Source organism: Marinobacter sp. VGCF2001 (assembly GCF_049943275.1).
GTDB lineage: Bacteria > Pseudomonadota > Gammaproteobacteria > Pseudomonadales > Oleiphilaceae > Marinobacter.
In genome coordinates, this window is record NZ_JBNFVX010000003.1 from 1 (window position 1) to 112,822 (window position 112,822).

Consider the following 112,822-nt stretch of genomic DNA (forward strand, 5'->3'; position numbering starts at 1 on the left):
TCCTGCCAGTACTCATTACGGCGCGGGCGTGTACATCTGAGTGGAGTACTCGCCTTGGACAGGCTTGTTGAGGGTGACCTCTTCCTTGACGTAATCGACGAAGGATTGGGCATAGTCCAGGAAGGTATCCGTGGCACGGCCATCCTCGCTGACGGTTCCGAAGGTGAGGTACCCGTCACGGCCAGCCGCGGTGAAGCTGTTGGTGACGACGTTCAGGGTTTCGGCGTCGGTCAGAGCGCGCCAGGTGGTTTCACCCCGGGGGCGAACTTCGATGTCGTAGAGGCGTTCGCCAGCAGGCCTGGCCATGTCGACGGTCCAGCGCAGACCGGCCGCATAAGGATAGGCACCCGTGGAACCGCCTTCAACATGGGCATAGTCTACGGCTTCGTTCAGCACCTGTCTGATTTCCTCACCAGTCATGGTCAGATCGGTGAGTGTATTGGCAAACGGCAGCAGGTTGTAGGCATCACCAATGGTGATATCGCCGGCCAGAATGTCAGTGCGAACGCCGCCGGCGTTCTGGATCGACACATCCGCATTCTTGCTCTGGAACAGGAAGGCCTGAGCCACCAGGTTCGGAATATCACCACCCCGGTTCGGATCTTCATTGGCGCAGGTGTCATCACCGTAAGCAATGCCGGGGATACGCGCCAGGCACAGGTCTTCGGATGCGGTACCGATCACCTGATTGCGGAAGCTGTCCAGCTGGTTGGTGTACGTGGCCAGGGTTTGAGCGCCGGTCGGGTCGTCTGCCACGATGCTGAGCTGAGGGTCCTTCTCGATGGCTGCCTGAATGGCTGCCAGTTCCTCGCCTTCCGGTTGGTAGCCATCCTCGGTACCGTCATCACGAATGATGGGGGTACCCAGCAGCAGGTGCGGGGTGCCGGAGCAGGATGAAACCGTGCCATTTTCGTCCCAGGTCACGCTCAGTTCACCCAACACACGTGAGTACTGCCAGGCCTGGGCCACGCACACTTTGTCACCGTCGGCATTGGTCACTTCGGTGGGGTAGGGGCCGGAGGCACTCAGGCCGTAGGCGTCAAAGTCACCCAGCAGGGTGTGGGAATCTCCGCCGATAATGACATCCACTCCGGACAGGCGCTCGGCCAGTGCCAGATCGTTGGCATACTGGTAGTGGGTCAGCAGGATGATCTTGTCGATACCCTGGTCGGTCAGTTCATCGATCATGGCCTGCGCCGTTTCGGCTTCGTCCAGAAACTCAGTGCTTGCCAGCGGGCTGGAGCTGTTGCGGGTTTTGTTGGCGATGTCGATACCGACGATGGCAACTTGCTGGCCATCAACGTTCTTGATGGTGTACGGCTGGATGTAATCATCCTGCGCCACCGGTGCCAGTGGGGTGCCGATGGCGGGTTTTACGTTGGCGGCCAGAACCGGCGTGTTACAGCTGCCCGCTGCCAGATAGTCGAGGAACTTGACCAGCCCTTCGTCACCGCGATCAAACTCGTGATTGCCCAGGGCAAAGGCATCAAAACACACCAGGTTCATCAGCTCGGCATCGGCCTCACCCTCGAAGGAGGTGAAGTACAGGGTGCCGGTCATGGCATCACCGGCATGGAGCTTCAGCACGTTATCCAGTTCGGCGGCTCGTTCGTTGATCTTGGCAATCACCCGGGGGAAGCCGCCAGCGCTGAATTCGGTTTCTTCACCGGCAACGTCCAGCGATTGTGAGCCCGCCTCAAGGTGGGAGTGGTGGTCGTTGATATGCAAAATGTTAACGGTAAGGCGCTCGGTTTCCGGTGCGGGCGCGTCGTCGTTATCACTGTTACAGCCGGTCAGGGCAATCAGCGGGATTGCCAGCCAGAGTCCATGTCGAATCATTGCTCTATCTCCGTTGTGGGGTTTAGCGGCCGGTCAGCACGCGAATCAGGGTGATCAGGTCGTGATGGCTAATGCGCCCATCACCGTCAATGTCGTAAGCCGGAGCGGTGGCTTTGCCGAACAGCATGGCCAGTACCAGGCGGGACAGGTCCCGGCCGTTAACGCGGCCATCACCGTTAAGATCGGCGCGGTCTGCCGGGGTTCTGGTATCGAGATTCAGGGCAACGATCACCGGGTCATGGTCAGAGGCCCGGTAAGCGTCCGGTGCGTAGAAGCTGGCCTGTTGCTCCGGGGTCTTGAACTCGGTGTTGTAGTCCAGGGCTCGGGGCTCATCGGCATTGATCGGCCAGACGGTGGTATCGGCAATTTTGCCGGCCAGGGCGGTATTGGCCAGAGCGTGGTCCAGGTAGCCGGCCTGGCCATAGAACACGTAGGAATACGCCTGCTCGCCAACGTGGGCCGCCAGCAGATCGGTATAGCCGGCATTGGCCAGGGCACGAATGGGGTCTTCTTTCGCGTAGGCGTTGAGGTCGCCGATGATTAACACATCCGGTTCGCCGGTTCCGGTGGCATCGTCTGCCAGCCAGGATGCCAGCGCCTGGGCGGCCTGGGTCCGTACTGGATTCCAGCAGCCCTGACCATCGTTCTGGTCGGCGTTGCTGCCCTCGGCGCTGCCGCAGCCTTTGGATTTGAAGTGGTTGACGGCAATGGTGACGCCATCGTCGGAATCCTTCAGGCGGAAGGTCTGGGCCAGGGGCTGACGGTTCAGGTCATCAAATGGGACTGCACTCAGGGTGGCAGCATTACCAGCGGTCTCGACACGGTCGGCGCGGTAGAGTAGACCAACGGCAATGTCATCATTACCCAGTTGTGCCAGGCCGGGATCGACCCACTGCCATTGGGAACCCAGGCCCCGGGCCAGTTCGGCAATGGCGCTGTTCTGGCCGTAGCCGTCATTCTCGATTTCCATCAGGCCGATGATGTCGGCATCAAGGGCGACCAGAGCACTGACCAGCTTGCCGGTCTGGCGGGCCAGTTCTTCCGGGTTGTCTGCCCCCCGCGCGGTTGGGAATCCGCCGCCCATGCCGTCACCGTTGAAGAAGTTCAGCACGTTGAACGAGGCAACCACCAGGTTGCCGCGATCTTCAAGCCCGGGCTCGGTTGTGCGGGCATTGGCCTGGCTGAAGGATGGGCTGGCGGTAGGCTGCAGGCGCCATTCCGAGAAACGGTAGTCGAGAATGCCGGCAAGATCCTGAACGGTGTCGCCAGCGCGCACGGTCTGACTGGCACTCAGTTGCGGTGCCGGGTAGGACACGATGGCCGGGTTCTGGCGGTTACTGGCGTCGTCCAGAATGATTCGGTCCAGCGTATTGAGTTCAGCTACCAGTGCAGCATCCGCTCCGGGCTCAGCGACACTGGTGGGGATAAAGTGGCGACCGCTGCCCAGGGTCAGGCTGCCGTAACGGCCCAGATCGTAGTTGTCGTTCACCACAAGAGGCGTGCTGAATTTCACCCGCATGGATTCAAAGGCTTCCGGAGCAGTGGCATCGGCCCAGGGCAGGGAAATCTGCGCCGCCGGTGGAAGCTCCGCGGTGCCACAGTTTTCGGTACCGCTCAGGTTGGTCAATTCGGTCAGGCCATTGTATTCGATGACTTCACCGGCAAGCCGCAGGCGCTGGCCGGGCTCGGCGTTCAGAGTTGGCGCATAGACAAACAGGCCTTCGGAGGTGGCAGGGTTGTCGTCGCGGTCTGAGGCTTCTTCCTCCACAAACACGCCGCCAAGGCCATCGTCAGTGTTGAAGGCGGCTGTAACCACGGCTTCGATCACAACGTGCTGGCCGGTAACCGGGCTGATGTCACTTTCGCCCTGAATGTCTGAGATGCGAGTGGCGGGAGCGCCACAGGTCAGGTCCGGCGCGGTCGGTGGCTGGTCCGCGTTATCGTCATCATTGCCAGCGGTGCCCAGATCGTCGAAGCTATTCTGGGGAAAGCCGTCAAAGACCGTGGCCGGGTCGTAGTCGTCGTAGGCATCGGTGTCGGCCAGGGTGCCTGCACGGCGGCGCAGGGTGCGATCCTGCGTGCGGATATCCCCGGAGCCCCAGTAGCTACCGGGGTCTGTGCCGACCTGGCCGATACTGTCGGCAACCGTGCCGCCATTCAGGAGCAGGACAGCGTCGTCACCGTTGAACAGGCCGGCACCGGTAGTCTGATCCGCTACAGCGAGAATTGCTGGATCCGCAGCGCTGTGGGCGAAGACGAAGTTATTGCCGGCGGCAACCGAACCTTCCAGGTTGAAGGTTTGCCCGGGTGTGGCGCTGCCGTTGAAGAAAATCTGCAGCTCCCAGGAGGCAAGATCCACAGGGGCGTCGCCGGTATTGAGAAGTTCAATGGCTTTGTTGTTGCTGGAGCCTTCGACATATTCGCTGATCACCAGCGATGCCTGTGTTGTCGATGCCAGAAGGCCGCCGATGGCGGCTGCCAGCAGCGTTGGTTTCATCGTCATGGTACGGTCCTTGTTACGGTTATGTTGTGTGTTTTGACACCACAATCTGACCGTGTTGTGTGACGATGCCATGAGAGTTTTGTGAAGGATGCTTTGCCGGTTTGTGTCAATGTGGGCAAAGCACCTGAGCAGTTTGGCATTCCGGTGCGTATACAGGGGATGTGTCGACAGGAGGGCCGATGATGCGTTGGATAGTCTTGAAGTGTGTGAGTGTGCTTTTACTCTTGGGGTTGACGGTGCCTGCGGTTGCTCAGGATTGCCCGGCTTTTCTGGACCATGAGCAGCGCAAGCTGCACTCCCGGGATTCGGTGAACCTCTGCGAGGTGGCTGCCGGCAAACCGATGCTGGTGGTGAACACGGCCAGCCGTTGTGGTTATACCGGTCAGTTTGAAGGCCTGGAGGCCCTGCACCAGCAGTACAAAGACCGGGGGCTTGCGGTGGTTGGTTTTGCCAGCGATGATTTTCGTCAGGAAGCCGACAGCGAGGAAGAGGCGGCCAAGGTCTGTTTCGTTAACTTTGGTGTGACGTTCACCATGATTGCGCCGACTGCAGTGACGGGAGATCAGGCCAACCCGGTGTTTCAGGAGCTCAACCGCCAGAGCCGGCAGCCGGGCTGGAACTTCACCAAGTATGTGGTGGATCGGAATGGTAAGGTAGTGGCCCGGTTTCCGAGCCAGGTTCGGCCGGATGATCCTAGCCTGATTGAGTCGGTGGAATCGGTGCTGTAACGAGGAGATAAGGATGACCAGGCCGTCAGGCTACTACGAGAGCAACACCACCCTTGCCCAGTATCTGGAGTTCCACTTCGGCGAAAGCTGGCACGGTGAAGCCAATTTCCCGAAAGAACTGGCCGATGCGGCGCTTGAGGCGCTGGACGGCCGCGCTACTTGCCGGGCGCTGGATATCGGCTGCGCAGTAGGGCGTACCTCGCTTGAGCTGGCCCGCCAGTTCGATCATGTCGATGGGGTCGATTATTCCGAAACCTTTATCGGCAAGTGCCGTGAGGTGGTGCGGGAGGGAGTTGCCCGCTACGCCCGGCCGGAAGAGGGGGAGCTGGTCAGCTATCAGGAGCGATCACTGGCGGCCCTGGGGCTGACCCAGGCTGCCCGCCGCGTGGCTTTCCATCAGGGCGATGCCTGCAACCTTGGTGCCGATTACCGGGACTACGATCTGGTGCTGGCCGGCAACCTGATTGATCGTCTCTACAAGCCATCCCTGTTTCTGGAGCACATCCATGAGCGCATCAATGCTCTGGGGCTACTGGTGATCGCCTCACCCTATACCTGGCTGGAAGAGTACACACCTAGGCAGGACTGGCTGGGTGGTTTCCTGAAAGATGGCGAGCCATTTACCACCCTGGATGGTCTCCAGGCGGTTTTGTCCCCGCGTTTCCGGTTGCTGGCCGAGCCCCGAAGCCTGCCCTTTGTGATCCGGGAGACCCGCAACAAATTCCAGCACAGTTTTTCGGAACTCACGATCTGGGAGAAATTACCGGAATAACCTGCTTTGTCACACAACCGTCACGTAATCCGGTTAGTGTGAAGACTCATCAGGACGACATGCATTGTGTTGATGCATCGTGTGATTGCTTATGCCGGGGCTTGCCCCGGCTTTTTTATGGAACCCGGTGTTCGCCGCCTCCCTCCCTTCTCAACGCCCTTTCACGCCGCCGCGCGGTTTCGCTGCGCTCCGATATGGTTTGCTGAACAAACTGAATGTGCTCCCCGGCGATGGCCCTGGCGTCTTCCTCCCGACCTTCAATAATGGCGTTATACAGTTTCTGGTGCTGGTCCATCAGGCCCTGGCGGGTCTGAACCTCGCGGGAATACATGCCGCCGATGTTGGTGACAATGTTGTTCTTGAGCATGCTGAACAGGTTGCGCATGGTGTGCAGCAGCACCACGTTGTGGCTGGCTTCAGCAATGGCCATATGGAAGCGGGCATCGGCGGCGCCTTCTTCTTCCAGATTGTGGGCAGTGGAATTCTGGTAGCAGGCGTGGAGTTCTTCCCAGGCTTTGCCCAGTCGGGCCAGGTCCACTTCTGTGGCGCGCAGGGCGGCATAGTAGGCACAGTCGCCCTCCAGCGTGCGACGGAACTCCAGCAAATCCCGGTGCGCTTCCGGGTGCTTTTCCAGCAGCGGAATGAGTGGGTCGCTGAAACTGGTTCCCAGATTCTCCGCCACGTAATTGCCGCCACCCTGACGGCTTTTCAGCAGGCCTTTGGCCGCCAGGCGCTGCACGGCTTCTCTGAGTGACGGGCGGGATACGCCGAATTGCTCCGCCAGCACCCGTTCCGGCGGCAGGCGCTGCCCCGGTTCCAGGGTTCCTTCCAGAATCATGGTCTCCAGCTGCTCGACAATGGTGTCGGCCAGCCGTCTGGGAGCAATCTGATTGATGGGCATGATGTCTCACTTGTGTGTCTAAAAATTGGTCATACCAATAAATCTTACCTGCGTCTACGCTTGTTTTTACAACAAAACTTCAAAGCAATACGACTAATGTATGAGTGGGCGGTTTTGACACCACAAAGCCTGCTCAAATAACGTACTCGGCACAGGTTTGTAAATTGGTAATACCAATTGATCAAAAGTATCAACTAACAAGAAAACGCTGGAGAACATCATGTCATCCGGATTACTCGCCCTGTTGGCATTTGCCCCCATCCTGCTGGCCGGGGTTCTGTTACTTGGATTGCGCTGGCCCGCCCGCAACGCGATGCCCGTTGTTTTCCTGGCTACGGCCGTCCTCGGCTATACAGCCTGGGATATGACCTTCAACCGGATTGTCGCCTCTACCCTGCAAGGGCTTGTGATCACCATCGGCGTGTTGTGGATTATTTTCGGCGCCATCCTGCTGCTGAACACCCTGAAGCACTCCGGTGCTATTGCTACCATCCGTTCAGGTTTCACTAATATCACGCCAGACCGCCGCATTCAGGCCATCATTATCGTCTGGTTGTTTGGCAGCTTTATCGAAGGGGCCTCAGGGTTTGGTACGCCGGCAGCTATTGTGGCGCCGTTGCTGGTAGCTGTCGGCTTTCCGGCCATGGCTGCGGTTATGCTGGGCATGATGGTGCAGAGCACGCCGGTCTCGTTTGGCGCGGTGGGTACGCCTATCATTGTGGGGGTTACAACCGGCCTTGACCAGGCCACCATTTCCGGCCAGTTGTTGGCCAATGGCTCTGATTGGGACGCCTACCTGCAGCTGATCACTTCTGAAGTGGTCGTGACCCACGGTGTTGTGGGCGTGTTCATGCCCGTGTTGATGGCCGTTATGATGACTCGCTTCTTCGGTCGCAACAAAAGCTGGATGGAAGGTTTGGAAGTGTTGCCGTTTGCCCTGTTTGCCGGCGTCGCCTTCGTGGTGCCCTACGTTATCACCGGTATGCTGCTGGGGCCGGAGTTCCCGTCGTTGCTGGGCGGCCTGATCGGCCTGGCGATTGTCACGTTTGCGGCCAGGAAAGGCTTTCTGATTCCGAAGAAAACCTGGGACTTTGCCGGGCGTGAAGACTGGCCGGCCGAGTGGGTTGGCAAGCTGGAAATGAAACTGGAAGACATCGCCGCCCACCCCATGAGTGGCTTTCGTGCCTGGTTACCGTATGTTCTGATGGGTGCGATTCTGGTGATCAGCCGCACCGTGGAGCCGGTGAAAGACTTCTTCGTCAGCATTGGCGTATCCTTCTCGAACATTCTGGGTGAGGCCGGTGTCAGCGCCGGTGTGCAGCCACTGTATCTGCCTGGCGGCATTCTGGTGATGGTGGTGATAGCCACCTTCTTCATCCACCGAATGAGCACCCGGGCCATGGGTGAAGCCCTGAAAGAGTCGGGCGGGGTGTTGCTCAGCGCGGGTTTTGTACTGCTGTTCACCATTCCGATGGTGCGGATCATGATCAACTCCGGCGTCAACCTGGCCGACCTGCCAAGCATGCCGCTGGCCATGGCCACCTGGGTGGCGGATTCTGTGGGCGGCATCTATCCCTTCCTGGCGCCTATGGTCGGTGCGTTGGGTGCTTTCCTTGCCGGCTCCAATACCGTATCGAACATGATGTTCAGCCAGTTCCAGTTTGGTGTTGCCCAGGGCCTCGGGTTGTCTACGGCACTGATGGTGGCGGTGCAGGCTGTTGGTGCGGCTGCCGGCAACATGATTGCTATTCACAACGTTGTTGCGGCCTCTGCCACAGTGGGCTTGCTGGGCCGTGAAGGGCAGACGCTTCGGAAAACCATTCGCCCGACCATCTACTATCTTGTAATGACCGGTGTGGTTGCCTTGGTGGCAGCCTATGCTTTGGGCGTTACCGACCCTTTGATGAACTGATCTGAAACAACGGGCAGGGCTGCCACGCAGCCTGAAGAACCCGGAGGCAATAACTGATGACTGAGCTGTTCTACGACGCCGCCCCCAATGCCACCCGCGTGGCTCCTGAGCGACCCGCGCCACGAACGTATCCGGCCAAGCCGGCCGAGGTCACGCTGTTCGGCACCTGCGTGGTGGACCTTTTCTTTCCCGAGGCCGGCCTGGATGCCATCCGCCTGCTGGAACGGGAAGGCATTCGGGTGCACTTTCCGCAGGAGCAATCCTGCTGCGGCCAGCCGGCCTGGACTTCCGGCTACGTGAATGAGGCCCGGGAGGTGGCGCGGGCACAGCTCAACCTGCTCGACAACGGCTTGCCGGTGGTAGTCCCCTCGGGCTCCTGTGCCGGCATGTTCCGGCAGCACTACCGGGAAGTGTTTGCGGAAGAGCCGGATACCCTCAAGCGTGTGGATGACCTGGCCGAGCGTACCTTCGAGCTGACCGAGTTTCTGCTGCACGTATGCAAGGTAGACTGGCAGGATCTCGGTCAGCCCACGCAGATTGCCCTGCACACCTCCTGTTCCGCCCGTCGGGAAATGAACACCCACCTGCACGCCCGGGAGTTGCTGGGTAAGCTGGCGAACGTCAAGCGGCTGGACCATGACCACGAAAGCGAGTGCTGCGGGTTTGGCGGCACTTTCTCCGTGCGCATGCCGGAAGTGTCCGGGGCCATGGTGCTCGACAAAACCCGTTCGTTGCGGGAATCCGGTGCAGCGGAAATGGTAACCGCTGATGGCGGCTGCCTGCTCAACATCAACGGCTCCCTGGAAAAACAGAAACAGACGTTCCGGGGCCGGCATCTGGCCAGCTTTCTTTGGGAGCGGGTGAGTGGAGAGGTGAAATCATGAGCCAGCGTATACCGGTAAAAGAACTCACCGACAGCTTCCGTGGCCGCGCGGTGGGCGCCCTGGCCGACGATCAGCTGCGCACCAACTTCCGCGTCGCCATGGATTCTCTGATGCAGAAGCGCGCCGATGCCTTCCCGGACGAGGAAGAACGCGAAGGCCTGCGGGAGCTGGGCAACCACATCAAGGCCCGGGCGCTGTCCCGGTTGCCGGACCTGCTTGAACAACTGGAAACCAGGCTGACCGCCAACGGTGTGAAGGTGCACTGGGCCGAGACCACCGAAGAGGCCAACCGGATTGTCCATTCCATCATCGAGGCGAAGCAAGGCTCTCAGGTGGTGAAGGGCAAGTCCATGGTCAGCGAAGAAATGGAGATGAACGACTACCTGGCCGACCGCAATATCGAGTGCCTGGAGTCCGACATGGGCGAGTACATCGTCCAACTGGATGGCGAAAAGCCGTCCCACATCATCATGCCTGCGATTCACAAGAACCGCTTTCAGGTCTCCAGACTGTTCCACGACAAACTGGGCGTGGATGAGACCGAGGATGTGAACGAGCTGATCCAGATTGGCCGGCGCACCCTGCGCCAGAAATTTCTGGAAGCGGATGTCGGGGTGTCTGGCGTCAACTTCGCCATTGCCGAAACCGGCACCTTGCTGCTGGTGGAAAACGAAGGCAATGGCCGCATGAGCACCACGGCGCCGCCGGTGCACATTGCGGTCACCGGTATCGAAAAGGTGGTGGAAAACCTGCGGGACGTGGTGCCCCTGTTGTCGTTGCTGACCCGCTCCGCATTGGGCCAGCCGATCACCACCTACGTGAACATGATTTCCGGCCCGCGCAAGGCGGATGAGCTGGATGGTCCGGAGGAAGTTCACCTGGTGCTGCTGGACAACGGCCGCAGTGGTGCCTTTGCCGACGCCCAGTTGCGCCAGACCCTGAACTGCATTCGCTGTGGCGCCTGTATGAACCACTGCCCGGTGTATGCCCGGGTGGGTGGCCACACCTATGGTGAAGTGTATCCGGGGCCGATCGGCAAGATTATTACGCCGCACATGGTCGGGTTGCACAAGGTGCCGGACCATCCCAGCGCGTCTTCGCTGTGTGGCGCCTGTGGCGAAGTGTGCCCGGTGAAGATTCCGATTCCGGAAATGCTGCAACGGCTGCGACAGGAAAATGTCAAAAGCCCGGCGGAGCAGCCGACAGTCAAAGATGGCGGAGCCAAGTACTCGCGCAAGGAGCGGGCGATCTGGCGGTTCTGGGCGGCCCTGAACACCTCGCCCCGGTTCTATCGGTGGTTCCTTTGGGCCGCGACCCGTTTTGGCAAGCTGGCCCCGAAAAACGCTGGCCCCTGGACTGATAATCATACGGCGCCGATACCGGCACGTCGGTCTCTGCATGATCTGGCCAAAGCCCACCTGGACGGGAGAAAACAGGGATGAGCGCCCGCAGTAACATTCTGAATAAATTGCGCGCCGGCCTGGCTGGCACCACGCCCCGGCCGGATGAGTTTAACGAGGAGCTGGTTACCCGCCCCTGGCAGTATGCGCCTGCCGACCGGATTACCCGCCTGCGTTCGCTGATGGAAGCGGTTCATACCGAAGTGCACCAGCTGGCCAGTGCCGAATGGCCGGCCAGGGTTCAGGAGTTGCTGGCCACTCGCGGGCTGAACAATCTGCTCTACGCACCGGGCACCGATCACGGAAAGCGGTTGGTGGAGCACTGGCAGCAGGCTGGCGCCGGGCCTCAACTCATCGCTTACGACAGGCCTGTGGAAGAATGGAAGGAAGAGCTGTTCTGGCAGGTAGAGGCCAGTCTCACCGGCACCGCCGGTGGTATTGCCGCGACCGGCTCACTGGTACTGTGGCCGGACCGCCATGAGCCGCGCCTGATGAGCCTGTTGCCGCCGCTGCACATTGCCCTGCTCAAGGCCAGTGAAGTGGAAGACAATCTTTACAGTATGATGCAGGCGCGCGACTGGTCCGCCGGTTTGCCCACCAACTTGCTGCTGATCTCCGGCCCCTCCAAGACCGCCGACATTGAGCAGGTGTTGGCCTACGGCGCCCATGGCCCGAAGGAACTGGTGGTGCTGATTCTGGACGATCAGTGAGAACGAGCGAGGCCCGGTAAGGGCCTCGCGATGGGGGCATCAGAGTTCCTTGAATGCGCTGGTGGTGGCCTGGAGCACCTCTTTGGCGTCGCCTTTCACCATCAGGCTGTTATCCCGGATAAACAGGCCGTTGGGAATGCCCGCAAAGCCGGCCGACAGGCTGCGCTTGACCACGATTACGGTCTTTGCCTTGTGCACATCGAGAATCGGCATACCAAAGATCGGTGAGTTCGGATCTTCCGCGGCGGCCGGGTTCACCACATCGTTGGCGCCCAGCACGATGGCCACATCCGCCTGCGGCAGTTCCGGGTTGATGGCGTCCATGTCTTTCAGCTGGTCATAGGGAATCTCGGCCTCGGCCAGCAGCACGTTCATGTGCCCTGGCATCCGGCCAGCCACTGGATGAATCGCATAACTGACCTTGGCGCCACGGCTTTCCAGCTGGCTGGCGAGCTCTTTCACCGCGTGCTGGGCCTGGGCCACCGCCAGGCCGTAGCCGGGCACCATCACCACATTGCGGGCGCTATCCAGTAACAAGGCCAGGTCGTCGGGAGTGGCGTACTTGACTTTGCCGTCGTAGAACTCGCCCTCGTCCTGTTTGCTGGTGCTGCTGTCGGAGCCACCAAAGGCACCGCCAAACAGCACGTTAGGCAGCGAGCGGTTCATCGCCTTGCACATGACGGCGGTCAGAATCAGGCCCGAGGCACCCACCAGCGAACCGGTAATGATCAGCCCCTGGTTGCCCAGCACAAAGCCGGTGGCGGCACCCGCCAGGCCGGAATAGGCGTTCAGCAGGGCCACGACGACCGGCATATCGGCACCACCGATGGGTTGTACCAGCCCCACACCCAGCAGCAGGCACAGCCCTACCAGGGCAGCCAGGGCCAGCGGGTTGGTGCTGCCGCCGGAGGCAAACAGTACCGCGCCCACCAGGGCGGCGATCACGGTCACCAGTGTCACCATGTGCCACAGGCGGTTGTTCCGGCTGTCACCGATATTACCCTTGAGTTTGAGTACGGCCACGATCGAGCCCGTCAGGGTGACCGAACCGATAACGATGGACGCCAGAATGGCGGCGGTCCAGCCCGCGCTGCCGGCGCCCGTGGCATTCACCGCATACAGCCAGGTGCTGGCGGCCACGGCAACCGAGGCTCCGCCGCCGACACCGTTCAGGCTGGCGACCAGTTCCGGCATTTCAGTGGTGGCCGTCCGTTTGGCCAGCCAGACGCCAATGGCACCGCCCAGCAGCATTCCTGCGATGATTGCAGCGTAGCTGATGATGTCATGGTGCAGCAGGGCCGCAACCACGGCGATCAGCATTCCAACGGCGGCAATCTGGTTGCCGCGGACCGCGGTTTTCGGGCGCGTCATGCCCTTGATGCCGAGGATGAAACACACCGCGGCGGCGAGGTAAGACAGGTTGATCAGTGCAAACATGGTTATCCCTTCCGCTTGAACATATTCAGCATACGATCTGTCACCAGGAACCCGGCCACGATGTTGATACTGGCGAGGGTGACAGCGATGAAACCGAGGATGCCGGCCACACTGGGCGACAATTCTGTACTGCCGGTGCTGATGATGGCGCCCACGATGACAATGCCGGAGATGGCGTTGGTACCACTCATCAACGGGGTGTGCAGGGTCGGGGGAACCTTGTTAATCAGCTCCACTCCAACAAACAGCGCCAGCACGAAAATGGTGAGACTCAGGGCAAACAGTTCCATCAGGCGGTCTCCTCTTGCTCGGTGGTTTCAGCGCGGGCGGGTGCGTCAACGTTATGGCAGACCTTGCCGTGCTGCACCACCAGCGTGGCGGCGACAATGTCGTCGTCCAGGCTGGGCACGAGACGGCCGTCTTCAGTCATATTCATCAGGAACGCGGTAATGTTTCGGGTCAGCAGCTGGGACGCGTGCACCGGCACCCGGGAGGGGTGATTGGCGTGGCCCACCAGGGTGACACCGTCTACGTCCACTTTCTGGTTCAGCACCGTGCCATCGACATTGCCGCCTTTATCGGCCACCAGATCGACGATCACCGAGCCGCTCTTCATACGGTGGATCATTTCCCGGGTGATCAGTTTGGGCGCGGTTTTGCCTGGCACCGCCGCCGTGGTAATCACCAGATCGGCGCGGGCAACACAGTCGGCCAGTTGCTGCTGCTGAGCCTTATAAAAGGCGTCACTCTGGGCCTTGGCGTAACCGCTGTCGCCGGTGGTGTCGGATTCCGGAACGTCGATGTCAATGAACTCCGCGCCCAGGCTCTCGACCTGCTCGCGGACTTCCGGGCGCAAATCGTAGGCTTCGACGACGGCGCCAAGCCGGCGGGCAGTGGCAATGGCCATCAAACCGGCCACACCGGCGCCAATCACCAGTACGCGGGCCGGGTGAATGGTGCCGGCGGCGGTCATCAGCATGGGGAAATAGCGTGGCAAGGCCATGGCACCACTGAGCACGGCGCGGTAGCCGCTGATGCCGGCCATGGCACTGAGCACATCCATAGACTGGGCCCGGGTGGTTCTGGGCACCAGGTCGAGGGCAAAGGCCCGGACACTCTGGCCGGCCAGCTGCTCCAGCAACGGTTGGTTGAACCATGGGTCCAGCAGGCAAACCAGCGTTGCCTCCGGCCGAATCAGGCGGGCTTCCTCAGCCGAGGGTGCCCGCACCTTGAGGATGACCGTGGCCTGGCGGTACAGCGCCTCTGAGTCGTCGGCAATGATGGCGCCGGCGTGGCGATAGTCATCGTCGGTGAAGTGGGCGGCGCTGCCGGCGCTACTTTCAACCACCACCTCGTAACCACCTTCCAGCAGCGTTGATACCCCCGAGGGGATGATGGCGACGCGGTTCTCGCCGTCTTGTCTTTCTCTGGGAATCCCTATCATCATGCGTACAGGCTCCGTTCATTTTGAGTTTGTTCTGCCCCGGTGTTCAGTCCCAGGGTGTGAAGGGTGTAATTGCGGATGTCCGCCAATAGCCGGGTGTCCTGTTGCAGCGACTGGCCATAGCTGGGAATCAGGGATGCCAGGGTCTGTCGGTTCTGGCCCTGCACCAGTTCGGGCAGGCAGCGTTCGATGACATCGAGCATGGCCGAGACACAGGTGGAGGCTCCCGGAGAGGCCCCCAGCAGGGCGGCCAGCGAGCGATCCTGGGTGCTGACCACCTCGGTGCCGAATTCAAGGCTGCCCCGGCCGGCGGCGTTTGGCTTGATGATTTGCACGCGCTGCCCAGCGCGCACCAGTTGCCATTGTTCCGGGTCGGGTTGGTTGATGAAGCGCGCCAGTTCGCCCAACCGTGCCGATTTCGGGCTCAGGGCCTCTTTGATCAGATAGCGGGTCAGAGGCCAGTTGTGCGCAGCGACATCCAGTAACGGTTTCAGGTTGTCGCCCCGGACGGAGCGCACCAGGTCCAGCAGGCCGCCGTGTTTCAGAAAGCGGGTGGTGAAGCCGGCGAAAGGCCCGAACAACAGGGCTGCCTTGCCATTGATGAAGCGTGTATCCAGATGGGGTACCGACATGGGGGGAGCCCCGACCGGCGCCTGGCTGTATACCTTGGCGTTGTGCGCCAGGGCCATGTGTTCATCCTTGCAAGCCAGCCACAGCCCGGAAACCGGGAAACCGCCATAGCCACGAATCTCTGGAACACCGGCTTTTTGCAGTAACGGCAGGGCCGCACCTCCGGCGCCGATAAACACGAAACGGCTGGAGAGCGTGCGTTGTTCGCCGGTTTTCAGGTTCTGCAGGCGCACACGCCAGCCATCGGCCTGGCGTTCAAGCCGGGTCACCTGGCACTGGAGCTGGATGTCACAGGCGTTGTGCTGGGCCAGAGAGCGGCCGAGCAGCCGGGTCAGTGCACCAAAATTCACATCACTGCCATGGCCCACGCGAGTTGCGGCGGCGGGTTCGAAGGCTGTGCGTGCGCCGTGAATCAGGGGTAGCCAGTCGGTGAGGGTATCGGGCTGATCGCTGAACTCCATGTCCTGGAACAGCGGGTGTGTGTTCAATGCCTTGTGGCGTGCGCGCAGGAAATCGCGGGCCTTGGTGCCCTGAACCCAGCTCAGGTGGGGCACCGGGCGGATAAAGTTTTCCGGCGCCGGTAAAAGCCCTTGCTCAACCAGGGCACTCCAGTATTGCAGCGACAGCTCAAACTTCTCGTTAATAGCCAGGGCCCGTTCGATGCTGACGCTGCCGTCGCGGTTGGCCGGGGTGTAGTTGAGCTCGCAGTAGCCGGCATGGCCGGTGCCGGCGTTGTTCCAGGCATCGGAACTCTCGCCCGCGAGCTGGTCTCCCTGTTCAACGAGTGTGATCGAGCGGGAACTGTCCAGTTGGTGGATGAGCGAGGCCAGGGTGACGCTCATCACGCCACCGCCAATCAGAAGAATATCGGTATCAAAGCCCACCATGGTATGCCCCTTTCAGTAGCAAACGAACGAAGGGGTCATACCTTAGTCTAAGGCGATTGTTGTAAAAATCGTATTTAGTAAGGTTTATTCATCGAAAAAACCGATCTATTTGGTGCCAAGGCCCCGCTGGGTCAGGAATGTTTTCATGTGCGGGCGCAGTTTTGACGTAAACAGAGGCTTCAGTTGCTCGGACCAGTTTGTGTCCTTGTTGCCGCTGCTTCGGGCCTGGTAATACCGGCTCATGGTCAGGTCAAAATCACCAACCAGGTCGTTGTCCTGATTATCGCTGTAGACGTTCTCTTTGAGAATGGACGCCAGGGGCAGGCGAGGCTTCACCTCCGGGGCCTGGTCGGGGTAACCCAGGCACATACCGAACACCGGATAGACATTGTCCGGCAATTCCAGAATGTCGCTGACCTCCTGCGGGTTGTTTCGAATACCGCCGATATAACACAGGCCAAGCCCTTCGGATTCGGCCGCAATAGCCACATTCTGCGCCATCAGTGCGGTATCGATGGTGGCGACCAGCAGTTGTTCGGTCATGCCCCGGGTGGCATCGGCGCCCGCTCGCTCTGCCGCTTCCGTGGCCCGCTTCATGTCTGCGCAGAATACGAGGAAGTCGGGAGCGTCCGCCACGTAAGGCTGGCCACCCGCCAATTCGGCGATGCTTTGCCGGCTTTCGGGATTAACCACATGAATAATGGTGTAAGCCTGGACATGATTGGAGGTGGCCGCGCATTGACCAGCCCGAATCAGTTCTTCAAACAGCTCCCGCGGGATTTCCTGATCCTTGAATTTACGGATAGAACGGTGGGATTTAAGAAGTTCGATGGTCGGATTCATAGCGCCTCGCCGGTTGCGGAGAAAATCAGACGATAGCTTGCTTATCTGCGTCGGCACAACCAGACCGGCGTTGGTAGTTGTCCGGATGCCGGGTTGGATGCGAAAAAAAGCGCGCCGGGGAGGCGCGCTTTTGAGTGGCAGGCAGAGCCCGTGCTTTACGGAACCATGTCTACCGGTTTGGGCGTGTTCGCGGTGCTGGGTGGCAGTACCGGATAAGTTACTTCCGGAACATTGCCGGTCAGGGTCTTGAGGAAGGCGACGATGGATTGAACCTCGTCGTCGTTCAGCTCGGCGCCCAGCTGCGCGGTGCCCATCACCGCTACGGCCTCTTCCAGGCTCCAGACGGCGCCGGAGTGGAAATAGGGCGCGGTCAGCTCGATGTTACGCAGCGGAGAGGCGCGGAACACATACTCGTCAGACGCGGTTTCGGTGACAGAGAAGCGGCCTTTATCGCCCTCTGGCAGGATCTCGGCACCCGGCTTGGCAACCAGCCCGAATGGATGGTAGCTCTGACCGCCGAGGTTCACACCGCTGTGGCAGGCGGTACAGCCGCGGTCCATGAACAGCGCCAGACCTTCTTTCTCACTCTCGTTCAGCGCGGAGGTGTCGCCGCGCAGATATTTGTCGAAAGGTGCTTCCGGGGTGATCAGTGTTGCTTCATAGGCTTCGATGGCCACAGCCATATTGTCGAAGGTGACCGGATTTTCCTGGCCCGGGAAGGCATCCTCAAAGCGCTCGATGTACTCCGGCATACTCTTCAGGGTAGCCACCACACGGTCTGGCGTACTGCTCATCTCGACCCCCGCCTGTACCGGTCCTTTGGCCTGCTCGGCCAGGTCGGCGGCACGGCCGTCCCAGAACTGGGCCGCGTTAAACACGGCGTTGAACACGGTCGGCGAGTTCCGGGGGCCTTTCTGCCAGCCATGGCCGATCGAGGTGGGCAGCTCGTCATCGCCACCCAGTCCCACGTTGTGGCAGGTGTTGCAGCTGATCAGGTGGCTGGAAGACAGGCGCGGTTCAAAGAACAACATCTTGCCCAGTTCAACCTTGGCCTGTGTGAGTTCATTACCATCAATCACCGGTGGGTATTTGGGAATGGGCTCGAACATGCTGTTGGCCCGTTCCATAAGGTTGTCCGCCATGGCGGAGCCCGCCACCACACCCAGACTGAGGGCGAGTGCTTTAACCAATGGACGCTTGATCATATCGCTTTCTCCTTATGAGAACGGCTTGGTCTCTCTCTGATTCAAACTTAACAAAACGTTCAGAATTCGCACGGGGAATCGGCAAGAGTCGGGCTGATAATTGACGTCTATCAATTTCTGGCTGGCGACAACAGCCAGCACTGCCGCTGCGGCAATTGGCCGCGTGAACTCGACGCGCAACTTCCTGTCAATTGACTGGTTATATCGTTATTCTGAAATTACATTCTAGTCAGAAAAACAGGAGTGCAAGGTATGAGATCGATACTTGTGTCTGTGTTGTTGGTGCTGGGCCTTGCGGCTACAGCGCAAGCGGAGGAGGCTCTATCCGTTACCCCGGAAGAGACCTGGGAAATGGTTCAGGAGCAAGGTGACAATCTGCTGTTCATTGATGTCCGGGATCCGGTGGAAATCATGTTTATCGGCTTTACCGATGCGGTGGACCGAAACATTCCGTTCCAGTTGGTGGATCGTGCGCGCTGGAACGATGAGAAAGGTGTCTTCGCCATGGACATCAACGAGGACTTCGTTGCCCAGGTTGATGCCGCGTTGAAGGAAAAGGGACTGACCCGGGATTCCCTGATCATCACCATGTGCCGCTCCGGTTCCGCCCGTGGCAAGCCCAGTGCTGATTACCTTCTGGAACGTGGCTTTACCAACGTGAAGTACATCGACAACGGCTTCCAGGGCAGTACTGTGAAGGACGGCGAAAAGAAAGGATTCCGTGTGCAAAACGGCTGGCAGAATTCTGGCCTGCCCTGGTCGACCAAGGCCAACCCCGAGAAAATCTATCGCCCGTGATGGCAATGACGCCTGCCTGTGTCGGGCGGGCGTCACTGTCCGGTTTCACTCCTCTACACAGATTTCCCACCGTCGCACCGCAACTGCGGTTCTGATCACCAGCCCGGTAATCAGCAGGCAAAGCACGACCAGCAAGATCAGCCCCAACCATTTCAGGAAGACCAGCCCCAGGCTTTGATGCATTAGCAGCGTGGCAATGGTCAAACCGGCAAGCCCCATGACTGTGGCAAACCAGGAAACCGGGAAGCTCTGTAGCCGTGAAACGTCGCTATGCGCCATCGGATACCTCGTTGTTTGCTTGTAACCAAAAGCGCCAGCCCGATAGAGGCTGGCGCATGAAAAACACCGGAACTACGTCAGACCTCAGAAAGTGAAGGTGCGCATCTTGCGATCCAGCATCTGGCCGGCCATGGCCGGCGGGGTTGCAACGCCAACACCTTCAAGCAGATCGTCTTTGCTGTACTCGCTGTTGGGCAGATACAGCGCACAAACATTCACCGCACCACCGGCTTTCATAAGACCACGCAACATCTGCCCCGGAGTGACGTTTTTGGGAGCCAGGGGCTCGGCCTCATAGGCTTTCAGAGCCAGGTCACCGGCTTCGTCGCATAGAAGCACATTCACCTTGGCACCCTTCTGGGCCATGGTGTTGGACAGCACCATCGCCATACCCTGGGTTTGCAGGGAGTCGCTGGAGAGAATCACCAGAACCTCGTCCACGGTGTTTCCTCTATTGCCGTCTTTCGCTTTTTGATTCTCCGCCATTGAGGTCAGTGGGGCCGCGAACAACAGCGCCAGTACAAAGGTCTTGATGGCATTCGTCATGGGGTAACTCCTGAATTTTGATGGTTTACGTGCCAATCGTAGAACCAGGGCTATTGAGGCTTCAGTGACAATGTCACTGTTCTGCACGCCACAGAGCGATAGATTGATTTTGCTCAATGCTTTTACACGTCGCCGGGAAATCCCGCTCTGTGTAACTAGACTCAATTCAGATGCCAATCTGAGTGGATGGTGCCGAGATGAACAACAGGAAAGCCCAGCGAATACTTTTATCGTTCAGGTGGTTGGTGGTCGTTGCCAGCCTGGTATTTGCCGCGAATGGATTCGCTTCGATAGCGGCTGTAAACGGTAAATCGACCACCACGGCAGATCACAGCAAGTTCAAGGCATTACAGGGGCCCTTTGATCGGGCGGAAGAGGTGACGGCAGCCTGCCTCGAATGCCATACCGAAGCCGGCGAGCAGATTCGGGGGACTACCCACTGGACCTGGCTTTATGAGCACGAAGAAACCGGGCAAACCCTTGGTAAAAGCAAGGTGATCAACAGTTTTTGCGGCATGACCGTAACCAACGAGCCTCGCTGCACATCCTGCCATGTGGGCTACGGCTGGGAAGACATGAACGAACCGCCGCCCGAGGCGGAAAATGCCGTGGACTGCCTGGTGTGTCACGACACTACAGGTGAGTACTGGAAGTTCCCTACCCTGGCAGGGCACCCTACCTACATTCCCAGAGAGTGGCCCAAGGGCAGTGGCAAAATGGTTCAGCCGCCAGACCTGGAGCGCATTGCCCAGAACGTGGGCGCCAGTGGCCGGGCCAATTGCGGTAGCTGTCATTTCCATGGTGGCGGTGCCGATGGCGTGAAGCATGGAGACCTCGACTCCTCGCTGATCAACCCGCCGAAAGAACTGGATGTGCATATGTCGCCGGACGGCCTGAATTTCGGCTGTTCCGGCTGCCACACCACCATGGGCCATGCAGTATCCGGCAGCCGATACCAGGCCAATGCCCGGGATGCCCTGGGCATCGATGTGCCGGGGCATACGGATTTTTCCCGGGCCAGTTGTGAGTCCTGCCATGGCCTTACGCCCCACGAAAAGCCAAAACTGAACGACCATGTAGACAAACTTGCCTGCCAGACCTGCCACATCCCGGCCTTTGCCCGGGGCGGGGTGCCCACCAAGACCTGGTGGGACTGGTCTACCGCCGGCCGGCTGGATGAAAACGGACAGCCACTAAAAGAGCTGGACGACCATGGCCACCCGAGCTACCTCAGTGAAAAAGGGGACTTCCGGCATGGCGAGAATGTGGTGCCGGAATACGCCTGGTTTGATGGCACAGTGAAGTACACCCTGGCCGGAGATCCGCTGGATATCGAGAACCCGCCAGTGGCCATTAACCGGGTGGAAGGCAGCCCCGATGATGGTGAATCGCGCATCTGGCCGTTCAAGGTGATGCGCGGAAAGCAGCCGTTTGATACCGAGAGACAGACCCTGCTCGCTACCCATGTGTTCGGCGCCGATGATACCTCGTTGTGGAGTAATTTCAGCTGGGAGAAAGCGCTACAAGCCGGCAGTGACCTGTCTGGAATGCCCTACAGCGGTGAGTTCAGCTTCATAGAAACCACCATGCACTGGCCGATCACCCATATGGTGGCGCCCGCAGAACAGGCGGTGAAGTGCGGCAGTTGTCACAAGGCTGACAGCCGGCTGGCGGGGCTGGGTGGCCTCTATATGCCAGGCCATAACGGTAGTGTCTGGCTTGACCGGATTGGTTGGTTGCTGGTGGCGGCCATTCTGTTTGGTGTTCTGGTGCACGCCATGGCAAGGATCGTGTTCAGCGGGAGGGAAGACTGATGAGCCGGGTACGGATGTTCAAACGTTTTGAGCGCTTCTGGCACTGGACTCAGGCGCTGTTGATTTTTGTGTTGCTGTTCACCGGTTTTGCCATTCATGGCAGTTACGATGTCATGCGCTTCAGCACCGCCGTGCAGGTGCATACGCTGGCCGCCTGGGCACTGATTGTGCTGTGGGTATTTGCCATCTTCTGGCATTTCACCACTGGCGAGTGGCGCCAGTACATTCCCACCCGGGATGGCCTGTTTGCGGTGATGCATTACTACCTGGTGGGCACCTTTACCGGTGCTGCCCATCCCTACAAGAAGACCACCCGAGCCAAACACAATCCGCTGCAGCGGCTGGCTTACCTGTTTTTAAAGCTGGTGGTGTCACCGATGATCTGGGTCTCTGGCTTGCTGTATCTGTTCTATAACGACTGGCCCGCGACGCTGGCCGGCGCGTTGGACCTGGAGACGGTGGCTCTGGTTCACACCGGTGCCGCGTTCGCCATGCTGGTGTTTGTGATTGCCCACGTTTACATGGCCACCCTGGGGAAAACCCTGACCAGTCACATCAAACCGATGATTACCGGCTATGAGGACCTCGACAGCCGTTGATTCGGAATCAGGCAAACGGTCTGTCTCGGTTACGGTTTATGCCCGCTCACAATAGGGAACAGCTGCACCTTTATTGGCTGAATGTGGCTATGACGGTGTACTCCAGCGCTCAGTAGTCAACTTATAGCAAAGAGTTTGAGGGTTTAGCCATGCGATGCACAGAGACTATCGTTTGCATCAGGTTTTATATTCGTTAAAGGTATATGGTTATTCCTAAAAGTATGGTCTACTAACGGTGTGAGTTAACGATACCCATGCCCGAGGAGGACAAGACGATGCAAACGCCATCAGTCACTCACTTCTTCGACGAAGCGACCAACACCTTCAGCTACGTCGTTCAGGATCCTGACAGCCAGGCCTGTGCCATCATCGACTCGGTGCTGGACTTTGATTACGCCGCAGGCAGGATCGATGTGCGTTCAGCCGATCAGATCTTCTCGTTTATTCGGGACAACAATCTTCAGGTTGAGTGGATTCTTGAAACCCACGTACATGCCGACCACCTCTCTGCTGCGCCCTATCTGCACGACCACCTGGGTGGCAAGACCGGCATTGGCGCTAAGATCGTGGACGTTCAGGAAATCTTCGGAAAAGCCTTCAACGCCGGCACCGAATTCGCCCGGGACGGCAGTCAGTTTGACCAGTTGTTTGAAGAGGGCGACCGGTTCCGCATTGGCAATCTGGAGGGACAGGTCCTTCATACGCCCGGCCACACACCGGCATGCCTGACCTACGTCATCGGCGATGCAGCCTTTGTTGGCGACACCCTGTTCGCACCGGATTCTGGTACCGCCCGCTGCGATTTCCCCGGCGGTGACGCCCAGACTCTGTACCAGTCTGCACAGAAGGTGCTGGCTCTGCCCGGCGAGACGCGGATCTTCCTGTGCCATGACTACAAGGCGCCGGGGCGGGATGAATACCGGCATGAAACCACGGTAGCCGAACAGCGCGAACGTAACATTCATGTACGCGAGGGCATGAACGAATCCGACTTTGTGCGGATGCGAACCGAGCGCGATGCCACGCTTGCCATGCCGAAGCTGATCGTACCGTCGGTGCAGGTGAATATGCGTGCCGGGGCCATGCCGCCGGCGGAAGACAACGGGCAGGTTTACCTGAAAGTCCCGGTAAACGGCTTCTGAGCTGGAGATTAACGATGAAGATTCAAGTTCTGGAACCAGGATTCGCCGTGGCAGATGCCGTCGCGCCTGAGGATTTTGAGGACATTCGCCGCCAGGGCTTCCGAACGGTGATCTGCAATCGCCGCGCCGGCGAGGACGGCTACGACGGTGAAGAAGCGTTTCGCCAGGCCGCCGCAAGCCATGATCTGCAATGGTTCTGTGTGCCGGTCGCCTCCGGCGAATACACCGAACAGGATGTGGATGCCTTTGCACAGGCACTGGATGCCGCACCGGCGCCGATTCTTGGATTCTGCAGGACAGGCCGGCGGGCGGTGCATATGTGGGCCCAGTCCCGGGCCCGGAACCCGCAATGCAATATTCCGATGTTGCTGAAGGCGGCCCATGACGCAGGCCACGAAACCCAACCCATTGAAGCTTTGTTAACCAACGCCACAAACGTGGAAACCCCGACAGGAGAAATGAAATGACCATTCGTCTTGGACAGATTGCCCCTGATTTCAATGTAGCCACCACCAAAGGCCCCATGAGCTTTCACGAGTGGGCCGGCGATTCCTGGGTGTTTTTCTTCAGCCACCCGGCTGACTTCACCCCGGTATGCACCACCGAGATGGGCCGGACGGCGCAGCTGGCGCAGGAGTTTGCGGCCCGCAATGTGCAGCCGCTCGGTTTGTCGACGGACTCGGTTGAAGAACATCTGAAGTGGATTGATGATGTAAACGACACTCAGAGCTGTGACCTGCAGTTCCCGATCGTTGCCGATGAGGACCACAAGATCGCCGAGCTGTACGAAATGATCCACCCGGGCGAGAGCGAAACTGCTGCTGTGCGCAGTGTGTTCATTATTGACCCGGACAAGAAAGTCCGTCTGACCATGACCTACCCGATGGCGGTGGGCCGTAACTTCGACGAGATCCTGCGCGCCATCGACGCGCTGCAAACGGCCGATGCCAACAGCTGTGCGCTGCCGGCGGATTGGAAGAAAGGTGGCGAGGTGATTATTCCGCCGTCCATCTCCAACGAGCAGGCGAAAGATATGTTCCCGCAGGGCTGGAACGAGTTGCGGCCTTATCTGCGCCTGACCAGAATCTGATTTCTGGTACTGAGGAAGCGCCCCGACCGGCGCGCTTCCTCATAACACCCAGCTAAAAGACAGCGTGCCAAAGCTGAAGTTATCCTGGTTACGCTGTTCTTCCCCCGTCGTGGCCCGCAAAATCAGCGCCGCTTGCAGGTTGTCCCACTGCCAGGTGCCGCCCAGGCCTATCTGGCCGAGCAGGGGGCCCTCATTGAACCGGTAGGGCCCGGAATTGTCCTCCAGATAGGAATAGGCAATGTATTCCGCCCCCAGGCCTATGAATAATGACCAGGCGCTTTTCGCGCCACTGAAAGATCCGGGTAACGCGATGGCAGAGGAGCTGCCGGCGTAATCCGGTATAAAATTGGCCGGAAGGTTTCTGCCCATCCGCCAGATCACGCCAACGGTCGCGGAGGTTCGAAAACTGGACAGCAGGCCGGAGCCTACCGCTGAAAACTGTTGTTCAAGGTCGCCGCGTTGCCCCGCTTGCAACAGTTTGCGCCCGTGGGCCGCCTGAAATCCGCCAACCACGTCGGTCCCTAGCTGGTTGTCCCATCCTTTGGGGCGTTCGCTCCCGGTGATTTTGTGCACCCATTTCTGGCTGGCTTCGGCGCCGCTTTCAGGACCAACCACGCCAATGTGAGCGCCGTACCCCGTAATACTGTCAGCACTCCAGCTCCAGAGGGTGCTGCTCAGGGAGAGATGACCGGCGTAGGGGATATCATTGAATTGAGGCTCTTCCTGGCTAATGTCTGCCGGTGTCACCATGAGTTGACGCAGACTGACACTCATTGCATGGTTGTTGTCGGCGTCGCCGACGCCGGGCAGAAATGACAGACTATCTCTGCCCGTCCTTGCAAGTCGGGCTGAGCCTCCGCCGGAGTCTTCGGCTGTATTGGTAAGGTAAGACAGGCGCACGCCATTGGTGTAGCCCCGGTCGCTGCCAGTGAATAGATCGTTGTCCCAGGCAAGGTTGAACTGTTCCGCATTGGCGGAAGCGGGTGCTAGCACGAATAAGAGGCTAATGCGGGCAAAAAGAGCTCGGATGGGCACTGGGAATGGACTCCGTGAGGGTAGGATGCAAAGTATCTTAGCAGAACCCTGCTACGGTTTTATGGCGCAAACAGATCCATACCCGCGCTAATCAGGAGTCAATATGCACGTTAAAACCAATACCACGGGCTATGCCGATGCGCTGATTTGCGAAGCTGAGGGTCTGGAATCTCTTCGGGACGGGTTGCAGCAGGCAGGAGTTGAGGCACTCCGTATTCCGGAAGTTATGGAGGTGAACCAGCACCGACTTACCCTCAGGCGGATTGACTCAGCACCGCCCGACGACAAGTGCCTCACTGCGTTGGGGGAGGGGCTGGCGCAGTTGCACCTGCTGGCTCGGGATCAATATGGCTGGCGCCGCGACAACTTCATTGGTCTGGCACCTCAACCCAATACGCTGACAGATTCCTGGGGCCGGTTTTTCCTGGAGCAGCGGCTGAAGTATCAGGTCAGCCGGATCTCAGATGCCGGGGTGCGAGCCAGGTTCGAGCGCACCCTGGAAGCCTGTGGTGCCTGCCTGGCCAACTGGCTGGATCGGCATTGCGAACATCCGAGCCTGTTGCATGGCGACCTGTGGAACGGCAACGTGATGTTTGACCGTAATGGCCCCTGGCTGATTGACCCGGCGGTGTATCAGGGCGACCGGGAGGCGGACCTTGCCATGACCGAGATGTTTGGCGGTTTCGGCGCTGCGTTCTATCGTGCCTACGATCGCGTATACCCGCGCACTGAGATCTACGCCACCAAGCGAGAAATCTATAACCTGTACCACTACCTCAACCACTACAACCTGTTCGGTGGTGGCTATCTGGGTGGTTGCGAGCGTGGCCTGTCGGCCTTGGCGGCGCTACCAGCCTCGTAAGCAGAAGCTGGTAACGCCGGCATCACACTCAGCTCCTGGCGGGTTTGCGTTCCCACACGGTCACTTCAGACAGCGTGTGCTGGAACTTGTGCTCGGTCTCGCGGATCACGAAGGGCACTTTCCGGGGCTCGCCCACCATCCTGAAGTGCTCTCCCAGGCACTCTCGAATGCCGTCTAGCGTTCGGTGATTTTCGCCATCCTTCTTGAAACCGCCAAGCCATTCCTCTTTCGGGGTGTGTTCTTCAAGCCAGGTATACGGGGAGGCAATAATCAGCAGCCCGCCTTCGTTAATGCGATCGTGGATGCACTCCAGGAAACGACGTGGCCGGTACAGGCGGTCGATCAGATTGGCGGCCAATACCAGGTCATAACCGGAATACTGGGGCTTCAGGTTGCAGGCATCGCCCTGATAGAACGCCACCTTGGCGGCGGTATCTTCGAGATCCAGTTCTTTCAGGGTGCGGGTGTGGTAGCTGACCAGTTCGCCTTCTTCGGTCAGTGAATAACGGATGGCGCCCTGCTCGGCCATCTCCACCCCCAGACGTATGAAGTTGGCAGAGAAATCGACACCTTCAACCTCGTCAAACTGGCGTGCCAGCTCAAAACTTGCCCGGCCACAGGCACAGCCCAGATCCAGCGCTTTCCCGGTTTTTTTGCCGGCCATAGCGTCCAGGGCCAGTTCCGCCATGGTTTTCGGGAAATTGGCGACGCCAAACCAACGGTCGCCGTAATGGAACTCGGCGTATTCAGTGAGTAGCCGGTCGCTCTCGTAGTAGGCGTTGGGTTGAACAGCCTGGGCCTCGGAGGTGATGTAGCGGAAGCCTGCATGCTGGAAGAAATGCCGACGGAAGGCATAACGGGAGGCCAGCCTTGCTTCGTTGCCACAGGAAATCCAGGAGCCGCCTTTGATCAGATTGTGCTGGCCGTCGAACGTGGGTGTGGTGAAGTCGTCGTACAGCGGATGCACTTTGAAGTTGTCGAACGGGTAGGTGGGCGTTTCGGTCCACTGCCAGACGTTGCCCACCACATCGAACCATTGGCCATGGCGGAAACGGGTGACCGGGCAGGAGGAGGCTCCGTGATCAAGGTGCAGGTTGGCGTTGGCCGGGGTGTCCCGGACTTCTTCAACGCCCGCTTCCTCGCACAGCCGGTACCACTCGTCTTCGGTGGGCAGGCGCACCGGTTGCCCGGTCTGCTCGCGTTTCCACTCACAGAACGCTTTGGCCTCAAGGTAATTGACCTCCACCGGCCAGTCCCAGGGCATCTCGACTTCTTCGGTCATCAGCCGCAGGTGCCAGCCGTTGTGCCAGCGCCAGAAGGTAGGGTGTCTGGCCTCGGCAAAATTACGCCAGGCCAGGCCTTCTTCGTTCCAGTACTGATCCTGCTGGTAGCCGCCGGCTTCCACAAACTCCAGAAATTCCTGATTACTGACCAGATACTGGCTGGCTTTGAACTCGGCGACCTCGGCACGGTGTTCGCCGTATTCGTTATCCCAGCCGTAATAGGCATCGTCGTAGGGTTTGCCGATGGCAACCTCGCCTGCCGGTACCGTTAGTAATTCATTCTCCGGGGCTTCGCCGGTTTCGCGGTTGGGGGCCCATTCCGGTTGTGGCTGCACCCGCTCCAACGCGTGTTGGCGAATCAGCACGGACGAGGTTTCCAGGTGGATGCGCTCGTGCTCAACCCCCATCACGATAGGCCACCAGTCGCTGTTCCAGTCAATGGGCAGTGTAAGTGACAGGGTCTCGATCAGCTCCAGCACGGTTTGGCGAACCTGGGCCCGGTAGCCCAGGACCTCTTCAACACTCGGCCAGTCGTAGTGATCTTCGTTCAGGTCGTCCCAGCTCATTTCGTCCACACCCACGGCAAAGACCGATTCCATGTGCGGGTTGATGCGGTCTTTCAGCGTCTTGGCGAGCACCAGCTTGTTGACAAAAAAAGTGGCCGTGTGGCCCAGATAGAAAATCAGCGGGTGTCGTAGTGGAATCGATTTCTGGAAGTAGCCGGCATCGTCTGCCAGGCAATCGAACAGGCGCGTGTAAGTGTCGAAAGTGTTGGTGAAGTAGCGCGCGATTTCCTGACGTTTTGCCTCCGGGCTGCCCTCGGCAAGGTTGGGGGTGCGGGTCAGGCCCAGCGTGTCGGGGCGTTCCAATACAGCGGTGCTCTGGGATGAGGCCATGGTGAAACAGGTCCTTCTCGTTAATGTTGTCCAGGAAGATTACGTTCAACCATAGGTAAGCGGTTCAGATGTTTCCAAGTAAAAAACAGGGAACCCGGGGCATCAGGTCCGTTTCAGCTCATACACTGCCATATTGACCGCGGATGCCAGGTTGAGCGATTCGATGGCAGCGGCACCCGGGATGGTATAGGCGCGGGCGCCGAGTTCCGTCAGGGCCTGTTCGGGAACTCCCCGGGCCTCGTTGCCAAACAGGTAACAGTCGTGCTCGTGGAAGCTGGCGGATGTGAGCGGTTGCCCCCCGATGTCCAGGTATGCAATGCGCGCAAAACGCTCGGGTAGCGTTTCCAGCGGAACCTCGGTTTCCAGGGGCGTGTGAAAAATCGCCCCCATGCTGGCGCGCACCACTTTGGGGTTATAGGGGTCGACACTGCCGGGGCTGAGCAGGCACCGGAACCCGCCAAACCAGGCCAACGTGCGCAGAATGGTGCCCAGATTGCCGGGGTCCTGGACTTCGTGCAGGTAAACGGCGGTCTGCTGCAATGCCGACTCTGCCGCCGCGACAGGCAAGGGGGCCACGGCGACAATGCCCTGAGGACTCCGGGTGTCGGACAGCTGAGCCATCTGCCGGTCGCTGATGACGTGTTTCGGCCACCGGCTCGGCCAGTCTTCATAAGCATCGGTGACGTAAAGCTGTGCCTGCCGCCAGTGTGGCATCTGTTTGGCGGCCCGCTCCAGTTCGAGCACCAGATGCTCGCCCTCCACCAGAAATTGCCCGAACGACTGACGATATTTCTTCTGGTGCAGCTTTTTAAGGTCGTTCAGTTTCACTGGTTCGGGTTCCGTGGCGTTTGCCGGGGCTGGCTGTGTGCAGCGGGCAGAGTGAATGTTGGACCCATTGTAAGGCCGTGTCGGGCGCTTGTCAGGGCGCAGCCGTTTTTGCGGCGCACTGGGCGGCGGCGTACAATGCGCTCATTCTCCGCAGTGAACAGAAGGCAATCCATGGCACGCTCCAAAAGCAGTAACCGGTGGCTCGAAGAGCACGTAAACGATCCCTTTGTGAAGCAGGCGCAACAGGATGGTTACCGTTCCCGCGCCAGTTACAAACTGCTGGAGATCAACAACAAGGACCGGTTGATCAAACCCAATGACCTGGTGGTGGATCTGGGGTCCGCTCCGGGCGGCTGGTCGCAGGTGGCGGCGAAACTGGTGGGGCACAAGGGGCGGGTTGTGGCCTCGGATATCCTGCCCATGGACGCGATTGCCGGTGTGGAATTCATCCAGGGCGACTTCACCGAGCAGTCTGTATTCGACCAGCTGATGGCAGTGCTGGAGGGCGCGCGGGCCGAGGTGGTAATTTCCGACATGGCGCCGAACATCAGTGGCGTGAACGCGGCGGACCAGGCGGCATCCATGTATCTGGTGGAGCTGGCACTGGACATGGCCTGCCAGGTGCTCAAGCCCAAAGGCAGTTTTGTGGCCAAGGTGTTTCACGGCGAGGGTTACGACGAGTACGTGAAAACCGTGCGCGAGTCGTTCGACAAGGTGGTGATTCGCAAACCGGATTCGTCGCGGGCGAGATCCCGGGAAGTCTACCTGGTGGCCAAAGGTTTTAAAGGTTGAGCCACCGACATAGTCCTTGGCAGCTGTCGTTGCCGGTATTCAGCTATTCGCGGGCGCGCGCTTTCCTTTCCGGATGGGACGCGAGATCATAGCAAGCTTATTTTATCCAGTGGTGGCTCGAGGCTAACGCTGGCTTCCGAAAAACCAGAAACGTTACGAGGTCAGATGTGTCCGGTTCGGGTGTGTTTCTCGGGGCAGCCGCCCTGTCTGCCATTTTCATGGGTACCATCGGTGCCATTTCGTTCTACGCGGGGGTGGCTGCAGAAACCGTAACCTTCTACCGCCTGGCGATTGGCGCCGCCCTGGTGGCGGTTTACCTGATGGCCACCGGCCAGCGTGACAAAGTGCTGGTCTGGCCCGGAGTGAAAATCCTGGTGACGGGTGCCTTTCTGGCCGGGTTCGTGATGTTTTATGTGCTCGCCATGGGCTTCACCAGTATGGCCAATGCCGTCATGGTGATGTACCTGGCCCCGGTAACCGCATCGGTGGTTGCCCATTGTTTCATGGGCGAGCGGCTGACCCCCGCCAGCATGGGGCTGATCGGCTTCGCGCTGCTGGGTTTTGCGATGATGATGGAATTCAATTTCAGCCTGAGCGGGCGGGCAGATGAGGCAATCGGGCTCGCCTATGCGCTGTGCGCGATGCTCTGTTATGCGGCGTTCATGCTGACCAACCGCCTGATCGACGATCGGGTTCATGTGGTCAGCCGCAGCGGGTATCAGATGCTCGCCGGTGCGCTGTGTATGCTGCCACTGATGTTGCTTCAGGGCGATGCCATTTCTGGTGTGCAGTGGGGCTGGCTGATTGCCGCCGGCGTAGTGCCCGGTTTTCTCGCCATCATGCTGGCGGTGATTGCGTTGCGTTCGCTGCCGGCAGCGACCTTTGGCACGCTGGCGTATCTTGAGCCCATCACCGTGGTCGCCCTGGCCTGGGTGCTGTTCGACCAGAGCCTGAACCTGCTCCAGCTGGCGGGTTGTACCCTGATCATTCTGTCGGGCGCTGCCCAGGCAGTGTTGACGAATCGCCAGCCGCAAGCCCAGGCAGAGCTTCAAACCGCCGCCTGACCGAACAGGTTGCCTTGTCCAACGCTGTGTGTCCCCTGCTCATGGCCGCGCCCCTTTGCGCGGCCTTTTCCGCCTTTCTTTCCGTGCCTCCAAGCGGCCTGCCTCGAGCATTTCAACGCTTTCGTCTCATTATATCTCCATGTAAATCAGTGGCTTGAGATAATTGTGGGTTATAGATCCTGTTCGCCCAAATAAAAACACCTAAAAAACCAAGTAAAAACCATTGAATTGGTGAGTGTTAGTGCCTAGTATTTTCCATGGGGCCTATTCTTTCCTGCATTCCCAAATTCAATTGGATGGAGAACAAAAACAATGTCCTTACACAAACGACCGACCGGCGGTGAACAACCGTCGATGTTGGGTGCACTGAAATTGCGTGTGCCCTTTGTGCACTACAAGATCGAAATTCCGGATGTGCTGCAGGGGGCGATCCTCTGCGTGGTTCCGCTGAGTATTACCGCGTTGATGACGTCGGTTCTGGGTATTCCGTTTGAAGTCGCGGTTGCCTTTGTTCTGCTGAACAACATTCTCTACCTCGTGCATTCCCATTTTGGTGACCCGGCGGTCGCAGGTTGGATTACCGCGGGCATTCCTCTGTATATCGCGTTTCTCACTGGTTATCCGGAGGGGGACGAGCGATTACTCGCACTCATTGCATTACAGATAACCGTCGCGGTGATTTTTCTTGGGCTGGGGGTGTTCAAGGGCGCAGATTCCCTGGTGCGCAAGATGCCGATGTCGCTCAAGTCCGGCATATTAATTGGTGCGGGCGTCTCGGCGGTGATGGGCGAGTTCGCGGCGGATGGTCGCGTGTGGACCATGCCGATTACCATTTTGACCGGTGCTGTTCTTGGTTTCTTCATGCTGTTTTCCGAAACGGCCGGGCCGCTGCGGGCGCGCTACGGCTTTTTCCGGTTTGTGGCGCAGTACGGCATAGCCGTGCCTTTCCTGATTGCGTACGTGTTCGGCATCGTCATCGGTGAGGTTAACGCGCCGGTGATCGAATGGGGTTTCACCACCATTCCGTTTACTTCGATTCTGCAGGACTACAGTATCTTTGGTCTGGGCTTCCCGCCTCTTGAGTACTTTATCGATGCCATTCCTCTGGCCCTGGCCGCCTACATCATCGCGTTTGGCGACATTCTGGTGATGGACTCGCTGTTCAAGAATGCCGATGGTGTGCGTAAGGATGAGAAGCTGGTTTTCAGCCCTCGCCGCAACAGCATCATCGTGGGCATTCGCAATATGCTGCACGCCCTGTTTGCACCGTTTATCAGTTTGTCCGGTCCCGGCTGGACCGGTGGTCAAGCCCTGGTGATCAACCGCTACATGAACAACCCTCGTTCAGTGATGGACAGTTACTGGGGCGGTGCGACCAGTCTTTATTGGGGCATGACCATTGCGATTGTGCTGGTTCCCGTGGTCACGCTGTTCAAGCCGGGCCTGAACATTGGTATGGCGCTGACGCTGCTGATCCAGGGCTATTTGTGCGGCTATCTGGCTATCGAAATGCTGGATCGTCAGACCAACCTTGAACGTGGCGTTGCCGTTATTGTGGGTTCCGTCCTTGCGGTCAAAGGTGCGGCCTGGGGGCTGGGCGTTGGGCTGGTGCTCTGGTTCTTTCTGGAGAAAAACTGGTTTGCCGATGTCTACGAGGCAACGCACCACAACGAGGATGCGATGGGTGACGATGCGGTGACTGATCGGAGCTGAGCCGGCAACCGTGTAGGACAACAACAAGAGGTCAAGATAAATGAATAATATGTTTGAGTCAGGGCTGGATAAGGCAGAGGCCAATTACACGCCTCTGACGCCGGTTACGTTTATCCAGCGCACCGCGCTGGCACACCCGAACCGAACGGCGGTCATTCATGGAGATATCCGCCGATCCTGGTCCGAAACTTATCGGCGGTGTTTGAAGATGGCTTCGGCACTGCGCAAGCTGGGCGTGCGGAAAGGAGACACGGTGGCGGCACTTCTGCCAAACATTCCTGAAATGCTGGAACTCCACTTTGCGGTGCCCATGATTGGCGCGGTGTTGAACGCCCAGAATACGCGGCTGGATGCCAAAACCATGACCTTCATGCTCAATCATGGCCGTGCCAAGGTATTCTTTACCGACAAAGAGTACAGCGATCGTGCCGGTGATGCGCTGGCCGGTTGTGATGCCAAGCCCATTGTGATTGATGTTGATGACCCCTGCTTTGACGGCGGTGAGCTGATTGGCAGGATGACCTACGAAGATCTGCTGGCCACCGGCGACGACGACTTCCAGTGGCAAATGCCGGACGACGAATGGCAGGCCATCGCGCTGAATTATACCTCTGGTACCACCGGCAACCCGAAAGGCGTGGTGTATCACCACCGAGGTGCGCATCTGAACGCGTTGAGCAACGTGATCGGATTTGGTCTTCCAGAGGGCGCCGTGTACCTCTGGACGCTGCCCATGTTCCATTGCAATGGCTGGTGTTATCCCTGGGCGGTTACTGCGGCGGCGGGAACTCATGTCTGCCTGAGAGCCCCGCACCCGAAACCGGTGTTTGAGGCGTTTGCGCAACACGGTGTCACGCATTTTTGTGCGGCGCCCGTGGTGCTGAATATGTTGATCAATGCGCCGGAAGAGCAGAAATTGCCGTTCAGCCAGCACATTACTGCCGCCACCGGCGGTGCCGCGCCACCGGCCGCCACCATAGAAGCCATGGAATCGATGGGGATCAAGGTGGTCCATCTGTACGGGCTCACCGAAACCTATGGCCCCAGTCTGATCTGTGAGTTCCAGGACGACTGGCACGCGCTGGACGCCAAGCAGAAAGCCGTCAAGATGGCACGCCAGGGGATTCTGTCGTTGTCCATGGCCGACATGATGGTAGCCGACCCCCATACTATGAAGCCGGTCGCCCGGGATGGGGTGGCCATTGGCGAGCTGTTCGTACGGGGTAATGCGGTGATGAAAGGTTACCTGAACAACCCCGAGGAAACCGGCAAGTCCTTCAAGGGCGGCTGGTTTCACACCGGCGATCTGGGCGTCTGGCACTCGGATGGCTACGTTGAAATCAAGGATCGATCGAAAGACATCATCATTTCTGGTGGCGAGAATATCTCTACGCTGGAAGTGGAAAGCACGTTGTATGACCATCCCGCGGTGATGGAGGCGGCAGTTGTCGCAGCACCGGATGAGCACTGGGGCGAGATTCCGTGTGCCTTCATCACGCTCAAGCCCAATAACGACGGCCTGACCGTCGACGATATTGTGGCCCATTGCCGGGCTAATCTCGCCGGCTTCAAAGTCCCGAAGAGGGTGGTGTTCGCGGAGGAACTCCCGAAAACCTCGACCGGAAAACTCCAGAAGCATGTGCTCAGAGGCCAGTTGGGAGCACAGTAGCCTGACGAACGTTGATGGTGTGGTGATTTACCCCGGCTGATGCCGGGGTTTTTTGTGGCTGAGATTCGGGTTCGTTGCGCACCAGAATCAAGGTGCAAAAAAAAGCCCGGCGTGTGGCCGGGCAACAGGAGGATTGTCTCTACAGGGCGAGCCCCCCAAGCTTGGTTTCGAGGTATTCTTCAATACCCTCTTGGGCACCTTCGCGGCCCAGGCCACTGTTCTTCATACCGCCAAAGGGGGCAGCCGCGCTGGTCGGATTGATATCGTTGATACCAATAATGCCAAAGTCCAACGCCTCGAACGCCTTCATGGCGGTACTGATGTTGTTGCTGTAGATGTAGGCAGCCAAACCATAATCGGTGTCGTTCGCCATGGCGATGACATCGTCTTCAGAGCGATAGCTAACCACCGGCGCCACCGGCCCGAAGGTTTCCTCCCGGTAGATGTCCATGGCCGGGGTGACACCGGAAAGAACGGTCGGGGCATAGAAGCAGCCGGCGCCCAGCTCGCCCTCCGTCAGGCGCTGGCCGCCGGTTTCGATCCGGGCGCCACGAGCGACCGCGTCTTTTACCTGGCGGTCGACTTTCTGGAGCGCCAGTTGGTTGATGAGTGGCCCGACACCGACGCCGTCGTCCATGCCATTGCCGGCAATCAGGCGACGGGCCCGGCTGCTCAGCTCCGCAATGAAGGGCTCCAGCTGGTCTTCATGCACGAAGATACGGTTGGGGCTGATGCAGGCCTGCCCGGTGTTGAGGAATTTCACCAGCGACAAGCCCTTGGCGGCATACACCGGGTCGGCATCGGGGAAGATAATGGCGGGGGCATGGCCGCCCAGCTCCATTGAGACCCGCTTCATGTTGGCCGCAGCCAATGCATTGAGCTCCTTACCAACGGGCGTGGAGCCGGTAAAGGTGAGCTTGCGAACCCGGGCGTCGGTACAGAATGCCTGGCCGACGCGTTCCGGATTCTGCACTGTGATGGCATTAACCGAACCGGGGGGGAAGCCGGCTTCCTGAAAAATCTCTAGCATGGCCCTGGCGCACAGCGGAGTACTTTCCGCGGGCTTAAGAACCACGGTGCAACCCGCCGCCAGAGCTGGCCCGAGCTTGCGGGTAATCATGGAGATGGGATAGTTCCAGGGGGTAATGGCACCGACCACGCCGACCGGGGATTTTTGCACGAGAAACCGCTGGTTCTCACGTGACGAGGGAATGGTCTGGCCGTAGATCCGCTTGGCTTCCTCGGCAAACCACAGCAGAAAATCCGCGCCGTACTGAACCTCGTTCAGGGACGCTTTCAGCGGCTTGCCCTGTTCCCGGGTCATCAGTTCAGCCAGCTCACGCTTGCGTTTGATCATCAGCTCCCAGGCCCGATAGAGAAGTTGGGAGCGATGGTAGGCGGTGGTGGTTTTCCATTCGCCAAATCGGTTGTGGGCGGCGGCAATGGCCGCCTCAATATCCTGATCGGTGCAGTCGGGTACTTCGCCGATGACCTCGCCGGTTGCGGGGTTGGTTACCTGAAACTGCGGTCGATCGGTAATCCATTCGCCATTGATGAACATGATGGGTCACCTTTCAAACGGGGTTAAAAGTCGAGTTCCGATAATGCCATGATCGACTCCTCGCCGGCGCGCAAAGCGGCCAGATAGCCCGAGCAACGTGGCAAAATATGGTCGAAAAAGAAATTGGTGGTATGCAATTTGTTTGTGGCGAAGGCCGTGTCGCCATCGTCTTTGCCCGCAGCCGCCATGGCTGATTTCAGCATAAGCCCGGCGGCCGTGACTGTTGAGCAGAGCATGAGGTAGTTGAAGGCGACCGAGCCCGCAAAGTTCGTGTTTTGGCGTTGCTCGAGCACCAGGCGGGTCGCCTCTTCGACAAAGGCGATGGCCTGCTCGAATCGGTTCATTCGCTCGTGCGTCAGCATTGGCTGGCCGGCGTCTGTCGCAGCCCAGGTGCGGATGTCTGCCAGTAGTTCAGTCATGGCTTTACCCTGGTCGCGCAGAGTTTTTCGGCCAATCAGATCCAGTGCCTGAATCCCGTTGGTGCCTTCATAGATGGGCAGAATACGGGCATCGCGATAATGCTGGGCCACCCCGGTTTCTTCCACAAACCCCATGCCGCCATGACACTGAATGCCCAGTGACGTGACCTCCTGGGCGATCTCGGTACACCAGCCTTTTACAATGGGGGTCAGAAGATCGGCCCGGCGCTGGTATCTGGCTCTGACGTCTTCGGGCAGATCCTGGCCCTTGGCGAAGTCGACGGCCACACATCCGGTATAGGCGAGTGCCCGGGCCGCTTCGGTCAGGGCTTTCATGGTCATCAGCATCCGACGCACATCCGGGTGCCGGATGATAGGAGATGGGCCCTGTTCTCCGGGAGCTGCGCCCTGTGCGCGTTCGGCGGTATAAGCACGGGTCTGCTGGTAAGCCCGTTCCGAGATGGAGACCCCCTGCAGACCAACGGTCAGGCGGGCATTGTTCATCATGGTGAACATACAAGCCAGGCCCTGATTTTCTTCCCCAACCAGGTAGCCAATGGCGCCGTCGTTATCGCCATAGCTCATCACGCAGGTGGGACTGGCGTGAATACCGAGCTTGTGTTCGAGCGACACCGCCCGGCAGTCGTTCCGAACGGTGGCGTTGCCGGTATCGTCGGTGAGAAACTTGGGCACGGCAAACAGCGAGATGCCCTTCACGCCCTCCGGGGCATCGGGCAAGCGGGCGAGCACGAGGTGGACGATGTTCTCGGCCATATCGTGTTCACCCCAGGTAATAAAAATCTTCTGGCCTTTGATCCGGTATACCGCGCCATCCGGCGAGGCCTGGGTGCGGATGCCCGACAGATCCGAGCCGGATTGCGGTTCGGTCAGGTTCATGGTGCCGGTCCAGTGGCCCGAGATCATGTTGGCCAACAGCTTCTGTTTCAGCTCGTCGCTGGCATTCTCGGACAAAGCCTCAACGGCCCCTTGGGACAACAGAGGACAGAGCCCCCAGGCCATGTTGGCGGAATGCCACATTTCCTGAACGGGGATGGCCAGAGAAAACGGCAGCCCCTGGCCGCCAAACTCGGGATCGAACTGCAGGCTGGCCCAGCCGCTGTCGGCATACTGCTGATAGGCGTCACGGAAGCCTTCGGGCGTGGCAACTTCCCCGTGGGCGTCCAGTTTGACACCGGTGCGGTCACCAACGGCATTGGTGGGTGCGATCACGGAACTTGAGAACCTTGCGGCTTCTTCAAGAATGGCCGAGACGAGGTCTTCAGACGCGTCCTCGTAGCCGCAGGCCTTGACCATTTCAGCAAAGCCGGCAACGTGCTGGAGGCTGAACGCCATGTCCCTTGTGGGTGCTCTGTACTCTGTCATGGTAAGTCCTCAGCTCATGAATTGGCCGCCGTTAACCGACAGGTTGGTGCCGGTGACAAAACCTGCATCGTCGGCAGTCAGGAAGGCAACGGCCCGGGCGATATCCTCAGGCTGGCCCAGACGCCCGACCGGAATGCCATCAAGAATGCTGTTGAGGACTTTTTCCGGGACTTTGCGGACCATCGGGGTGTCGATGTAACCGGGCGACACGGCGTTTGCGGTAACGCCTTTACGGGCACCTTCCAGGGCAATGGATTTGGTGAATCCGTAAATGCCAGCCTTGGTGGCGGCGTAGTTGGATTGACCAAACTGGCCTTTTTCACCGTTCAGCGAGGAAATGTTGACGATACGGCCAAAACCGCGTTCACACATACCCTCGAACACCTGTTTGCACATATTGAACATGGACGTGAGGTTTACGCTGATCACCTGGTTCCACTGCTCGGGCTGCATCTTTTTCAACGGCGCATCGTTGGTGATGCCGGCGTTGTTGACCAGAATGTCGACCGGGCCGTGGTCTTGTTCCACTCGAGCCATAAAGGCCTGGCAGCTTTCGTAGCTGGTGACATCCAGCGGGTACACGGCGACCTCAATGCCTTCGTTGCGCATCTCGGACTGCCAGACTTCGGCATCGGCGGTGGACTTCTGGTCTGGCAGGTGAGACGCCACGATGGTGCGGCCCTGCGCCGCGAGCGCTTTGCACATACTGGTACCCAGACCACCTGTGGCCCCGGTTACAACGGCGATACGATTAGTCATTGGATTCTCCTTTCGGTTGTTTGCGTGATTGCAGGTTATTTGAGTAGTTTTTTGACGGTTGGCGACTTTGAGATGGCGCCGGCGGAACTGTATTGCTGGCTCCGGGCTTCAATCTTTGGCAGTTCGTACAGGTAATTCACCATAAGCCCGCCCGACTGCTCGAGGCCCTTTGCCGAGCTGTCGGCCATCCAGTTGATGCGTGCGACCTGGGCGCCATTACTCAGGTGAAAATGGGCGACCGGGTCCAGTGCCCGGCCGGAGTCTTTCTGACACAGGCACAGGTAAGCGGCGCCCAGTTTGGTCAGCGTGTCCTGTTTGGTCTGATCTGCCGGTTCGGTAACGGCCAGGGAGCGGGGCGGCGGCAGGTTCAGCCAATCAGCCCCGCCTGGCAGCTCCGCCAGGGCCGCAGGCGCACAGCGCTCCAGCCACTTCGCGAAACCGGGCATGGGGGACAGGGTGGCGAACTGCTTCAGTTGTGGGCACTCATCGCTCAGCTTTTTCACCACCTGCTTGATCAGAAAGTTACCAAAACTGATGCCCGCCAGGCCTTTCTGGGCATTGGAGATTGAATAGAAAATTGCGGTATCTGCAGTTTCGGGGGCCTGGGTTGGCGCGTCTTCATCGAGCAGTTTCTGGACATTTCCTGCCAGGCCGTTCACCAGAGCCACCTCCACAAAGATCAGAGGTTCCTCGGGCATATTAGGGTGGATAAAGGCAAAGCAGCGGCGGTCGGAATCCAGCCGGTTTTTCAGGTCGCTCCAGCTTTTAATGGCGTGCACCGCCTCGTAGGCAATCAGCTTTTCCAGCATGGCGGCGCTGGAGGTCCAGGTAATTTCTTCCAGTTGTAATAGCCCGACATCAAACCAGGTCGCCAGCAATTCCCGGAGATCGGTCTCTAGAGGCTTCAGAGAGGGGTATTCCTTGCAGTAAGCCAGCAGCTCCTCGCGCATATCAACCAGAAACTTGACCCCCGATGGCACGCCATTGAACTGTTTCAGCAGTGTGGTCCGACTGGGCTCGAGTGCCTTGCGCAGCGCCTGAGCGGCATCTGTTTTTCTGGCATCGGCCGCGTTGTGCCATTGGTGGATGGCGGCTTCGGCCTTCTGTTCGTTGACCCCGTATTTGTCAGCCAATAGCCCCAGAAACCGTATTTTTCCGGTTTTTGACAGCTTGAGATAGGCGCGCCCGAGCAGGGCCGCCCGATTTCGGGCTTCTACCTGACCACCATTTTCAGCGAGGCAGTTATCAATCCAGGCCCGAACGGTCGCAAGGTCTGGCTCCTCCAGATCGGCAGAAATATTCATGATGTCGGAGCCGCGACGATTCACCGAATCCAGCCCTCCGGGCACCAGTTTCTTGAATGCCCTCTCAAAGATATTCACAGGTTGAGCTTGCATGCCGCGTCTCCCGTTCTGCGAAGCGGTGTTGTCTTTGTTGTTGAAACGAAGGCTATCAGAGCGATTCTAAAAAACCAAGTAAAAATACTTGGTTTAGTGGATGTAAACCATTAGTGTATTAAGTTCATGGATCAATAAGAGGAATAAAACAATGCAAGAGCTACATGGTTACTATCTGGAAGATCTGGAAGTGGGAATGCAGGCGTCTTACGCGAAAACCATCACGGATGCCGATGTCGTGCTGTTCGCAGGCATCAGCGGTGACGACAACCCTGTGCACATCAATGCCGAGTACGCCAAGACCACGCCGTTCAAACAGCGCATCGTTCATGGCATGTTCAGCGCGGCTCTGGTGTCGGCGGTTCTGGGCACCCGTTTGCCGGGCCCCGGCGCGATTTACATCGACCAGCAGATTCGGTTCAAGGCCCCGGTACACATTGGTGACACGGTTGTGGCTACCGCCAAAGTCATTGAGATCAATGAAGAGCGCCGTCGCGTCAAGCTGGAAACCATCTGCAAAGTTGGTGATACGGTCGTTGCCGAGGGTGTAGCAACCAATATGGTCGACCGCCGGCCGGCTTAAACAGGAGTGCGTTATGTTATTGAATAAAGAGAAGTCGATTGTCACGGTTGTCGACGTTCAGGCCCGGCTTTTGCCGGGGGTTCACGAGCATGAACGCCTGGTCGATAACTGCAAATGGCTGGTTCGGCTGGCACAGCTGATGGAAGTCCCGGTTATCGGCTCTGAGCAGTACCCGGATGGTCTGGGTCATACCGAGGACAGCCTGCGCGCGTTGGTGGGCCCGGCCAACCTGCACGCCAAGACGCTGTTTTCGTGCATTGACGATGCGGGTTTTGAAGCGGCTTTTGGGGCTCATGACCGGCCGCAGGTTGTGGTGTGCGGGATGGAATCTCATGCCTGTGTGGTTCAGTCTGTGCTTCGGATGCTCGAAAAGGGGCTGGAGGTGTTTGTGGTGGCGGATGCCATTTCAGCCCGAAATCCGCTCGATACGGAGATTGCGTTAACCCGCATGGAACGTGCCGGAGCCCAGTTGGTTACCCGGGAAATGGTAGGGTTTGAATGGCTGCGCGGCTCAGACGCCCGCGAGTTCAAAGCCTTCAGCAAAGAGTTCCTGAGGTAGTATGATGTGGGGCTGCGGCTTATGCGGCCATGGCCCCGGATATCCGCCGCACGAATACTGACCGTCCTGCCCGATCCCGGAGATCTGTCGCCCATGAAAACCCGCACCCCGGAAGAAGGCTTTTCTGCACTGACGGACGATGCAGAGAGAAACCGGTTGCTGGCGGAAATGGCCGAGCAATCGACCGATATGATCTCCCGCCATACCCCGGACGACTGGCGTTTTATCTATGCCTCACCCGCCGTAACCCATTTGCTGGGGTATCGTGTTGAGGAGATTGTCGGAATGTCCGCCTACGATCTGTACCACCCGGACGATGTTGAGGATTTCCGGTTGCGTGCACCGACGGTCACCTACGACCGGGGGTTGTACACGCACACCTATCGATTCCGGTGTAAAGACGGCCATTACATCTGGCTGGAGAGTACCAGCAGGACCATCAGAGACCCGGACACCAATGATATCCGGGAAATCCTGGTGGTTTCCCGGGATGCCACGCACAGAATCAAGGCGGACAAGGCCAACCGGAGGTTAGCCAGAGTTCTGGAAAGTACGCAGGATCTGGTGGTGTTCGTGAATCTCGACCAGACAGTCTCTCATCTGAACGAGGCCGCCAGGAAGGCCTTGGGACTGGAGCAGGTCGACTACACCTCGTTTGACGTTGTTCGTTTCCTGACAGAAAAAGGCCAGCGACTGCTGGAGGGTGAGGGGTTCCCGGTGGCGAGACAGACGGGACACTGGCGGGGTGAGTTGGCCATGTGCAGTCTTGCGGGTGCCAGGATTCCCGTTCTGCTGGAGCTGCTGGCGCACCGGTCGCTGCACGGAGATATTGAATATTTCTCCATTGTTGCCCACGACCTCACCGATAAAAAAGCCGCTGAGGAACAGTTGAAGCAATACCGGGCAGACATCGATCACGCCAGCCGGCTGGTCACCATGGGGGAACTGGCGTCCAGCCTTGCTCACGAGCTCAACCAGCCGCTATCGGCCATGGTCAACTATCTGCGAGGTATTGAGCGTCGTTTTGCCGGCCGTGAAAGTATTGGCTGGAATGACGTGGAAATTCCCATCACCCGGAGTATCCGGACTGCATTGAGAGCCGGGGAGATTATCCATCGGATGATGGACTTTACTCGCAAACAGGAGCCGGTGATCACGGCGCTGGTGTTGCCCGAGCTGATTGGCGACATGATTGAATTCTGCGAATCCATGGCCGACCGCTGTCATGTTCGGGTGGTGACGGAGATGCCCGAGCAGCTTCCACTGGTTCGCGGTGACCGGATTCAGCTGGAGCAGGTGCTGCTGAACCTGATTGTCAACGCGATTGAGGCGAGCGAGACGGCTGGGGTAGAGCCGAAAACGGTACGGCTCACCGTCACTCAGCCTGCGAGTGATCAGATACAGGTGAGTGTCTTGGATGAAGGCCCGGGTATCTCAGAGGCCGATATGTCTCAATTGTTCGAGCGTTTTTTTTCCACCAAGCAGTCTGGCCTGGGCATGGGGCTGGCCATTAGCCGCTCATTGGTGGAGAATCTGGGGGGCGAGCTGTGGGCGACAAACCTCTCTGAGGGTGGCGCGTGCTTTTCATTCACCCTGAATACTGCCAACTGACCAATTCATGACCTCCAAAAACGACGTTCAAACGGTGTTCGTCATCGATGACGATGCGGATGTTCGCGATTCTCTGCAATGGTTGCTGGAATCGGTCGGGCTCCGGGTGCAGACGTTCGAGGATGCCCTGACATTTTTTGACGCCTTCGATGAGCAGCAAAGTGGCTGTATTGTCATGGACGTGCGAATGCCTGGCCTGAGTGGCATCAACGCCCAGAAAAAGTTGCCGGAGCACAACATTGAGCTGCCGGTGATCATGATTTCCGCCCATGGCAATGTCGACATGGCGGTGCGGGCGTTAACACAGGGCGCCCTCACCTTCATCGAGAAACCCTTCGATGATCAGGTTTTGATTGATCATGTCCACAATGCTCTGGAAAAAGACCGCGCCCGGTTTGCCCGGCGCAGTTCCCAGGCCAAAATCCGGGATCGCTACGATAGCCTTACTCGCCGGGAACGCCAGGTTCTGGAGCTGATCGTCAAAGGTTTTTCCAATCAGGAGGCCGCCGATGAACTGGGCATTAACCGCAAAACGGTGGAGGGGCATCGAGCCAATATGATGGCCAAGATGAAGGTGGACTCGTTTGCAGAGCTTGTGCAGATCGCGATTGGCTTGGGGCAGGTGAAAACCCTGGACTTCGAGTAACCGAGTCCAAGGTTTTAACCCGTTTGCCCGCCCCCGCTACGAGGCTGTCGCTTCCCTGTCTACTGCTGCCTGCTTGTGCAGCGATCGAACCGGCTTGGCAAAGACCTTGCCCATTAGCGGTTGTTTTCTCCGGCGATCACGTCCTGAAACTGTCGTCAATGCGATCCAGCCGCCGCAGCAATCCCGGCCAGGCCAGCTTGCCGCCCAATCCCCTGGTAACGGTACTGGCCTGCTGCTGAATGCCCGCCAGAATGCTGTCATCAATGCGCACCAGCTTTTGCCCGGTCGCCATGGCCTGCAGTTGCACCTCGCAGGCTTTCTGCAGTATGTACATTCCCAGAAACGCGTCGGCGATACTCTCGCCGGTGGTCAGCAACCCGTGGTTTCGCAGGATCATGAAGTTGTTCATGCCCAGATCGGCCTGCAGGCGGGCTTTTTCATCTTCCCTAAGCGCAACGCCCTCATAATCGTGATAGGCCAGATTAGAGAGCGGGAACAGGCTTTGTTGGGACAGCGGCTGCAGGCCATCTTCCAGAGTTGAAACGGCGACGCCTTCGGTGGTGTGGGTGTGCATCACGCACTGGGCGTCTTCGCGAACAGCGTGTACCGCGCTGTGAATGGTAAAGCCGGCCGGGTTGACGTCGTTATCGTCGGCGTTGACTTTATGGCCGTGCTGATCGATGCGGACCAGACTGGAGGCGGTGATCTCGTCGAACATCATGCCATACGGGTTGATCAGAAAATGATGTTCTTTGCCCGGGATGCGAGCCGAGATGTGTGTAAACACCAGCTCATCCCAGCCAAAATGCGCCACCAGACGGTAGGCGGCAGCCAGATCGACGCGCAGCTGCCACTCCTCGGGGCTGACAGTGTCTTTACGGGAGGGAGTTGTTTCAGATGAGGGCATGGTTGGGTAATCTCCTGCTCTTTCGTTGTTGTTTTACTGGATATTAGCGGCCGAGTGTAGGCAGTGAGAAACGGAAAACACTGTCAAAAACTTTACATTCAATAAGTCATTGATTCTCTAGAGTGCGGCGAGGTTGTCTGCGTAATGATAGGTGTGAAAGAAGTGCTGGCATCCTGCCCTATGTTGGCGGGGTTTCCGGAATGTGCGTTCGATGAGCTGACTGCGATGGCCCGGGTCAATCGGTTCAGAACCGGGGAGCCTATCTATGAGGGCGGCTCCATGCAGTCATCGTTGAGTGTTATTGCCCGGGGCTCGGTGCGCCTGACGTCGGTCAACCCGGCAGGCCGCGAAGCCACGCTGATGCTCTTTGAAGAAGGCTCCTGGTTTGGCGATTCGGTCTTTTCACCAGGTATGCCCCGGGTGTACAGCGTGACGGCCCACGAAGATACGGAGCTCGTCGAGTTACCCGGCGACAAGTTGCGGGCGTTGATGGCGAGTTATCCGGCCAGTTACCCGGTGGCCCTGGATTTGGTGAGCCGGAGGCTACTGGCCGCGCTGACCACGCTGGAAGACGATGCCTTGCGCAGCGTCCCGGTCCGCATCGGTCGGCGTTTGCTGTTGTTGGCGGAGCTTCAGAAAAGCGGGGAAAGCGCAAACGTGACCCTGAAACTGACCCGGGAACAGATTGCCAACCTGATGGGCATGACCCGACAGGGAGTGCATAAAAGTCTCAAGGATTTTGAAGAGGAGGGCTTGTTAGAGTTTTCCTATGGCCAGGTCACGATTACTGATCCAGCTGCATTAAAGGAGTTTGTAGAGAGCCAATAACAGTACTGGCATGAATAATAAGCAGACAATCAAAATCCTCAGAACAAAAGAAACACAGGACCTGATTATGAAACCGTGGCTAGACTCATACCCGGACAACATTCCCCACACGATCAACGTGGATACATCGCAATCGGTGGCTTCTTTATTCGATTCCGCCATCGCGAAGTTTCCTGACCATGTGGCGCTGGAGTGCTTCGGCAAGACCATGACTTATCGTGAGCTTGGGGAGGCTTCGGACGCCGTCGCGGCGGCGCTGCAGCAGCAGTACGGTGTGAAGAAAGGCGATCGTGTTGCGGTGATGTTGCCGAATATTTTTGCCTACCCGGTGGTGATGCTGGGGGTGATCAAGGCGGGGGCGGTGCAGGTGAACGTTAACCCCCTGTATACCCCCAGAGAGCTGGAGCACCAGCTGAACGATTCCGGTGCGGAGCTGATTGTTCTGTACTCGGCCTCTGCGCCGGCCCTGGCGCCGATCCGCCAGGATACGTCGATTCAGAATGTGGTGACTGTGAACCCGGGCGATGGGGCCGGGTTGTCTATCCCGGGCGCCGAGATTCCAGAACAGCTGGGTGAGCATACGCCGCTGGCGGAGTTGTTGAGCCGGTTCGCCGGTCAGGCACCGGAAGCCGTCTCGTTACAGGGCGATGACCTGCTGTTTCTGCAGTACACCGGTGGCACCACCGGCCCGTCAAAAGGCGCCACCCTGAGCCACAGCAACATCATCGCCAACGGTGAGCAGTTCCGTGCGTTCATCCCGGATGCCAACGAGCCGGGTAATGAGGTGGTGGTACTGGCACTTCCGCTTTATCACATCTTCGGTTTGATGGTGTTTATTGCTTATGCCTCGATGGGGGCAAAGTCGATTCTGATTCCCAATCCCCGGGATATGGACGCCTACCTCAACGCCATCAAGGATTCCGGCTTTACCGTTATTGGCGGCGTCAACACGCTTTACGCCGGCATGACGCAGCATCCCCTGTTCAAAGAGGTGGATTTCTCGCGCTATAAAGTGGCTTTCGGCGGCGGGTCCAAAATCTTCCCGAGCACCTCCAAAGCCTGGAAGGCTTTCACGGGGAGCCACATTGTTGAGGGGTTTGGCCTGTCGGAGACCTCTCCCATCGTGACCTTGAACCTGATTGGGCAAGAAGAATTCAGCGGTACCGTGGGGTATCCGGTGCCCTCGACCGAGGTCAAGGTGATTGATGCCCAGGGACAGGCCCTGCCTGCGGGTGAACCGGGCGAGCTGTGTGCCCGTGGCCCTCAGGTGATGCAGGGGTACTGGAAGCGTGAGCAGGCGACGGCGGATTCGTTCACCGACGACGGTTTTTTCAAGACCGGCGATATGGCCATCATGCACCCGGACGGCCAGTTCGAAATCGTGGACCGCAAGAAGGACATGATCATTGTGTCCGGTTTCAACGTGTATCCCAACGAGGTGGAGTCGGTGGTGACCGAACTCGACAGCGTCAGTGAAGCGGCCTGTGTGGGCGTGTCGGACGAAAAAACCGGTGAGCGTATCCGGCTGTTTGTTGCACCGGCGCCTGGGGCAGACATTGATGAGGCTGAGGTACTTGAGCATTGCCGGAAAAATCTCGCAGCCTACAAGGTGCCGAAAGAAATCCAGGTGCTGGATGAGCTGCCCAAATCCAATGTCGGCAAAATCCTGCGCAAGGATCTTAGGGATTAAGCACGGGCGCTGATCAAGAGCCCTGCTTTGGCAGAGCTCTGGTGAAGCCCCTGGCGGGCCAAAGGAGAGGCCCGCCGTTCAGCAAAAACTGACTTTGCCTTAAAGGGTTATGGTCTGTGCGAGCCCTTTGGTGCCGGCCAGGCCGCGGATTTCCATTTCAATCCCCAGCTGAAGCTGGATCTTGGCAACTTCAGTGGCAACCCGGGGGTGCTGCTGGCCGGTATCGAATATTCCTACTGGCGCAACAAGTTCGGTAATAAAGCCTTCGATACCGAAAACGCCATCAGCGCCTTGGTGAAGTTTCACTTCTGACCGTGAATGAACCGGAACGGCATACGCTGGGCGTGGGGCTCCACGTTCAGTGCCGGTACTTGCGCCTGTTCAGGCGCAAGCCTATCGTGAAGCCGATATGACCCGGACGGAGTTCACCTGTGAATACCAAGCCTGCCATAGTGAGAGGGGCAGCACGATTGCGTTTATGGATGCTCCTCGTGCTGTCGCTACTTCTGACCGCCTGCGGCGATTCGCCGCCTCGCTACCAACCTCTGGCGCCGGGCTCGGTGGTGCTGGCATTCGGGGACAGCGTTACCCACGGCACCGGAGCCGGGAAGGGCGAAGACTTCCCCTCGCTGCTGAGAAAGTCCACCGGCTGGAAGGTCGTCAATGCCGGCGTGCCGGGTGACACCGCCAGAGAAGCCCGTGGACGCATTGAGGGATTGCTTCAGAAACACGAACCAGACCTGGTGATTGTGGAACTGGGCGGCAACGATTTTCTGAGGCGCCAGCCTGCCAGCCAGGTAAAGGCGCATCTTCGGGAAATTATTACCGCCGTTCGCCAGTCCGGGGCCTTGCCTGTGCTGGTAGCGGTTCCAGAGTTCTCCGTGTTCGGCGCCAGTGTGGGCAGCCTCTCAGACTCGCCCATCTACCACGAACTGGCCGAGGAAGAGCGCATCCTGCTGATCGGCGATATTTTCTCCGAGGTACTGTCTGACGAAGACCTGCGGGCCGACCGGATTCACCCCAACGCCAGGGGCTATCGCAAGATGGCTGACGGCATTGCCGCAGCGCTCACCGAGGCAGGCCTGAACGCTCAGCCAGGCCCGTAAGGGTGTGAGTTACATAGCTGGCAGGAAATTGAAGTGATTGGTAGTTCTGACGTAAATTACCGGAATATGGTTATTCTTGAAGGTCCGTTTTTAAACAAAAGCGAACATTTGCGCGCTCAAGATCTACGAGAGGGCTTGGCACCATAGGAATAACTGGCGAGGGGCCAACGTACGGAAATCCCTAAATTAACGGTGCAACTAAAAAAGGGATATTTCCACTGATAGAAAGTGCCGGACGGCTCCGGCATGGCCAGAGCCTTGGACTACAGCCTTAAACCCTTTATAGCGCGAAAGCGCTATCTGGCTGATGGCGTGGTGCCCATCGACAATAACTGGGTGGAAAACCAGATCCGACCTTGGGCGCTGGGTCGCTCCAACTGGCTGTTGGCAGAATCATTGAGGAGTGGCCAACGCGCCGCTGCGGTCATGACACTGATACAGTTCTCGAACTCAATGTCCGAGCAAAACATGGACGTTGTGATCTCCGCTTCCCGTCTTCCATATCAATGCAGCATCACCAGCCTTATTCATAACAACGGTATTTGCTTCACCATCATTTAGGCCGTCTGGTTGGTAAGATCTTCCCCATCCATCAGCCTCGGTGTAATCTCTCGCCCAGGTATGGTAGTTCTTATAAACCACAGCTGCTCGACCGTTACCATCAGTTGCAACAGAAGGAAAGGCCACCGAGTACTCGTTACCCGTCAGATCTTTTTTCTCCCAGATTCCAGTATCGAAATCGAGCCTTTGGGTGATGATACTCCCCCAGGCCCCAGCATTTTGAGTTTGATAAGCAATCAATATATCACCATCAGCCATCACAGCTGAATCAACCCTTTTGCCGAATCCTAAATCAGAGATCGACCATGAGCCTTCTTGATGGCGAGCTAATGAAAGGCGTCCAGTATCCCTTGAGGCCCATAGAACAACCGGATGATCACTTTCAGGATCTGCCTGAATCGTCACATAACCAATATCGTCTGATGTGACACGCTCTGGCTCGCTCCAGCTGCCATCAAGAAATGAAGCGATCATTAGATCTTGTTTATCGCTATCACGCACATCCCCTGTTCTCCAGGCTGTGTACACAGCACCAGAAACTGAATCCGTCAACATTTGGATTCCATTCAAGAGACTTGTAATCTCTGGAGCAACTTCAACAGGGGTGCTCCAAAGCTTGGTTGCCAAGGAAAAGGTAGAAGACCGGAGCATAGATGGCGCAGAGTCATCTCTGTATTCATAAGCAACGACAGCCCCCGTACCATCTTTTAAACTGGCAATGCTAATTTCTTTAGCTGTCAAAGTACCCTCAATACCATCTATGCTCTGAGGGTTACCGCTCCATCCGTTTTCATCATGAATAGAACCGTAAACCACACCGTCTTGCTGCCAAACGACGACTGCAACCTCCCCAACGAATGCGACTTTAGGGTTCGTTCTATAGAGCGTTAATGAAGCAACGTTTCCAATTCCCTTATCCAGCTGTGTGGCATCAGACCATTCCCCTTTAGCCTTATCGAAAAAGCGACCCCAAAGGGAACTAGGACTGGTCGATTCAACCCAAGCGGCGGCAACATTTCCTGACTCACTTATTGCGATCATTGGGCTGGAGCCACTAAGCCCGGAATTACTCATCGACGTGGCCGACTCGTCCCAGGTAACTGAAACCACCCTTGGCTCGATCTCAGCATCAGGCAGAGAGCCTTCCCCCTCGCTATCCGCAGCAGGCTGTTCAACAACGTTTTCATTGGTGCCAACTTTACTACCATCTGTAGAGTCATCAGATCCTGAACTTCCTCCACAGGCGGTGAAGAGCGATGCAAAAGCAAGTACAAGAAAGCTTTTAGATATATCAGATACAGTCACAACCATGCTCCTTCACGATAACCGTTACAACTCAATAGGTACTGGAAACATTTTGTAACAATTTTTAATGAGATATGAGGTGGGCTTCATCACAAAACTTCAAGATAAGCGCAGCCCGAACAAGAGAGTGAAGATTTCTGCCAGCATGAGAAGTCTTCCAGTCCATCGATTTCGACATTTTGCTGCTTATTCAGTTTGCTTGCGTGGTTTCGTTGCCCTGACATCAAGTCCAATAAAAAATCGCCGTGCTGTTCAAACATTCAAAATGGCGCTTATAGTATTTACCGAACTGTTTAGGCACCATTTAAAGAAAACGGTTTGGAAGAACGCGAAAACTCGGACATAGGAACTCGAAATGGCCCAACATGGCGGCAGAAAGCTCTCTGCGGAGAGTGCGGACCGCATTGAGAGTCACACAGTCCTCGTCACCGTCTCCAGCCCGGTAGATATCCTCGTAATGTGTACCGACTCGACCGCGCAGCAGGTCAATGTCCATGAGTTGGCCACTTATGATGTGTGAGCCAATTCGTGCCGCCTCCGGATCGTTTCGATAGTGCCGACAAGTTGGGTACCGCGCCCCGTGCGCGATCCGTCAGGCCCGAGGACTCGGTGAATCGGCCAGACTTTTCACCGTCGTGTACGTCATGTGGTCGATCTGAATGTCCGCTTTGCGACCTAAGTGAACTTTTCGCTCCGATTAGCGCAAAGCAACTGCGTCAAATCGATGCTTAACTCGGGATGGTGCAAAGGTCACTGTTTGAATCGCAGGTTTCTTGGGCTGCTCAGGCGCGAGCGATATAGGAAGGGGGATCTTGCTTTGGTAATAACGAGTTGATTTGCCAAGTTAATGGCCCGCCCGTCAGGATTCGAACCTGAGACCTCTGCCTCCGGAGGGCAGCGCTCTATCCAGCTGAGCTACGGGCGGATTCAAAATTGCGATTGCTCGTCAATTTCGAGAGCGCAATCTTACGTGTGCCGACAGCGTCTGTCCACCCCTGAAAACCAACCAGATCGATCAGTTACGTGGGAGTTTCGGTATCGGCGTCAGGTTAACCAGATTCTGTTCGTTGCTGATCGTCACCTCACCATCCTGAATACTTACCTGCAGGGTCATGGAGCGTTCCGCCAGTTCGGCCAGCGCGTCGGTGCCATCGGCGGGCAGGTCGATCACGGTCAGGTTGCCAAATCGTTCCAGCTTGTTATGGTGCTTGTCCCACCATACCGGTACCGCACGCCCGCCGTAGGTGTACAGAATCACCTGGTCTGACTTGTTGCAGGCTTTGCGCAGTCGGTCTTCGTCGGGCAGGCCCAGTTCTATCCAGAGTTCGATGTCGTCGGTCAGGGATTTTTGCCAGAGTTCCGGCTCGTCGTCGGTGCTCAGGCCTTTGGTGAACTCCAGGGTATCGGAGGCGTTCAGGGCAAAAGCCAGCAGGCGGATCATCATCCGCTCATCGGTTTCCGACGGATGCCGGGCGACCGTGAGATGATGGTCGGCGTAGTAATGCCGGTCCATATCCGCGATATGGAGGGTGGCTTTGAAAATGGTGGCTTTCAGTGCCATTGAAGGGGGTGTCCTGTCATCGTGAATCGGGTCAGGGCGTTAGTGTAGAGCATATTGGTTGTGGCAGGGCATAGCGGCATGGTTTTGTTGCGGGGTTTTCTGGTTCTGGTGGTGTTTTTTCTGTTGGGTGAGGCCCTGCGGGTGCTGATGGGGCTGCCCATCAGCGGTGGTGTGCTCGGTATGGTAATGGTGACCTTCACCCTCATGCTGCGGGGGCGGATCAGCGATGAGTTGGCAGAAGCCAGCCGGGGCCTGATTTCTATCCTCGTGCTGCTGATTTCCCCGGGGGTGGTGGGGGTGTTCTTTATTGCCGATCGTTTTGCCGGGCATTGGCTGTCGGTGGCCGTGGCACTGATTGGCGGAACCTTCTTGAGCGTTCTGACCACACTGTGGTTGATGAAAGCGGTATCCGGAGCCGGGCTGAAGGAGTCTCGTCATGACTGATGTTCAGGCGCGGCTGGCGGAGGTAATGGCGGTCTGGACCGCGAGCCCGATGTTCGCCATTGCTCTGACGCTGGCGGCGTTCATGGCTGCCAACTGGCTGTTTGCCCGCATCGGACGGCCGCTGTGGCTGCCTCCGGTACTGATGGCGGCGGTGATTCTGGCGGCGGTGGTCGCGCTCAGTGGTATGGGGTATCAGAATTACCAGCAAGATGCTCGCTGGCTCACGGTGTTACTGGGCCCTGCCACGGTGGCTCTGGGGATTCCCCTGTATCAGCAAATGCACCACATTCGCGCGCTCTGGCGGCCCATTCTGTGTACTTTGCCGCTGGCCGCCAGTCTGGCCGCTATTTACGCAGTCGGCATTGCCTGGCTGATGGGGGCGCCGCTGCCTGTGCTGGCTTCTCTGGCGCCGAAATCGGTGACCGCACCGATCGCCATGGGCATTGCCGGGCAGCTGGGTGGTTCCGTGGCGCTGACGCTGGGCGGGCTGCTGATCACCGGAGTGCTGGCTTCGGTGTTTGTGGACTGGGGTGCCCGGTGGCTGAAGATTTCTGACCATCGGATTCTGGGGTTTGCCCTGGGGCTGAACGGGCACGCCATTGGTACCGCCCGGGCGTTTGAGATCAGCGCCACGGCCGGCGCTTTTGCGTCTCTGGGCATGGGGCTGACCGGGGTGTTTACGGCGCTGATCCTGCCGTTTGTATTCCCGTTCTGAGGCTGCGTTGTTTTGGGTCATTCACCATACGAATAGCCCCATGTCGTAATTTCGATTGCTGTAAGGGTTTTCCGAGACTAGCGTATGTGCCAGGCAATCGGCGTTGTCTTGTGCCGATGTTCCGTGAAAATTCCTAAAACAGCGACGGAAAACGCGATGAAAAAATTACTGGCAGCTTTTGTGGGCTCCATGGCTCTGGCGTCTGCGCCGATGGCTGTGGCGGCCGATGCGACCAAAGAACTGAAAATGGCGTACGACGCCGACCCGGTAACCCTGGACATCCATGAGCAGCTGTCCGGCGGCATCATGCAGTTGTCTCACATGACCTTTGACCCGCTGCTGCGCTGGACCAAAGATCTGGGCTTTGAGCCTCGCCTGGCCGAGAGCTGGGAGCGCATTGACGAGAACACCATGCGCTTCAAGCTGCGTGAAGGCGTTAAATTCCACTCCGGTAACGAGCTGACGGCGGCCGATGTCAAATTTACCTTTGACCGTTTGAAGCAGAGCCAGGATTTCAAAGCCATCTTCAAGCCGTTCAGCGGCATCAATGTGATTGATGATTACACGTTTGAGCTGATCACCAGCGAGCCCTACCCGCTGCTGCTGAACACGGCCACTTACATCTTCCCCCTCGACAGCGAGTTCTACACCGGCCAGACCGAAGGCGGTAAAGACAAGAGCGCGATTCTCAAGCACGGCAACTCGTTTGCCTCCGAGAATCTCTCCGGAACCGGGCCTTTTGTGGTAACTGATCGCAAGCAGGGCGTGCGGGTGGAGTTTGAACGCTTTGATGACTACTGGGATACCGAGTCTCCGGGCAATGTGGGCAAGATCGTGCTGACGCCGATCAAGGAAAACGCCACCCGGGTTTCGGCCCTGCTGTCCGGCGGTGTGGATTTTATCGCCCCGGTGCCGCCCAACGATCTGGACCGCATCAGGCGCGACCGGAACACGGAGCTGGTAACCATCAGCGGTACCCGCATCATCCTGTTCCACCTGAACCAGGACCGGGTTGAGGCCTTCAAGAATCCGAAAGTGCGCCAGGCCATTGCCTATGCGATTAACCAGGAAGGCATTGCCGCCAAGATCATGAAAGGCTTTGCCACCCCGGCGGCCCAGATGTCGCCCACCGGTTACCAGGGCCACAACGACAGCCTGAAACCCCGTTACGACGTGGCCAAGGCCCAGCAGTTGATGAAAGAGGCCGGCTACGAAGACGGTTTCACCATCACCATGATGGCGCCGAATAACCGTTATGTGAACGACGACAAGATTGCCCAGGCCGCTGCGGCCATGCTGGCGCGGATCAACATCAAGGTGGATCTTAAAACCCTGCCCAAGGCCCAGTACTGGCCGGAGTACGATAACCGGGCGGCGGACATGATGCTGATCGGCTGGCACGCGGATACCGAAGATTCCGCCAACTTCTTCGAATTCCTGACCTTCTGTCAGGATGCTGATACCGGTGCCGGCCAATACAACGCAGGCAACTACTGCAACCCGCAAATCGATGCCCTGGTGCAGAAAGCCAACGTCGAGACCGACCTGGACAAGCGGGCGGCCATGCTGCAGGAAGTGGAAAAGCGTCTGTACGACGACGCGGCCTTTATTCCGCTGCACTGGCAAGACCTGGCCTGGGCGTCACGGAAGGGTGTGAACATCGAGCCGGTGCTCAATGTCATGAACTTCCCCTACCTGGGCGACCTGGTTATCGAATAAGGGGAGCCGGCCTCCCCACGCTCAACCTCTCTCCCGTGACGGGAGAGAGGCATTCAGTTATTCACAAACGGTAAACCCTCCATGCTAGCGTTTTTGGTTCAGCGGATATCCCAGGCGCTGCTGGTCATGTTCGTGATCAGTGTGATTGCCTTTGCCATTCAGGATGGCCTAGGGGACCCGCTTCAGGAAATGGTTGGTATGTCCGTCTCCGCCGAGGAACGGGAAGCCATTCGAGAGGAACTGGGGCTCAACGACCCGTTTCTGGTGCAGTATCTTCGATTCGCCGGTAATGCCATTCAGGGCGACCTGGGCAACTCCTATTTCTACAGCAAGCCGGCGCTGGAAGTGATCGGCGAGCACCTGCCGGCCACGCTTGAGCTGGTCATCGGGGCCAGCCTGATCATTCTGTTCCTGTCTGTGCCGATCGGGGTCTATGCGGCCATCCGCCCGCAGGCCTGGCTTTCCAAGTTCTTTATGGGTGTGAGCACCGTGGGTATTTCCATTCCGGTGTTTCTTACGGCCATTGTGTTGATTCAGCTGTTCTCCATTGGTGTGACCGTCAACTGGTTCCCGTCGGATTCCGCATGGGGCCAGTGGCTGAATGAGTTTTTCAGCACCGAGGGCGGTTTGCCGTCTTACGGTCGCGGCGATGACCTGGTGCATTTGTTTGGCACCTGGGAATCGGGCCTGTTTACCCGCGAGGGCCTGGCGCACCTGGTGCTGCCCTGTGTGTCGCTGGCGTCGATCATGCTGCCTTTGTTCATTCGCCTGATTCGCGCCGAGATGATGGAAGTGCTGCAGAGCGACTACGTGCGTTACGCCCGGGCCAAGGGGCTCAGCGCCGGCCGTATCAACTTTCTGCACGCGTTGAAGAACACCATGCTTCCGGTTATTACCGTTGGTGGTGTCCAGATCGGCATTATGGTGGCGTACACCATTCTGACCGAAACCGTGTTCCAGTGGCCGGGCCTGGGCCTGATGTTCCTGGAAGCGATTACCCGCAGCGATATTCCCCTAATTGTGGCGTACCTGATGGTGGTGGGCCTGATCTTTGTGGTTACCAACACCCTGGTGGATCTGATCTACGGACTGGTCAATCCCACCGTTAAACTGACAGGTAAGAAAGCATGACAACGGCAACGGTTTCCCGCTGGGACCGCTTCCGCGAGTCCTTTTTCTGGTACAGCTTCAAGCGCGACAAGGTGGCCATCGCCAGCTTTCTGGTGTTGCTGGCCATGGTGCTGGCAGCGATCTTTGCGCCCTTGCTGGCACCCGCCGACCCCTACGATCTGGCTCAGATCAACATTATGAATTCCGAGCTGCCGCCGGTTGGGATCAGCGGCGCCGATCCGGCTTTCCCGCTGGGCACCGACGCCCAGGGGCGGGACCTGCTCTCTACCATTCTCTACGGCACCCGGGTGTCGCTGATGATCGGCTTCGGTGCCGTGGTGCTGCAGGCGGCTCTGGGCATTCTGTTTGGCCTGCTGGCGGGCTATCTGGGGGGTAAAGTCGACGCCATCCTGATGCGCATTGCCGATGTGCAATTGTCGTTCTCCACCCTGATGGTCGCGATTATTGTTGGCGCGGTGTTCAAGGCCAGCTTCGGTAACCTGATGTTTGGCGAAATCGCCATCTATATGCTGATTTTCATCATCGGTGTGGCCGAGTGGCCGCAGATTGCGCGCACGGTGCGGGCCTCGGTGCTGGCGGAGAAGAAGAAAGAATATGTGGATGCCGCCAAAGTCATGGGCTTTGGCACGCCCCGGATCATGTTCCGGCACATCCTGCCCAATACCCTGTCGCCGATCTTCGTTATTGCCACCGTGCAGATTGCCAACGCGATCATTTCCGAAGCGGCGCTGTCGTTCCTGGGGCTGGGGATGCCGGAAACTCAGCCGTCCCTTGGCTCGCTGATCAAATCCGGTTTTGACTACATCCAGAGCGGCTCCTGGTGGATCACGCTGATCCCGGGCCTGGTGCTGGTGGTGCTCGTGCTGGTCATCAACCTGTTGGGTGACTGGTTGCGGGATGTGATGAACCCACGGCTGTACAAGGGGTAACACCATGGCGCTGTTGGAAGTAAAAAATCTCGATGTGCGGTTTGCGGTGCGCGGTGGCGATCTGACCGCCCTGCGCGGCATCAGCTTTACCCTCGATAAGGGCGAACGCCTGGGCCTGGTGGGAGAGTCCGGTGCCGGTAAATCCGTAGCGGCCTTCTCCATTCTCAACCTGATCGCAAAGCCGGGCTACATTGCCGGTGGCCAGATCTTATTCGAAGGCAAAGACCTGGCGGCCATGAGTGAGCGCGAGTTGCGGAAAATCCGCGGCAACCGCATCGCCATGATTTTCCAGGACCCGATGATGACCCTGAATCCGGTGCTCACCATCGGCACCCAGATGGTCGAGGCCATTCTGGCGCACCGCAAGATCAGCAAGAAAGAAGCCCGGGCGATTGCTCTGGATCGGTTGCAGAAGGTGCAGATTCCCTCACCGGAAAAACGTCTGGACCAGTACCCCCACGAGTTGTCCGGCGGAATGCGCCAGCGCGTGATCATTGCCATTGCTCTGCTGCTGGACCCGGAGATCATCATTGCTGATGAGCCGACCACTGCGCTGGATGTGACCATTCAGGCAGAGATCATGGATCTGCTGCTGAACCTGTGTGAGCAGGAAAACGTGGCGCTGATGCTGATTACCCATGATCTTGGCGTGGTGTCGCAGGTAACCCAGCGTATGCTGGTGATGTACTCCGGCCGGATTATCGAGCAGGGCCCAACCCGGGAAATCATCAACGACGCCCAGCATCCGTACACCCAGGGGTTGATTAACGCCTTGCCGCAAATGGGCGAACCCGGTGCCCGGCTGTTCCAGATTCCCGGCTCCATGCCGTCGCTGAAAAATGTGCCAACCGGTTGCCCGTTCCACCCCCGGTGCTCGTTTGCCACCGACCATTGCAAGCGCGCCATGCCCGAGTATGTGCGCTCCGGTAACGTGGACGTGGCCTGTTACGAGGTGGCCAATCTGATTGAGCAGGAGAAACGAATGCAGGAGGCCGAATCATGACCTCTTCTCTGGTGAGTATTCGGGATCTGGAGAAGCGCTTCGACCTCTCCGGCAGTTTCCTTGAGCAATTGAGCTTTGAAGGCGGTCGTCTTCATCGCAAACAGGAAGCCGTGCACGCCATCAACGGCGTGAATCTGGAAGTCCAGAAAGGCGAAGCCCTGTGCGTGGTGGGTGAGTCCGGCTGCGGAAAATCCACGGTCGCACGCACCGTGATGGGATTGTTGTCGCCCAGTGCCGGCGAGATTCATTACGATGGCCAGCGTATCGACAATCTGGACGGTAAGGCTGCGTTGCCGTACCGGCGCAAGATGCAGATGATTTTCCAGAATCCGTACGCGTCGCTGAACCCGCGGATGACCATCCAGCAAACGCTGGAGGAGCCGATCCGGTTCCATCATCCGGACTGGTCCGCCATAGAGGTGCGGGACAAGATCCACGAAGTGATGCATTCGGTGGGCATCGACCCGGACTGGGGCAGCCGTTTCGGCCATGAGTTCTCCGGTGGCCAGCGCCAGCGCATCGCCATTGCCCGGGCACTGGCGGTCGATCCGGAATTCATTGTGGCCGACGAGCCAATTTCCGCCCTGGATGTGTCGATTCAGGCCCAGGTGCTGAACCTGCTGATGGATGCCCAGGAAAGCCGGGGGCTGACCTACCTGTTCATCACTCACGATCTGGCGGTGGTGGAACATTTCGGCACCCGGGTGGCGGTGATGTACCTGGGCCGGGTGTGTGAGCTGGCGGATACCAAAACCCTGTTCGCAACGCCCCGCCATCCATACACCCAGGCCTTGCTGTCGGCGATTCCGAAGCTCGAAGACGATCGCCCGAACCATATTCGCCTGCAGGGCGAGGTGCCAACGCCGGTCAACCTGCCGTCGGGCTGCGTGTTCCATGGCCGGTGCCCGTACGCCAATGATCGGTGCCGTCAGGAAATACCGCAACTGATCGCCACCGATGGCGGCGGCCAGGTGGCCTGCCACGCGGTTGAGGAAGGGCGTTTGTAACACCGGTGGGCGGTTGCGCTATCATGCCAGCAATAGCGAACCGGTTGTTGTGACCGCCTTACCTCAGGGGACCCCATGGAAATACGCTGGCTGGAAGACTTTCTGGCGCTTGCCCGCACGCGCCATTTTTCTCGTGCTGCCGAGCAGCAGCACGTGAGCCAGCCAACGTTCAGCCGCCGCATCAAGCTGCTGGAAGAATCCATGGGCACCACCCTGATTAACCGCCAGACCCTGCCGTTGTCCCTGACCCCGGCCGGGGAAGTGTTTCAGACGCTCTGCGAGCGTGTGACTCGGGATGTCCGGGACACCCAGGACAGAATTGCCGCGCTGGATGCGGAAGCCTCGGCCAGGATCAGTGTGGGCTCAACCCAGGGGCTGTTCTCGCACTTCTATCAGGGCTGGGCGAAGGATGCCGGCATGGCCGAGCGCCTGCAGCTGAACCTTACCGCCACCAGCTGGGTTGGCGAACAGTTTCTGGATGCCCTGGAAAGCGGCGAATGCGATCTGGTGCTGTGTTACTGGCACCCGGATCTTCCCTGGGGAGAGCGGTTGGCCGGAGGCAAGTTCGACTGGCAGACCATCGGGCAGGAAGTGCTGGTGCCTGTCAGCATCGCCAACGAAGACGGGCAACCCCGGTATTGCCTGCCGGGCAATGCCGAGCAACCGGTGCCGCTGATTGCGTATCACAGCCGGGGGTTCTTGCAGTCGGCGATTGAAGGCCACATACAGCGCCGCAATTTGCAGGCACATCTGTTGCCCCTGAATGAAAATACCCAGTCTGCCAGTATCAAGGCCCTGGTGAAGCAGGGCTTTGGTATGGGCTGGCTGCCGAAACGGATGACCGAAAGAAGTGAACAGTTCGGGCGCCTGGCCCGCGCTGGCGATGAATGCTGGGACGTGCCGCTGGACATCCGCCTTGTACGATTGCGGGATGCCCGCTCGGACGACATTTTGAACCTCTGGAACCAACTGGAAACCTGACATGCCCAAGCCAACCATTCCCGCCCTGCAACCCGACCACATCCGCGAATTGCAGGCCCGTTACGAACGCGCTCTGGCGGACAACGGTTACGACAGCCTGCTGATCGCCTCGGGGGCGGCACCTTACCGGTATCGGGATGATCAGGCGTATGTTTTTCAGGGCTTTGGGCCGTTTCTGCACTGGACCGGCCTGGCCGGGCAGGAGCACAGCTGGCTGCTGATCCGCCCGGGGCAGACGCCGGTGCTGTGGCTGTACCAGCCCGTGGACTTCTGGCACGCCAATCCGGAGCTGGCGGAGGAACCCTGGCAGCAGGTAATTGAGGTTCGCAGCCGGCAACAGACTTCGGCCCCGGCGCTGGAAGAGTGTGGCAAACTGGCGGTGATGGGCGATCCGCTGGTGCTTGAAGGGGTACCCGGAGATCATAACCCCGCAGCACTGGTGGCGGCGGTCGAAGAGACCCGTGTGCTGAAAACCCCGTACGAAATCGAGTGTCTGGCGCACGCCAACCAGATTGCACTGGCGGGCCACGCCGCGGCCCGTGAGGCGTTCCTGGCCGGGGAAAGCGAGTTCGGCATCAACCTGGCATACCAGCAGGCGACCGGGCAGCGTGAGGCCGAGGCACCTTATCACAGCATTATTGGCCTGAATGAGCACGCCGGCACGCTGCATTACCAGTATTACGAAGTAACACCGCCCGGCAAGCCGCGCAGCCTGTTGATCGACGCGGGGGTGCGTTACCGGGGCTATTGCTCCGATATCACGCGCACAACGGCCGGTGTCGATGACCCGAAATTTGCCGCACTGGTGCATGGCCTGGACGCGCTGCAGGTACGCCTGTGTAACATGGTCGCTCCGGGGGTCGACTATGTGGACATCCACCGCAAGGCGCACCAGGGCATTGCCGCGCTGCTCTCAAGTTCGGGCCTTGTGTCGGGCCTGGCCGATGACGCTATCGTAGAGCGGGGCATTACCCGCGTGTTCTTTCCCCATGGCATCGGCCACTTCCTGGGTATTCAGGTGCATGATGTGGCCGGCAAGCCGACACCTGCGCCGGCCGATGCCCCGTTCCTGCGTCTTACCCGCCGGCTAGAAGAAGGTATGGTGGTGACCATCGAGCCGGGGCTTTACTTCATTCCTTCTTTACTGGAACCGTTGCTGAGCGGGGCAGACGCCCAATATGTTGATACCGCTCTGCTTGATGAGCTTAAAGGCTGCGGTGGCATCCGGATTGAAGATAATGTGGTGGTGACGGCGACCGGAGCGCGCAATTTAACGCGGGAGCGGTAGTAGTCACTTTTTACTATAAAAAGTGACTGCAAAAGGGTTGCAATCCTGTTTGCTAATGACAATAATTATCACTAACTTTAACGCTGTTAGTGAGATCGCCCTATGTACGTTTGCCTGTGTTACGGGGTTACAGACAGAGAAATTCGCGAAGCTGCCGAAAGTGGCGTCAGCTCCATGCGCCAGCTCGGTAAGGAGCTGGGTGTTGGTCGCCAGTGCGGGCGGTGCGCCTGCTCGGCCCGCGAGATTTTAAAGGAATCACGCTCACCGGATTACATGGCGCTGGCCAATATGCTGGCGCAACCGGCCTGACGGTTTCGGGATATCCGGTTATTGCAATTGCACCTGTTTTTCATCTGTGATTTTTTATTGTCGGCAAACCGTCTATCCTTGTGAGCAACTGCCAATAAGACACAAGGATTCCGGTTATGAAAGGCGATAAAAAAGTCATCCAGCATCTCAACAAGGTCCTCGCGAATGAGTTGACCGCCATCAACCAGTACTTCCTGCATTCAAGAATGTACAAGGACTGGGGCATTACCAAACTGGCGGCTAAAGAGTACGAAGAGTCCATCGATGAAATGAAGCACGCGGATCAGCTGATCGAACGCATTCTGTTTCTCGAGGGCCTGCCCAACCTGCAGGATCTGAACAAGCTTCTGATCGGCGAAAACGTCCAGGAAATGATCGAGTGTGATCTGAAAATTGAGCATATTGCTCATGTGGATCTCAAAGAAGCCATCATTTACTGCGAGCAGGTTCAGGATTTCACCAGCCGCGAACTGTTCCGCAGCATCCTCGACAGCGAAGAAGAGCACATCGACTGGCTCGAAACCCAGCTGGAGATGATCTCCCAGATGGGCATCCAGAACTATATCCAGCTGCAGTCTGCCGCTGCCGAGTAAGCGCCCCGGCCTATAGTCGCCGGCTCCCTCCCGGGCCGGTGACACCCTCCATACACTGTTTCCCTCCGCGTTTTCCCCGGTGCTTCACCGATTGCCCGTCGAAACAGGTAGAATAGCCGTGCTGATTGGCCAGATATACTGGCCCAACGCGGTTAATAAACCACTCCGGAGACTGAAATGGACCTGTCCTGCTTCAAGGCCTACGACCTGCGTGGCCGAGTACCTGACCAGCTAAACCCAGTCCTGGCTGAGAAAATCGGCCGGGCCTACGTGGAAATCACCGGCGCAAAGAAAGTCATCGTCGGTTACGACATCCGCCTGTCCAGCCCTGAAATCGCCGAAGCACTGAGCTCCGGCCTGATGGCGGCCGGCGCCGATGTCTTTGATATCGGCCTGTGCGGTACCGAACAGGTGTACTTTGCCACCAGCCATTACCAGATGGACGGCGGCATCATGGTGACCGCCAGCCACAACCCCAAAGACCACAACGGCATGAAAATGGTGGGCCCGGAATCCCGGCCGATCAGCTCGGACAACGGCCTGAACGACATCCGGGACCGGGTGCTGGAGCCGTTCTTTGACGCCGCAGAGCAGGGCAAATATGAAACCCTGGAAGTGATGAGCGCGTACGTCGACCACTTGCTGGGCTATATTGATGCGGGCTCACTGAAGCCCCTGACCATCGTCTGTAATGCCGGCAACGGCGGTGCTGGCCTGGTGATCGACGAACTGGAGCAGCATCTGCCGTTCGAGTTCATCAAGGTTCACCACGAAGCCGACGGCCACTTCCCGAATGGCGTGCCCAATCCGATTTTGCCGGAAAACCGCTCTGCCACCGCCGATGCGGTGATCCAGAACGGTGCTGCCTTGGGTATCGCCTGGGACGGCGACTACGACCGCTGCTTCTTCTTCGACGAAAACGGCCGCTTCATCGAAGGCTACTACATCGTCGGCCTGCTGGCGGACCAGTTCCTGCGCAAAACCGGCGGCGGCAAAGTCATCCACGACCCGCGCCTGACCTGGAACACCCTGAACCTCGTGCAGGCCGCTGGCGGTGAAGCCGTTGAAAGCAAAACCGGCCATGCCTTCATCAAGCAGAGAATGCGTGACGAAGACGCCGTGTACGGCGGCGAAATGAGCGCCCACCATTACTTCCGGGATTTCGCCTACTGCGACAGCGGCATGATCCCCTGGCTGCTGGTGGCCGAACGCCTGTGCCAGAGCGGCCAGACCCTGTCGTCCCTGATCGACGCCCGCATCGAAGCCTATCCGGCCAGTGGTGAAATCAACCGCACCATCAGTGATCCCCCGAAAGTCATCGCGGCTATCGAAGCCAGATACGGCGTCGGCGCCAAAGCCGTGAGCCATGTTGACGGCCTGAGTGTGGAGTTTGACGACTGGCGCTTCAACCTGCGTATGTCCAATACCGAGCCGGTTGTTCGGTTGAACGTGGAGGCCCGGGGAGATATCGCGCTGATGGAAGCGAAAACCGAAGAGCTGCTGGCGGAAATGGAGCGTTTGAACGCTTAACCCCTGAAACCCCGAACTGGGTTTGGGGCCAAGTGGGGTGGAGGGCCTCCGGAAACTGTGCGGAGCCAGGGATGGCGGAGCTCAAGCGTCACATGGGTTTGGCCGAGCGTCTATGAAGCAAGGCTTCATGCGACGGCCGAACGACCACAATCTGTGATTGTGGGCCGGACCCCGCAGGGGGCCGCAGAAGCGTGTTTCAGAAGGGGGTACCGCCACCCTGGTCTTGCACCAGCCTCTAGAGCCAGTCATTCAGCATAATGCCAAACCCAACTCGCTGAATCCGTTCGTTGTAGTCAATCAGGCTCTCGCCATAGCCGTTGTAGTACTGGAAAAAGCCCTTAAGCGTATCCCCCATCGGAAAACTGTACCCGAACTCCACCGACGTCCGGTTATCCGACCGCAAATTGTTCATCAGCTTCAGCGAAAACGTCCGATCCTCCGATAGCTTGTATACCGCGTGATAACTGGCATGGCCCAGATAGCTCTCGATGTCGGGATTGTCATCACTGCTGCCATTTTCCGGAATCCGGTACCAGGGTTTGACCATGAACAGCCAGCGATCATAGCTGTAAGCCGCCGTCGCCCTGATCCGGTTCCAGCTTCGGGAGCGAGGTTCTGATTGCCCGTTGGACTGATGATTGAATCCCAGTGATACCGCGCTCAACGTACCCGGCCCTATATTCCAGTTCAGCTTATGCAGGAAAAACAGCTCGGGCTCGTAGTTGGTCTCGCGGAACGGAGCCGAGTCGTCCTGGTTGTAGACCTGCCAGAACGATTTCTGGGTGTAACCGAACCAGAAGGTTGTCCGGTCATCGAACATACCGGTTAACAGTGGCACCTTGAAACTGATCTGGTATTTCGCCTCTACGTTCTCCAGATCGTAGTCGTAGCCAACCGAACCCAGGCGCGGGCTGGCAGGGTTGGTGTTGGGCTGCTCTACCCAGGTCACCGGCAGAATATAATTGGGGCGGTGGGTAACGAAACTGCCGGTGAATGAAAAAAGGGCTTTCTCGGCCGTCAGGTAGTTATCCACCATGGCCGCCATCACGCCGGCATCGGGATCATCCTCCAGCGCGTTGCCCACGATACTCTCGCGGACTTTTTTGTCGGCAACCAGTTGCTCGGCGGAGGCTTCTGCCTTTTCCAGCTCCGAGTCTGAGGCCGTCTCCCGTTGCTGTTGAGGATCTTGCTGGGCATCGTAACAGGCCAGTCGCTGCACGCCGCTTTTGATCAGGGCGCAGTTGACCGGAGTTGCGGTGAAGCGGTCCTGGGCAATGGCCTGGCCCGCGAAAGCCAGCAAGCCCGCCGCTACCAGGGTTCGGGAAAAGAGCATAGGTATTCCTTAGTTGGCGGCTGTCAGGCTGAGCCAGGTGTTGGCTATGCCGTATAACCATACGCTCAACAAGGTAAGGGTCAGCAGGCCAAAGATGATTTTGTGTCTGGTGCGGCGTTCTTGCGTGGCAGAGACCACCCAGCGCAGATACATCAGCCCGATAAAGCTGAGAAATACCCCCAGACTGGCGATAGCCGGAACCAGAAGCCAGGCGCTTGAGACCGGGCCGGTTGTCGGAGACTGCTGGCTGAACCAGCCCATAGACAGCAGCAGAACCGCAAGACTGCCGAATTCCAGAATCAGTAAATTCCGGCGTTTACGCTGGGTCTGGGGTAGCTTGGGATCGTTCATGGTGTCGCTCTTTTGGCAAAGGTGGCAGTATGGTACCGGAAACGGCAAGCTTCGAATCACAACCTACGAAATTGTCATTAAGATGGTTGAAATCAATTTCTGATTTTGCTCTCAGGTTTTTTTGCGGGGGCTCTATCGCTATAATGCGGCGACCGAAAGATTATAACGCTCAAATGCGAGGTGCATTGTGAAGATGAAGAGAGTCCTGGCTGTTTTTCTGCTTGGTTTTGGCCTGGCTGCTGGCACAGCGCTGGCTAGTGTTGAAGACGAAATTCGTGCCCGTATCCAGCCGGTAGGTGAAGTTTGCCTGCAGGGTGAGGATTGCGGCGAAGCAGCTGCTCCGGCCGAGACAGCGAGCGCGGGCCCGCGTTCGGGCAGCGAGGTATACGATGCCGTGTGTATGGCGTGCCACACCACGGGTGCCGCCGGCGCACCGGTGATTGGCGACAGCGGTGCCTGGGCACCCCGTATCGAGAAAGGCCTGGACACGCTGATTGATCATGCGATCAACGGCTTCAATGCGATGCCCGCCAAAGGGGGTTGCGCTACTTGCCCGGACGAGGAAATCTCGGCGGCCGTCGAGCATCTGGTCGACGCCAGCAAGTAATAGTTTAAACGCCCGAAGCCCCGCCCCGTGCGGGGCTTCGTCGTTCAGGGCCGGTTGTCATCCAGAGGCGCAACGCCGAAGTTACAGGCCCAGATCGCCAATCAGAGCGCTGAGCGTGGCCTTGCCCTTTTTCTGGTTGGCCTCCTTGTCCTGCTCGCCCGAGCCTTCCCATTTCAGGTCTTCGTCCGGCAATTCGTCCAGAAAACGACTGGGAATGGTTTCCAGTTTTTCGCCGTACTGTTTGCGGGTCGCCGCGTAGGTCAGTGACAGGGTTTCCCGGGCCCGGGTGATGCCCACGTACATCAGGCGCCGCTCTTCTTCAACATTGCCTTCCTCAATGCTGCTTCGATGCGGCAGTATCTCCTCCTCCAGCCCCATAATGAATACGTGGGGAAACTCCAGCCCTTTCGAGGCATGAAGGGTTAACAGCTGGACTTTGTCGCTGTCATCCTCTTCCTCACGTTGTTCCATCATGTCGCGCAACACCAGCTTGGCGATGGCGTCTTCAATGCCGATTTCGTCGGCGGTGCCCTTGCCGTCGTCAAGCATCCGCTGGGTGGATTCCACCAGGTACCAGATGTTCTCCATCCGGCGTTCGGCCTGTTTCGGGCTGCCGGAATGCTGGTGCAGCCACTCCTCGTATTCGATATCGGTAAACAGCTGTTTGACAACCGGAATCGGGTCTTCAGAGAACAGGCGCTCGCAGGTTTTGTCCACCCAGTGGGCGAAGCGGCGCAGCCGGTCCAGACCTTTCTCGGTGACGTGGGTTTCCGCGCCCATGTCCCCCAGTGCCTTGAACAGGCTGACGTTGCGGGAGCGGGCGTAGTGGCTCAGCTGCTCCAGGGTGCGCGGGCCGATCTCCCGGCGCGGTACATTCACCACGCGCAGGAAGGCGGCATCGTCGTCCGGGTTGATCATCAGCCGCAGGTACGACATGGCATCCTTGATCTCGTTCTTTGAGAAAAACGACTGCCCGCCGGATATGCGGTAGGGAATCTGGTACGCCTGAAGCTTCATCTCCAGCAGTCGGGCCTGGTGGTTGCCCCGATAGAGCACCGCGAAATCCTTAAAGTCCAGCCCGTTTTTCAGCTTCTGGTCAAGAATCTCGGTAGCGACCCGTTCTGTCTCCGCGTCTTCGTTACGGCAGCGGATTATGCGGATTTCCTCACCAATGGTGTGGTCGCTCCACAGGGCTTTTTCGAAGGCGTGCGGGTTGTTGGCAATCACGGTATTGGCGCAACGCAGTATCCGGCTGGTGGAACGGTAGTTCTGCTCCAGTTTGACGATCTTCAGGCTCGGAAAGTCTTCCTTTAGCTGAGCCAGATTTTCCGGCCGGGCGCCACGCCAGGCATAGATGGACTGGTCGTCGTCGCCGACCACGGTAAACGCGGCCCGCTCAGCTACCAGTTGTTTGACCAGCTCGTACTGGCACACGTTGGTGTCCTGGTATTCGTCCACCAGCATATAGCGAATCTTGCGGCGCCATTTCGCCAGTATCTCGGGATTGTCCCGAAACAGCTGTACGGGCAGCAGGATCAGATCGTCGAAATCGACCGCGTTGTAGGCCTTCAGGTATTCGTTGTAGTGCTTGTACACGATGGCAATACGTTGCTCGCGCTCATCAGCCGCCTTGCTGTAGGCCTCGGCGGGGCTGCGCATGGCGTTTTTCCAGGATGAGATGGTCATCTGTACATCGTTCAGCTCGTCGCCGGCATCGGCGCTGGCTTCCCGCAGCATCAGGTCCTGCAGCAGTGCCTTGGCGTCCTCGGCATCGAAGATGGTGAAACCGGGGTGGTAGCCAAGGTGGGTATGCTCTTCCCGAATCATGTTCAGGCCAAGATTGTGGAAGGTCGACACAATCAGGCCCCGGGTTTTCCCCCGGTCGACAATCCGCCCGACCCGCTCCTTCATTTCCCGTGCGGCCTTATTGGTAAACGTGACGGCTGCAATGTGACGGCCGGGAATGCCGAGCTCTTCAATCAGGTAGGCAATCTTGCGGGTGATGACGCTGGTTTTGCCACTGCCGGCACCGGCCAGCACCAGCAGGGGGCCGTCCGCGTAGCGCACCGCTTCACGTTGTCTGGGGTTGAGCTTGTTCACAGTGTTGCTGCCAAAAGGGGTCGGGGCGTGGAATTTAAGCGTCTCACTATTCTACACCAGGCCGGCATGCTGTACCTTGCAGATCTTTGGGCTATGCTTTCCTGTAACGGACTACGTTTCTCTGTACTGACATATGGATCTCGCCAGATGACACCGCTCACTGACACCAGGCCAGATTGCCTGCGTCTTCTTGTGCTGACACCGGAATACGCGGACTACCTCTGGTTGAGCGCCATGCTGGCCGGGGACTCTGAGCTTGACAGCGACGCCACCTGGTGCCCGGATCTGGTGGACTGTGACGACCTGATATCCAATGCCAGTTTCGACGTGATTGTCTGGGACTGTGCCTTTCATGGCGGTTCCGAGACGTCTTTTCTGCAATATCTGGCGGTGTCCAGTGAAGATAAGCCTGTTCTGGCATTGAGTGCCGAGCCGAGCGAGGAGAAGGCCAGCGGCTTGCTGGAATGTGGTGCGGCAGATTACCTCAGCCGCAGGGGGTTGGATGCCTGGGCCTTCCGGCGTGCGGTCAAATGCCTCTGGTATCGGTCGCAATTGTCTGAATCGGCCCATGGCCAGCTGGGCCGGGAAGTGGCTACCGGTTTCATCAACCGCGACCTGTTCTTTGACCGTTTGCAACAGGCGTTGCTGCGCGCCGAGAGAGCGGACCACCGTCTCGCCCTGCTGCACCTCAACATCGACGACTTCCGTACGATCAACGAGTCCTTTGGTTACCAGAAAAGCGACCAGTTGATGTTCCGCCTGGCCGACCGGTTGCGGCAGAAGCTGAGACGCGTTGACTCACTGATGCGGATCGGCGGTGATGAGCTGGCCATCATTGTCGAAAAAGTTGAAGATTCCCTCGATATTACCCAGATCATCCGCAAGGTGGTGACCTCGCTGGATGAGCCACTCACACTGGATGGGCAGAATGTTGTTGTGAGTGCGAGCCTGGGAGTGGCCACCTACCCGGAGGCCGGTCAAAGCCCGGAAGAACTGCTGCGGCGCGCCAACCGGGCCATGTTTGAAGCCAAGCGCGACCCGGGCACCAGTTACCGGTTTTATGATCGTCAGCTGCACATCTCGGCCGGATATCAGCTCAGACTCGAGGCAGATCTTCGCAGTGCTTTGAGGGGTAAGGAGCTGGAACTTTATTACCAGCCGCGCATCGATCTGACTACCGAAGAGGTGCGCGGAGTGGAGTGTTTGCTGCGCTGGAATCACCCGGAGCGGGGCCTGGTCGGCCCGGACGAGTTTATTCCCGTGGCCGAACGCAGCGGCCTGATTGTACCCATTGGCTACTGGGTGATCGAGCAGGCCTGCAAGCGTCTGCAGGAGTCGGCGGAGCTCGGGTTTCCGGGGCTGGTGTTCGCGGTCAACCTGTCGTTCCGGCAGTTCCACGACCGGAAAATGACCGAGACCATCTTCCGGATCATTTTCAACGCCAATGTCGACACCAGCCTGCTCGAACTCGAACTCACGGAAAGTGCCATGATGCACGATCCGGACTACGCCCAGCGTTGCCTGCGCGAGCTGAATCAGCTGGGCATCAGTTTTGCCCTCGATGATTTTGGTACCGGGTTTTCTTCTCTCAGCAACCTGCAGCACCTGCCTATCTCACTGGTCAAAATCGACAAGTCTTTCGTACAGGATCTTGGCAAGTCGGCGGATGCCGAGCACATTATCCGGGCGATCATCAGCCTCGCCCACAGCCTGCAGATCAGTGTCGTGGCAGAGGGCGTAGAGACCGAGGGCCAGCTGGAATTCCTGCGCCGGCAGCACTGTGATGAAGTTCAGGGCTACTATTACGCCCGCCCCATGCCCTGGAACGACCTCGTGCAATTCCTCAACCGTCAGAACCAGTCCGCTTGCCTGCAGAAGTAAGCCGCTGTACCTTTGCGCATTAATTCTGAACGCGATACCAGATCGAGGTTGCATGAACAGTATCTCCCGGCGCATTGCCGACGAACTCGGCGTACGTGAACAACAGGTCGATGCCACCGTCACGCTGCTTGACGAAGGCGCAACCGTTCCCTTCATTGCCCGTTACCGGAAAGAGGTGACCGGTTCGCTGGATGACAGCCAGCTGCGATCGCTGGAAGAACGCCTGCGTTATCTCCGGGAGCTGGAAGACCGCCGCGGCACCATTCTCAAAAGTATCGAGGAACAGGGCAAGCTGAGCGACGAGTTGCGGGCTTCCATTAACGCCGCAGACACCAAGAACCGCCTTGAAGATCTTTACCTGCCCTATAAGCCCAAGCGCCGAACCAAGGCCCAGATTGCCCGGGAAGCGGGCCTGGAGCCGCTGGCCGATACCTTGTACGAAGATCCCACCCGGGACCCGGAACAGGAAGCGGCAGGTTACCTGAACCCTGAGGCGAAAATTGACGATGCCAAAGCGGCTCTGGATGGCGCGCGTTATATCTTGATGGAACGGTTTGCCGAAGATGCGGAATTGCTGGGCAGTCTGCGGGATTTTGTCTGGCACCAGGGCCAGCTTAAAGTCAGCGTGCTCGAGGGCAAGGAGAACGAAGGCGCGAAGTTCCGGGACTATTTCGACCACATCGAGCCTCTGAAAAAAGTGCCTTCCCATCGCGCCCTGGCGATTCTGCGCGGTCGGAACGAGGGTATTCTGGCGTACGCCATTGTCATGGACGATGGCACCGACGACCGGCGTCAGCCCCACCCCGCCGAGCAGCGCATTGCCGCGCACTGGGGGATTCGTGACAACGGGCGCGCCGCCGACAAGTGGTTATCGGATGTGGTGCGCTGGACCTGGCGGGTGAAACTGTCGACCCAGATTGAAACCGATCTTATGGCCCAGGTGCGCGAGGCCGCCGAAACCGAAGCCATCAACGTCTTCGCTGCCAATCTGAAAGACCTGCTGTTGCTGGCTCCGGCCGGCCCACGGCCAACGCTGGGCCTGGACCCCGGTCTGCGCACCGGCGTGAAGGTCGCCGTCATCGATGGCACTGGCCAGGTGGTGGATCATGGTGCCATTTTCCCTCACGCCCCCCAGAACAAATGGGAGCAGTCCATCGCCCAGATGGCCGCCTGGTGTCAGAAATACAAAATTGAACTGGTGGCTATCGGCAACGGCACCGCATCCCGGGAAACGGAGAAACTGGTGGGCGATCTCAGCAAGCGTTATCCTGAGCTGAAGCTGGCCCGCATCGTGGTGAACGAATCCGGAGCCTCTATTTATTCAGCGTCTGAATTTGCGTCCCGGGAGTTGCCGGACCTGGATGTCACCATTCGTGGTGCCGTCTCTATCGCCCGACGACTCCAGGACCCGCTGGCGGAACTGGTCAAAATCGAGCCCAAGTCCATTGGCGTAGGGCAGTACCAGCACGACGTCTCACAGGTACAGATGTCCCGCAGCCTGGACGCGGTGGTCGAGGATTGCGTAAACGGCGTGGGCGTGGACCTGAACACGGCGTCGGTACCCTTGCTGACGCGGGTATCCGGCCTGAACCAGAGTATTGCCCAGAACATTGTGGATTTTCGCAGCCAGAACGGGAAATTCACCAGCCGTAAGCAGCTGATGAAAGTCTCGCGCCTGGGAGACCGCACTTTTGAACAGGCCGCCGGCTTCCTGCGCATTGCCGGTGGTGACAATCCACTGGACCGTTCTTCCGTGCATCCGGAGGCTTACGGCGTAGTGGAGGCCATAGCCGCGCAGAATGGCAAGAAGGTGGAGCACATCATCGGGGATTCTGCGTTTCTGCGGAGCCTGAATCCGAAAGATTACGTAACCGAACAGTTTGGCCTGCCGACCATCAAAGACATTATTTCGGAACTGGAGAAACCCGGCCGTGACCCGCGGCCGGAATTCCGGTTTGCCCATTTCGAGGAAGGCGTGGAAACCCTGAACGACCTCAAGCCCGGTATGGTGCTGGAAGGCTCTGTCACCAACGTGACCAACTTCGGTGCGTTTGTCGATATCGGGGTGCATCAGGATGGCCTGGTGCACATCTCCGCTCTGTCCCATACTTTCGTGAAAGACCCGAGAGAGGTGGTCAAGGCCGGGGATATCGTCAAGGTCAAGGTGATGGAAGTGGACATTCCCCGCAAGCGGATAGGATTGTCCATGCGCATGGACGATGAGCCGGGCGCCGACAACCGCCCCGCACGCGGTTCCGACAGGAACGCCGGACCCAAGCCGGGCCGTAAGGCGCAGACGGCGCAGAGCCAGAATGCGCCCAAGGGGGCCATGGCCGGTGCCCTGGCACAGGCGCTGGCTTCGGCCCGCAAGAATGGCCGTTAATCCCTTCCATTGATTCTCGGCCGTTACCCCTTGTACGGGGTAACGGCTGCAACAGGAGCTTAATATGGCACAATCCCGCCACTCCCTGTTTTACCAGCTTGCCGCCAGTGACTGGGACGGTTTCCTCAAAGGGGTCGAAAAGGAAGGCCTGCGCGTTGATGGCAACGGCTTTATCGCCCAGACGCCGCATCCGGAGGCCCTGGGTTCCGCGCTGACCCATCCCCGGATTACCACCGATTATTCCGAAGCGCTGCTGGAACTGATCACGCCGGTTTTTGATAATACCGGCGCCATGCTGGCCTCGCTGCGAGACACCCACCGGTTCGTACAGCAGAATCTGAGCGATGAGGTTTTCTGGGCGGCCAGTATGCCCTGTGAGATTGATGGTGACGCCAGTATCCCCATTGCCGAATACGGCAGCTCGAATACGGGGCGGCTCAAGCATGTCTATCGCCAGGGCCTGGCCGTGCGTTACGGCCGGATTATGCAAAGTATAGCCGGCGCCCATTACAACCTCTCCCTGCCTGACAGCTTCTGGCGTAAATGGCAGGGGTTGATGGGCAACAGCGACAGCCTTCAGGACTTCAAATCCGACCAGTACTTCTGGTTAATCCGGAATTTCCGGCGCCGCAGCTGGTTGCTGATGTTGCTGTTCGGCTCATCGCCGGCGCTGGATGCCAGCTTTGTCTCTGGCGTACAACATGACCTGGCGCGGTTTGATGATCGAACCTGGTATGGCCAGAATGCCACCTCCCTGCGCATGGGCGACCTTGGCTACCATAACAATGCCCAGGCATCGCTGAACATCTGCTTCAATGAGCTGAACACCTATACCCGAACGCTGGATCGTGCCATTCACACCAACTGGCCGGCGTACGAGGCGATGGGTACGCAGCGCGACGGTGAGTTCATCCAGATCAATACCAATGTGCTCCAGATTGAGAACGAATACTACAGCGCCGTGCGCCCCAAACGCACGACCGGGTCGGGTGAAAAGCCGATCCAGGCGCTGGACGCCCGGGGCGTGGAATACATCGAGGTTCGCTGTCTCGACCTGGACCCCTTCTCGCCGGTGGGCGTGAACCGGGAGCAGATTGATTTTCTCGACCTGTTCCTGCTGGATTGTTTGCTGTCCGAATCGCCCCGCATTGAAGACGACGAATGTGAACGGCTGGATGACAATTACAAGGATGTGGTCGCTCGCGGGCGCCTTCCGTCGCTCAGTCTTTGCCGCGGTGGACGGCGTGAGCCAGTGGGGGCTGCCGCCGTTGAGTTGCTGGAGCGCCTGCAGCCCCTGGCGGAGTTGCTGGATGGCTGGAATCAGGCAGACACCTACGGTGCCGCCCTGGCCGCGCAGCGTGAAAAGCTTCAGGGCAGCGATTGGTCGGTGCCGTCGGCCCGGGTGCTGGAGGCCATGGGCAGCTCCGGGCTTGGTCATCGGGACTGGGTGATGGAAATGTCCCGGCAGCATCAGCAGACCCTGAGGTCGGAGCCGCTGGAAACGGGTTTACAAGCCGAGTTCCAGGCCATGAGCGCGCAATCCCTGGCCGAGCAGAAGGCACAGGAAGCCGCAGACAAAGAGTCGTTTCCGGAGTTCCTGGCGGCCTATCTGAAATCCTGACGCCGGACGCGTCACATCGGTAAGGGGATGTGGCGCACAGAATCCGTTGTCCGGTTTGCCGGATCGGTTACCTGCTGTTACCTTCTATAACATCAGGCAGGGAGGTGGCTTATGGCAACGGATATCAAGCTCGGATGGGATGTGGAAGCGCTTAACAAGGCCTATCGTCAGGGCTGTATGGCCGGTGAGATGGGGCTGCCCAAATCACGCTGTCCTTACCGGGGCGATGTCGTTATTGCTGCCTGGGAAGCCGGCTGGGATGATGCCGGCGAAGCGCGGGCCCGGCGCTCGCCGCCGGGTGACGACCTGTTCTCGCATATTGCCTGATACCGGCGGCGCGCCGGCTATCGCTGCACGACAAATTCGGTAAACAGCACGCCGGTGATGCTCTCGCCGGTTTGCTGTTGTTCGAGTACCTGATTAATCCGTTTGGTTGCTTCTTCCCGCAAGGCCTGCTGACCGTCCATGGAGGATAGTTGGTCAGGATCTGTCTGCTCCCCGAATAACATGACTATTTCATGCCGCAGCCGGGGCATATGGGCTTCAACCGCAGGCCGTGTGGTTTCGCTGGAAGCCCGAAGGGTCACCGCGGCTTTCAGGTAGGTCACTTTGGTGCCCGGCTCCCCCATGTGGGTCACGAATGCGGGTTCCATGGCGATATAGTCTGTCACGCCTTTTTCTTCAGTGTTCTCCTCCGCTTCCGGTTCTTCGGCCAGCGCGGGCAAGGCCGCCAGTACGGAGAACATCAGTAATAAGGCTGGCGTCAGTTTTCTGAGAATGGTCATAGGCTTGGCGTTAGTCATGGGTTAGGATTGTGCCAATGGCTAATGGCAGCTCGGTATAAACCGAGAATATCAGGCCGTGGCAGATTATGCAGTCTTCATCATGATTCCGGGGTGGCGTTTTGGCGAGCAGATGGATATTCGGGTTGGTCTTTCTGGTGTGCACCAGTTTATTGGCGGCGGCCTTCTACATGGAGCACGTAATGGGCCTGGAGCCCTGCCCGTTATGCTGGCTGCAACGCTTCGGATTCATGGGCGTCGGGCTGGTCAGCTTGCTGGCGTTTTTGCAGGGGCCGGTTGGTTTCGGTAATCGGGTGTACGGGCTCTTGCTGGTTGTTGCCTCCGGCGCCGGGCTGGGTATGGCGGGGCGCCAGCTCTGGTTGCAGAATCTGCCGGCCGATCAGGTGCCAGCCTGTGGTCCCTCGGTGGACTATTTGCTGGACGTGTTGCCCCTGTTCGAGGTGTTGACGACCGCTCTCAGAGGCACTGGCGATTGCGCCGAGGTGGTCTGGCGGTTCCTCGGTTTAAGTATCCCCGGATGGACGGCCGTTTTCTTCAGCCTGCTAATCGTGCTGGGGCTGTTTATCATGTTTCGCCGCTATCCTTCCCGAAGCTGGGTTCAGGGCTGAAACAGTTGCGGGGCGCCATGGCCTAGGGTAACTTGGTTGCCACATACAGGGTTCAAGACGGCGGCCGGAGATCGGGCGGATTGACCAGGAGGAGAGAGGCGTCATGTTGGAAAATTGCCGGAATGCCAGGGAGCGCTGGGGAGGCGTGAGCGAGCTGATCGATCGCTGGCTGAAAGAGCGCCAGGAACTGCTGGTTCGTTATTGTGAGCTGTCCGGGGAAAGTGATTTTTCCCAGACTGACGAGCTCCGGGAGAAATTCGTGCGTTTGTGCGAGGTGCTTGTGGACTATGTGTCCGCCGGCCACTTCGAGGTCTACGAGCAGCTTATTCAGGAAGCTCGTGAGTTTAACGATGGTGGCCTTGAATTGGCGGCGAAGCTGTACCCGCGGATCGAGCAAACCACCGAAGTGGCGCTGAATTTCAACGACAGGCTGGATGGCAACGCCTTGTCCGAGACTGAGGTGAAAGACCTGTTTTCGGAACTGTCTCGGTTGGGAGAAGTCCTGGAGTCGCGCTTCGAGATGGAAGATTTCCTTATCGAGAACCTGCACACCGCGCACGCAGGGAAAGTCGCCTCAGCCTGATTTCCTGGTTTGCCCCTTTGGCTCGCTCCGTATAAAAAACCGGCGCCAGAAATGGCGCCGGTTTTTTTGAGCGAAAAGGCGGGGGTTATTCGCCGTTTCCGGCGGCTTCCTCGCCCGGATTGATGGTAACCAGCTCAACATCGAATACCAGGGTCTCGTTGGGCCCAATGGCCTGATTGCCGCCCGGGCCGTAGGCCAGATCGGATGGGATGTACAGTTTGTAGCGGGCGCCCTCGGTCATCAGTTGAAGGCCTTCGGTCCAGCCCGGGATGACCTGGTTCAGGCCGAAAGTCACCGTTTGGCCGCGTTCGCGTGAGCTATCAAAAACTTCACCGCTGATCAGCGTGCCGGTGTAGTGAACTTCTACCTGATCTTCTGCACCGGGATGCTCGCCGTTACCTTCTTCAAGCACTTCGTATTGCAGGCCGGATTCGGTGGTTTCAACGCCGTCGCGCTCGGCATTTTCCGCCAGGAATGCTTCACCGGCCTCTTTGTTTTCCTGTGCCAGGCCCTCCAGTTGCTGTTCCTGCTTTTGCTGGAGCTCCTGCTGGTAGGCCATCAGCGCTTCCTGGATCTGTTCCCGGGTCAGTCGCTTGTTGTCTTCATTACCGGCATGACCATGCTGGATGCCCTGAAGGAACTGGTCCATCTGGAGATCGGGTAAATCATTGCTCATGCGTTCGCCAAGCACCAGGCCCATGCCATAACTGACTTTTTCGGGCGTGGTTTCCAGAGCCGGATCTGTTGCGGATTCCTGGGCCGTGGAACAACCGGCAACCAGGCCGGTAATGGCAATCGCCATAAGGGTCTTCTTCATGGTCTCATCCTTTGTGTGTCTATCCGGGCTTCCGCCCATAAATTTTGAAAGCCCACAAGGTAACGGGTTCAGCGGCAGGATGCCACTGAACATGTGTTAATCAGAGACGCATTGCCCGGGCCTGACTGGCCGGAATCATGAGCCGTTGGCGGGTGTGCCGTTAAGCGAGTAGGGGGCCTGATAGGGCGCTTGCCAGTCGTCTTCCGGATTGATCGTCTGGCGCTGGCGGGCACCGGGCTCCGGGCGTTCGATTGCCAGTGCGTTCCAGGGGCCCTGGGCCGGGGGCTGGTCGGCATAATGCCAGTTGCCATCCGTGTCCTGCCATTTAAATACGATGTCCGGGCCCTCGGTCGGGATTGGTGATGGCAGAAGACCCTCAAACGACGGGATGTTCTCTGCCTGTTCGGTTTTCGCAGGTTCGGATACCTGTTGTGGATCGCCGAGGCCGAAAAAAATCAGCAACAGTAACAGGCCGAGCGCCGGGAAGGAGAGCCGGATCAGCCATTTTACGTGCATGGTGTCTCGCCCCCGGTGGTCTGATCAGCCAGTCGGCTGGCCAGCAGGTCCAGTTGATGGGTCTGCCGCCGGGAGATATTTCGGCACGGCGCGGCAGCGAAAAGATTCTGCCTGATCAGTGTGCCTGGTTCCTGCATGTGTCCGATCTCCGGTTTGGTGGTGCTCAGTGATTGCCAGGCAAGAGCCAGTTCCAGCTGTTCGGCCAACAGTTCTGCCTTTGCCATAGTCTCTCGTAACGCCTCGCCAGATGCATTGGCTCGGGGAACGGACTTGCGAGCGGAGCGCAGGCAACCGGTTACACGGGTGCGCCACTCTGTTACCTTAGCGTCCTCAGCGCCAGAGAAGGCTTGACCGCGCGTGGCCAGCCAGCCGGCACAGAGAATGCGGGTGACGCTCCAACCCTCAGACTGCAGCTCCAGACAGACCCTGGCGATCTCTGGATCTTGCCACTGGGCGAGGGCATAACGCCATAGCGGATTGTCCGGTTCCATGTCTGTTGGAAGCTCCAGAGGCTCCGCGTGCTGAACGGTCATGGTGGGGCTTCTCTGGCAGTAATCCGTGGATAGATTAATCTATGTTAACGATAACCGATCTCAGTTTACAACGGGGCGGCGTCTGGTTGCTAGAAAACGTGAACCTGACCGTTCAGCCCGGCCAGCGTGTTGCTATTGTGGGTTCCAACGGAGCCGGTAAATCCAGCCTGTTTCAGCTCTTGTTGGGTCAATTACAGTCGGAGCAGGGCCGCGTGGGGCTGCCCGGTGGGTGTCGTATTGCCCACATGGCCCAGGAAGTGGCCGCCTCGTCCCGCTCTGCCCGGGATTTCGTGCTCGACGGCGACACTGAGCTCCGTCGAATGGAGCGGGAGCTTGCCGAGGCGGAGGCGCGTGAAGACGATCACGCCATCGCCCGATTGCACGGCGAGCTGGATATTCACGAGGCCTGGTCGGCCCCCCGGCGGGCAGAGGGACTGCTCAGGGGCCTGGGCTTCGTGGACAGCGATGCCGAGCGCCCCGTCTCTGCCTTCTCGGGGGGCTGGCGCATTCGGCTGAATCTGGCGCAAGCTTTGATGCGGCCCTCTGAACTGCTATTGCTCGATGAGCCCACCAACCACCTGGATCTGGATGCGTGTCTGTGGTTGGAAAACTGGCTGAGAAAATATCCGGGCACCCTGTTGTTTATCTCCCACGACCGGGATTTCATGGATCGGGTGGCTACCCACCTGGTGCACTTCGATCAGAAGCAGTTGGCGCTTTACACCGGCAATTATTCCGCCTTTGAGCGCCAGCGCGCCGAACGACTGGCCCAACAGCAGGCTGGCTATGAACGGCAGCAGGCAAGAATTGCTGAAATCCAGCGCTTTATTGATCGGTTCAAGGCCAAAGCAACCAAGGCCCGGCAGGCCCAGAGCCGGGTCAAGGCCCTGGAGCGAATGGAAAAAATTGCGCCGGCTCATGTGGACTCACCGTTCAGTTTCGAGTTTCCGATGGCCGACAAGGTGTCGAATCCGCTGCTGGCGATTCGTCATGGCGTAGCCGGCCACGGCGAGCAGCCCATTCTGCAGAACATCAGCGTGACGCTCCTGCCCGGCACCCGTATCGGGCTGCTGGGCCCGAATGGTGCCGGCAAGTCTACTTTTATGGATGCCTTGCGTGGCACGGGGACGTTGCTCAATGGCGAACGCACCTGCGGTGAGCACCTGGCCATCGGTTATTTTGCCCAGCACCAGCTGGAATCACTGGATCTGGATGCCAGCCCTTTTGTGCATCTGCAGCGCCTGTCGCCGAATGCGTCCGAGCAAAAAGTGCGGGATTTCCTGGGAGGCTTCGATTTTCATGGCGATGAGGCAATGGCGCCCATTCGGTCTTTCTCCGGTGGTGAGAAGGCGAGGGTGGCCCTGGCGGTTATTGCCTGGCAGAAGCCCAATCTCCTGTTGCTGGACGAGCCGACCAACCATCTGGACCTGGAAATGCGCCAGGCGTTGACCATGGCGCTGCAGAATTTCGATGGCGCCATTGTTGTGGTCTCCCACGACCGCCATCTGCTGCGCAATACGGTAGACGGCTTCTGGCTGGTTTGTGATGGTCAGGTCAGTGAGTACGAGGGGGACCTGGATGATTACGAGCGCTGGCTGGCTGACCGTCGCAAAGACGAAGAGTCGCCACCTCGCCGGGAGGTGGCGGAGAGTCCGGAGACGCCCGATGGCGATGCCGCGGCAGGCACGTTGACGGCCGATGAGCGCAAGGCGCGCAAACGCCAGGAGGCGGAACTGCGACAAAAGCTCAGCCCCTGGCGGAAAAAGCAGGCAAAGCTGGAATCCGGCATGGACCAGTTACAGGAAAAGCTGTCTGCGGTCGAAGCCAGCCTGGCGGCCCCGGACCTCTACAGTGACGAGCAGAAGCTCCAGCTGAAGCAGCTGTTGGCCGAGCAGGCTGAGTACAAGCGCCAGCTCGAGGTGGTTGAGGCGCAGTGGCTGGAGGTCAGCGAAACTGTCGAGAGCCTGGAGGCGGAGCTGGCCGGTGGCTGATCGGGGCCGGTATTACCGGCCCGCGATTTCCAGGGTAAAGCCCTGGCGGGCGAGATAATCCCGTTCATTTTCCAGGTCCGCCAGAGTCAGCGGGCGGTTATCCAGCCAGCCTTCCGGAAATTCAACTACCAGGCGGTTGTCGTGGCCATGGAGGGTGAACGCCGGCGGGGTCTCGAGGTTGCGTGGGTGCTGGATCAGTACCGCCAGCCGCACCAGTACGCAAAGATAGGTCAGCCGGGGTCGGTCTGCAGGCTCGATGCCCTCGAATACGGCCGTTGAGAATTTCCGGCGGTGGCCGCGAACCAGTGTCGCCAGATCTTTCTGGAATGGCTGGCTGAAACCGGGCAGGTCCGAGTACCGCAGCAGGTAAGCGCCATGCTTGTGGTACTGGCTGTGGGATATGGTCAGGCCGATCTCGTGCAACCGGCAGGCCCAGCGAAGCACATCTTCATCAGCAGCCGTGCGCAGCCCCCACTGGTCCGCCACCTGCTCCCAGGCGGCAATGGCGGTGTCCTCGACGGCGGCACCGTGGGCCTGGTCGACGTGGTACCGTTCCTGAAGCGCGGTGATCGTCCGCTCCCGGACATCTTCGTGTTGTATGCGCCCCACGATGTCATACAGCAACCCTTCGCGCAGGGCGCCGTCGGCAAAGACCATGGTCTGGATGTCGAGCGATCGGAACGCTGCCATCAGGATCGCGAATCCTGCGGGGAAGATGCTTTGGCGGTCCTGGCGCACCCCCAGTTCGGCCAGTTTGTCGACCTTGCCCATGCTGATCAGGCGCTTGCGCAGCTCTTCCATGCCTTCACGGTTGATGCTGCCATCGGTGATCTTGAGGGTCGATAGCACGTTGGCAATCGCTTTGATGGAACCCGACGAGCCCACCGCGCTCTGCCAGCCGGCCGAGCGGTAATGCTGGCGGATATTCTGCAATTCCTGCTCGGCGTGAGTAATGGCTTTGTCCATCTGTCGACGGGTAATTTTGCCATCGGGGAAATAACGGTTACGGAAAGAGACACAGCCCATATGCAGGCTTTCCAGGTACTGCGGCTCGAACCGCTGACCGATAATGAATTCGGTGCTGCCACCGCCGATGTCGATCACCAGCCGCCGGCCGGTGTCATCTGAAAGGGTATGGGAGACGCCGAGATAAATCAGCCGCGCTTCTTCACGCCCGGCAATGATCTCTACAGGGTAACCGAGGACCTCTTCGGCACGGGCAATAAACTCGTGGGCATTGCGTGCTACCCGGAGCGCGTTGGTGCCGACAATCTGAACCCCTTCGGCCGGCATACCCTGAAGGCGTTGGGCAAACCGGCTGAGGCATTGCAGGGCCCGCTGCTGGGTTTCTTCTGTAAGGCAGTTGGAGGAATCCAGCCCGGCGCCCAGCTGGACTTTCTCGCCCATCTTCTCAACGGTGCGGATTTCGCCGTGTACCAGGCGGGCGGCGACCATATGAAAACTGTTGGAGCCCATGTCGATGGCTGCCAGCATATCAGGGGCGGGGTCAGGCTTTTCGGCAGTAGATGCGGCCGTCACGTTGATAGGCGTCCTGTGTGGAATGAACTTGCCCGTACTATAAGTGAAACTTCCGGCGTGTGTCAGTAACCGGCTACGGACATTACTGACACGGATCAAGCTTCTGCCTGAGACAAGCAGCTTCACATAAGGGCCGGCTATCGCGTAAAGTAATAGATTGTCTTCACCGGGTGGTCGGTCCGGAACAGGAATAGCGACCACTACAGTCAATAGCGACTCCCGCAGGGCCGGAAGCATCGCCCCGGAGCGCCTGAATCAGGAAAAGGTAATGAGCGGAAATATCGTTAATGTCACCGACGCTTCCTTCGAGCAGGATGTACTGAAGTCTGATGTACCGGTACTGGTAGACTACTGGGCCGAGTGGTGTGGTCCGTGCAAGATGATCGCCCCGGTTCTGGAAGAAATCGCCGATGAGTACGACGGTAAGCTGAAGGTCTGCAAACTTAACATCGATGAAAATGAGCAGACACCGCCCAAGTTCAACATCCGTGGTATTCCCACCCTGATGCTGTTCAAGAATGGCAATGTTGATGCCACCAAGGTTGGCGCGTTGTCCAAGTCACAGCTTGCGGCCTTCCTGGACAGCAATCTCTGATTGCACCCTGATCGCCGGAAAACCGCCCCGGAGCCAGGCTCCCGGGCGGTTTTTTATTGGGCTGTTCAGGCGTTATAAACAACGGTGCCCAGCTCGCTGATGTCGTAGCCTCCCAGGGCGGCGGCCCGCTGAACGAAGCGCTCGCTTCTGGCAAACGCCAGCAAGCGCTGCATCGCCGGCTCAAAGTAGTGGCGTCTGCGCATGGCCAGGTCGAAATGCTCCTCTTGCAGAGGGATAAATGCCAATCCCTGGCGCCGGGCTGCCGCTTCAATCCCCACTCCGATATCGGCTTCGCCCTGGCGGATCGCCAGCGCAAGATCATCTTCGCTGAGCGATGGATGAGCGGCCCATGTCAGCTGGTGGGCATCAATGTGATGGCGGGTGAGCAAGCTCTGCAGCAAATGGCTGACACCGGCGTCGGGCTGGCGATGGGCGATGCGTATGCCGGGGCGGGTAGCATCCTCCAGCCGCGTGATTCGATGGGGGTTCTCGGGAGGTAACAGAAGGCCCTGCTGGCGTTTTGCCCATCGAATCAGCACCAGATCGCGCATACCGCTCAGGCCCAGGGTGGCAGGCTCATTGTAACGCCGGGTTCCGGCGTGCCAGATGTGCATTCCAGCGAGCATGGCCCGCCCATCAATCAATCGTTGCACGCCGTCGCCGCTCCCCTGGCAGAGCAGGGCCAGCTCCGCGCCACTTTCCTTCACTGCCCATTCCAGAAGTGGGTCCTGGCTACCTGCCAGAACGGGCGGTGTCGGAGAGCTCACCGCATCGTCGCCTTCCAGGTGGTTCATCAGCCAAAGATCGATACGCTGGCGCGGAAACAGCAGTTTTCCGGTTACCCGCACACAGGGAATCACGCCTTGACTGACCAAATCGTAGATTTTGCGCTCTTTCAGGCGCAGATATTCGGCGGCTTCGGCTGTTGTGAGGTAAGTGGGATGGGGCATCGCGTTTCCTGCTGTCCGGCATGGCTGAGGGCTGTTTTAAACTGCATATTTTCCAGAAGGCTGTGCAAAGCGTAGTTATAAACTCCACGATGCTCAAATAACAAGGAGACGCAGCTTTGGAAAATAATGCGTTCGATGTGGCGCTCTCGCTACTTGTCAGTCTTGATGCCTCATTGTTCCAGATCGTGGTGCTTTCGCTGAAGGTGTCGCTCATGGCCGTGCTGATCGCGGCCGTGCTGGGCTTCCCCCTGGGCGCCGCCGTAGCGCTGTGGCGCTTCCCCGGTCGCGGCGGGGTAATCGTGGTGCTCAATGCTTTGATGGGTCTGCCTCCCGTGGTGGCGGGGCTGATGGTGTACTTGCTCCTCTCGCGCGCCGGCCCGCTGGGTGAGCTGGGATTTCTGTTTACGCCGGGCGCGATGGTGATTGCCCAGGTGGTGCTGGTGCTGCCGATTCTGGCGGCACTGTCGCGCCAGAAGATCGAAGAAATGCTGGGCGAATACCGGGAGCAGTTCATGTCGCTTGGTATGTCACGGGCGCGGATGATGCCCACCCTGCTGTGGGACGCCCGTTTTGCTCTATTGACCGTTTTGCTCGCCGGCTTTGGCCGCGCCAGTGCCGAAGTGGGCGCGGTAATGATGGTCGGTGGCAATATTGATGGGGTGACCCGGGTAATGACCACTGCCATTGTCCTGGAAACCGGTAAAGGCAACCTGCCATTGGCGCTCGGGCTGGGCATTGTGCTGCTGACTCTGGTGATGCTGATTAACGCGGGCGCTTATCTGGTAGGTGAAATGACCAAGAGGCGGTTGGGATGACATCGCTGAACGCCTCATGCCTTTCCTCACCCGGCTTTCTGGCACCGCCGGCTCTGCGCTTTGAGGACGTTACTTTCCGCCTTGAGGAAAAGCCCTTGCTGGGGCCCTGTTCGTTCACTCTGGAGGGTATCGGCCCAACCCTGGTGATGGGGCCTAACGGTGCCGGCAAGAGCCTGCTGCTGCGTCTGGCCCATGGTTTGTTGTTGCCAACGCTTGGGCAAATCTCCTGGCCAGGTCACGAGCATTGCCCCCGCCAGGCCATGGTCTTCCAGCAACCGGTGCTTCTGCGCCGCTCGGCAGTGGCCAACCTCATGCACGCCCTGGCGGTGAATCATGTCCCGCGCCGGGAGCGGATGAAGCGCGCCATGGACGCCCTTGATCGATTCGGGCTGGCCGCCTACGCAAAAAATCCTGCCAGGGTGCTCTCCGGCGGACAGCAGCAGCGCCTGACGCTGGCAAGGGCCTGGCTGCTTTCGCCGCAGGTGCTGTTCCTGGATGAGCCCACCTCCGCGCTTGATCCGGCGGCGATTAAAGCGGTAGAGGCCGCAGTGCTCGAGTTTCACCGGCGGGGAACGCGCATTGTCATGACCACCCACGATATCCACCAGGCCCGACGCCTGGCCGGCGATGTGCTTTTCCTGTCCGGCGGGAAAATCCGGGAACACACCCCCTCTGAAGTATTTTTTGAACAGCCTGTCTCACGAGAAGCACAGGCGTTCATCGCAGGAGAACTGGTCGAATAGTCCGGTTCAAACATCTAAAAGGAGAAAACAAGATGAGAAAGACGCTTAATCTGGTACTGGCCGGTCTGACCAGTATGGGCCTGGCCTTCAGTGCGTGTGCCGATGACTACATCACTCTGGCCTCGACCACCTCTACCGAGAATTCAGGGTTGTTCAGCGCCATTTTGCCAAAGTTTGAAGACGCTACCGGTATCGAAGTTCGAGTGGTGGCCGTGGGCACCGGGCAAGCGTTTGAGATTGCGCGCCGCGGCGATGCTGACAGCCTTCTGGTGCACGACACCGCAGGCGAGCAGCGCTTTGTTGAAAACGGTTACGCCAGCGAGCGAGCCGATGTTATGTATAACGACTTCGTGCTGATTGGTCCTGAAGGAGATCCGGCGAATATCCGTCAGGCGCAGACTGCCGCCGAAGCCTTCGCGGCCATCGCCAGTGCCGAGGCCCCTTTCGCCTCTCGTGGCGATGACAGCGGTACCAACCGTGCCGAATTGCGCCGTTGGGAGAGTGCCGGTGTTGAGCCGGATGGCGACTGGTACCGGGAACTTGGCAGCGGCATGGGGCCAACGCTGAACACCGCGGCGGCCATGGATGCCTATGTGATGTCGGATCGCGCCACCTGGGTGGCATTCGGAAACCCTCAGAACCTGACGCTGTTATTCGAAGGCGACAAGGTACTGTTCAACCAATACGGCAGTTTGTTGCTTTCCGAGGAAAAACACCCACACCTCAAGCACGATCTTGCCAAACAGTGGCATCAATGGCTGATCTCCGAAGAAGGCCAGCAAGCGATCGCTGACTTTAAAGTCGACGGCCAGCAGCTGTTTTTTCCGAATGCCAAATAGGCTAACCTTTCCTGACGCTGATTGAGATTCAAGGCAGGGGAGTTCCTGAAAGTGTTACCAAAAACATGACGATTAAAACTCTTCTGCCGAATCCTGCAGATCCCCGGTTATCGCGCACAGTCGAGGGCGTTGACGAAAAAGGCCAGTCCAGGTCCGTTAGCGTGATCGAAGAGCGCCCTCTGACGATCTATCTGAATAGCCGGGAGATTGTCACCGCTATGACCATCGGCGATCACCCGGAGTATCTGGCACTCGGCTTTCTCCTGAATCAGGGTATGCTCAAAGAAACCGATCGCGTTACCAGGATTGATTTCGATGAAGAGCTGGAAGTCGCTGTGGTGCGCACCGCAGATGTGACGGATGTCGAGGACAAGCTGAAAAAGAAAACCCGGACCTCCGGTTGCGCCGTGGGTACGGTGTTCGGTGACATGATGGCCGGTTTGGAGGGGCTGTCGCTGCCGGATACACCGGTACACACCAGCACCTTTTACGATCTCTCCTACCAGATTAATCACACCCCCAGCCTGTACATGGAAACCGGTGCCATTCATGGCACGGCCCTGTGCCAGGGGCGAGACATTCTCGCGTATATGGAAGATGTCGGGCGCCATAATGCCGTCGACAAGATCGCCGGCTGGATGCATCTGAACGGCATTCCGGCGGCAGACAAGGTGCTTTACACCACGGGCCGACTGACCTCTGAAATGGTCATCAAGACCGCCTTGATGGGCATCCCGACCCTGATCAGCCGGTCGGGCTTTACCGCCTGGGGTGTCGATATTGCCCGGCAGGTCGGCCTGACGCTGATCGGGCGGATGCGGGGCAAGAAGTTCACCTGCCTCAGTGGGCAGCACCGGCTGGTGTTTGATCAGGACTTGTCTCTGGTGCCTGATGAAGACAAGAAACTGCGTCGAAAAGGGGCGGGGCATGACTGAGTGCGCGGTGATTCTGGCCGGTGGCCAGGCCAACCGGATGGGCGGTGGTGACAAGGGGCGGCTGATGCTGGGAGGTCAGTCCCTCATAGACCGCGTTATCGAGCGTATTACCCCGCAGGTTGATGCGGTTGTACTGAACGCCAATGGCGATCCGGCTCGGTTTGATGATCTGGGCCTGCCTGTTGTGGCGGACTCGATTGGCGATTTCCCCGGGCCTCTGGCTGGCGTGCTTGCGGGTATGGACTGGGCGGCCGGGCAGGGCTATGACTGGTTGATCAGCGTGGCGGCTGATACGCCCTCGTTCCCCCGGAATCTGGCGGAGCAGCTGGCCGGGTATGATACGCCGGTGGTGTTGGCGGCCACCCCGGACCCCGAACGCGGTCGACTGCCTCAACCGACCTTTGGCCGCTGGCAAGTCGCCTTGCGCCATGAGCTGCGAGCCGCCCTGAAAGACGGCGTACGCAAGATTCGCCAGTGGACGCAAGCCCAGGGAGAGACCCTGGTGGTTTTCAACGAGGGCGATTTTTTCAACATCAACACACCAGAGGATCTGGCGTGGGCGGAGAAACACCTTACGTGAATGTGATTGGTATCGTAGGCTGGAAAAATTCCGGGAAAACAACGCTGGCCAGCGCCTTGATCCGTGAGCTTTCCGATCGGGGGCTGGTGGTCAGCTCGATCAAACACGCCCATCACCAGGTGGATGTCGATCAGCCGGGCACGGATAGCTACAAGCACCGGAATGCGGGTGCCCAGGAGGTTATCCTGGCAGGCGGGCAACGTTTTGCCATCATGCACGAACTCCGGGGTACCAGAGAGCCGGGGCTGGATGAATTGCTGGCCCGTCTGGGCCCATGCGATTGGGTTGTCGTGGAAGGATTTAAAACCCATTCGCACCAAAAAATTGAAGTGCTCCGGCAGGACGGTTCGCGAACGCCCCTGTATTTGGAAGATGCCAGCGTGATCGCAGTGGCTGCGGATTACGCGGCTGACTTTTCCGGCCCGGTTTTCGATCTGAATGATGTATCGGGTATTGCCGATTTTGTACTGAGTTATGAAAAACCAACATCGGGAGAGTCATGAAACCGCTCCGTAATGACTGTTTTGCTCTGCCCCCCGGGGTTAACTGGACGCCGGTAGAAGAAGCGCTGGAACGGTTACGCGCCCGTTTGCACCCTGTCGTGGAAGTGGAGCGTGCGGTGCCGCTGTCACAGGTGAGCGGCAGGATACTGGCAAACGATGTTTATGCTCCACGGGCTCATCCTCCCAGCAGCAATTCCGCGGTCGATGGCTATGCGCTTGCCGGCCCCTTAACCCGGGTGCCCTGCGTTCTGCCTCTGGTTGATGGCCGGAGCGCGGCCGGAGAACCCTATCGGCAGCAGGTGCCTGCTGGTCATGCGATCCGGATTCTGACCGGCGCGGTGATCCCGGCCGGTGCTGATACCGTGGTTCTGGAAGAGGATTGCGAGGTTGTTGATGGCCAGCTGCATTTGCAGGGAACGTTAAAAGCCGGCGCGAATGTGCGTCAGGCCGGAGAGGATATTCACGCGCAGGACAAGATTCTTACCGCAGGTACCCGCCTGACACCTACCCAGATTTCGGTGCTTGCCAGCGTCGGTGTCGAGCTGGTGGATGTGTATCAGCGGCTCCGGGTCGGGGTGCTGTCTACGGGCGATGAGGTGAAGCCGGTTGGCTCCGCGGTGACCGACTGGCAAATCTACGACGCCAATCGCCCGATGCTGAGCGCAATGGTGGGGCAGCTCGGTTATGAGTTGGTAGACCTTGGCCATGTGCTTGACCGGGCCGAAGAGGTCAAAGCCGTGCTCGAGCAAGGGGCACAGCAGTGTGACCTGATCCTGACCAGTGGCGGCATCTCCGCCGGTGATGAAGATCACGTGTCAAAAACCCTGAAAGCCCATGGTGACATCAGCAACTGGCGCATTGCCATAAAGCCCGGTCGCCCGCTGGCACTGGCGATGTATCAGGGCACGCCGGTGGTGGGCTTGCCGGGCAATCCGGTGGCGGCCTGGGTTTGCGCGTTGCGTTTCGGGGCGCCGGCCATGTCGCTTCTGGCCGGCAGTGAGTGGTTTGAACCCCGGGCCTATGTCTTGCCGGCCAACTTCCATAAAGACAAAAAGCCGGGGCGCAGCGAGATGTTGCGGGCGCGGGTCCGCGATGGCCAGGTGGAGGTGTTTGGTTCGGAGGGCTCGGGCCGGGTGACCGGTCTGGCCTGGTCCGAGGGGTTGGTGGAGCTGGATGGCAGCGCTCGGCAAATAGAACCGGGAACTCCGGTGCGGTTTATGCCTTACGGCAGCTTCGGGTTGTAATCACTCGACGCTGCCGTGCACAGCAAACGCGTCTAGCGAGGCATCTTGGGGCGCCCGGGAGCGGTAGGTTTCCTCAACACCGAGCTCCGTCAGCGTGCGACTGACCATCAACAAGGTGTTCTCTTCGAAGTCCTCGCACATCTCACACATCTGGTCGATTTCTTCGCAGGCAACAGGGTAGGCCGCGTCCAGGTCTGGCGCGCCATACTGCTCAACAAAGGTTTGCGCCAGGGTTTTTCGCACCTGTTCCAGTTCCGCGCCGGTGATCTTGCATACGCCAACAAAGCTGGCGCGGCCCCCGGATTCGACACTGTACCAACCGTTGGCGAAGGCCTGGCGGGCTTTGCCTGTCAGGTCGGCTTCTGTCCAGTTGGAAAATTCAAATCCTCCCGAGATTGCCCATTCACCGCTGGCGGCCGGCTGTTCAAAGACGTTTTCATCGGATATGTCCAGGCGCAGGGTTCGGGCGAGTTTCATACGTGCTCCGCGAAGGTGATCAGGCTTAGGGTTTCGGTCATGGCGCCCTGGCGCAGTAACATCCGGCCTTTGTCGTCCAGCCCGACGAAAACGCCCTGCTCCGGATAGTCGATCATCTTGCCGATGGTGTCGCAGCGTGGCCGCCACTCTTTGTGGACGCGTTCAAAACCACTGTCCATGAAGTAGGTTAGCCATAAAAGCGTGTGTTTTGACCAGCTTTCAAGCAGTGCCATGGGGGTGATGTCGACACAGCCTTCTTCTGCCAGGCAGGTCTGATTCGGATTCTGACCGGGCTCTTCCCATGCCTGCCTGAACGGCACATCAATGCCAATGACCAGCCAGTCAGGGTATGCCTTGGGGTCTGAAGTATCTGTGGCAAAACGAAACGCACCACAGAGCGCGCCATTGACCTTGATACGATCCGGCCATTCAAAGTGCACGGGGACTTCCGGTGGCGCCAGGGCCCCGAGGCTTTCAGCGAGGCCGATCTGGGCAACATAAACGCCCTGGATGGCCTCCTCAAGGGGTGTTTCCGGCGCCAGCACCAGAGCTGCGCGTAAGGTCCCGCCCGCATCGGAGTAAAAAATGGTGCCTGAATCAATACCGGCAATCGCCCGGCTGACCGCTTTGTTAAACGGGTCCGTGTGTTTGGGGACCGCTTCTCCCGTCAGCAGCGGCGGGAACAGAGGGGATTTGATCATAGGATTGCCCGGGCGTAGACATCGGATGCAGTGATCTCGTCCGCGATGTGCTGGAAGGCTTTTGCCTGAGGGCTTTCCGGCTTGGACACGACGATAGGCACGCCGCCGTCAGACCCGACACGAATGTCCAGATCGAGGGGGATCTCGCCCAAAAACGGGGCTCCGATCTTTTCGGCCTCGGCCCGGGCGCCGCCGGAGCCAAACGGGTGATGTTCTTTGCCGCAGCCGTCGCAGACAAACGAGGCCATGTTTTCAATCAGGCCGAACAGGGGCACATCCATGCGGTTGAACATATCGATGCCTTTGCGGGCGTCCATCAGCGCAATGTCCTGGGGTGTCGAGACGACAATGGCGCCGGCCACAAAAAACTTCTGGCTCAGGGTCATCTGGACATCGCCCGTGCCCGGGGGAAGGTCTACCAGCAGCACATCCAGCCGGCCCCAATCCACCTGGTTCATCATCTGTTCCAGGGCGCCCATCAGCATAGGCCCCCGCCAGACAATGGCTTCGTCTTCGGTGGCCATCAGGCCCAGCGACATCAGGGTCACGCCATGATTGCGCAGAGGCAGGATGGTATGCCCATCCGGGCTGGACGGGCGACCGGACACCCCCAGCATACGGGGTTGGCTTGGCCCGTAAACATCGGCATCCAGAAGACCGACTTTCAGCCCCTTCGATGCCAGAGCGACAGCCAGATTGGACGCCACCGTGGATTTGCCCACGCCGCCCTTGCCCGAGGCAACGGCGATGATACGGCTGATCCCCCTGGGGTTTTTGTCCTGCGGCCTTGGCGCGTCCGTACCGATCAGGTTGGGTTTTCCGACTTCGGTGTACTCGACCATGTTGTGCCCTGCTTGATTGTTAGCTGTCCAGGTAATCGTCACTGGTGCGAACCCGGGGGCGCTCGCCCCCTGCCATGGGTGCCTTATCCGCATGGAACTGGGATTTGACCCGGCAGTCATCGCACATTTTGATGAGTTGCAGGTTGTCCGGGTTCTTGTACATCCAGTGCTGGTTTTCCAGCTTTTCAACAATTCGGTTGATGGTGCTGGCGACGCCAAACGGCGTGCCACATTTTATGCATTCGAAAGGTTCTTCACCATGAAGTGGCCGGGCACTCAGCGCCTCTTTGGAAAGGTCCAGCCGGGGAATCAGGGTGATGGCGGTTTCCGGGCAAGTGCTGTCGCAGACTCCACATTGAACACACGCATTTTCCGTGAACTGGATTTCGGGCCGGTCCGGATGGTCGCCCAGAGCGCCGGTCGTACACAGCGATACGCACGCCAGGCACAGCGTACACTTATCGGAATCGATCTCTATCGCGCCATAGGGTGCGCCCTTTGGCAGAGGAATAGGCGCCACTACGGTGTCTGACATCGCGGTAAGCGTGACACGGGTGATGTCCCGCCGCCCGCCGACCAGCAGCACGGGGTCGCTTACTCTGCCGGAGTTGTCGCCCGCATTGCACAGTTCGATCGGGTCGATCACTCGAACCCGGCCCGGCGAGTTATGAGTACCTGTCAGCATGGCCTGAGCCAGTTCAACTTCCGCAGCCAGCGCCCGGCGATCTAGCTCGTTATCGGCCAGTATCAGCACTTCGGCATAGCCCGCCCCGAACGCGGCCATGATCTCGGCGTGGCCAATGCGGTCAGTATGCTCCAGTCCCATGGGGATCAGGTCGTCTGCCAGCCCGTCATCGTAACGGGCCAGGTAGGCAATGGCCTCAGCACCGGCACCGAGGGTATGGAAAACCAGGCGCGGGGATTCGTTGGTATGCTCCCGATACACCCTGGCCATCACATCCAGGGCTTGGGTCAGCGCCTCGAACGGGGTTTCGTTCATGGTGATCGCCGACGTTGGGCAAACCGCCGCGCAAGACCCGCAGCCGGCGCAGATGTCCGAATCGATCTGGACATGGTCGCCGGCAGAAAAAATCGCCTCGGTGGGGCAGACGTCCAGACATCGGGTGCAGCCGGGTTGGTTGGCCCGTGAGTGCGCGCACAGGGCTTCTTCCAGCCTGAAATACACCGTTTTTTCGAACTCGCCCACGCGTTCCCGGGCGGTCAGGGCAATGCGCTCAAGCTCTCCGGCCTTTTTCGGGTCGGCCCAGAAATAGCCGTTGCGTTTCTGGTGGCTGGGGAAGGCAGGGGCACCGCCGCGCAGGTCGATAAACACATCGCATTCGCTCCGGGCAGTGGCTTTCGCTGCGCCGTAACCCGGTTCACCGCGACCGGCGGGATTCAGGGTTTGCAGTTGGGCAAATTCCAGCTTGAAGTTGCCCAGCGCGCCATAGGCCCCCGTCAGTTGCCCCCTCGCCATGTCGTACTCGGCAGAAGGCAACTGTATGGGGCCTGCATCAGTCACAATGCAGGTGACGCCCAGATCGTCCTTGACCAGCTCCGCCATCCTGAGTGCCTGCTCAGTCGGGCCGATGATGCAGCAAACGCCGCTGGACTGAATGTTCTTCGAAGGTGCATTTGGGGCCGGTAGCTGGGCCGCAGCAACCAGAGCCGCCTGTTTGCCGGCCAAACGTTCGGGCTTGGCATCCGGAGCACTCCAGCCCGCCCGATCGCGGATATCAATCGTGTAAAGTGGCGCAACGTGCCGGGTCTCGGTGTGTATATCTTCGGCGAGGCGTTCGAACAACGCGGCCTGCTGGCCACAGGCAATCAGTACTTCGTTGCTGGCTCCCAGGTGCTCAGCGGCAATGCCCATGTCGTGGCCGCACAACTGATTCACCGCCACCACTTGCTCGGCGCCGGCAGCGGCCTGCAGCGCCTTCGGGTCGAAACGCTGCGTTTTGTCGCAGGAGCATAACAGTAGGGTTTTATGGGCTGTCATCGGGATTCCTGCTGGTTGCGTTGTTGTTTTCCGTACGCGAATTGGCTTTACTCTGTGAGAATGCCACAGCTATTTACTTTTGGACAATTGGCCAACGGTCGGATTCCTGCTAGTTTCAGTCCAAAATAGGGTAGAGAAGGGTCATGTGCAGTCGAACCGATCACTGGAGACGCGAGTTGCAAGTCGGGGCCGTTGTTCGCCGCTCACCCGGTGTAACCCGTTGGGCGCGTGATATCTGGACGCCGGTGGCCATCATACCGGGAGCGCCGGACGCCTTCTGGAAAGAACTGGTTCACGAGGGAGAGACGGTTGATTACCACGCAGGCACGGTAATGATGGAATTATTCCGCGCCGACGTGGAAGGGTACCTTGTGTCTCTCAATATGACGGTTCCCTCCGTCTGGGTGATTATGGATAAGGATCCGGCGAGTTCGTCGCCATCGGGCTGGGTGGTCAGCTCGGTTACCGCCAGTGCTCATGAAGCACTGGATTCTCTGGATAGCGGCGAGAGCATTGTCGAGCCGGTGCCGGTGCCGGAGTCCATGGCGGCCTGGATCAAAGAGTTTATCGATATGCACTACATAGAAGAGCCTTTCAAGAAACGCCGCCGTGACGAAGTCCGGGTCGATGGCGTTGAGGACGCAAAAGGCGACCCGCGAATCCGCCAGGAAAGTGATGTCTACCGTGCGCCCGCCAACATCAAAAAGCCGAGACTGCAGTGATGGCCGAGTCACGTTTGCAGCGATGGTCGCGCCTTAAGACGCACGCCGACAGGCGCAAGGAAGCTGCGCCCGCGCCCGCTCTTGAGGCTGATGCCTCGCCAGAGGAGCAGGAGTTAGCGCGGAACGAGACCCTGTCTGAGCAAGAGGTTCTCGAAAAATACGGTTTGCCTGATCCCGAGACCATTGAGTTAGGCACCGACGTGACCGGGTTTATGCGCAAAGAAATTCCGGATCTTCTGCGCCGCAAGGCGTTGCGGTCGCTGTGGAGATCCAACCCTGTGCTGGCGGTACTGGATGGTCTCAACGACTACGACGAGGATTTCACGGCTGCCGGCCCCACCATCAAAGGTGCGAAAACCCTGTATAAAGTGGGGCAGGGCCTGATTGATAAAACAGCGAAAGTGGATGAGCCTCCCGGTGACCGAATTGACGGGCCCACGGAGCAACCGGCCCTGACCCCGACAGAGTCTGAAAGCAACCTGGAAGAACCGGAGCCCGAGGGCAAGGCAGAGCTACCGCCGGAGGCGTCCGGCTCTGAGCTAGAAGCTAACGAGTCGGGCCCCGAACCCGGTCGGCACTATCGCCCCAGAATGCGTTTCCAGTAGGTGCTGCCCGGGGCCGCGAGTTGCTTTGGCAGGGAATCGGGCCTATAACAATGGTAGTACAAAAGTTAAGCAACCATGCGAAGGACAGAGATTTGGTGAATACTGCTGAGGCGCAATGCCCGCGTTCGGTTACTGATGAGGATCGAGCGCGGGCGCAAATCTATCAGTTGCTGGGGACTTTGCTCGGCAACCCGCCCTCGGGTGGACTACTTGAGGGACTGGCCTCGTTACAGGGCGATGACACCCCGCTGGGCTCCGCCTCCAGAAACCTGGCCGCTCTCGCTGAACGCACCTCGCCTGCGGATGCCGAGCGAGAGTACAACAACCTGTTTGTCGGGCTCGGCCGCGGCGAACTCCTGCCTTACGCCAGCTATTACCTGACGGGTTTCCTGAACGAGAAACCCCTTGCCGAGTTGCGAACAGACCTGATGGCCCGGGGCATTAAAGCGCGAAACGATGTCAAAGAACCGGAAGATCACATTGGTACGCTTTGCGAGATCATGGCGGGCATCATTACCGGCGAATTCCCCTGCGACAGCGATCTTGTTTCGCAAAAAGCCTTTTTCGACGCGCACCTGGCAAAGTGGGCGGGGTTGTTTTTTACCGATTTGGAAGAAGCGCAAGGTGCCATCTTCTACGCGCCTGTGGGTTCGCTCGGGCGAGCTTTCATGGCCGTAGAAGCTGATGCTTTTGCCATTCAGTAACCGGAGCCTGCACGGTTCCTTCACCCATGGGGAGGTGTCCTATGGATAACCCGAAACCTGAAAACAGTCGCCGCCGTTTCCTGCAAATGGCAGCCACTGCAGCTCCGGCTGCTGTCGCCATGGCGGTTGCGCCGAACGCCGCAGCTGAGGTCGTCAAAAACGACGTTCCGAAAAGCCGTGGTCTGCGCGACACTGAACACACACGTAAGTATTTCGAAACGGCTCGCTTTTGAGGAAGCGTGAATCATTCAAGGTTGCGTGATGCCCCTGAATGATCACACCTCCAATAAAACGAGAATAAGAACAGAGAGGTAAGAGACATGTTAAGGAAGAAGACCAACGGGGTAGCGAAAGGCCCCCGTGCAGGCTCTTTGCTTTCATCTCTCGCTGCCAAAACGCTGGACCGCCGTCAGTTTTTGACGGCGTCTGGTGTTGCAGTGGGGGGCATGGCGGCTTTATCGCTGACATCGGGAAGGGTCGAAGCTGCAACGCCCTCGACTGAAGGCGGGAAAGTCGTCCGGAAAAAGTCTGTTTGCACCCATTGCTCGGTGGGCTGCACGGTTGAGGCAGAAGTCCAGAATGGTACCTGGATCGGGCAGGAACCGGGCTGGGACAGCCCCTTCAACATGGGGGCACACTGCGCCAAGGGCGCATCGGTGCGTGAGCATGCTCACGGCGAGCGTCGTCTGAAGTCCCCGATGAAAATGGTCAACGGCCAGTGGCAGAAGATTTCCTGGGATCAGGCGATCAACGAAATTGGCGACAAAATGCTGCAAATCCGCGACGAGAGCGGGCCGGATTCGGTCTACTGGCTGGGCAGCGCCAAGTTCAACAATGAGCAGGCGTATCTTTACCGGAAATTCGCGGCTTACTGGGGCACCAACAACGTTGATCACCAGGCCCGGATCTGTCATTCAACTACCGTGGCCGGCGTAGCCAACACCTGGGGCTACGGTGCGATGACCAACTCGTACAACGACATCCACAACTCCAAGGCGATTTTCATTATCGGAGGCAACCCCGCCGAAGCGCACCCGGTGTCTCTGCTGCACGTTCTGAAAGCCAAAGAAGAGAACAATGCGCCGCTGATCGTGTGCGATCCGCGCTTCACGCGTACGGCCGCTCACGCGGATGAATACGTGCGTTTCCGGCCCGGCTCAGACGTTGCGTTGGTGTGGGGCCTGCTCTGGCACATTTTCGAGAACAAATGGGAAGACCAGGAGTTCATCCGCACCCGGGTTTGGGGTATGGATGAGATCCGTGAGGAGGTCAAACGCTGGAATCCGGAAGAAGTTGAACGCGTTACCGGTGCGCCGGCGGCCCAGCTGGAGCGGGTCGCCCGCACCCTCGCCAATAATCGCCCGGGTACGGTGATCTGGTGCATGGGTGGCACCCAGCACTCCAACGGTAACAACAACACCCGTGCCTACTGCATTCTGCAGCTGGCGCTGGGCAACATGGGGACCTCCGGTGGTGGCACCAACATTTTCCGGGGGCACGACAACGTTCAGGGCGCCACGGATCTTGGTGTTCTGGCCGACACCCTGCCTGGCTATTACGGCCTGAGCGCGGGCGCCTGGGCCCATTGGGCACGGGTCTGGGAAGAGGATCAGGATTGGCTGAAAGGCCGGTTCGCCGTGTGGGACAAAAATGGCAAATCCAAAGCCATGATGAACGAGAAGGGCATTCCGGTGTCCCGCTGGATCGACGGCATTCTGGAAGCAAAAGAGAACCTCGAACAGCCGGACAACACCCGGGCCATGGTGCTCTGGGGGCACGCGCCAAACTCCCAGACTCGTATGCTCGAGATGAAGGAAGCCATGGAAAAGCTGGATCTTCTGGTTGTCGTGGATCCCTTCCCGACGGTTTCAGCGGTGCTGCACGATCGCAAAGACGGCGCCTACCTGCTGCCGACCACCACCCAGTTCGAGACCAGCGGTTCTGTAACCGCCTCGAACCGGTCGCTGCAATGGCGTGAAAAAGTGGTCGAGCCGCTGTTTGACTCGAAAGTCGACCACGAAATCATGAAACTGTTTGCGGACAAGTTCGGTTTCACCGATCGGCTGTTCCGCAACATTGCTATTGAAGGCGATGAGCCCGTCATCGAGGATCTGACCCGCGAATTCAACCGCGGTATGTGGACCATTGGTTACACGGGCCAGTCGCCTGAGCGCCTCAAGAAGCACATGACGTACCAGCACCACTTCGACAGGACCACCCTCCGTGCAAATGGCGGGCCTTGCGATGGAGACATTTACGGTATGCCTTGGCCTTGTTGGGGCACAGCAGAGATGAATCATCCGGGCACACCGAATCTTTACGATCTCTCCCTGCCCGTCTCCAAAGGTGGCCTGACCTTCCGGGCCCGGTTTGGTGTTGAGCGTAATGGCGAGAGTCTGCTGGCAGACGGCGTATATTCGAAAAACTCCGACATCAAGGACGGGTACCCCGAGTTCACCATGCAGATGCTGATGGACCTGGGCTGGGACGGCGACCTGACCGTCGAAGAGCGTGCCACCATCGACGCCATTGCCGGCCCGAAAACCAACTGGAAGACCGATTTGTCCGGTGGCATACAGCGTGTTGCCATCAAGCATGAGTGCGCGCCCTTTGGTAACGCCAAAGCGCGGACGGTGGTCTGGAACTTCCCGGACCCGGTGCCGATTCACCGCGAGCCCCTGTACACCACCCGGCGCGATCTCGTTGCGGATTATCCAACCTATGCTGACAAAACGTTCTGGCGTGTCCCGACCTTGTATGAGTCCATTCAGAAGAAGGACTTCAGCAAGGAATTCCCCATTATTCTGACCTCCGGCCGTCTGGTCGAGTATGAAGGTGGCGGCGACGAGACCCGCTCCAATCCCTGGCTGGCGGAGTTGCAGCAGGATATGTTCATTGAGGTGAATCCGCGGGATGCGAACAACCTGAATATTCGTGACGGCAAAGACGTGTGGGTCGCCGGGCCGGAAGGCGGGCGTATCAAGGTCAAGGCCCTGGTCACCGAGCGTGTCGGCGAAGGCGTTGCCTTTATGCCGTTCCACTTCGGCGGGCACCTGGAAGGCAAATCGCTGCGGGATAAGTACCCCAAAGGTGCAGATCCCTACGTTCTGGGTGAATCTACCAACGTTGTTCAAACATACGGGTATGACTCGGTCACGCAGATGCAAGAGACCAAAGCCACCCTGTGTTCGATTATGCCGGCATAACAAGAGGTGTAGATCATGGCACTTGAAGGACAAGCACGCGCAAAATTCCTTTGCGACGCCGAACGCTGCATCGAATGTAATGCCTGCGTAACGGCCTGTAAAAATGAGCATGAAGTTCCCTGGGGCATCAACCGCCGGCGCGTGGTCACCATTGAAGATGGCAAGCCCGGCGAGCGCTCGATCTCGGTGGCTTGTATGCACTGCTCCGACGCGCCTTGCATGGCCGTGTGTCCGGTGGATTGTTTCTACCAGACCGAAGACGGCATTGTGTTGCACTCCAAGGATCTGTGCATTGGTTGTGGGTATTGTTTCTACGCCTGCCCCTTTGGCGCACCGCAGTTCCCGCAAGCGGGCAACTTCGGCAGCCGGGGCAAAATGGACAAATGCACGTTCTGTGCAGGCGGCCCTGAAGAAGACAATTCCACGGTTGAGTTTTCCAAATACGGGCGTAACCGTATCGCAGAGGGAAAATTGCCACTGTGTGCGGAAATGTGTTCGACCAAAGCTTTGTTGGCCGGTGATGGCAACGAGGTGGCCGACATCTATCGCCAGCGCGTGGTGAGCCGTGGTTTCGGTTCAGGCGCCTGGGGATGGGGCACAGCCTACGAGAAGAAGGGTGCATAAGTTTGCCCGGGTGTTCGGGGGCCTTGCGGCCTCCGAACCTCTGCAGGCTACGAATTCTTCTTGTTGATTCCGCTGGAGTGCTCGCATGAACTTAAAGCTATTGGCGGTTGCTGTCTTTGTGCTGGCAGCACTGTCTTTCAATTCCGTCTGGGCGGAAGACGCCCCGGCGGTTGACCGGACAGCGACCGGGGGGGCTCAAACCCTGGAGGACATTATGGCTCGTCAGCGGCAGCTGAAGCTCGACGAGTCTTTCCGGTCCGAAAATCTGGGCGATCCCGCCAGTGCGGCGCCGATCACCGAACAGTTAGGTACACGGGGCGGAGTGTCTGACGCGGACACCTATCGTTCCATCCGGTACAACGAATTTGACGCCCGCACGCAGGTGCGGGGTCCGGCTGCCGGCGTTTTGATTCAGGACGGCGGTATTTCCTGGTACAAGCTCCGTGAGGGGCCGTTGATAACCTACGGCGGTGGCGCGCTGCTGGGGTTCATTGCCCTGCTGGCGGCATTTTACCTGATTCGCGGCAAAATCATGATCGACGGTGGCCCTGCAGGCACCACGATTCAACGGTTCAAAGCTATTGAGCGGTTTGGCCACTGGTTGTTGGCCGGCTCGTTCATCGCACTGGGCATAACCGGGCTCATTACCCTGATGGGGCGGAGTTTCCTGATCCCTGTGTTGGGGCCGGATGCGTTTGCCACGTTGGCTGCGGGCTCCAAGTGGGTGCACAACAACATCGCCTGGTCGTTCATGCTGGGGTTGATCATGACGTTTGTGATGTGGGTGGCGCACAACATCCCCAATAAACTGGACTGGCAGTGGCTGAAGGCGGGCGGCGGTATTTTTACCAATTCCCATCCTTCAGCAAAGAAATTCAACGCCGGCCAAAAGATCGTTTTCTGGGCCGTTATGGTACTGGGCTTCTCGCTCTCCCTGTCGGGCCTGTCGTTGCTGTTCCCGTTTCAACTGCCGATGTTTGCCGAGACATTTGGCGTGATAAACAGTCTTTTGGGCACAGAGTTCGCAACGGACCTGACGCCCCATGAAGAAATGCAGTATGCCAATATCTGGCACTCGATTATGGCCTTTGTCATGATGCTCGCCATTATTGCCCACATATACATCGGGACCATTGGAATGGAAGGTGCCTTCGATGCCATGGGTAGCGGTCAGGTTGATCTGGAATGGGCTCGCCAGCACCACGATCTGTGGGTGGCCGAAGCCGAGGCGAAACAAACCAAAGGAGACGTTTCTTGAAAGCTATGATTGCCGCCTTTGCTGCAGCCTTGATCATTGCTGTTGCGGCCCCGGTTGTTCTGGGTCAGTTCGGGTGGTCGTCAGCCGAACAGGGAAGCAGCGCAACGAGCGTGCGTCTTGACTGAGCATGCCAGCGCACATCAGATCGATGCGGTCGGTCTGGTGTGCCCGCTGCCGGTGTTGCGCTTCAAAAAGCGCATTCAGGGATTGCCCAGCGGAACAGTGGTGGAGTTTTTGGCCGATGACCCCACCAGTCGCCGGGATTTGCAGGCGCTGTGCGAGATTGCCGGGCATCGGCTGGAATGGGTCCGGGAAGAGGACGGTGGCATCCTGCGTTACTGTGTTTGCCTGGCCTAGGGTGCCTGGGCGGCGGCGGGAGTTATTTACTCCAGGCTTCCCCGCGGGCAAGATCCGACGCCTTTTGTTCTACCCAGTGTTCGCCGGTTTCCGAAAGTTCTTTTTTCCAGAACGGAGCGGAGGTTTTCAGCGCATCCATAATAAACTCGCAAGCTGCGAACGCATCGCCGCGGTGAGCACTGCACACGCCGACAAACACGATCTGATCCTGCAGCAGTAACTTACCAACTCGGTGAATAACCCGGGCCTTACGCACATCCCACCGTTGCGACGCTTCTTCTATCAAGTCGGCGATAACTTGCTCTGTCATCCCCGGATAGTGTTCCAGAAACAATCCGGACACGTTCCGGGTATCGCCGGAATCTCGAACCAGCCCGGTGAAGGTGGCAATCGCCCCCGTGCCAGCACCGCTGTCACGTAGCGCGGTGTATTCGGCGCCGGTGTCAAAATCTTCGGTTTGAATGCTGATCATGCTAACCCCCTGTTACTGGCGGAAAAAACGCGACCTCATCCCCGGCTTTGACGGCCGACGAGGGTTTCGCCATCGCCTGGTTAATGGCAATCATTACGGGCTGGTCGCCTTGCAGTTGCGCCCAGGGGCCTCCGCGGCGGGCGAGCTCTGCCAGCAAATCCCCTGCCGTCTGATCTTTACTGGCCGGCAATGTAAGTTGTTCCGCCCCCAGTTCCTCACGGAGGCGGGCAAAAAAACGGACGGTAATGATCTGTTCAGTCATATCAGCTCAGTAACTCAGTGAATGGGTAGTAGGTGAGCAGGCTACCTGCGGCAAGGGTGCTGTGCTCAGGAACGACTGCCAGGCCATCGGCCCAACAGGCCGAGCTCAATACCCCGGAGCTCTGGTTCGGGTTCGCGCTGACCCGGGTTTCGCCATCAACAGATTCAATGCGGGCACGAACAAATTCCCTGCGTACCGAAGGCGAGGTCACATCAAACCCGGCCGGTAACTGCTGACCCACAGGGTGAACGCGCAATCGACCCTGGCAGGTGCGGATATAGGGCATCACAACCATCAGGAAGGTCACCAGTACGGACGCCGGGTTACCGGGCAGGCCAAATATCGGGGTTCCTTTGACCGCGCCAAAGGCCAGTGGCTTGCCGGGTTTGATGGCCAGGCGCCAGAGCGACAGCTCGCCGGAGGCTTCCAATACCGCCCTTACGTGATCCTCTTCACCCACGGAAACGCCGCCGCTGGTGATGATCAAATCGGCCTGAGTAGCTGCGCGCTCCAGCGTTTCCTGCGTGGCCGCCCGAGTGTCCTTCAGGGTTTCACTCAGCACGACCTCGCAGCCGGCCTCTGCCAGCAGAGCGAGCAGGGTAAAACGGTTGGTATTATAAATCTGCCCGGGCCCCAGCGGCTGTCCCGGGTCGACCAGCTCATCGCCGGTAGACAGAATCGCAACCCGTGGTTTTTTTACCACGGTAACCTCGGCCAGGCCCAAAGAGGCGAGCAGGCCCATTTCCTGGGCGCGGATTTTCGTGCCTTTGACCAGTGCCAGGCTGCCCTGTGCAAGATCCTGACCGCGCCGTCGGATGTTCTGGTTGGCCATTACCTCGGCATTAATCCGAATGCTGCCATCGGTTGCCTCCACCCGTTCCTGCATGACCACGGTGTCGGCCCCCGCCGGAATTTCCGAGCCGGTAAAAATGCGGGCGGCGGTCCCGGGTTGCAGTGGGGCCGGGGCCGAGCCTGCGGGAATCCGGTCGGAGACCGGAAGAGCCCGGTCGGGCGCGTAATCTTCGGCACGCAGGGCGTAGCCATCGACCGCGCTGTTATCGGCCGGAGGCACATCGGCCGGTGCCTGATAATCCTGTGCCAGTATGCGTCCGCAACTCTCCGTGAGCGGCAGGTGTTCGGTCGCGGTTATCACCGGAGCCTTGTCCAGCAGGTGAGCAAGTGCTTCTTCAACTGGCGTGAGCGGGGCTTTCATGATCGTTGTCTCCGAATTCAGAACTAACGTGTTGCGCGGTTTCCAATCACCTCGTGAAGCCGTTCGACGGCGCGCTGCGGCTTCAGCCCAACCAGAGTCGAAAAATTACACGGGCCGTGGCGGCTGTCCAGTTGCGAACTCAGGATGCCATTCCAGCCCGTTCGACACGCGCCTGTCGAGCCGGGCAGACAGAAAATGACCGTGTGATTGGCAAGACCGGCAAAGGCCCGGGACTGAATGGTAGAGCTGCCAATTTCCGCCGCCGACAGCCGCCGGAACTCTTCCCCGAACCCTTCAATTGACTTGTCCAGCAGCGGTTTTACTGCTTCCGGCGTGCTGTCCCGTGCGGTAAAGCCGGTGCCACCGGTAATGATGATGGCCTGGACCTCCTGCTCTGCAACCCAGGATGATACCGCAGCGCGGATCAAATAAACGTCGTCCGGCAGAATGCGCCGTGAAATCAGCCGATGACCAGCTTCCACCACGCTGTCCTCAAGAAACTGGCCGGAGGAATCCTGATCAAAGCCGCGGGTATCAGAGACGGTAAGAATCGCTATGTTGAGGGGCTTGAGTTCATTCGTGGGTTCAGTGCTCATGGGAAAGTGCTCCGGAAATCACAAGGAAAAGGTTGCCTGTCAGTATCCCTTCCAATGGCGGGCAATGGAAGGGAGTAACCCGTCGGAGGGAGTTGCACGGACGTGTACGCGGGCATTTTCGGTGAAAGTTGGTGTTAATTTGCCCAGTACACTTGACAGATCCGGTCAAGGTGGTCGATTATGCTCGCAACCCGGCGAACAGATGTTCCCACTCTACGGGTGCAAGCAATTATATCCGGCTTCCCTCTACACCGGATGCTCCATCAGCCAGCACCTTGTTTCAATATATATGTGTATTATCAACGCGCTCAGGGGCACCCCTGTCATTTCAACAGTCGTTTACTTCCATTCCTGAAAACTCAACAAACTATGAATCTTACTGAACTCAAGCAGAAATCCGTGCCCGAATTGCTCGACATCGCGCAAGAAATGGGCCTCGACAACCTGGCTCGTTCGCGCAAACAGGATGTGATCTTTACCATCCTGAAAAAGCACGCCAAAAGCGGCGAAGACATTTACGGTGACGGCGTACTGGAAATTCTGCAGGATGGTTTCGGTTTCCTCCGTTCCGCTGATGCCTCCTACCTTGCCGGCCCGGACGATATCTACGTTTCCCCCAGTCAGATCCGCCGTTTCAATCTGCGGACCGGTGACACGGTTGCGGGCAAGATCCGGCCGCCGAAAGACGGCGAGCGTTACTTTGCACTCCTGAAAGTCAATGAGATCAATTTTGACAAGCCGGACAATGCCCGTAGCAAGATCCTGTTTGAGAACCTGACACCGCTGTTCCCCCAGGAACGGTTGATGCTGGAGGCCGGTAACGGCAGTACCGAGGATCTCTCGTCCCGGGTTCTGGACCTGGTGGCGCCTATCGGCAAAGGCCAGCGGGGCTTGATCGTATCCCCGCCCAAGGCCGGTAAGACGCTGTTGATGCAGGGCATTGCCCAGTCCATCACCCGGAACAATCCGGAATGTCATCTGATGGTGCTGTTGATCGATGAGCGTCCGGAAGAAGTGACCGAGATGCAGCGGACCGTTCGCGGTGAAGTTGTTGCATCGACCTTCGATGAGCCGCCTGCGCGCCACGTTCAGGTAGCCGAGATGGTTATCGAGAAAGCCAAACGCCTGGTTGAACACAAAAAAGATGTGGTGATTCTTCTTGACTCGATCACCCGTCTGGCGCGGGCTTACAACACGGTGATTCCTTCCTCGGGTAAGGTTCTGACCGGTGGTGTGGACGCCCATGCCCTGGAGAAGCCGAAGCGCTTCTTCGGTGCGGCCCGTAATGTCGAGGAAGGCGGTAGCCTGACGATTCTTGCGACGGCTCTGGTGAACACCGGGTCGAAAATGGACGAGGTGATTTACGAGGAATTCAAGGGCACCGGTAACATGGAAGTGCACCTGGACCGCAAGATCGCCGAGAAGCGGGTGTATCCGGCCATCAATATCCGCAGCTCCGGCACACGCCGTGAAGATCTTTTGATGTCCGAAGCTGACATCCAGCGTGTATGGATTCTGCGCAAATTGCTGCACTCTATGGACGACGATACCGCCGCCATCGAGTTCCTGCTGGATAAACTCAAGGACACCAAGACCAACGACGAGTTCTTCCAGTCTATGAAGCGTCGGTGATCCTGATTCCGTTCTGTTCCGGCCAGGCGCCTTTAGAGGGCGTTGGCCGGACCGGACGGGCGCCCTCCCCGGTATCCCCTCTGATTGACCCGTTCTCCGGCAGGGAGACTGAAGTCCAGACCAGGCAAAACTCCGTAGTACCGTACACCAGAAACGGAGCACATCATGAAATACAATGATCTTCGGGATTTTGTCGGCCAGCTGGAAAAGCTGGGTGAACTCCAGCGCATCAGCGCTGAGGTCGATCCCCATCTTGAAATGACCGAAATCTGCGACCGCACCCTGCGTGCCGGCGGCCCGGCCCTGCTGTTCGAGAATCCGAAAGGTTACGATATGCCGGTGCTGGCTAACTTGTTCGGTACACCGAAGCGGGTAGCGCTGGGTATGGGGCAGAGTGACGTTACGGCACTCCGGGACATCGGTAAATTGCTGGCGTTCCTGAAAGAGCCCGATCCTCCCAAGGGCTTCAAGGATGCGATAGAAAAGCTGCCGCTGTTCCGGCAGGTTATGCGCATGAGTCCCAAGGTTCTGCGCTCTGCGCCGTGTCAGGATGTGGTTATTGAGAAAGACAAGGTGGATCTCTATCAGATCCCCATTCAGCATTGCTGGCCCGGAGACGCCGGACCCCTGGTAACCTGGCCGCTGGTGATTACCCGGGGGCCGAATAAAGAACGCCAGAACCTGGGTATTTACCGTCAGCAGCTGATCGGCCGCAACCGGTTGATCATGCGCTGGCTGAGCCATCGGGGCGGAGCCCTGGATTATCAGGAATTCCGTAAGGCTAATCCAGATAAGCCTTACCCGGTAGCGGTCGCGCTGGGTGCAGACCCGGCCACCATTCTGGGGGCCGTGACACCGGTGCCGGATACCTTGTCGGAGTACGCGTTCGCAGGATTACTGAGGGGCGGCCGCACCGAACTGGTAAAAGCCGGGTTGAGCGATTTGCAGGTGCCTGCCAGTGCGGAGATCGTGCTGGAAGGCTTTATCTATCCGGACGACATGGCACCGGAAGGGCCGTTTGGCGACCATACCGGCTATTACAACGAGGTGGACCAGTTCCCGGTGTTCACGGTGGAGCGCATTACCCACCGCAGAGACCCGATTTACCACAGCACCTACACGGGCCGGCCACCGGATGAGCCTGCCATTCTCGGGGTGGCATTGAACGAAGTGTTCATCCCGATTCTGCAAAAGCAGTTTCCGGAAATCGTGGACTTCTACCTGCCGCCCGAAGGCTGTTCTTACCGGCTGGCCGTGGTCACCATGAAGAAGCAGTATCCAGGCCATGCCAAGCGGGTGATGATGGGGGTATGGTCGTTTCTGCGCCAGTTTATGTACACCAAGTTTGTGATCGTCACCGATGACGACGTGGATGCCCGGAACTGGGAAGATGTGATCTGGGCCATGACCACACGGATGGACCCCAGCCGTGATACCACACTGGTGGAGAGCACGCCGATTGATTATCTGGACTTTGCCTCTCCGGTGTCGGGCCTTGGCTCGAAGATGGGCCTGGATGCCACCAACAAGTGGCCCGGAGAGACCGACCGGGAATGGGGGACCGCGATTGCCATGACCGATGAAGTCAAGCAACGGGTGGATGATATCTGGGACAGCCTGGGTATTGAAATTCCCGGTGCTCGCCCCGACTGACAGGGCAGGAAATGTTTCGTATCCGCCTCCAGCCTGCGGGGCTGGCCTGTGGTGCCGAGCCCGAAGAAGACCTTCTGTCTGCTGCTGGTGCGGCCGGTATCCGGGTACCGGCGGCGTGTCGGAACGGCGTTTGTGAACTGTGTGAAGCCCGGTTATTGAGCGGCCGGGCGCTGAATACGAGAAACCAACATTCTATTGCGGTTGGCGAGCCCTTCATGATGTGCCGGACTCGCCCGCTCGCCGATCTTGAACTGGAGATAACAGCCGTTATGGCATCAGGAGATTACCAGCCTCGCCAATACCAGGCGAAGGTAATGGACGTGCGCTCAATCAGTCACGACGTATATCGTGTGGCTCTGCAGCTTCCCCGCCGCCGGGAAGTGGCGTTTCACGCCGGTCAGTATCTGTCAGTGATTCTGCCCGGTGCCGACCCGTGTTATTTTTCGATCGCCAGTAGCCCTTCTGCCGAGCTGATTGAGCTGCACATCCAGGCTTCGCCGGATTGGGTGTCTGCCCAGAAAGTGATTGATGCGCTTACCTCGGGCCAGGACGTCACGGTTGAACTGCCCCATGGCAAGGCCTGTCTCGCGGCGATGCCAGACAAGCCTCTGCTGCTGGTCGCGGCGGGCACGGGCTTTGCGCAAATGAAGAGTCTGGTGGATTATCTGCGTGAGACCCGTTTCGATCACCCGATCAAGCTGTTCTGGGGCGTGCGCAAACATGAGGATATGTATCTGCGTTCTCTGGCCCAGCAGTGGCAGGACGAGTATGCGCCGTTCACGTTTTTGCCGGTCGTCGGCGACGACGAGGACAACGATTGGGGCGGTCATCACGACCAGTTGGTGCGGGCGGTATTGGCCTCTGGCTTCGACTGGCAGAATGTCGAGGTCCATGCCAGTGGTTCACCCACCATGGTGTATACGCTGATGGATGCCCTCACCGACGCGGGGCTTCCGGCGCCGGCGTTTTTCTCGGATGTCCTGGAGTACGCGCCGCGCAGTTGAGTGCTCTCTGAGATGAAGAAAGGCCGGCGATTGCCGGCCTTCTTGGTTCGCGGGTGTCTCTGGTTCGCCTGGTCAGGCCCGCGGCATGGGCAGGTTCGGTAATCCGTGGTCAGTCTCCAGCCCTTGCATCAGCAGTTTAACACTGGCCTGTTCTTCCCCCATGTGGGCATTCAGGCGACTGAGTTCTGCCAGGGTTTCCCGGCTTCGGCGCAACTTCAGGCTGGTTTCAAAGTATTCCCGTGCTTTACCCCACAGTTCATTACGCAGGCTCAAGCGCCCCAATGCCAGCAGCAGCTCGGGATTGTTGGGTCGATCTTTCAGCCATTGTTCGGCAATCAGTAACTGTTCCTCCGGTTCGTTGCCCTGAACCCGGCCGTAGAGGTTTACCAGCTCGTCACTCCAATGATTGCGCAGCACTTTGCGCAGCAGGGTTTCTGCCTGGGCTTCGTCATTCAGGCCGGCTAACAGCCTGGCGTAGTCCCGGATGGTGTACTCGTCCCGGCGGACAAACCGGGGCAGCTCGTCCCAGAGTTTTGTCAGGGGCTCCAGTGAGGCGTCCGGATTGTCTTCGCGGCTGCGCTGGCACTCTTCTGCGGCCTGTTCAAGCAGGTTATGCCAGACTTGTCGTTCCAGGTCGTTCAGCTCTTTTTCTGTCAGGACACTGCGCTTGCGCAGTTCAGGGATCAGTCGTGACAGCTCGCGCCAGTCTTCCAGCCGCAGGTATGCGTTCTTCAGCAGTTTGAGCACAAACGGATGGTTCGGTGACTCCTTGCGCAGGCGTAACAGCGTGGCCAGTGCCTGTTCGGGCCGGTTACCGGCCAGTTGCAGTTGGGCCTGGGTCAGGCCGACGGCCATGCTGGAGCCTGGCGTGCTCTCGAAGGCCTTGCGCAGGAGTTCATCCACCGCCGGGTGATCGCCGGATTCAAACGCAGCCTGAGCGGCCGCCAGATAATTAATCAGGGGCGTGTCCGCATGATCGGCGGCACTGGTCAGGAGCTTGCGGGCGCGGGGCCAGTTGCCTTCCGCCAGGGAGAGGAGCCCCCGGGTGGTTCTGCGCCGGGCACGGCGTTCGTTGCCGCGGGAAATCCAGCCCGCCATCACGCTGGTGCCCTGGCGGAACCTGCGCACCGTGTTAATGATGGCGATGCTCAGCAAGACGGTGACAAGGATCAGGGCCAGACCGACCCAGAAGTTGGTTTCGATCAGGTAGTGGCCCAGGCTTATGCGAATGTAGCCGAGATCGTAGGTCAGGCCCATGGAGAGCCCGGTGCCCACCAGCAGAGCGATGAGCAGGAGCAGCAGTACGCGGATCATGAGCTTTCGCCTCCATCAGCCGCGTCGCTGGTGCTCTTCTCTTCGCCGGCGTTGAGACGCCCGGCCAGCCGTTCTTTCAGAAGATTCAGTGACTGGCTGATATCCGGTAGCTCGGGATCGACGTCACGCCCGACAAGGCCGGTCAGTGTCTCGTTGAGCCCGCGGATGGCAGGGTTGGTGGTGTCGTACCAGTCATTGATGGTGTTGATGGCCTTGTTCAGGGCCCGTTCATACAGCGGCTGATTGCCCCGTAAAACCGCCATTTCCGCCTCTTCCAACATCAGTTGCAGGTTAAGGCGGGCCCAGGCGCTCTGGTCGGGTGAAAGCAGCGGCTTGACGGGTTCGTCCATGCGGCGGATAACCACGACTTCCTTGAGAGTACCGAGGAACCGGTTCCAGCCTCGGGTAAACATATTACTGCCGTCAGCCGGCGCATTCTGGTCTTCGGTCATGCTGAAGCCCGGCGCCCGGTCCCCGATCAGGGCCTGGTCGGTCAGCTCGCCGACGCTGGCGATGGCCGCCTCCAGCCTCAGGTAGAGTCCGGTTCGGTCGACACCCTGTATACCCTTCAGTGACTGGACTTCCCGAGCCAGCTGCTGCCGCACAGGGTAAACGCCGATATCGTCTGATTCCCGCAACACCTCATCGGCGGATTCCAGTGCTGACAGTGCACCACGGATGTCCTTCTCGATCAGCAGCCGTTGATTGGCAATGCGCAGCAGGTATTCGGCTTCCGCCAGTAACCAGTCGGTACGGGTGCGATTGCCCGCTTCCAGTAGTTCCCGGGCGTTGTGATCAATCTGTCGCTGCTGGGTCGCGATCAGCTCACGCTGTTCGGCGAGCCTCGTCTCCAACGCCTGAAGCCGTTCGCTCTGGGCATTGCCGCGGTTGCCGTAAAGGTCTTCAAGCTGGCCGGTGTCCTGTCTGAGCTCCTGAATAACCTGCAGGGTGGCCTGACGGGCCTGCCACTGCTGCCAGTTCCACAGGGCCAGTACGACCGCCAGAACCAGGGCCAGAAGCGCGACAATCCAGACCGGCCAGAGACGGGGAGATTCAGGCCTGGTGGTTTGTGCGGGAGCAGGGAGTTGTTTTGTTGTTTCAGTCACGGGCATCCTTACTGGGTTATCCGTTGTCACCGGCCTCCTGCGACAGGCAGGAAGCAACATGGGCGACCAGGTCGTCATCGTTCAGGCTGGCCGGCACCAGAGGGCTTCGAAAGCCCAGCGTTCGCGCCTGTTCAGCCACACGCTGCGCAGGCACCACGATCAGGGCCGGCGGCAGGGGCGCTTGGTGCCTGGCACCCAACGCCACCAGATTGTTCAGAGTTTCACCGGAAAGCGCAATCACCACATCCGGACAAAAATCGGCAAAAGCGCTCTGTACCTGTTTTGCAGAATAGTACGGCAATGAGCGCCGGTACAGGGGCAGGGTGGTAATCTGTGCGCCCCGTTGGGTCAGCGTCTGCCGGATCAGTTCCCGACCATGCTCGCCCCGGGCCAGCAGAACTTTTTCACCGTCCAGCCGTTGCAGTGACGCCAATGCCAGCAGGGCCTCACTGGTCCAGCCCGTAGCGGGCATCCTCGCCTTCAGCCCGTAATCGCGGAATACCGCGGCGGTTCCGGCGCCGACGCCATACCATTGGATACCGGTTGGCAGCTGCGGCCACCATTGGTCAATCTCGTCCAGAAGCCGGCGCGCGGCGTAGGGGCTGACCGCGATGATGTGGGAAAAATTGTCCAGTTCCTGGAGGATGGTGCGTTGTTCGGGTGTTTCGGGCAGCGGCTCGCGCACCATCATGGGCATCACTTTCACGCTGGCACCCGCCCGGCGAAACGCCTCAGCCAGTCGGCTGGCTTCCGGTTCGGGCCGACAGACCAGTATCCGTCGGCCCTCAAGAGCTGGCTGTTGTTCTGCCTTAGCGCGGAGTGTGGCCATAGATTTCAGCAAGTACCTTGTCGGCGCCCATAGACAGCAGCTGTTCCCCCAGTTCGCGGCCAAGCCGTTCGCCCTCGGCACGGGGAGCCCGGCCTTCGACCCGGAACACCTGTGTGCCGTCAACAGCCCCCACCAGCCCGCGCAGCCAGAGGGTGTTATCGTCTTCGAGCAGGGCATAGGCGGCAATCGGAACCTGGCAGCCGCCTTCGAGACGACGGTTCAGGGCTCGTTCGGCCTTGACCCGGTCGGCGGTGTCGTCGTGATTCAGCGGCGCGAGCATAGCCCGTAATTCGGCATCATCCAGTCGGCACTCGATCCCGAGCGCGCCTTGCCCCACGGCAGGCAGAGAGAAAGTGTCCGGCAGGCAGTAGCGAATGCGATCCTGGAAACCCAGGCGCTTAAGGCCGGAGCTGGCCAGAACAATGGCGTCGTAGTCGCCGGCATCCAGTTTCGCCAGGCGGGTATTGACGTTACCGCGCAATACCCTGATTTGCAGATCCGGGCGGTTGGCGCGCAACTGGGCTTCCCGGCGCAGACTGGCCGTGCCCACCACCGCACCCTGCGGCAGCTGATCGATATGATCGTAGTGGTTGCTGACAAAGGCATCGGTGGGGTCTTCCCGTTCGCAAATGGCGACCAGCCCCAGGCCTTCCGGGAATTCCATGGGCACATCTTTCATGGAGTGCACAGCCAGATCCGCGCGACCGTCGATCATGGCCTCTTCAAGTTCTTTGACGAACAGGCCCTTGCCGCCAATCTTGGCCAGTGGCACATCCAGAATCTTGTCGCCCTGAGTCTTGATCTTGATCAGCTCAACGTCGACGTTGTCATGCAGCCTTTCCAGCTCAGCCTTGATGAATTCTGCCTGCCACAGCGCCAGTGCGCTGCTGCGGGTTGCGATGCGAAGAGTACGTTTGGACATGTCACTCACTGTCGTTCGGGAGAATGAGCCCCAAGGTTACCTTGTGGCAGCAAAAAAGTCCCGCGATCGGCCCGGCCTACCCCGTCAGGGGGAGGGCTGATGTTCCTGCAGCCACTGGCGGACATGGCTGCTATGACGACGACTGACCGGTAACAGGACATGACTGTCCCTCAGGGCCAGAAGGTTCTGGCCATCGGGCGAGCGCCGCAAACCCTGGATAAAGCGAACGCCGACCAGGGTTGTGCGGTGGATTCTCAGAAGGTGGTCTGGATAGGCCTGTTCCAGTTCTTTGAGCGTGTAGTCGCACACGGTTTCGCCGTCGCGGTGGTGCAGAGTGACGTACTTCTGGTCTGCCTCGCAGTAGTAAAGTTCTGCCAGGTCGATGAGTTCCGTGCCCCGGTGCGTGCGCACTGCCAGCTGGTCGTTCGCGCCATTGGCACTCTGCGCCAGCGCTTGCCGCTGCACACGGTTGAGCTTGCCGGCCCGGGCCAGCGCATCGGCCAGGGCCTCGCGGCGTACCGGTTTGAGCAGGTAGGCGACAGCGCGCACCTCGAAAGCCTGGATGGCATAGTGGTCGTAAGCGGTGCAAAAGATAACCGCCGGCGGGTTGTCCAGCCGGCTCAGCCGGTCGGCGGCTTCCATGCCGTCCATGCCGGGCATACGGATATCCAGCAGCAGGATGTCCGGTTCCAGTTCGGCCACCTTGCGCAAGGTGTCATTGCCATCGACCGCTTCGCCGCCAACCCGGTAGCCGGGCAGAGCTTCAAGCAGGCGTTTGATGCGCTCCCGGGCCAGAGGTTCGTCGTCGGCAATCAGTACGCACTTGTTGTCTTCCATGGTTACTTCCGTGTTCCTTGCTGACGGGTTCCGGCATTGATGCTGCGCCGGGGCAGGCGCAGCGTCACCGTGTAGGTATTGCCCTGGCGGCTGTGCTTGAGCACGGCCGGCTCGCCAAACAGGGCCTGCAGCCGGGCCTGGGTGTTGCTCAGGGCGACCCGGTTTCCCTGATGCTGCCGTTCGGTGGATTCCGGCGCGGGATTTTGAACCAGAAGGTAGACGAAGTGATCTTTGGCAGATACCTCGACCCGCACGGTGCCACCCTCGGGCCGCGGCTGAACGCCGTGATAGATGGCGTTTTCCACCAGCGGCTGCAGGGTCAGGGGCGGTATGACCTGTTGCTCGAGCCCGGGCTGAATATCCCACTCCAGCCGCAGGCGTTCCCCCAGTCTCAGGGACTCGATCGCCAGGTAACGCTGGCACAATTCCAGTTCCCGGCTCAGCGGGATGAGCTGATCGTCCGTGCGCAAGCTGGCGCGGAAAAGCTCTGAAAGATCCAGCACGGCATCTTCCGCCTGTTCCGGATGGGTGGCAATCAGGCTGGCAATGGTGTTCATGCTGTTGAACAGAAAGTGGGGCTGGATCCGGGCCTGCAAGGAGGTCAGCCGGGCCTGCATTTCTGCTTCGCGTTGTTGCTGCCACTGATGCTGCAGGTAAAAATACCGCAACACCATCAACACAATCAGCAGCGCCAGTAACAGTTTTTTGGCGACACCGTGCCATTGTTCGGCGCCTTGGTAGGGGTGCAGAACGCTGTCGGCAAACAGGCTGAAGGCAAGGACATCCAGCAGCACGATGGCGACGATGGCGCCGGTGGCGCGGCTGGTGGTCATGCGGGCCAGCCGCGGTCGCAGCAGGCAAATTAATGCGGCACTGGTCAAGGTGGTCCACTGAACAAACAGTGACAGCAAACCGAAGTAATTCCAGTCGATCCAGCCCGCCTCTGCCTGCACGATGGCCAACACCAGTACCAGCAGCTCACTGGTGATCAGCAGCATGAAGACCGCACGCACCCGGCACAGGTCTGGCACGTAGAAGCTGCCGGTGTCTTTTTTACGGATGCCGTGCTCGGGTTGCAGGGGGAGTCTCCTTAACCGGGGTCGGAATGCTATACTGCGGCAACTTTTCACTTATCCATTGCCGGCACGATGATGCCGGGCTGTCAGCAGGAAAGATAGACCATGTTTTGTACCCTCTAAACTGTAACCTTTGTTTCAGTGGGTAGTTTAGATCGCTAAGACTACGATTCCGTGCTTCCAGTTATCCTGTTATTTCTCTTCTCAAACACAATATCTTTTGTGCTTGTCCCGAAGTTGAGATTAGAACTTTCTTATCGACAGATGGCCATGTTTGAACTGCAAACAAACATCCTCTGAGCTTTGGCACCAAATGATGAAAAGCATACAGGGTCGTAGCCTCAGTATCGGCAGATGCTGTTCCATAATATAGCGTGGTGGCGAAATAGTTAGGCACAGGTTAACGGCAACGTGATTGGTGTCTGGTACTCGCACCTGCGCTCCGGGGCAACAAATTCATAGAAATCTGTCTGTCATTGGTATGAATGTCAGGATACTCTCACTATTTGCA

107 protein-coding genes, 1 tRNA gene and 2 pseudogenes are annotated in these 112,822 nt (G+C 58.7%); 64 read left to right on the plus strand and 46 right to left on the minus strand.

What is annotated here, in order from left to right:
• Nucleotides 1-15 precede the first annotated feature (15 nt).
• Together nadN and ACP2AU_RS05350 are read right to left on the minus strand one after the other, a co-directional pair.
• Nucleotides 16-1,839 (minus strand): NAD nucleotidase, encoded by a 1,824-nt coding sequence (gene nadN, locus ACP2AU_RS05345; protein ID WP_426375079.1) that lies wholly within the window; start codon nt 1,837-1,839, stop codon nt 16-18.
• Nucleotides 1,840-1,861: 22 nt separating this feature from the next.
• Entirely contained in the window at nt 1,862-4,336 is a 2,475-nt protein-coding gene (locus ACP2AU_RS05350) for an ExeM/NucH family extracellular endonuclease (RefSeq protein ID WP_426375314.1), read from the minus strand.
• A gap of 185 nt (nt 4,337-4,521) precedes the next feature.
• On the opposite strand from ACP2AU_RS05350, the gene ACP2AU_RS05355 reads away from it, so the two are divergent.
• Nucleotides 4,522-5,070 (plus strand): glutathione peroxidase, encoded by a 549-nt coding sequence (locus ACP2AU_RS05355; RefSeq protein WP_426375080.1) that lies wholly within the window; start codon nt 4,522-4,524, stop codon nt 5,068-5,070.
• A gap of 13 nt (nt 5,071-5,083) precedes the next feature.
• Nucleotides 5,084-5,842: a putative 4-mercaptohistidine N1-methyltransferase gene (locus ACP2AU_RS05360; protein WP_426375081.1), complete on the plus strand. Its 759-nt coding sequence runs from the start codon at nt 5,084-5,086 to the stop codon at nt 5,840-5,842.
• A 115-nt stretch (nt 5,843-5,957) separates the two neighbouring features.
• On the opposite strand, the gene ACP2AU_RS05365 is transcribed toward ACP2AU_RS05360, so the two are convergent.
• Nucleotides 5,958-6,743: an FCD domain-containing protein gene (locus tag ACP2AU_RS05365; protein WP_426375082.1), complete on the minus strand. Its 786-nt coding sequence runs from the start codon at nt 6,741-6,743 to the stop codon at nt 5,958-5,960.
• Between the two features lie 220 nt (nt 6,744-6,963).
• Here ACP2AU_RS05365 and ACP2AU_RS05370 point away from each other — a divergent pair, with 220 nt between their 5' ends.
• The 4 genes from ACP2AU_RS05370 to ACP2AU_RS05385 are packed head-to-tail and all read left to right on the plus strand — an operon-like array spanning nt 6,964 to nt 11,649.
• Nucleotides 6,964-8,655, plus strand: coding sequence for an L-lactate permease (locus ACP2AU_RS05370; RefSeq protein WP_036219753.1), 1,692 nt, complete (start codon nt 6,964-6,966; stop codon nt 8,653-8,655).
• A gap of 56 nt (nt 8,656-8,711) precedes the next feature.
• Nucleotides 8,712-9,539 carry a (Fe-S)-binding protein gene (locus tag ACP2AU_RS05375; protein ID WP_426375083.1) on the plus strand — a complete coding sequence of 276 codons (828 nt, stop codon included), beginning with the start codon at nt 8,712-8,714 and terminating at the stop codon, nt 9,537-9,539.
• Entirely contained in the window at nt 9,536-10,981 is a 1,446-nt protein-coding gene (locus tag ACP2AU_RS05380) for a LutB/LldF family L-lactate oxidation iron-sulfur protein (protein WP_426375084.1), read from the plus strand. Before ACP2AU_RS05375 ends, ACP2AU_RS05380 begins: the two co-directional genes overlap by 4 nt.
• A complete protein-coding gene (locus tag ACP2AU_RS05385) occupies nt 10,978-11,649 on the plus strand; it encodes a LutC/YkgG family protein (RefSeq protein WP_426375085.1) in 672 nt (223 codons plus the stop codon). Before ACP2AU_RS05380 ends, ACP2AU_RS05385 begins: the two co-directional genes overlap by 4 nt.
• Before the next feature lie 39 nt (nt 11,650-11,688).
• Here ACP2AU_RS05385 and ACP2AU_RS05390 read toward each other — a convergent pair whose 3' ends face one another.
• The 6 genes from ACP2AU_RS05390 to ACP2AU_RS05415 all read right to left on the minus strand — a co-directional run bounded on the left by ACP2AU_RS05390 (nt 11,689) and on the right by ACP2AU_RS05415 (nt 18,095).
• Nucleotides 11,689-13,086, minus strand: coding sequence for an NAD(P)(+) transhydrogenase (Re/Si-specific) subunit beta (locus tag ACP2AU_RS05390; RefSeq protein ID WP_426375087.1), 1,398 nt, complete (start codon nt 13,084-13,086; stop codon nt 11,689-11,691).
• Between the two features lie 2 nt (nt 13,087-13,088).
• On the minus strand, nt 13,089-13,376 hold the full coding sequence (locus tag ACP2AU_RS05395; RefSeq protein ID WP_426375089.1) for an NAD(P) transhydrogenase subunit alpha: 288 nt from the start codon (nt 13,374-13,376) through the stop codon (nt 13,089-13,091).
• The gene (locus ACP2AU_RS05400; protein WP_426375091.1) at nt 13,376-14,533 is read right to left on the minus strand and encodes a Re/Si-specific NAD(P)(+) transhydrogenase subunit alpha; all 1,158 of its coding nucleotides are present in this window, start codon (nt 14,531-14,533) and stop codon (nt 13,376-13,378) included. Before ACP2AU_RS05400 ends, ACP2AU_RS05395 begins: the two co-directional genes overlap by 1 nt.
• Complete coding sequence (gene mqo, locus ACP2AU_RS05405) at nt 14,530-16,047, minus strand: malate dehydrogenase (quinone) (RefSeq protein WP_426375092.1); 1,518 nt, start codon at nt 16,045-16,047, stop codon at nt 14,530-14,532. The genes ACP2AU_RS05400 and mqo overlap by 4 nt, the downstream gene beginning before the upstream one ends.
• 105 nt (nt 16,048-16,152) lie before the next feature.
• On the minus strand, nt 16,153-16,890 hold the full coding sequence (gene nfsA / locus ACP2AU_RS05410) for an oxygen-insensitive NADPH nitroreductase (protein ID WP_426375093.1): 738 nt from the start codon (nt 16,888-16,890) through the stop codon (nt 16,153-16,155).
• Between the two features lie 155 nt (nt 16,891-17,045).
• The gene (locus tag ACP2AU_RS05415; RefSeq protein ID WP_426375094.1) at nt 17,046-18,095 is read right to left on the minus strand and encodes a cytochrome-c peroxidase; all 1,050 of its coding nucleotides are present in this window, start codon (nt 18,093-18,095) and stop codon (nt 17,046-17,048) included.
• Between the two features lie 252 nt (nt 18,096-18,347).
• Here ACP2AU_RS05415 and ACP2AU_RS05420 point away from each other — a divergent pair, with 252 nt between their 5' ends.
• On the plus strand, nt 18,348-18,893 hold the full coding sequence (locus ACP2AU_RS05420; protein ID WP_426375095.1) for a rhodanese-like domain-containing protein: 546 nt from the start codon (nt 18,348-18,350) through the stop codon (nt 18,891-18,893).
• A gap of 45 nt (nt 18,894-18,938) precedes the next feature.
• Here the strand turns inward: ACP2AU_RS05420 and ACP2AU_RS05425 are convergent.
• Nucleotides 18,939-19,202, minus strand: a pseudogene (locus ACP2AU_RS05425) (hypothetical protein); the annotation flags it as partial.
• 54 nt (nt 19,203-19,256) lie between these two features.
• Nucleotides 19,257-19,718: a DsrE family protein gene (locus tag ACP2AU_RS05430; RefSeq protein ID WP_014420296.1), complete on the minus strand. Its 462-nt coding sequence runs from the start codon at nt 19,716-19,718 to the stop codon at nt 19,257-19,259.
• Nucleotides 19,719-19,915: 197 nt separating this feature from the next.
• Between ACP2AU_RS05430 and ACP2AU_RS05435 the strand changes: the two genes are divergently transcribed.
• The 5 genes from ACP2AU_RS05435 to ACP2AU_RS05455 all read left to right on the plus strand — a co-directional run bounded on the left by ACP2AU_RS05435 (nt 19,916) and on the right by ACP2AU_RS05455 (nt 24,363).
• Entirely contained in the window at nt 19,916-21,532 is a 1,617-nt protein-coding gene (locus ACP2AU_RS05435) for a tetrathionate reductase family octaheme c-type cytochrome (protein ID WP_426375096.1), read from the plus strand.
• A complete protein-coding gene (locus ACP2AU_RS05440) occupies nt 21,532-22,131 on the plus strand; it encodes a cytochrome b/b6 domain-containing protein (protein ID WP_426375097.1) in 600 nt (199 codons plus the stop codon). Before ACP2AU_RS05435 ends, ACP2AU_RS05440 begins: the two co-directional genes overlap by 1 nt.
• 275 nt (nt 22,132-22,406) lie before the next feature.
• The gene (locus ACP2AU_RS05445; protein ID WP_426375098.1) at nt 22,407-23,273 is read left to right on the plus strand and encodes an MBL fold metallo-hydrolase; all 867 of its coding nucleotides are present in this window, start codon (nt 22,407-22,409) and stop codon (nt 23,271-23,273) included.
• Between the two features lie 14 nt (nt 23,274-23,287).
• The gene (locus tag ACP2AU_RS05450) at nt 23,288-23,740 is read left to right on the plus strand and encodes a TIGR01244 family sulfur transferase (protein ID WP_426375099.1); all 453 of its coding nucleotides are present in this window, start codon (nt 23,288-23,290) and stop codon (nt 23,738-23,740) included.
• Nucleotides 23,737-24,363 carry a peroxiredoxin gene (locus ACP2AU_RS05455; protein WP_426375100.1) on the plus strand — a complete coding sequence of 209 codons (627 nt, stop codon included), beginning with the start codon at nt 23,737-23,739 and terminating at the stop codon, nt 24,361-24,363. Before ACP2AU_RS05450 ends, ACP2AU_RS05455 begins: the two co-directional genes overlap by 4 nt.
• A 39-nt stretch (nt 24,364-24,402) precedes the next feature.
• On the opposite strand, the gene ACP2AU_RS05460 is transcribed toward ACP2AU_RS05455, so the two are convergent.
• The gene (locus tag ACP2AU_RS05460; RefSeq protein WP_426375101.1) at nt 24,403-25,398 is read right to left on the minus strand and encodes a lipid A deacylase LpxR family protein; all 996 of its coding nucleotides are present in this window, start codon (nt 25,396-25,398) and stop codon (nt 24,403-24,405) included.
• Nucleotides 25,399-25,501: 103 nt separating this feature from the next.
• On the opposite strand from ACP2AU_RS05460, the gene ACP2AU_RS05465 reads away from it, so the two are divergent.
• Complete coding sequence (locus tag ACP2AU_RS05465) at nt 25,502-26,260, plus strand: fructosamine kinase family protein (RefSeq protein WP_426375102.1); 759 nt, start codon at nt 25,502-25,504, stop codon at nt 26,258-26,260.
• A gap of 28 nt (nt 26,261-26,288) precedes the next feature.
• On the opposite strand, the gene ovoA is transcribed toward ACP2AU_RS05465, so the two are convergent.
• Both ovoA and ACP2AU_RS05475 read right to left on the minus strand, forming a co-directional pair.
• Nucleotides 26,289-28,439 carry a 5-histidylcysteine sulfoxide synthase gene (gene ovoA, locus ACP2AU_RS05470; RefSeq protein WP_426375103.1) on the minus strand — a complete coding sequence of 717 codons (2,151 nt, stop codon included), beginning with the start codon at nt 28,437-28,439 and terminating at the stop codon, nt 26,289-26,291.
• Nucleotides 28,440-28,541: 102 nt separating this feature from the next.
• Nucleotides 28,542-29,267 (minus strand): TrmH family RNA methyltransferase, encoded by a 726-nt coding sequence (locus tag ACP2AU_RS05475; protein WP_426375104.1) that lies wholly within the window; start codon nt 29,265-29,267, stop codon nt 28,542-28,544.
• A 171-nt stretch (nt 29,268-29,438) separates the two neighbouring features.
• Here ACP2AU_RS05475 and rlmE point away from each other — a divergent pair, with 171 nt between their 5' ends.
• The 4 genes from rlmE to ACP2AU_RS05495 all read left to right on the plus strand — a co-directional run bounded on the left by rlmE (nt 29,439) and on the right by ACP2AU_RS05495 (nt 34,505).
• Entirely contained in the window at nt 29,439-30,059 is a 621-nt protein-coding gene (gene rlmE / locus ACP2AU_RS05480) for a 23S rRNA (uridine(2552)-2'-O)-methyltransferase RlmE (RefSeq protein ID WP_426375105.1), read from the plus strand.
• Between the two features lie 167 nt (nt 30,060-30,226).
• Nucleotides 30,227-31,123: a DMT family transporter gene (locus ACP2AU_RS05485; RefSeq protein WP_426375106.1), complete on the plus strand. Its 897-nt coding sequence runs from the start codon at nt 30,227-30,229 to the stop codon at nt 31,121-31,123.
• A 312-nt stretch (nt 31,124-31,435) separates the two neighbouring features.
• Nucleotides 31,436-32,836 carry a hypothetical protein gene (locus ACP2AU_RS05490; protein ID WP_426375107.1) on the plus strand — a complete coding sequence of 467 codons (1,401 nt, stop codon included), beginning with the start codon at nt 31,436-31,438 and terminating at the stop codon, nt 32,834-32,836.
• Nucleotides 32,837-32,876: 40 nt separating this feature from the next.
• A complete protein-coding gene (locus tag ACP2AU_RS05495) occupies nt 32,877-34,505 on the plus strand; it encodes an AMP-binding protein (protein ID WP_426375108.1) in 1,629 nt (542 codons plus the stop codon).
• Nucleotides 34,506-34,644: 139 nt separating this feature from the next.
• Here ACP2AU_RS05495 and ACP2AU_RS05500 read toward each other — a convergent pair whose 3' ends face one another.
• From ACP2AU_RS05500 to ACP2AU_RS05515, 4 genes are read right to left on the minus strand one after another with little or no spacing between them, the layout of a single operon-like run.
• Nucleotides 34,645-36,066, minus strand: a complete 1,422-nt coding sequence (locus tag ACP2AU_RS05500) for an NAD-dependent succinate-semialdehyde dehydrogenase (protein WP_426375109.1) — start codon at nt 36,064-36,066, stop codon at nt 34,645-34,647.
• Nucleotides 36,067-36,089: 23 nt separating this feature from the next.
• On the minus strand, nt 36,090-37,868 hold the full coding sequence (locus ACP2AU_RS05505; RefSeq protein ID WP_426375110.1) for an acyl-CoA dehydrogenase: 1,779 nt from the start codon (nt 37,866-37,868) through the stop codon (nt 36,090-36,092).
• A gap of 9 nt (nt 37,869-37,877) precedes the next feature.
• Complete coding sequence (gene phbB / locus ACP2AU_RS05510; RefSeq protein ID WP_426375111.1) at nt 37,878-38,627, minus strand: acetoacetyl-CoA reductase; 750 nt, start codon at nt 38,625-38,627, stop codon at nt 37,878-37,880.
• Between the two features lie 35 nt (nt 38,628-38,662).
• On the minus strand, nt 38,663-40,024 hold the full coding sequence (locus ACP2AU_RS05515) for a malonyl-CoA decarboxylase (protein ID WP_426375112.1): 1,362 nt from the start codon (nt 40,022-40,024) through the stop codon (nt 38,663-38,665).
• 151 nt (nt 40,025-40,175) lie between these two features.
• Between ACP2AU_RS05515 and ACP2AU_RS05520 the strand changes: the two genes are divergently transcribed.
• From ACP2AU_RS05520 to ACP2AU_RS05535, 4 genes are all read left to right on the plus strand, one after another.
• Nucleotides 40,176-40,607 carry a MaoC family dehydratase gene (locus tag ACP2AU_RS05520; protein ID WP_426375113.1) on the plus strand — a complete coding sequence of 144 codons (432 nt, stop codon included), beginning with the start codon at nt 40,176-40,178 and terminating at the stop codon, nt 40,605-40,607.
• A gap of 13 nt (nt 40,608-40,620) precedes the next feature.
• Nucleotides 40,621-41,166, plus strand: coding sequence for a hydrolase (locus ACP2AU_RS05525; RefSeq protein ID WP_426375114.1), 546 nt, complete (start codon nt 40,621-40,623; stop codon nt 41,164-41,166).
• 93 nt (nt 41,167-41,259) lie between these two features.
• Nucleotides 41,260-42,777 carry a PAS domain-containing sensor histidine kinase gene (locus ACP2AU_RS05530; RefSeq protein ID WP_426375116.1) on the plus strand — a complete coding sequence of 506 codons (1,518 nt, stop codon included), beginning with the start codon at nt 41,260-41,262 and terminating at the stop codon, nt 42,775-42,777.
• A gap of 7 nt (nt 42,778-42,784) precedes the next feature.
• Nucleotides 42,785-43,423: a response regulator transcription factor gene (locus ACP2AU_RS05535; protein ID WP_426375117.1), complete on the plus strand. Its 639-nt coding sequence runs from the start codon at nt 42,785-42,787 to the stop codon at nt 43,421-43,423.
• A gap of 136 nt (nt 43,424-43,559) precedes the next feature.
• Here ACP2AU_RS05535 and ACP2AU_RS05540 read toward each other — a convergent pair whose 3' ends face one another.
• A complete protein-coding gene (locus tag ACP2AU_RS05540; protein ID WP_426375118.1) occupies nt 43,560-44,330 on the minus strand; it encodes a class II aldolase/adducin family protein in 771 nt (256 codons plus the stop codon).
• A gap of 144 nt (nt 44,331-44,474) precedes the next feature.
• Here ACP2AU_RS05540 and ACP2AU_RS05545 point away from each other — a divergent pair, with 144 nt between their 5' ends.
• Complete coding sequence (locus ACP2AU_RS05545) at nt 44,475-45,158, plus strand: Crp/Fnr family transcriptional regulator (RefSeq protein ID WP_426375119.1); 684 nt, start codon at nt 44,475-44,477, stop codon at nt 45,156-45,158.
• Nucleotides 45,159-45,225: 67 nt separating this feature from the next.
• Nucleotides 45,226-46,848: an AMP-binding protein gene (locus ACP2AU_RS05550; RefSeq protein WP_426375120.1), complete on the plus strand. Its 1,623-nt coding sequence runs from the start codon at nt 45,226-45,228 to the stop codon at nt 46,846-46,848.
• Between the two features lie 99 nt (nt 46,849-46,947).
• Here the strand turns inward: ACP2AU_RS05550 and ACP2AU_RS05555 are convergent, their stop codons facing one another.
• On the minus strand, nt 46,948-47,154 hold the full coding sequence (locus ACP2AU_RS05555) for a hypothetical protein (protein WP_426375121.1): 207 nt from the start codon (nt 47,152-47,154) through the stop codon (nt 46,948-46,950).
• Between the two features lie 185 nt (nt 47,155-47,339).
• Here ACP2AU_RS05555 and ACP2AU_RS05560 point away from each other — a divergent pair, with 185 nt between their 5' ends.
• On the plus strand, nt 47,340-47,954 hold the full coding sequence (locus tag ACP2AU_RS05560) for an arylesterase (protein ID WP_426375122.1): 615 nt from the start codon (nt 47,340-47,342) through the stop codon (nt 47,952-47,954).
• 228 nt (nt 47,955-48,182) lie between these two features.
• Nucleotides 48,183-48,395 (plus strand): annotated as a pseudogene (locus tag ACP2AU_RS05565) (IS66 family transposase); the annotation flags it as partial.
• Between the two features lie 9 nt (nt 48,396-48,404).
• Here ACP2AU_RS05565 and ACP2AU_RS05570 read toward each other — a convergent pair.
• From ACP2AU_RS05570 to ACP2AU_RS05580, 3 genes are all read right to left on the minus strand, one after another.
• Nucleotides 48,405-49,820 (minus strand): hypothetical protein, encoded by a 1,416-nt coding sequence (locus tag ACP2AU_RS05570; protein ID WP_426375123.1) that lies wholly within the window; start codon nt 49,818-49,820, stop codon nt 48,405-48,407.
• A gap of 848 nt (nt 49,821-50,668) precedes the next feature.
• Nucleotides 50,669-50,745 (minus strand) — tRNA-Arg (locus ACP2AU_RS05575).
• Between the two features lie 90 nt (nt 50,746-50,835).
• Nucleotides 50,836-51,381: a YaeQ family protein gene (locus ACP2AU_RS05580; protein ID WP_426375124.1), complete on the minus strand. Its 546-nt coding sequence runs from the start codon at nt 51,379-51,381 to the stop codon at nt 50,836-50,838.
• A 78-nt stretch (nt 51,382-51,459) separates the two neighbouring features.
• Between ACP2AU_RS05580 and ACP2AU_RS05585 the strand changes: the two genes are divergently transcribed.
• The 12 genes from ACP2AU_RS05585 to ACP2AU_RS05640 all read left to right on the plus strand — a co-directional run bounded on the left by ACP2AU_RS05585 (nt 51,460) and on the right by ACP2AU_RS05640 (nt 63,030).
• Nucleotides 51,460-51,825: a CidA/LrgA family protein gene (locus ACP2AU_RS05585; protein ID WP_426375315.1), complete on the plus strand. Its 366-nt coding sequence runs from the start codon at nt 51,460-51,462 to the stop codon at nt 51,823-51,825.
• Nucleotides 51,818-52,540: an LrgB family protein gene (locus tag ACP2AU_RS05590; RefSeq protein ID WP_426375125.1), complete on the plus strand. Its 723-nt coding sequence runs from the start codon at nt 51,818-51,820 to the stop codon at nt 52,538-52,540. The genes ACP2AU_RS05585 and ACP2AU_RS05590 overlap by 8 nt, the downstream gene beginning before the upstream one ends.
• Nucleotides 52,541-52,696: 156 nt before the next feature.
• Nucleotides 52,697-54,259, plus strand: a complete 1,563-nt coding sequence (locus ACP2AU_RS05595; RefSeq protein ID WP_426375126.1) for an ABC transporter substrate-binding protein — start codon at nt 52,697-52,699, stop codon at nt 54,257-54,259.
• 81 nt (nt 54,260-54,340) lie between these two features.
• Nucleotides 54,341-55,390 (plus strand): ABC transporter permease, encoded by a 1,050-nt coding sequence (locus tag ACP2AU_RS05600; protein WP_426375127.1) that lies wholly within the window; start codon nt 54,341-54,343, stop codon nt 55,388-55,390.
• Nucleotides 55,387-56,319, plus strand: coding sequence for an ABC transporter permease (locus ACP2AU_RS05605; RefSeq protein WP_426375128.1), 933 nt, complete (start codon nt 55,387-55,389; stop codon nt 56,317-56,319). Before ACP2AU_RS05600 ends, ACP2AU_RS05605 begins: the two co-directional genes overlap by 4 nt.
• A gap of 4 nt (nt 56,320-56,323) precedes the next feature.
• Nucleotides 56,324-57,322: an ABC transporter ATP-binding protein gene (locus tag ACP2AU_RS05610; RefSeq protein ID WP_426375129.1), complete on the plus strand. Its 999-nt coding sequence runs from the start codon at nt 56,324-56,326 to the stop codon at nt 57,320-57,322.
• On the plus strand, nt 57,319-58,329 hold the full coding sequence (locus tag ACP2AU_RS05615) for an ABC transporter ATP-binding protein (RefSeq protein WP_426375130.1): 1,011 nt from the start codon (nt 57,319-57,321) through the stop codon (nt 58,327-58,329). Before ACP2AU_RS05610 ends, ACP2AU_RS05615 begins: the two co-directional genes overlap by 4 nt.
• A 75-nt stretch (nt 58,330-58,404) precedes the next feature.
• The gene (locus ACP2AU_RS05620) at nt 58,405-59,310 is read left to right on the plus strand and encodes a LysR family transcriptional regulator (protein WP_426375131.1); all 906 of its coding nucleotides are present in this window, start codon (nt 58,405-58,407) and stop codon (nt 59,308-59,310) included.
• Nucleotide 59,311: 1 nt separating this feature from the next.
• The gene (gene pepQ / locus ACP2AU_RS05625) at nt 59,312-60,598 is read left to right on the plus strand and encodes a Xaa-Pro dipeptidase (RefSeq protein ID WP_426375132.1); all 1,287 of its coding nucleotides are present in this window, start codon (nt 59,312-59,314) and stop codon (nt 60,596-60,598) included.
• Between the two features lie 102 nt (nt 60,599-60,700).
• Nucleotides 60,701-60,907 carry a bacterioferritin-associated ferredoxin gene (locus ACP2AU_RS05630; RefSeq protein WP_426375133.1) on the plus strand — a complete coding sequence of 69 codons (207 nt, stop codon included), beginning with the start codon at nt 60,701-60,703 and terminating at the stop codon, nt 60,905-60,907.
• A gap of 116 nt (nt 60,908-61,023) precedes the next feature.
• A complete protein-coding gene (gene bfr / locus ACP2AU_RS05635) occupies nt 61,024-61,500 on the plus strand; it encodes a bacterioferritin (protein WP_426375134.1) in 477 nt (158 codons plus the stop codon).
• 177 nt (nt 61,501-61,677) lie between these two features.
• On the plus strand, nt 61,678-63,030 hold the full coding sequence (locus tag ACP2AU_RS05640; protein WP_426375135.1) for a phosphomannomutase: 1,353 nt from the start codon (nt 61,678-61,680) through the stop codon (nt 63,028-63,030).
• 235 nt (nt 63,031-63,265) lie between these two features.
• On the opposite strand, the gene ACP2AU_RS05645 is transcribed toward ACP2AU_RS05640, so the two are convergent.
• Complete coding sequence (locus ACP2AU_RS05645) at nt 63,266-64,363, minus strand: phospholipase A (protein WP_426375136.1); 1,098 nt, start codon at nt 64,361-64,363, stop codon at nt 63,266-63,268.
• A gap of 9 nt (nt 64,364-64,372) precedes the next feature.
• The gene (locus ACP2AU_RS05650; protein WP_426375137.1) at nt 64,373-64,714 is read right to left on the minus strand and encodes a hypothetical protein; all 342 of its coding nucleotides are present in this window, start codon (nt 64,712-64,714) and stop codon (nt 64,373-64,375) included.
• Between the two features lie 193 nt (nt 64,715-64,907).
• Between ACP2AU_RS05650 and ACP2AU_RS05655 the strand changes: the two genes are divergently transcribed.
• Nucleotides 64,908-65,321, plus strand: coding sequence for a c-type cytochrome (locus tag ACP2AU_RS05655; RefSeq protein WP_426375138.1), 414 nt, complete (start codon nt 64,908-64,910; stop codon nt 65,319-65,321).
• An 81-nt stretch (nt 65,322-65,402) separates the two neighbouring features.
• On the opposite strand, the gene rep is transcribed toward ACP2AU_RS05655, so the two are convergent.
• Nucleotides 65,403-67,421 (minus strand): DNA helicase Rep, encoded by a 2,019-nt coding sequence (rep, locus tag ACP2AU_RS05660; RefSeq protein WP_426375139.1) that lies wholly within the window; start codon nt 67,419-67,421, stop codon nt 65,403-65,405.
• Between the two features lie 147 nt (nt 67,422-67,568).
• Here rep and ACP2AU_RS05665 point away from each other — a divergent pair, with 147 nt between their 5' ends.
• From ACP2AU_RS05665 to rmf, 4 genes are all read left to right on the plus strand, one after another.
• On the plus strand, nt 67,569-69,302 hold the full coding sequence (locus ACP2AU_RS05665; protein WP_426375140.1) for a GGDEF/EAL domain-containing response regulator: 1,734 nt from the start codon (nt 67,569-67,571) through the stop codon (nt 69,300-69,302).
• 52 nt (nt 69,303-69,354) lie between these two features.
• Nucleotides 69,355-71,685 carry a Tex family protein gene (locus tag ACP2AU_RS05670; protein WP_426375141.1) on the plus strand — a complete coding sequence of 777 codons (2,331 nt, stop codon included), beginning with the start codon at nt 69,355-69,357 and terminating at the stop codon, nt 71,683-71,685.
• Nucleotides 71,686-71,749: 64 nt separating this feature from the next.
• On the plus strand, nt 71,750-73,306 hold the full coding sequence (gshA, locus tag ACP2AU_RS05675; protein WP_426375142.1) for a glutamate--cysteine ligase: 1,557 nt from the start codon (nt 71,750-71,752) through the stop codon (nt 73,304-73,306).
• Between the two features lie 111 nt (nt 73,307-73,417).
• Nucleotides 73,418-73,633 carry a ribosome modulation factor gene (rmf, locus tag ACP2AU_RS05680; RefSeq protein WP_426375143.1) on the plus strand — a complete coding sequence of 72 codons (216 nt, stop codon included), beginning with the start codon at nt 73,418-73,420 and terminating at the stop codon, nt 73,631-73,633.
• 17 nt (nt 73,634-73,650) lie between these two features.
• Here rmf and ACP2AU_RS05685 read toward each other — a convergent pair whose 3' ends face one another.
• Nucleotides 73,651-74,109, minus strand: a complete 459-nt coding sequence (locus ACP2AU_RS05685; RefSeq protein WP_426375144.1) for a flagellar basal body-associated FliL family protein — start codon at nt 74,107-74,109, stop codon at nt 73,651-73,653.
• Nucleotides 74,110-74,210: 101 nt separating this feature from the next.
• Between ACP2AU_RS05685 and ACP2AU_RS05690 the strand changes: the two genes are divergently transcribed.
• Together ACP2AU_RS05690 and rsd are read left to right on the plus strand one after the other, a co-directional pair.
• Nucleotides 74,211-74,717, plus strand: a complete 507-nt coding sequence (locus tag ACP2AU_RS05690; protein WP_426375145.1) for a disulfide bond formation protein B — start codon at nt 74,211-74,213, stop codon at nt 74,715-74,717.
• A 103-nt stretch (nt 74,718-74,820) separates the two neighbouring features.
• The gene (gene rsd, locus ACP2AU_RS05695) at nt 74,821-75,300 is read left to right on the plus strand and encodes a sigma D regulator (protein WP_426375147.1); all 480 of its coding nucleotides are present in this window, start codon (nt 74,821-74,823) and stop codon (nt 75,298-75,300) included.
• An 85-nt stretch (nt 75,301-75,385) separates the two neighbouring features.
• Here rsd and ACP2AU_RS05700 read toward each other — a convergent pair whose 3' ends face one another.
• From ACP2AU_RS05700 to ACP2AU_RS05710, 3 genes are all read right to left on the minus strand, one after another.
• On the minus strand, nt 75,386-76,117 hold the full coding sequence (locus tag ACP2AU_RS05700) for an FKBP-type peptidyl-prolyl cis-trans isomerase (protein WP_426375148.1): 732 nt from the start codon (nt 76,115-76,117) through the stop codon (nt 75,386-75,388).
• Between the two features lie 135 nt (nt 76,118-76,252).
• A complete protein-coding gene (locus tag ACP2AU_RS05705; RefSeq protein WP_426375149.1) occupies nt 76,253-76,633 on the minus strand; it encodes a DUF4124 domain-containing protein in 381 nt (126 codons plus the stop codon).
• Nucleotides 76,624-77,166, minus strand: coding sequence for a DUF2390 domain-containing protein (locus ACP2AU_RS05710; protein ID WP_426375150.1), 543 nt, complete (start codon nt 77,164-77,166; stop codon nt 76,624-76,626). Before ACP2AU_RS05710 ends, ACP2AU_RS05705 begins: the two co-directional genes overlap by 10 nt.
• Nucleotides 77,167-77,207: 41 nt before the next feature.
• Here ACP2AU_RS05710 and ACP2AU_RS05715 point away from each other — a divergent pair, with 41 nt between their 5' ends.
• Nucleotides 77,208-79,157 (plus strand): ATP-binding cassette domain-containing protein, encoded by a 1,950-nt coding sequence (locus tag ACP2AU_RS05715; RefSeq protein ID WP_426375151.1) that lies wholly within the window; start codon nt 77,208-77,210, stop codon nt 79,155-79,157.
• Between the two features lie 12 nt (nt 79,158-79,169).
• Here ACP2AU_RS05715 and ppx read toward each other — a convergent pair whose 3' ends face one another.
• Complete coding sequence (gene ppx / locus ACP2AU_RS05720; protein WP_426375316.1) at nt 79,170-80,720, minus strand: exopolyphosphatase; 1,551 nt, start codon at nt 80,718-80,720, stop codon at nt 79,170-79,172.
• Nucleotides 80,721-80,964: 244 nt separating this feature from the next.
• Here ppx and trxA point away from each other — a divergent pair, with 244 nt between their 5' ends.
• Complete coding sequence (gene trxA / locus ACP2AU_RS05725) at nt 80,965-81,291, plus strand: thioredoxin TrxA (RefSeq protein WP_011784020.1); 327 nt, start codon at nt 80,965-80,967, stop codon at nt 81,289-81,291.
• A gap of 65 nt (nt 81,292-81,356) precedes the next feature.
• Here the strand turns inward: trxA and ACP2AU_RS05730 are convergent, their stop codons facing one another.
• Nucleotides 81,357-82,241, minus strand: a complete 885-nt coding sequence (locus ACP2AU_RS05730; RefSeq protein WP_426375152.1) for a substrate-binding domain-containing protein — start codon at nt 82,239-82,241, stop codon at nt 81,357-81,359.
• Nucleotides 82,242-82,357: 116 nt separating this feature from the next.
• Here ACP2AU_RS05730 and ACP2AU_RS05735 point away from each other — a divergent pair, with 116 nt between their 5' ends.
• The 7 genes from ACP2AU_RS05735 to glp (ACP2AU_RS05765) all read left to right on the plus strand — a co-directional run bounded on the left by ACP2AU_RS05735 (nt 82,358) and on the right by glp (ACP2AU_RS05765) (nt 87,900).
• On the plus strand, nt 82,358-83,056 hold the full coding sequence (locus ACP2AU_RS05735) for an ABC transporter permease (RefSeq protein ID WP_426375153.1): 699 nt from the start codon (nt 82,358-82,360) through the stop codon (nt 83,054-83,056).
• The gene (locus ACP2AU_RS05740; RefSeq protein ID WP_426375154.1) at nt 83,053-83,799 is read left to right on the plus strand and encodes an ATP-binding cassette domain-containing protein; all 747 of its coding nucleotides are present in this window, start codon (nt 83,053-83,055) and stop codon (nt 83,797-83,799) included. Before ACP2AU_RS05735 ends, ACP2AU_RS05740 begins: the two co-directional genes overlap by 4 nt.
• A gap of 32 nt (nt 83,800-83,831) precedes the next feature.
• The gene (locus ACP2AU_RS05745; protein ID WP_426375155.1) at nt 83,832-84,638 is read left to right on the plus strand and encodes a substrate-binding domain-containing protein; all 807 of its coding nucleotides are present in this window, start codon (nt 83,832-83,834) and stop codon (nt 84,636-84,638) included.
• Between the two features lie 65 nt (nt 84,639-84,703).
• Nucleotides 84,704-85,573 carry a formate dehydrogenase accessory sulfurtransferase FdhD gene (fdhD, locus tag ACP2AU_RS05750; protein WP_426375156.1) on the plus strand — a complete coding sequence of 290 codons (870 nt, stop codon included), beginning with the start codon at nt 84,704-84,706 and terminating at the stop codon, nt 85,571-85,573.
• Nucleotides 85,566-86,153: a molybdenum cofactor guanylyltransferase MobA gene (mobA, locus tag ACP2AU_RS05755; protein WP_426375157.1), complete on the plus strand. Its 588-nt coding sequence runs from the start codon at nt 85,566-85,568 to the stop codon at nt 86,151-86,153. The genes fdhD and mobA overlap by 8 nt, the downstream gene beginning before the upstream one ends.
• Nucleotides 86,129-86,656, plus strand: coding sequence for a molybdopterin-guanine dinucleotide biosynthesis protein B (mobB, locus tag ACP2AU_RS05760; RefSeq protein ID WP_426375158.1), 528 nt, complete (start codon nt 86,129-86,131; stop codon nt 86,654-86,656). The genes mobA and mobB overlap by 25 nt, the downstream gene beginning before the upstream one ends.
• A complete protein-coding gene (glp, locus tag ACP2AU_RS05765; RefSeq protein WP_426375159.1) occupies nt 86,653-87,900 on the plus strand; it encodes a gephyrin-like molybdotransferase Glp in 1,248 nt (415 codons plus the stop codon). Before mobB ends, glp (ACP2AU_RS05765) begins: the two co-directional genes overlap by 4 nt.
• Here the strand turns inward: glp (ACP2AU_RS05765) and ACP2AU_RS05770 are convergent, their stop codons facing one another.
• The 4 genes from ACP2AU_RS05770 to ACP2AU_RS05785 are packed head-to-tail and all read right to left on the minus strand — an operon-like array spanning nt 87,901 to nt 91,919.
• Nucleotides 87,901-88,377, minus strand: a complete 477-nt coding sequence (locus tag ACP2AU_RS05770; protein WP_426375160.1) for a DUF6505 family protein — start codon at nt 88,375-88,377, stop codon at nt 87,901-87,903.
• Complete coding sequence (locus tag ACP2AU_RS05775; RefSeq protein WP_426375161.1) at nt 88,374-89,078, minus strand: biotin/lipoate--protein ligase family protein; 705 nt, start codon at nt 89,076-89,078, stop codon at nt 88,374-88,376. Before ACP2AU_RS05775 ends, ACP2AU_RS05770 begins: the two co-directional genes overlap by 4 nt.
• Nucleotides 89,075-89,920 (minus strand): Mrp/NBP35 family ATP-binding protein, encoded by an 846-nt coding sequence (locus ACP2AU_RS05780; RefSeq protein WP_426375162.1) that lies wholly within the window; start codon nt 89,918-89,920, stop codon nt 89,075-89,077. The genes ACP2AU_RS05775 and ACP2AU_RS05780 overlap by 4 nt, the downstream gene beginning before the upstream one ends.
• A 19-nt stretch (nt 89,921-89,939) precedes the next feature.
• On the minus strand, nt 89,940-91,919 hold the full coding sequence (locus ACP2AU_RS05785) for a 4Fe-4S binding protein (RefSeq protein WP_426375163.1): 1,980 nt from the start codon (nt 91,917-91,919) through the stop codon (nt 89,940-89,942).
• A gap of 143 nt (nt 91,920-92,062) precedes the next feature.
• Here ACP2AU_RS05785 and ACP2AU_RS05790 point away from each other — a divergent pair, with 143 nt between their 5' ends.
• The 8 genes from ACP2AU_RS05790 to ACP2AU_RS05825 all read left to right on the plus strand — a co-directional run bounded on the left by ACP2AU_RS05790 (nt 92,063) and on the right by ACP2AU_RS05825 (nt 99,395).
• Nucleotides 92,063-92,641, plus strand: a complete 579-nt coding sequence (locus tag ACP2AU_RS05790; RefSeq protein WP_426375164.1) for a DUF3305 domain-containing protein — start codon at nt 92,063-92,065, stop codon at nt 92,639-92,641.
• A complete protein-coding gene (locus tag ACP2AU_RS05795; RefSeq protein WP_426375165.1) occupies nt 92,641-93,246 on the plus strand; it encodes a DUF3306 domain-containing protein in 606 nt (201 codons plus the stop codon). Before ACP2AU_RS05790 ends, ACP2AU_RS05795 begins: the two co-directional genes overlap by 1 nt.
• Before the next feature lie 95 nt (nt 93,247-93,341).
• Nucleotides 93,342-93,950, plus strand: a complete 609-nt coding sequence (locus ACP2AU_RS05800) for a TorD/DmsD family molecular chaperone (RefSeq protein WP_426375317.1) — start codon at nt 93,342-93,344, stop codon at nt 93,948-93,950.
• Between the two features lie 41 nt (nt 93,951-93,991).
• The gene (locus tag ACP2AU_RS05805; protein WP_426375166.1) at nt 93,992-94,183 is read left to right on the plus strand and encodes a twin-arginine translocation signal domain-containing protein; all 192 of its coding nucleotides are present in this window, start codon (nt 93,992-93,994) and stop codon (nt 94,181-94,183) included.
• An 87-nt stretch (nt 94,184-94,270) separates the two neighbouring features.
• Nucleotides 94,271-97,156, plus strand: a complete 2,886-nt coding sequence (locus ACP2AU_RS05810; RefSeq protein ID WP_426375167.1) for a molybdopterin-dependent oxidoreductase — start codon at nt 94,271-94,273, stop codon at nt 97,154-97,156.
• Between the two features lie 15 nt (nt 97,157-97,171).
• Complete coding sequence (gene fdh3B / locus ACP2AU_RS05815; RefSeq protein ID WP_426375168.1) at nt 97,172-97,780, plus strand: formate dehydrogenase FDH3 subunit beta; 609 nt, start codon at nt 97,172-97,174, stop codon at nt 97,778-97,780.
• A gap of 85 nt (nt 97,781-97,865) precedes the next feature.
• Nucleotides 97,866-99,038: a formate dehydrogenase subunit gamma gene (locus ACP2AU_RS05820; protein WP_426375169.1), complete on the plus strand. Its 1,173-nt coding sequence runs from the start codon at nt 97,866-97,868 to the stop codon at nt 99,036-99,038.
• Between the two features lie 117 nt (nt 99,039-99,155).
• Nucleotides 99,156-99,395 carry a sulfurtransferase TusA family protein gene (locus tag ACP2AU_RS05825; protein ID WP_426375170.1) on the plus strand — a complete coding sequence of 80 codons (240 nt, stop codon included), beginning with the start codon at nt 99,156-99,158 and terminating at the stop codon, nt 99,393-99,395.
• 22 nt (nt 99,396-99,417) lie between these two features.
• Here ACP2AU_RS05825 and ACP2AU_RS05830 read toward each other — a convergent pair whose 3' ends face one another.
• From ACP2AU_RS05830 to moaB, 4 genes are read right to left on the minus strand one after another with little or no spacing between them, the layout of a single operon-like run.
• Complete coding sequence (locus tag ACP2AU_RS05830; RefSeq protein WP_426375171.1) at nt 99,418-99,867, minus strand: molybdenum cofactor biosynthesis protein MoaE; 450 nt, start codon at nt 99,865-99,867, stop codon at nt 99,418-99,420.
• Nucleotide 99,868: 1 nt separating this feature from the next.
• On the minus strand, nt 99,869-100,129 hold the full coding sequence (gene moaD / locus ACP2AU_RS05835) for a molybdopterin converting factor subunit 1 (RefSeq protein WP_426375172.1): 261 nt from the start codon (nt 100,127-100,129) through the stop codon (nt 99,869-99,871).
• 1 nt (nt 100,130) lies between these two features.
• Nucleotides 100,131-101,345: a gephyrin-like molybdotransferase Glp gene (gene glp, locus ACP2AU_RS05840; RefSeq protein ID WP_426375318.1), complete on the minus strand. Its 1,215-nt coding sequence runs from the start codon at nt 101,343-101,345 to the stop codon at nt 100,131-100,133.
• A 20-nt stretch (nt 101,346-101,365) separates the two neighbouring features.
• Nucleotides 101,366-101,938, minus strand: coding sequence for a molybdenum cofactor biosynthesis protein B (gene moaB, locus ACP2AU_RS05845; protein WP_426375173.1), 573 nt, complete (start codon nt 101,936-101,938; stop codon nt 101,366-101,368).
• A 369-nt stretch (nt 101,939-102,307) separates the two neighbouring features.
• Here moaB and rho point away from each other — a divergent pair, with 369 nt between their 5' ends.
• From rho to ACP2AU_RS05860, 3 genes are all read left to right on the plus strand, one after another.
• On the plus strand, nt 102,308-103,570 hold the full coding sequence (rho, locus tag ACP2AU_RS05850; protein ID WP_426375174.1) for a transcription termination factor Rho: 1,263 nt from the start codon (nt 102,308-102,310) through the stop codon (nt 103,568-103,570).
• Between the two features lie 165 nt (nt 103,571-103,735).
• The gene (gene ubiD / locus ACP2AU_RS05855) at nt 103,736-105,223 is read left to right on the plus strand and encodes a 4-hydroxy-3-polyprenylbenzoate decarboxylase (protein WP_426375175.1); all 1,488 of its coding nucleotides are present in this window, start codon (nt 103,736-103,738) and stop codon (nt 105,221-105,223) included.
• An 11-nt stretch (nt 105,224-105,234) separates the two neighbouring features.
• Nucleotides 105,235-106,227: a 2Fe-2S iron-sulfur cluster-binding protein gene (locus ACP2AU_RS05860; RefSeq protein ID WP_426375176.1), complete on the plus strand. Its 993-nt coding sequence runs from the start codon at nt 105,235-105,237 to the stop codon at nt 106,225-106,227.
• 72 nt (nt 106,228-106,299) lie between these two features.
• Here ACP2AU_RS05860 and ACP2AU_RS05865 read toward each other — a convergent pair whose 3' ends face one another.
• The 6 genes from ACP2AU_RS05865 to ACP2AU_RS05890 form a co-directional block, all read right to left on the minus strand.
• Nucleotides 106,300-107,541: a heme biosynthesis HemY N-terminal domain-containing protein gene (locus ACP2AU_RS05865; RefSeq protein WP_426375177.1), complete on the minus strand. Its 1,242-nt coding sequence runs from the start codon at nt 107,539-107,541 to the stop codon at nt 106,300-106,302.
• Nucleotides 107,538-108,653 carry a uroporphyrinogen-III C-methyltransferase gene (locus tag ACP2AU_RS05870; RefSeq protein WP_426375178.1) on the minus strand — a complete coding sequence of 372 codons (1,116 nt, stop codon included), beginning with the start codon at nt 108,651-108,653 and terminating at the stop codon, nt 107,538-107,540. Before ACP2AU_RS05870 ends, ACP2AU_RS05865 begins: the two co-directional genes overlap by 4 nt.
• Nucleotides 108,654-108,663: 10 nt before the next feature.
• Nucleotides 108,664-109,476 (minus strand): uroporphyrinogen-III synthase, encoded by an 813-nt coding sequence (locus ACP2AU_RS05875; RefSeq protein ID WP_426375179.1) that lies wholly within the window; start codon nt 109,474-109,476, stop codon nt 108,664-108,666.
• Complete coding sequence (gene hemC / locus ACP2AU_RS05880; RefSeq protein WP_426375180.1) at nt 109,457-110,398, minus strand: hydroxymethylbilane synthase; 942 nt, start codon at nt 110,396-110,398, stop codon at nt 109,457-109,459. Before hemC ends, ACP2AU_RS05875 begins: the two co-directional genes overlap by 20 nt.
• An 84-nt stretch (nt 110,399-110,482) precedes the next feature.
• Nucleotides 110,483-111,235, minus strand: a complete 753-nt coding sequence (locus ACP2AU_RS05885) for a LytR/AlgR family response regulator transcription factor (protein WP_426375181.1) — start codon at nt 111,233-111,235, stop codon at nt 110,483-110,485.
• Nucleotides 111,236-111,237: 2 nt separating this feature from the next.
• On the minus strand, nt 111,238-112,233 hold the full coding sequence (locus ACP2AU_RS05890) for a sensor histidine kinase (protein WP_426375319.1): 996 nt from the start codon (nt 112,231-112,233) through the stop codon (nt 111,238-111,240).
• Nucleotides 112,234-112,822: the final 589 nt, after the last annotated feature.

Coding starts and splice junctions, on each gene's coding strand:
- nadN (WP_426375079.1), bottom strand. CDS start 1,839: ATGATTCGACATGGACTCTGGCTGGCAATCCCGCTGATTGCCCTGACC.
- ACP2AU_RS05350 (WP_426375314.1), bottom strand. CDS start 4,336: ATGAAACCAACGCTGCTGGCAGCCGCCATCGGCGGCCTTCTGGCATCG.
- ACP2AU_RS05355 (WP_426375080.1), top strand. CDS start 4,522: ATGATGCGTTGGATAGTCTTGAAGTGTGTGAGTGTGCTTTTACTCTTG.
- ACP2AU_RS05360 (WP_426375081.1), top strand. CDS start 5,084: ATGACCAGGCCGTCAGGCTACTACGAGAGCAACACCACCCTTGCCCAG.
- ACP2AU_RS05365 (WP_426375082.1), bottom strand. CDS start 6,743: ATGCCCATCAATCAGATTGCTCCCAGACGGCTGGCCGACACCATTGTC.
- ACP2AU_RS05370 (WP_036219753.1), top strand. CDS start 6,964: ATGTCATCCGGATTACTCGCCCTGTTGGCATTTGCCCCCATCCTGCTG.
- ACP2AU_RS05375 (WP_426375083.1), top strand. CDS start 8,712: ATGACTGAGCTGTTCTACGACGCCGCCCCCAATGCCACCCGCGTGGCT.
- ACP2AU_RS05380 (WP_426375084.1), top strand. CDS start 9,536: ATGAGCCAGCGTATACCGGTAAAAGAACTCACCGACAGCTTCCGTGGC.
- ACP2AU_RS05385 (WP_426375085.1), top strand. CDS start 10,978: ATGAGCGCCCGCAGTAACATTCTGAATAAATTGCGCGCCGGCCTGGCT.
- ACP2AU_RS05390 (WP_426375087.1), bottom strand. CDS start 13,086: ATGTTTGCACTGATCAACCTGTCTTACCTCGCCGCCGCGGTGTGTTTC.
- ACP2AU_RS05395 (WP_426375089.1), bottom strand. CDS start 13,376: ATGGAACTGTTTGCCCTGAGTCTCACCATTTTCGTGCTGGCGCTGTTT.
- ACP2AU_RS05400 (WP_426375091.1), bottom strand. CDS start 14,533: ATGATGATAGGGATTCCCAGAGAAAGACAAGACGGCGAGAACCGCGTC.
- mqo (WP_426375092.1), bottom strand. CDS start 16,047: ATGGTGGGCTTTGATACCGATATTCTTCTGATTGGCGGTGGCGTGATG.
- nfsA (WP_426375093.1), bottom strand. CDS start 16,890: ATGAATCCGACCATCGAACTTCTTAAATCCCACCGTTCTATCCGTAAA.
- ACP2AU_RS05415 (WP_426375094.1), bottom strand. CDS start 18,095: ATGATCAAGCGTCCATTGGTTAAAGCACTCGCCCTCAGTCTGGGTGTG.
- ACP2AU_RS05420 (WP_426375095.1), top strand. CDS start 18,348: ATGAGATCGATACTTGTGTCTGTGTTGTTGGTGCTGGGCCTTGCGGCT.
- ACP2AU_RS05430 (WP_014420296.1), bottom strand. CDS start 19,718: ATGACGAATGCCATCAAGACCTTTGTACTGGCGCTGTTGTTCGCGGCC.
- ACP2AU_RS05435 (WP_426375096.1), top strand. CDS start 19,916: ATGAACAACAGGAAAGCCCAGCGAATACTTTTATCGTTCAGGTGGTTG.
- ACP2AU_RS05440 (WP_426375097.1), top strand. CDS start 21,532: ATGAGCCGGGTACGGATGTTCAAACGTTTTGAGCGCTTCTGGCACTGG.
- ACP2AU_RS05445 (WP_426375098.1), top strand. CDS start 22,407: ATGCAAACGCCATCAGTCACTCACTTCTTCGACGAAGCGACCAACACC.
- ACP2AU_RS05450 (WP_426375099.1), top strand. CDS start 23,288: ATGAAGATTCAAGTTCTGGAACCAGGATTCGCCGTGGCAGATGCCGTC.
- ACP2AU_RS05455 (WP_426375100.1), top strand. CDS start 23,737: ATGACCATTCGTCTTGGACAGATTGCCCCTGATTTCAATGTAGCCACC.
- ACP2AU_RS05465 (WP_426375102.1), top strand. CDS start 25,502: ATGCACGTTAAAACCAATACCACGGGCTATGCCGATGCGCTGATTTGC.
- ovoA (WP_426375103.1), bottom strand. CDS start 28,439: ATGGCCTCATCCCAGAGCACCGCTGTATTGGAACGCCCCGACACGCTG.
- rlmE (WP_426375105.1), top strand. CDS start 29,439: ATGGCACGCTCCAAAAGCAGTAACCGGTGGCTCGAAGAGCACGTAAAC.
- ACP2AU_RS05490 (WP_426375107.1), top strand. CDS start 31,436: ATGTCCTTACACAAACGACCGACCGGCGGTGAACAACCGTCGATGTTG.
- ACP2AU_RS05495 (WP_426375108.1), top strand. CDS start 32,877: ATGAATAATATGTTTGAGTCAGGGCTGGATAAGGCAGAGGCCAATTAC.
- ACP2AU_RS05500 (WP_426375109.1), bottom strand. CDS start 36,066: ATGTTCATCAATGGCGAATGGATTACCGATCGACCGCAGTTTCAGGTA.
- ACP2AU_RS05505 (WP_426375110.1), bottom strand. CDS start 37,868: ATGACAGAGTACAGAGCACCCACAAGGGACATGGCGTTCAGCCTCCAG.
- phbB (WP_426375111.1), bottom strand. CDS start 38,627: ATGACTAATCGTATCGCCGTTGTAACCGGGGCCACAGGTGGTCTGGGT.
- ACP2AU_RS05515 (WP_426375112.1), bottom strand. CDS start 40,024: ATGCAAGCTCAACCTGTGAATATCTTTGAGAGGGCATTCAAGAAACTG.
- ACP2AU_RS05520 (WP_426375113.1), top strand. CDS start 40,176: ATGCAAGAGCTACATGGTTACTATCTGGAAGATCTGGAAGTGGGAATG.
- ACP2AU_RS05525 (WP_426375114.1), top strand. CDS start 40,621: ATGTTATTGAATAAAGAGAAGTCGATTGTCACGGTTGTCGACGTTCAG.
- ACP2AU_RS05530 (WP_426375116.1), top strand. CDS start 41,260: ATGAAAACCCGCACCCCGGAAGAAGGCTTTTCTGCACTGACGGACGAT.
- ACP2AU_RS05535 (WP_426375117.1), top strand. CDS start 42,785: ATGACCTCCAAAAACGACGTTCAAACGGTGTTCGTCATCGATGACGAT.
- ACP2AU_RS05540 (WP_426375118.1), bottom strand. CDS start 44,330: ATGCCCTCATCTGAAACAACTCCCTCCCGTAAAGACACTGTCAGCCCC.
- ACP2AU_RS05545 (WP_426375119.1), top strand. CDS start 44,475: ATGATAGGTGTGAAAGAAGTGCTGGCATCCTGCCCTATGTTGGCGGGG.
- ACP2AU_RS05550 (WP_426375120.1), top strand. CDS start 45,226: ATGAAACCGTGGCTAGACTCATACCCGGACAACATTCCCCACACGATC.
- ACP2AU_RS05580 (WP_426375124.1), bottom strand. CDS start 51,381: ATGGCACTGAAAGCCACCATTTTCAAAGCCACCCTCCATATCGCGGAT.
- ACP2AU_RS05585 (WP_426375315.1), top strand. CDS start 51,460: ATGGTTTTGTTGCGGGGTTTTCTGGTTCTGGTGGTGTTTTTTCTGTTG.
- ACP2AU_RS05590 (WP_426375125.1), top strand. CDS start 51,818: ATGACTGATGTTCAGGCGCGGCTGGCGGAGGTAATGGCGGTCTGGACC.
- ACP2AU_RS05595 (WP_426375126.1), top strand. CDS start 52,697: ATGAAAAAATTACTGGCAGCTTTTGTGGGCTCCATGGCTCTGGCGTCT.
- ACP2AU_RS05600 (WP_426375127.1), top strand. CDS start 54,341: ATGCTAGCGTTTTTGGTTCAGCGGATATCCCAGGCGCTGCTGGTCATG.
- ACP2AU_RS05605 (WP_426375128.1), top strand. CDS start 55,387: ATGACAACGGCAACGGTTTCCCGCTGGGACCGCTTCCGCGAGTCCTTT.
- ACP2AU_RS05610 (WP_426375129.1), top strand. CDS start 56,324: ATGGCGCTGTTGGAAGTAAAAAATCTCGATGTGCGGTTTGCGGTGCGC.
- ACP2AU_RS05615 (WP_426375130.1), top strand. CDS start 57,319: ATGACCTCTTCTCTGGTGAGTATTCGGGATCTGGAGAAGCGCTTCGAC.
- ACP2AU_RS05620 (WP_426375131.1), top strand. CDS start 58,405: ATGGAAATACGCTGGCTGGAAGACTTTCTGGCGCTTGCCCGCACGCGC.
- pepQ (WP_426375132.1), top strand. CDS start 59,312: ATGCCCAAGCCAACCATTCCCGCCCTGCAACCCGACCACATCCGCGAA.
- ACP2AU_RS05630 (WP_426375133.1), top strand. CDS start 60,701: ATGTACGTTTGCCTGTGTTACGGGGTTACAGACAGAGAAATTCGCGAA.
- bfr (WP_426375134.1), top strand. CDS start 61,024: ATGAAAGGCGATAAAAAAGTCATCCAGCATCTCAACAAGGTCCTCGCG.
- ACP2AU_RS05640 (WP_426375135.1), top strand. CDS start 61,678: ATGGACCTGTCCTGCTTCAAGGCCTACGACCTGCGTGGCCGAGTACCT.
- ACP2AU_RS05645 (WP_426375136.1), bottom strand. CDS start 64,363: ATGCTCTTTTCCCGAACCCTGGTAGCGGCGGGCTTGCTGGCTTTCGCG.
- ACP2AU_RS05650 (WP_426375137.1), bottom strand. CDS start 64,714: ATGAACGATCCCAAGCTACCCCAGACCCAGCGTAAACGCCGGAATTTA.
- ACP2AU_RS05655 (WP_426375138.1), top strand. CDS start 64,908: ATGAAGAGAGTCCTGGCTGTTTTTCTGCTTGGTTTTGGCCTGGCTGCT.
- ACP2AU_RS05665 (WP_426375140.1), top strand. CDS start 67,569: ATGACACCGCTCACTGACACCAGGCCAGATTGCCTGCGTCTTCTTGTG.
- ACP2AU_RS05670 (WP_426375141.1), top strand. CDS start 69,355: ATGAACAGTATCTCCCGGCGCATTGCCGACGAACTCGGCGTACGTGAA.
- gshA (WP_426375142.1), top strand. CDS start 71,750: ATGGCACAATCCCGCCACTCCCTGTTTTACCAGCTTGCCGCCAGTGAC.
- rmf (WP_426375143.1), top strand. CDS start 73,418: ATGGCAACGGATATCAAGCTCGGATGGGATGTGGAAGCGCTTAACAAG.
- ACP2AU_RS05685 (WP_426375144.1), bottom strand. CDS start 74,109: ATGACTAACGCCAAGCCTATGACCATTCTCAGAAAACTGACGCCAGCC.
- rsd (WP_426375147.1), top strand. CDS start 74,821: ATGTTGGAAAATTGCCGGAATGCCAGGGAGCGCTGGGGAGGCGTGAGC.
- ACP2AU_RS05700 (WP_426375148.1), bottom strand. CDS start 76,117: ATGAAGAAGACCCTTATGGCGATTGCCATTACCGGCCTGGTTGCCGGT.
- ACP2AU_RS05705 (WP_426375149.1), bottom strand. CDS start 76,633: ATGCACGTAAAATGGCTGATCCGGCTCTCCTTCCCGGCGCTCGGCCTG.
- ACP2AU_RS05710 (WP_426375150.1), bottom strand. CDS start 77,166: ATGACCGTTCAGCACGCGGAGCCTCTGGAGCTTCCAACAGACATGGAA.
- ACP2AU_RS05715 (WP_426375151.1), top strand. CDS start 77,208: ATGTTAACGATAACCGATCTCAGTTTACAACGGGGCGGCGTCTGGTTG.
- trxA (WP_011784020.1), top strand. CDS start 80,965: ATGAGCGGAAATATCGTTAATGTCACCGACGCTTCCTTCGAGCAGGAT.
- ACP2AU_RS05730 (WP_426375152.1), bottom strand. CDS start 82,241: ATGCCCCATCCCACTTACCTCACAACAGCCGAAGCCGCCGAATATCTG.
- ACP2AU_RS05740 (WP_426375154.1), top strand. CDS start 83,053: ATGACATCGCTGAACGCCTCATGCCTTTCCTCACCCGGCTTTCTGGCA.
- ACP2AU_RS05745 (WP_426375155.1), top strand. CDS start 83,832: ATGAGAAAGACGCTTAATCTGGTACTGGCCGGTCTGACCAGTATGGGC.
- fdhD (WP_426375156.1), top strand. CDS start 84,704: ATGACGATTAAAACTCTTCTGCCGAATCCTGCAGATCCCCGGTTATCG.
- mobA (WP_426375157.1), top strand. CDS start 85,566: ATGACTGAGTGCGCGGTGATTCTGGCCGGTGGCCAGGCCAACCGGATG.
- glp (WP_426375159.1), top strand. CDS start 86,653: ATGAAACCGCTCCGTAATGACTGTTTTGCTCTGCCCCCCGGGGTTAAC.
- ACP2AU_RS05770 (WP_426375160.1), bottom strand. CDS start 88,377: ATGAAACTCGCCCGAACCCTGCGCCTGGACATATCCGATGAAAACGTC.
- ACP2AU_RS05775 (WP_426375161.1), bottom strand. CDS start 89,078: ATGATCAAATCCCCTCTGTTCCCGCCGCTGCTGACGGGAGAAGCGGTC.
- ACP2AU_RS05780 (WP_426375162.1), bottom strand. CDS start 89,920: ATGGTCGAGTACACCGAAGTCGGAAAACCCAACCTGATCGGTACGGAC.
- ACP2AU_RS05785 (WP_426375163.1), bottom strand. CDS start 91,919: ATGACAGCCCATAAAACCCTACTGTTATGCTCCTGCGACAAAACGCAG.
- ACP2AU_RS05790 (WP_426375164.1), top strand. CDS start 92,063: ATGTGCAGTCGAACCGATCACTGGAGACGCGAGTTGCAAGTCGGGGCC.
- ACP2AU_RS05795 (WP_426375165.1), top strand. CDS start 92,641: ATGGCCGAGTCACGTTTGCAGCGATGGTCGCGCCTTAAGACGCACGCC.
- ACP2AU_RS05805 (WP_426375166.1), top strand. CDS start 93,992: ATGGATAACCCGAAACCTGAAAACAGTCGCCGCCGTTTCCTGCAAATG.
- ACP2AU_RS05810 (WP_426375167.1), top strand. CDS start 94,271: ATGTTAAGGAAGAAGACCAACGGGGTAGCGAAAGGCCCCCGTGCAGGC.
- fdh3B (WP_426375168.1), top strand. CDS start 97,172: ATGGCACTTGAAGGACAAGCACGCGCAAAATTCCTTTGCGACGCCGAA.
- ACP2AU_RS05820 (WP_426375169.1), top strand. CDS start 97,866: ATGAACTTAAAGCTATTGGCGGTTGCTGTCTTTGTGCTGGCAGCACTG.
- ACP2AU_RS05830 (WP_426375171.1), bottom strand. CDS start 99,867: ATGATCAGCATTCAAACCGAAGATTTTGACACCGGCGCCGAATACACC.
- moaD (WP_426375172.1), bottom strand. CDS start 100,129: ATGACTGAACAGATCATTACCGTCCGTTTTTTTGCCCGCCTCCGTGAG.
- moaB (WP_426375173.1), bottom strand. CDS start 101,938: ATGAGCACTGAACCCACGAATGAACTCAAGCCCCTCAACATAGCGATT.
- rho (WP_426375174.1), top strand. CDS start 102,308: ATGAATCTTACTGAACTCAAGCAGAAATCCGTGCCCGAATTGCTCGAC.
- ubiD (WP_426375175.1), top strand. CDS start 103,736: ATGAAATACAATGATCTTCGGGATTTTGTCGGCCAGCTGGAAAAGCTG.
- ACP2AU_RS05860 (WP_426375176.1), top strand. CDS start 105,235: ATGTTTCGTATCCGCCTCCAGCCTGCGGGGCTGGCCTGTGGTGCCGAG.
- ACP2AU_RS05865 (WP_426375177.1), bottom strand. CDS start 107,541: ATGATCCGCGTACTGCTGCTCCTGCTCATCGCTCTGCTGGTGGGCACC.
- ACP2AU_RS05870 (WP_426375178.1), bottom strand. CDS start 108,653: ATGCCCGTGACTGAAACAACAAAACAACTCCCTGCTCCCGCACAAACC.
- ACP2AU_RS05875 (WP_426375179.1), bottom strand. CDS start 109,476: ATGGCCACACTCCGCGCTAAGGCAGAACAACAGCCAGCTCTTGAGGGC.
- hemC (WP_426375180.1), bottom strand. CDS start 110,398: ATGTCCAAACGTACTCTTCGCATCGCAACCCGCAGCAGCGCACTGGCG.
- ACP2AU_RS05885 (WP_426375181.1), bottom strand. CDS start 111,235: ATGGAAGACAACAAGTGCGTACTGATTGCCGACGACGAACCTCTGGCC.
- ACP2AU_RS05890 (WP_426375319.1), bottom strand. CDS start 112,233: ATGCTGCTGATCACCAGTGAGCTGCTGGTACTGGTGTTGGCCATCGTG.